Genomic DNA, 85,746 nt, shown 5'->3' on the forward strand with positions numbered 1-85,746 from the left:
GCGCCGAACTGCGGATATTTGCGATTCGATAGCTGCTGAGGCTGACCAACCAGCATGCTATGACACAGGCTGTTAGCCTCCAACTCCGGCTCGGTACAAATGGGTTCCGACCGGCAGCGCCGTGAGGCATGGGTGGACGCAGCTGTCGTTGGTCAAGTGGAGGAGGAACTCATGACTGCGAACGGGCCCGCTGGCGACCGTCCGGTCCGAGGCGGGGGGAATCCCGTACCGGTTTCACGACCGTACGCGAAACGCGCGGCCGTCGGAATCCGCAGAGCGGGTGAATTTGACGCTGGCCAGATACGCGCGCGGCTCCGCGGCGGGGCTGACAAACAACAGCTGATCGGTGAGCTTCGGGGCGATGCCCGCCGAAGGACGGCGATTCCTGAGCTGGCATACTGTGTTTGGGAACTCGAGGGAGAAACCGTGCTCGCGACGAACGGTTTTCGTCCGTCACAGAGCGTCAATTCGCTGCGGCGGCAACGTGTGATCGTAGAATTCGTTCTGGCGGCCCTGCTTCGCATCGAGCGCCAGGCCTACGAGCGACGTTTCAATGCGTTCGGTTCGGCGCGTTCGGCCCCGAATCACCTTTCCGCCCTGGTGATGCAGCAACTTGGCGGTCTGCCCTTCCAAAAGGAATTGCGTCGTCTGCTCGAGGCCGATGGGCTACCAGCCAATGCGCTGCATCCGGGTGTCACTGCGGGGTGGGCATGGGCTCGCGCCATGGGTCTCGTCGAAAAAGCATCTGAACAGGTGCGACTGACCTGCGGACTTGACGACAAGGAATTCCTCGCCGAGTTGCTTGAAGATGCTGCGCGCCCCGGCAGTCTGCCGGATGACCCGCTCATTGCCGAGCGCCGCGCAGATTTGGACGCGGAGGCGATGCGAGAGATTCGGCTTCGGATTGGGATGGCAGAACAGCACCTTTACTCCCTTGAGCGCAGCGAGCGAACCTCTTCTGACTTCGCTGCGGTCCGCGATGTGTACAAGTTGGCGGCGACGCTCGCGCGCCGTCAACACCAGGGTCAACTGATTGTGTCCGACTCTCGAGCCAGGGCTCGTGAGCTGTCGCGATCGGCAGCGTTCATGCGGCGGCGTGCCGACTACCTCCAACGGGCCGCCGAGGTGTACGCCCAGCTCCATCCCGCGCTCTGGGATTCGGTGCTCCGTGCAGTTCTCACGCACCAGCGGTACTGTCCCGAGGTGCGCTCGAGTTTTCCGTGCGCGGAATGCGCGCCACAGCTCGCACAAACCATCAAGGACGAGCGACGAACCGGCTCTGACGGTCCCCCGAAGGTCACTGCTGCCGGACAGATCATTGAGCGGACTAGTGATGTTGGCAGATCTGATGAGCGGCCAGAGCGTTTGGTGTCGACGCGTGTCGACGCCTTGTTGGTCGCGGTGAGCGCAAGTACCACTGCCCGATCGAGCACAGTCGGATTGGCTTGGGTGACAGAGGATGGACAGGTCGGGGTCGCGATTGATCAATCACCGACAGATCGGGAAGCGCCGTTGGTGGCCCTAGGGCGAGCAATCGCTGATCTACCAGGTGACTTGTCGCTAGACGTTGTCCTGCGAGGCCGGCCAACGCGGGCGCGAGCGCGTGGTCGACTGGCAGCGCAGGGTAGCGCGCAACTGGCGGATGTAAGGGGATCGGACACGCTGGAGTTGCTGGATCAGCTCCGCGGCCAGTCTCCTCGCGTGCGGATCATCTATGAACCCGGCATGGACGACGATCAAATTTCGCAGGCGGCGGCCGAGCTCGCCAAGGTCGCTTTGGCCGCCGTGCGTGGGGGGTATAGCGCACGTGAGCTGCACAAGGAAATCGACACAGTCGCTGCGAAATTTGGTGTAGAAGAACGTAAGCCACTCCTCGCGCCGACCTCGGAAGCGCGATTCGTCGCGGTGACACGCTCGTCCTCCGGCGAGTTCCGTTGGCTGCAACCGCTACGTCGTGACGACGTGATCCAGCGACGGCTTCCGCTTCCTACTCCTGTCGCGGCGGCCCTTGACCGCAGTCCGTCGGCGCCACGGATCTCATTGACCCTGATTCACCGATCGACCGCGATACCTGGCGAGAAGGCTGACCTCGTGGCATTCGTAACCGCTGATGGCCTGCGACTCAAATCCGCGGATTGGCCGCGCGACTTCTTCCCAGGCATATTCCTCGACTGCACCTGGCAACCCAGCAGCGGGCGGTTCATCGCAAGGACCCGGCGGCTGCCCCAACCACTGAGCGTCGAGGGACGCAGCGTCGGCTACCAATATGATGCCCAAGCATTCACACGCGACACAGCACCCATCAGCGAGCATGGCGGCAGCGTCGCTGATTGGATAATCCTGACGATGCGCACGCTCGGCTACCTTGATCCGGACGGTCGTGCGGTGCTGGCCGAAGACGCTCTCGAACGCAACATGGTGGAGCTCGGGTTTCCACCCGCGCAGCTTCCCCAGCTCACCCAAGTCGTTGTCCGGCTCATCCGAGAGGGCCGCATCCAGCGTGTCGAGGGGTCCCTCGGCCCAGACGGTCGGCCCGTCTTCCCGGCGCTACGATATCGCTCGCCCGTGGAACTACTCAGCTTCCAACCGAGCATCGTCCAGGTTCACCGCGACGAGATTCCGCAGCATCAGCCCAGCCCGCGAGCAGGCCAGCGACCCCACAAAGTATCGGGCTTCGTGCGACGACTGCCCTCGGGCCAAAGCGCCAGCGAAGAAGCCCTCGAAGCTCACGCCGAGGCACGCCGACACGCGGAGCTGGCGAACGACGCGCCGCTCAAGCCAGGTTTCACCTTTGTTAGAAAGCACCGCAGACTGGGATGAGATGGTTCGAGCACCGATGTCGACAGGGGCCGCTGCAGGGGTAGGTGGCAGTCTCACCTACCCTGCAGCAGTCCCGTGGCGAGTGAGGCAAAGTGTGTTCCAGCTCGCGGAGAAAGGTGTACTTCGACAGGTACCCCGGCTTTGCCGGGATCGTGTGTTCCGCGAGGTAACCGATGGCCCAATGGCGGAGAGGACTGAGCTCATCGACCATCTCCCCATGGCGTCGCGCTCGCTGCCCCGGGACCGGAGGTATTCGATCTCGACCTGCTGGAGCACGGTGCCGGGATGTGCCGGGAAGACGTAACGGTCGGCCATGATCGAGTAGATGTGGCCGGTGTGGAGGCTCTCGACGTTGTTGCCGAAACGGGTACGGACGAACTCACCAGGTAACTGACTCCAGACCGAGGCGGTACAGGGCACGAGTGCCGACACCGCGCGATGCACGACCGCGAAATCGGGCGGTGTTGGGCGTGTTCGCGGCTGGCAGCGTAGTGCGCGGCCGCGGCGTCGGCGGTATCCTGCTCAACACCCGCGACCACACCGCCGCCCGCGAACACGCCGCCAGCTCCGCACCGGCCGCACCACCATCAACCACCGCCTACTCGGGCATGGGGGATCAGCACCGCCGTCCAAGCCACCCTCGCCGCCGACACCGCCGACCCGAACGAACACCGCTGCACCGACCCCTGGCCGGAACCAGCCGATCCGGACGGTGCGTTGTTCCGGCCGTTGGGCCGCACCGACCTGCCGCAAGACGGGCGGCTCTCAGATCGCCAGATCGCCGGCGTCATCGCCACCCGCGGCGCCGCCGCTGGATATGAAGGCCATTCCCCTGCGCGCCGGCGCCGGGACCGAGGCGTTCGACCGCGGCACCCCCTCGAAGACGTCATCTCCCTGGGCCGCTGGCCCAACCCTGTCACCGCCCTGTCCTATTGCAACCGCCAACGACGCTCCGCCCGCGTCGGCCTGGGGTGGTGAAGGGGCCGCGGATCCTTCGCGAGCGCAGCGCCCGAGTTCGCAGCCGACTCGCACCATTCAGCCCGCGGCAGCCTACCGGTTCCGAACAGTAGAGACATGGCTGAGCCGTCACCTTTCGTCGCGATCGGCCGGCCGGAACCTGAGCTCGTTCATCTGGTTGGACGTTGCTGAACGAATTCCGGTTCCCTCGAACCCGCGGTGTCTGCTGCTCGGCTCGTGCAGGCGGGGAGTTCCTGCGACGATGTGGCCATGAACGACCGATCGGGCCTACGCCGATGATTCGCTACGAGGTGTCCAACTTTGACGAGCAGCGCCGACAGTGGCGGGTCGAGCCCTACGGCGACACAGTCGACCTTGATCCGGGCGACACGATGATTGTCGAGTTCGAGCACGCTGCCGAGCTGGTGCTCCAAGTCAGCCTGTACTCCAAGGGGTTGTCAGAGCTGTGGGTGCTCGAGAAGCCCGAGGGTGAGGCTCTGTTCCCGTCCGACCTCAAACGCAACGACGTCACCGTCTGGCCGCCCGTCGAGAGACAGTGGTCTCTCGGCCGCTGACCCTGTGCTGGGATGGCCTGCATTGTGATCCTGCGCCCCTCACACCTCAAGGCGCCGAGTGATGGCATTCGCCACCCCTGACCTGCGAGCCTCTACGCGGGCCGGGCAGGCACTGGGGGCAGGCGGGTAGCCGGCCACCAAGTTCTTGTCGATCCGCGCGGCACCCAGCGATGAGAACCGTCGACGGCGCAGGCTAGCAGAGTTACTGGGGTGCTGAGTCGGGGTCGTCACGCAGATTGAAGACTTCCGCGGCATCGCGGTGCGCCATGTATCGTCTGTGTTCTTCGAACGGCAACAGGTATGGGGTGAGGATCGACTCGCGCCGTTGGATGCGTGCAATCGCCTTGTGGAGCCAGGTCAGCAGCCACTTTCGAAGCGGGTGTGCTCGAAGACACTGTTCGCGCTGTCGGTCACGAGCAAAGACCCTAGGACATGCAGCAGGCGGCGTCGCAAGTCGAAGCCGCCGAACGATCTGGGTGAGGGCAAGCGCGACCCGGCGAGCCCGGTCCGACCCGGGGGAGATGGGTCGGACCGGCATGCGCTCGGGTAAACGGCCAACGGCAGGCCAGCACATGCTCGCCTTGTGCGAGTTCCTTGCACCTTACTCTGGACTCCACATCGGCGCGTACCTTGAGCGCGCCTGACCCGAGCCCGTCAGGTCCAGTCGGTCAGGCCCGACGTCTGAGCCGCGCGGCGAGGCGCCAGGTTGTGGCCTCTTCGAGTCACACCTTCGGTCAACGTGGCACCGCGTGGCTCCGTAGCCGTATCGCGGCGGTGTGGTGCTTGGGCAGTGGCCCGCATGGTCAGTCCGCCAGCGACAGAGGAGAATACTCCAAAACGTGTTCGGCGCGGTGTTGATCGCTACGCTCTAGTCGCACTAGTGAGTGTTGCTGGTGTGCCTCGTCGTTCGTGTGTGGCGAACACATCGTGTGTTTCGGCCGCTATTTGTTTGAGACATGCTAACGAGGAGGAAGATGTCCACCAGAGGAAGGCATCGGAAACGCAGGCCCGACGCCCGACCGCTACTCGAAAGAGCAACGGCCGGGCTTCAGGACAGAGTGTTGCCGCTAGGAGACCCCAGGGTCACGACCGCGCTGATTGGCGTGCTCGTCATCCTCATGGGGCGGTAACTCTGCGTTGTTGGGGTCGGCTGCCGGGCCAACGGCGGCCGACCTCGCTTCCGTGGAACGACTCCACCGGAATCTTCTTACATACCCATGTATGTAAGAAGTGTACGAAGAGTACCAACATCGCCCGACCTTGGGATGGAGAACTACGGAAAACCGGATCTCTGTAATTCATGAACGGGTAGTGGTCAGCCGATGCCGAGTTTGGTCATGGCCCACTCGGCTGCGCCGGTGTCGTCGGTGGCGGTGTAGCGGCGGGTGTAGTGCAGGGGTGGTGTGATCCAGCGGATGGAGCGCCATCCGCGATCGGGGCGGATGGTCCATCCGCCGTATTCTCGCCACAGGGGGTAGCCGGGTCGGTCGCTGCGGTAGTCGCCTCGATGGCGCGGAGCGGTGGTTTTGCGGTGCAGCCACGAGGACAGCACGGTGATGGCGTGTTTCATGGGTGTCCTCAGCAGGTGACGATGCGGGGTGCGGAGGGGAAGTCGGTCTGGGTTGTTGTTCCGTCGGGCGCAGTTTCCCATATGGTGGCGACGCCTTTCCATGCTCCTTCCTGGCAGTCGGCCCAGGCGGCGATGTTGAGTCGGGGCGCGGGGATCTGGATGGAGGACTCGGCTCCCCGGCTGGCCCAGGTGTTGCTCCCGCGTGGTTTGAAGCGGACGGTGAGGTTGATGGAGAACCCGGCCGGGGTGGAGGCGCATTCGGCGTAGCCGCCGCCGATGACGGCGTTGTGCTGGGTGTAGACGGTGCCGGTGTGGAAGGTGAAGGTGCACGACGGCCTCGACGTGGCCGAGGCAGGTGGCGCACCAGTGGTGGCGATCGCGGCGAGCGCGAAGGCTGATGCCGCGGTGAGGCTTGTGAGTTTCATCGGAAGTCCCCCTTCGGTTTTGGTGCCCGGGACGAGCGGTGGTGTTCGCCCGCCTCGGGTTTGTTTCGGGTCAGGGTGCGACCCAGCCCCACGGTCGTGGTCCTCGGAGTCCTTTCAGGCAGGCCAGGCGGTAGTCGGCTTGGCGGCGGGCGTGGTCGGAGACGGCGGCGTGGCGTAGGGCGAACAGGCACAGTTCGAAGGAGCGCACGTCGCGGATGACGGGGTAGCCCTCCCACCGGGTGACATCGGAGCCGTAGGCGTGGGCGAACTGTTGCCATCGCGATGGCGGGTCGGCGAGGGTGTCGGATTGGAACGCGACGGTGGCTTGGTCCCACTGGGGCGGGCCGATGCAGCAGCGTTCCAGGTCCACGACGTGTCCGCCGGTGGCGGCGGTCATGGTATTGGCCGGAGACGGATCGCCGTGGATGACACACCACGAGCTCGGCCACTCCAGCCGATCCCAGCCGGCGGCGAGGTCCTCGGCGCAGCGGCGCAGCCAGTTCTTGTTGTGCTCGCTGGTGAGGCATTGGGTGATGCGGTCGGTGAAGTCGGGCAGCGTGAACCGGGGTAGCCCGAGGTGACTGGGCACTCGTAGCGAGTGCAGCCGTGCGAGCATGCGCCCGGTTTCGGTGGCCTCGGCCGGCCCGCCTGAGCCGAGGTCTTCCCAGAATGTGACCGGCCGCGAACCGACCACGACCGGGTCGGGGACGAGGGGTTCGGGCGCGCGCACGTGGTGGGAGCGCAGCCAGTCCGCTGCCCGGAGTTCACGGATTGCGGTGGACAGCTCACCGGGCTGGTGGACGCGGATGACGGTGGCGGTGTCGGTACGCAGCATGGCGTTGTCGCGCAATCGGATCGCCTCGATCCGGGTGGCCGGGACCTGGGCCTGGGTGCAGGCGGCACGAGCCAACGCGAGAATGTCTCTGCTCCTCATGATGTTTCCCCCTTCCTGTGTCAATGACCTGCGGCCACCAGCGCGGCGGCGGTCTCGAACAGGCCGGCGGAGTTCGCACCCTTGATCAGGACGACATCGCGCCCGCGCAGCGTCTCGGTGATCAGTGCCAGTGCCTGGTCCTTGGATTCGATGTGGGTGACACGGCGCGAGCCTGCCTGGCGTGCGGTGGTGGCGATGAGTTCGGCGTGCGGGCCGCCGACGGTGATCAGGGTGTCGATGCCGAGGTCGGCGACGCAGCGTCCGATGCGGGCGTGCAGGGCCGGGGCGGAGTTGCCGAGTTCACGCATCTCCCCGAGAACCGCAATGCTGGGCCGGGTGTCCGCGGCGAGGGCGGCCAGCGAGACCAGGGCGGCTTCGACGCTCTCAGGGGAGGCGTTGAAGGCGTCGTTGATGACCGTGACCCCGTCGCTGCGCTCGATGAGTTCCATCCGGCTGCCCGAGGCCAGGCTTGCACCGTCGAGCGAGTCGGCGACGGTGCCGAACTCGACCCCGGCGGCCAAGGCCAGCGCTGCCGCGGCGAGGGCGTTGGTCAGGTGATGGGCCCCGACCACGCCCAGTGTGACCGGGGCGGCGTCGTCGCGGTGACGCAGGGTGAATCGGGCGCGGGCGTGGGCGTCGAGGGCGACGTCGGTGGCACGAACGTCGGCTTCGGGGCCGGTGCCGAAGCGCAGCACGCGGGCGCGGGTATGTCCTGCCATGGCCGATACGAGGGGGTCGTCGTCGTTGAGGACGGCGATGCCGGAGGGTTCGAGTGCCTCGACGAGTTCGCGTTTGGCGACCGCGATGGCCTCGCGGCTGCCGAACTCGCCCAGGTGGGCGGAGCCGATGCCCAGGACCGCGCCGATCTGGGGGCGGGCGATATCGGCGAGGTGGGCGATATGCCCGCGGCCTCGGGCGCCCATCTCGAGCACGAGGTAGTCGGTGTCGGCCTGCACACGCAGCACGGTGTGAGGGAAGCCGATCTCGTTGTTGAACGAACGCTGGGTAGCGACGACACTGCCTGCTCGGGAAAGGATTTGGGTGAGCAGGTCCTTGGTCGAGGTCTTGCCTGCCGAGCCGGTGATGGCCAGAATCCGGCCGGTGTAGCGGGCCGCCACGGCATGGGCGAGATCACTCATCGCGCTCACCACGTTGTCCACGATCACCGCCGGAGTGCCGGTCGGTCGCGAGGCCAGCACAGCGACGGCACCGCCCTCGATCGCGGCCACGGCGAAGTCGTGCCCGTCGACCCGCATCCCCGGCAGCGCGGCGAACAGACCACCGGGCTCGACCTGGCGGGAATCGAACGCTGTCGGCGCGGTCACGGCGGCCCACGCGTCGGAGACCGAGTCGAGGCGGCCTCGCACGGCTGCCGCGACCTCGGCGAGAGTCATGGGAATCATGGCTTCCAACCTTTCGATTTCAGTGACGGACGGGGTCTTCACAGACCCTGCATGGTGCTGAGATTTGGTGTGTGCCAGGAGCAAACACGCTGTAACCCGGAGAGATCATTCGGCACTGTGTCCGGGACCGAACTGTCGGGCTGCGGAGAGCCCTTCGCGCTCAGGGCATAGACCGTGTCCGCGCCTTGGGCCTCAGCGGTGGCGTAGCCGTTGGCGACCAGCCAACGCAGCGTGACGGTCACGGGACCGAGCGCGCGGGCTTGGGCGACCTGCCGGGCGGTCTTCCGGCCAGCGCAGAGTGCGTTGATTGCCGCGACTAGAGCATGGGTGAAGCCGCTGTGGTGTATACGCGAGAACCCGTTCACGTGTCTCCTCGGTCTGTGCGTCGGCCGACGGCGGCGTAGGCGCTCAGGTCGTACTTGCTCGGGTGGAATGCCTGGTGCTGGGAGCTGCCGAGGTCGGGTCGCCAGTGGTGCGGGGAGACCAGGCCCGGTTCGAGCAGCTGATAGGGGGCGAGCATCGCGGTCACCGTGGCGCGGTCTCTGGGCTGATAGGGGATGCCGTGGTGGGTGAGGTCCTCGGCCCAGCGGCGGATCTTGTCACCGAAGATGTCGTCGGTGAGGTGGCTGAGGATGACCCAGTTGGTCGCGGGCATGCAGTTGGTCAGTTCCGCGAGTACTCGCGAAGGATCGACCAGAAGTTCGGCGGTGCCGGACAGGCACAGTGCGATCGGTTCGGCCGGATCGAGGAATGCGGTGATCTCGGTGAGGACGGTGGCGGTGTCGGTGATGTCGAGTTGGGCGAAGTGGCGGTTGGGGGTGTTGGCGAGCAGGGCGCGGGCGTGGGCGGCGACGAGAGGGTCGTTGTCGAGGTAGAGGACCCGGGCCTGCTCGATGTTGCGTCCGGCGATGTCTCCGATGTCGGGTGGTAGTGGGATGCCGCAGCCGAGGTCGACGTATTGGTGCACGTCATGCTCGTTGCTGAGGTGTTCCACTGCGCGCAGCAGGAACCGGCGTGCCTCGCACACCGCGACGACGATCCTGTCACTGACCTGTCGGGCGACCGTCCGGTCGATCTCGTAGTTGTCCTTGCCGCCGAGCAGCAGGTTGCCGACGCGCGCGCTGCTGGGCACGTTCTGCTGGAAATCCTGGAACAGGCCGTTCACCTTCGACCCCCTGCAATGACGACGGCCGCGACTGGGATCACCGAGCGTCCGAGTCTGAGCAGCCGGATGGCGAGCGGCCGCGCCCTGTTGTCGGTAACGGGTTGTGGGGTCGACATGTCCGATCCTGAGTGGTTGGGCGGCCAAGCCCCGATCTGCCGGTTCTTGCTGCCGTGACGAGGGGTACGGCGTGAGAGCGGGATCGGGGCTTGGCCGCGCGGTCAGGTGGTTCAGAGGCCGGGGCCGGCGTGCTCGGCCAGGGCCCGGTCGAGCAGGGCGCGGGCGTGCTCGCCGTAGACTGCCTGGTCGGCCAGCAGTTCGAAGGTGCGCAAAGCGAGGGCGATCTCGTCGGCGCCGCTGGTCTCGACCGACCCGGTGACGGTCTCGATGGCGACGCCGGTCTCGTCGTGGATGACGAAGTTGTCGGCCTGGCCGATGAATTCGGCGTCGAGGGGGACGATGCCGATGTCGACGTTGTCGCGGCGGGTGAGGATGTCGCCGAGCTGGCGGATCTGGGCGGCCATGATCGCGTGGCTGCCGACGGTGCGCCGCAGGGCGGCCTCACCGATGAGCAGGTGGAAACGATGCCCGGGTGCGTCGAGCACGTCCTGGCGCTGCATACGCACCGCCGCGGTCGCCTCACTGTCGTCGGGCAGACCGAGCACGGCGGTGCACTTGGACAGGATCGCGCGGGCGTAGTCGAGGGTCTGCACCAGCCCGGGCAAGATCTCCGGACTATAGCTGCGCTGGTACTTGGTGTCGGCCTCGATGTCGATCAGACTGCGCTGCAACGTTTCCAGGCCCGCGTTGTCGGTGGCGGCGTACCAGCTGGAGTAGGACATGATCTAACCGTTCTTTCTTATTTTGGTGGTTGGTTAACTTGCGGGAGTCCGCCAGATGTGGTCGCTGGTGTGGGGGAGCGCCCCCGGAGGTGCGGGGGTGTCGGGGCGGCCTCCGGGGGCGTTTCCCACCCTCGGGCCAACCGGCCAGGGAACCGGTCGGGGTGGTGGCCCGAGGTATTCGGGTGGTTCGGGTGCTGTGGTCAGGCGTGGGCGATGGAGCTGATGAGCGTCGTGTCGCCGGTGGTGCGGGTGGTGATGATCTGGCGCGGCGCGTGAGACTCGCTGCCGGGGTGGTACTCGGTGACGGTGACCGCCCACAGGTCCACGTCGCCGAGACTGGCCAAGGGGGAGATCGTGACGCAGTGGTGGGTGCCAGCCTGGGTGGCGTCGATCCCGGCCTGCAACTGGTCACCGGAGCGGAGTAGGGCCTCGGCGGTGAGGAACCGGCGTGCCTGCTCGGCGGAGCGTTGCACGTAGTAGGCGTAGTTGAAGCCCAGGATCGCGCCGGGACCGGTGTCGGTGTTACCCGGCCCGAAGCCGGATACCACGCCCGAGGGGGAGGTGATTTCGGCGCAGGTGGAGGTGTGCGAGCCCGCGGTGCTTTCGGGGGCGGCCACGATCGCGATCGTGGTCAGGGCTGGGAGGGTGCCGAGAACCGTCGCAGCGATCCAGCGGCGGTTGTGTGAGCGAGGCGTGGCGGCGGTGTCGAGTTTCGCGTACATGGGGATCGGGATTCCTTGACTCGGGCGGGTTGTCGGGGGGGTGGCTCCGGAGTCGCCGGGAAGCGACTCCGGGGCCGCCTCGGCACGGGGCCACGGCCAGGCGAGACGTCGCGGGTATCTCGCCGGGTCACGTGCGGAGGCCATTTGGGTGGTCGCGGCCTTGACGGCAGGGGTCAGGGCTGGAGGTAGAGGCGTTCGTTGGGCAGCCGGGGCAATCCAGCGCACTGGCCGGGGGATACGGCCACAGTTCCGGGCCTGTGAACAGCCACGTCGCAGATGAACACCAGCGCGGCGGTGATGCAGGCGGCGAATTCCATTCGGACGCTGGACATCAGGACGGAGAGTCGGACGTCGGGTTCGTCTGGGCGCGGTGACTGTCTGCTGGCGGGCTTCATTGCCGAGCTGTCCTGGCTAGGAGTGCTCGGGCGCATTCGATCACGACTTCGCCGGAGGGGCGGAACGTGCTGGTCGCCGGGGAGATCCAGGTGCGGATCATCGAGGAGTCCGGGACGGGGGAGGGCAGGGCGATGTCGCCGTCGCGGATGACGATCACCCGGGCGTGCCAGAGCTGGGAGACGATGGCGGGGTCGGTGATGGGCCGGATGTCGGCTCGTAGGAGGAAGGTCCACATGCCTGCGCGGGGGTGGCCGATGATCGACAGCGGAGCGACGCCGCGCAGGTCGAGGCTGTACTTGACCTGTTGTGCCAATGCGGTCGGCATCATCACCGCCCCGACCAGAGATCCGGCCTTCATCGTGATCCGCCCGCTCTGCGGGTCGACGACGGTCGGCAGCGAACACATGCGTCGGTAGAACTCGGACCGGCTGTGGGGAGACTCGGTGAACGGCTGCACCGGTGCGCTGGTCGGCGTCATCGCGATTCCCCGGACGGCTCGGTCACCCTGCTGGTGACCCATCCGGCGACCGTCATCGCGTTGAGCTGACGGACCAGGGTCGACAGCGAGCAGTCGAAGGCGCGAGGCGTCTCGGAGTCGGCGAGGGCGCCCGCTGACTCGCCCGCCTCGGCCGGCGTCACCGCGGGCTGGAGTGAGTTCGGCTCGTTGCTGCCGTTCATGGGCGACCTCCCTGATGCGTTTCTGCTGTCGAGGGATGTCGGATCGGCGGTGGTGGCCGTGGTCTCCCTCGGAAACGGGTTCCTGGTGAAAATCGTGGCCCGTCAGAGGTATCGGGAGGAACCGCACAGTGTTGGCACAGTGTTGGCGTAGCGTAGGCATCTACCAGTTCAGCAGCGGGAATGAGGGGACCGCATGATACGAGGGCGGGCATGGACCGGCTTCGAAGCTGCCGTGCTGCAAGAGGCGATGAGACTGCCGATCCGGGACTTCGCCACCATGCTCGGCATCGAAACCACCACGATCAGCAACTGGAAGTCCGGGCTGAGCGCAGTCAGGCTGCGCGCGAACACCCAAGCCATCCTCGACACCGCTTACGCCCAACGCGCTACCCCTCAAGACCGGGAACGGTTCGAGCAGATCGTGGCCGAAGGCGAAGACGCCTGGCGAGCACGTCACCCGAAAGCTGCGCGCAGAAGTCGCTCTGACTCGAATGCCGTTGAGAGACGCAGTACTGATCTGGCGACGGCCTGCGAGTCGGCGGTGGTGAGCACAGACCTTCGGCAGGCTAGGAGCAATGGCTACGCCGTGCCGAAAACCGATGTCGCGTCGATCGGCAGGTCAAGACTGGTCGGGGTCGATCGTGTGGCTAGCGATGTGTTGGACGTGGAAGAGGTTTCGGCACTGATGAGGACGCGGGCTGCGCCGGGTTCTCTGAGGAGTTTCGCAACCGTGACCGATCTGCTTGCTGGTCAGCGCCAGAGTTTGGCACCCGATGCGCTCATCGGCCCGATTGAGGCTCACCGAGATGCCATTGCATCGTTGTTCCGTGCTGCGAGCGACGATGTGATCAAACGGCGTGCGGGGGCACTGCTGGGTGAGACGTCGGTGGTGGCGAGCCGGGTATGGAGTGCTATCGGTGACCGGTCGATGGCACTCACACATGCCGCGTTCGCCCGAAAGCTCGCCGACCAGCTCCAGGACAAGACACTGGGAGGGATCGCACGGATCTTCGAGAGCAATCTCCGGTCGGATGCAGCGACGCTGATCAGTTCGGACGGGGACGTCGTCATCGGGCTCCGAGTACTCAATGAAGCGGACAGCCTCTCAGCCTCTCTGCCGCCTGCCGCGCGAGCACGAATCGGCGCCGAGCAGGCGCAAGCCTACGCGGTACTGGACCTCCGGGATGAATGCGAGGATGCGTTGACCCGCGCTCAGTGTGCCGCGGAGAGTATCGATGACGACGACCGGTCCGGCCTGTTCAGCGACTGGAACAGAACCCGGATCCAGGTTTATGTAGGCACCTGCCAACTCCTCCTGGGCCAACCGAAACGCGCTATCGCGGCCCTTGTCTCTGCGCTGGCCTCCCCGGAGCTGGATAGCCCCAACGTTGCCCTGGCGGCACGGGTCGACCTGGCCAGTGCGTACGCATTGTCAGGCGAGCTGGACGAAGGATGCCGGGTACTCGGGGAGACCTACGAGGACCTGGCTGCGATGGGCAATCGTCGTGGACTCGAACGTGCGCAATGTGCCCTCGACAGGCTGGCACCCTGGCACAACGAAAAGCCGGTCCTCGCGTTGATGGAGCGAGTCGGCGAGAGCTCCGCCTAGCGCTCGAGCTGAGCAGCTGAACGGACCGTCTGCGCCGAACCAATAGCTTCGAGCACCTCGCTAGGATCCAACCCGCTGACGACAGCATCTGGTGAGTGCTCCCACAGCTCCTCGGCGGTGAGCCGGTGGGCAACCGCGATGACTCCGAAGCCGGCGTGTCTAGCGGTCGCGATGTCGTTCGGCGCGTCGCCGATGATGACGGTACGCGCAGGCTCGATGGGACGTCGGTACTTTGCCTGATAGCGGTCGGCCACAAACGCGGGCAAGTCGAACCTTTCCCGCGCGTCCGAGCCGAATGCGCCGACATCGAGATCGAGGTGTCTGTCCAGACCCGCAACGGCGAGTTTGAACTCCGCTGACACACGCAGATTCCCGGTCAGCGCAGTCTGGACATATCCGTGCTCAGCCAGAGCGTTGATCGTTCGCTCTGCACCTGGATAGGCTGCCTGGTCACGAGCGAGCTCGGCTTCGCCCTGCCTCATGACCTGCATCAGCACCTCGGCGTATCGGCCGAAACCCCGTTCGGCGACATCGTTGGCAACTCCCGAAGCGACCGCTGTGTCCACGACGATGGACTCGTCGGTGTAGCCATGTACTCGCGCAGAGGGGAAAACGACAGCAGACTCCTCGATGCCGTACGTGCGGGCAACTGCCCGCCGAAGCCAGCGCAGATCCGCCGGAATCAAGGTGCCGTCGACGTCCCAGATGATCAGCCCTGCCCGTGTCTCAGCCATGTTCATCGATTCTGGCAGACGGTAGCCGACCCTGCAGCACCTCCCAGCTCTCGGCCGGGGGCAACTCCACCAGCTCACCCACCGTGTTAGCGGTCAGTGCGCCGGTCACGAGTGCAGACAGCGCCCCAGTTAGTTCAGTCACGAGCCCATCATCGCAGTCAGCAGCGGGACACCACCGCGATACACCATCACTACACCTACATGCCCGACCAAATGCGAAAACAGGTAGAGCGGCAGCGGTATCGGCGTCTTCGGATCGAGCCTGTGAGACGATCCAGTGCATGGGGTGGGTGCGAGAGTTCGTCCGCGATGTGGGTCCGTATGTGTTGCTCGCGGTGATGGTGTGTTGTTTCCCGTGTGGCGCGCTATTCGGTATGTGGAATGCCAACCCCACGGAGAACGGGCCAGGTGGTGAGGCCTCGTGTGACACCGGTCTTCCGATGGTCTCTACGGTGGTCTTCGACCGGGGGGTGCAAGATCCATCGGCGACGGCGTACGGCAAGCCGGTGCGTCTGGTCGCGGTGGAGGGCGATACCACCGTGGTAGAGATCAGGGCGCTATTCGGGTGGGTGACCAGTACTGTGCGCGCCCCCGAGGGGGCCACCGTGCAGGGCGGACTCACCGATGCCTACAACACGGTGACTATCGTCGACATCACTGCGGATCGAGTGATCATCGAGATGGAAGGCGCCAGTGATGCAAAGGAGCGACGGTCTATGCCGTTCAGCTCCCACACGTCTCTGATCGCGACGCCGAGTCCTGTCGCCGGAGCCCTACTTCGCCGCGGTGAGGTCCACACTGTGGCGCTGGCGGGTTCGACCGCACCGAGGTGATGCCTTTCTTCGCCGAGTCCTCGCTTCGTAGGCCTGGCTCTGGGCGATGAACTCGTGGGTTCTGTATGAATCAGCTCGTCGAACCCGCGGTGACCCGCGTTGCCCCTGCCGAAGGCTGACGATGGCGGCAGGGGCACGCGTCGTGCCGCGCGTTCTAGTTGTGGGGATCGGCGGCGCTCGGGGAGCGGCTGATGATCTCCGCGCCCGGGATCAGTCCCGCGATCGCCGGCGCGGCGGTGACGAGGACCGGGTCGCGGGTGGGCAGGGCGGGGGGCGAATCCGGTTCCGACGTAGATCGCGACGCCGGTCGCACCGCCGAGCTGGTCGGCGGCGCGCTGGATGCCGGAGGCGATTCCAGCGTCATCGTCGGTGGTGCCGCTGACGGCGATGTACTGCAGGCCGTGCCGCCGATGAAGTGATCCAGCGCGAGACCGCGCGTGGCACTCTGGATTGAGTGTAGGTGTGGCGGCGCTGCTGACCTCGGCTTGCGAACGCATCCTGAGTGCCCGGGAGAGGACCGGGACGGAGGCTTGCGCGACTGCGCGGCTCGACGCGCCAGGTTCGTGTCGATCTGACCCGTCCATCGCTGCAGGCTCCGCGCAGGCGTGGGTAGAAGGAGAACAGTGCCACCGACGGTCCGGTCCGAACCAGACCGTGCCTGAAAGACAAAGGGGGATTGGCGTGTATCTCGTTTCGGCTCTGCTGTGCGGCCTTGTCGGTGCACTGGCGTTCGGTACCTCGCGTGTGCTCGGAATCGCGCTGCTCGTGATCGCGGTGCTGATACTGGCCGGCCCAATACTGATGAAGCTCTGGAAGGACTGGGATCACGCGATCCATGCCGTCCCCTTCATCATGGCTATCCTGTTGTTTCTTGAAGCAGCGTTCTACCTACGGGAGTCGCTCACTGTCCCGGGAGTGGCCGGGGTGGTCATGGGCAGCGCGGCCCTGCTCGTCGGCGCGCATGCGGTGTGGAAAGACTTCTTCTGAGCGGCAGGCCGCGGCAGCGGATGGGACGACGACGCGGTGTTCCCGATCCGTGCCGCGGTTGTGCTGACCGGCGGTGGCGTACTGCTCGACGTCGGCCGCTGACCAGGTCGTCTCACCCTCGGCGACCCCGAGTGCAGGGCGAACCATGCCGCCGGTCCCCGCCGCCGGGCGCGAACGTCGGCGCGACCTCCCGAGCGCGGCTACGCCGAGTCCGAGCAGCGTTCAGGGTCAGGTGTTCTGGATCCCGCCGAACGAACCAGTCGGCAGCTGGCCGGGCCCGAACCCGATGGCTCTTGCACCGGTAGGGGTAGGAATCTGGGCCGGGTAGCAGTCCGCACCCTTCGGGTTCGCCGACAGGCTGTCGAGTATGCACCCTATGTTGACCTGGCTACTACCTGTCGACATGGCTAGTGTCTGGGCCGAAGGAGCCGCAGCCAGAGCCACACCCGCGGCCAAGACAACCACGACACCACCATACTTGCGAACATTCATGTCCTCAGGATTGCACCGGGCCGCGAGCCGCGAGAGGCTTTGCCTGCCCATAATTTCAGGGGCGTTGGGCTCCCGTTTCACCCGATCGCCCAGCACGGGACCGTCCGCGAGCGACAAGCGCCGATAGCCACCCGCGGTTGGCCGTGAGGCCACCGGCGACAAGCCGCAACCTCTGGTGGATGCGGCGGACCTCAGATCCTGGTGCGCACCGGAAGGACGATGGTTCCCACGCCCTGCCCTCGCTGCCCTCGTCGCGCGGGCTGGCCCCGGCGCTGTTGTCCTCGGTGTGGCGAGCACGGTTGACGCTGTGGGGGACACCAGTTCTCGGGGCAGGGAAACCGGTGGCTTTCACCGGAATACGGAGGGGCTTAGCCTCGGGCGGATCGAAACGACCTCTCTCGATGGGATCCCGATGAAACGATGGAACAGGACCGCCCTGGCGGCGGTCGGCGTGTTCGCCGTGCTCGCTCTCACCGCCGGCCCTGCGCTGGGCGAGCCGGTACGTATCCCGCTCGAGGACGCTGACCCGGTGCCGGTGCCTGTGGCCGACAGCGGGCTCGACGGGCTCACCGGATCCGCGCAGTTCCTGGCCTACTGCCTGGCGCACCCACCTTGAAAGAACTCCGCCAGCCCGGCCACGACCCGCGGGGAAGGATGGTGCGCTGGCCGGTACGCAGCTGGGACAGGTACGGAGCCGACACCGCCACCCCGCGCGCCGTCAGCGTCGCGGACCGTGGCCAGAGCTGCCGCAGCCCGGTCAATCGGTACGTCGAGTGCATGAACGGACCATGAACATGGCTGCGGTCCGGTCAACGTGCTAGTTCCGGAAACTCACCGGCCTAAAGAGGAAGCGGGGTCGACCTCGGTGACATCGCGGCCTGACTGCGTGGGGAGCTGGTCACCTGCCAACTGTTCTGCTTCCGGATGTCGTTCTCCGGCAGAGCTGTTCACCGAGTGACTCTTTCTGCAGGTCAGGAGGTACTCTTCGAGGTCGGCAGTCGACTCTGTCGTGGTCAGCGTCGAAGCGGCTCCGGGAAGAGCCCTACAGTGTCAAGGCGGATTCCCAGGTGCTCCTCCAGTGCCCGCACCAAGCCAGCGCCGTCCATCAGCTGAATTCGCTCGTGTCGGCCGGCGAATTCGCGGGCAGACGCTGTGAAGGGGCCGGTTGTCACAAGGAATCCCTCATCGAATCTCCTCTGCGTTATCACGCCGGCGAACGAACGAACCGCCTCCGCGTCTAGTGCACGAGTTGCATGCTTCACGCTTATAGCACAGGTTTTGCGCTGCGGTGATTTGCTAGTCAGAATGAAGTCGACGCTGCTATCGGCCGGGCTTAGGGCGACCGAGCCCCGTCCCATCACGGTGAACAAGGCCTGAACTAGCAAGTAGAGATGGGCGGGACCGAGCTTTCGAAGGTTCGGGGTGTCGCGATGGAGGGACGGGTACCTGCCTAAAACCTCGTCGACCCTGTAGCCGGCAGCGATACCGCTGGCCCATTCCCTGTCGTAGCCGCAGGTCGAGAAGTGCCTCAGGTCGAGTCCCGTATCGCCCCACCATATTCTTGACTCGCTCTCGCGATCGTCGACGCGGACACCGTTCACATCGTCCGTGAATCCACTTCTGCGCAGGTGGAACTTGACCTCTGGTTTGGAGGCCTCGCAACACCATCCGATGACTAAGTCTCTGGGCCAGTGTGACCGTGTATGTGCCAGGCCGTGGGTGGAGCCAATCCGTCTCAATACTGCGGGTCTCCTCAGTACACGGCTGAGAACGCGGTCACGCCGTTGTGCTCCGGCAGTATCGAAAAATCTCGACCAGCTGTTGAGGTAGTTGACTTCGCTTTTATGAGCTGAGTCGGGATAGTCCTGCCAGATTGGGTCATAGTCGCCATGGTCGGAGGAAGCAGGGCGTAGGTCGAAGCCCGACGGCACCCGCAGAACCAAGCCAGCCGCAGACCGGAAATCCGCGAGCACGAGCGTTCCGTCCGTGAGACCCCGCGGGCGCAACCCAGGAACGCCTCGCAGTCCACCGAAGTTGTGGTCGTGGTACGGCAGCAGAATGTGCACAACCGCATACGCCATCAGGGGATGTGGCTCGAGTCGTAGGAATCCCTGCGATGTGAGTCCGGCCTTCTGGATTCCCAGCAGCGCACCATCCAGCTGGCCATCACTCAACGCCTCAGCCAGTTCACATGCCGCGATGGCTTCGAGTCTCTGCTGATCTGGTGTACTTGCCTCGGGAACAGGCCTTCGCCGGGTAATCAGTCCTTGCTCGAACCACCTCTGACACTCCACGTAGCTGACGCCGGTTGCAGCGGAGCACAGGCGTGCTGCTTGTGCTTTGTTCGACGACTTAGTCACGCTCTTCTCCCTGCGCCGCAGCCGGGCGGCGGAAGGGGCTCGCTGGTCGCCGACCCGCTGTCAGCGCGCCGATCAAGCGGGCGCTAACCCTCGCCCGTTGCTCCGCGTCGCAGTCTTTCGCCAGAAACTTGGCCGTTCGAACGATCTCGATGTCGGAGACAGTCCTTGCCAAAATGATGACACAGTTGAGTACCCCGACCACAAGCAACGTTGTTCCGAACGCGGACACGTCACATCCTCCGTGCTGTCCGGCGCAGCAGTCAGAGGCAGGTACATGCATCCTGCGCAAGTTTCGACTCATCTGTGCACGTGTGGAGGGTGAGCGTCCTTCAGACTCGTTGCAGGACAAGCCGGATACCTGCAAGTAGCGAACCGCGCCCCCGTGCTGGGCACCACCGAACTATAGCCGATCTCAGCGGAAGCAGGAAAGGGCACGATCGGGTCTGGACACCACGACGTGGGTGTCCATCAATTGACTCCGTTGCCCTCCACGCCGTGTCGAGTAAGAGGCCCCACCGGGTTGTGGGTCGACTGCGAGTACCACATCGTCGGTCGAGGTTGCCCGGCCGAGCATCGGCCCACGCGAGTTCGGCCGCGATCGACAGGCGAACTTGTCTGGCGATCACCGGTGTAAACGCGCCGTCGGGCAGATCGCGTGACACCCGTGGCGCGTCGGTGGTCAGGCTCTTGACTCACCAGCAAATGATGTATCAAGTGATCGGCGCCCGCCCGTCGAGCCGCCGAGGACGACCACGAACTGGGTTACGGTTTTGTGCTGTCCAGGGTGCAGAGATACCTCGACGATCAGGTCAGTGGGGTTGGGTGTGATCACATCTCGGTTCGGGCCAACCTGCCAACGCCGGACCTGTTCATCGTGGTTGGTCACCATCTATTGATCATCGGTGTACTACGGGTCGAGGTAGTCTGCCCACGCCGATATCGTTACAGGCGTTCGGTCATCGACATGACTGTCACTCAGCTCGCGACGCGCCGCTGCCGCTTGGTAGTCGTCGAGGAGCCGGAAGAAGGCTCCAGTCCGGTCTCGCCCTCCGGAAGGTGGTGCTCGATCGCTGCGGCCCAGTCAAGCGACATCCCCCAGTCGAACATCGATCCCAGCCATCCCGAATGGTTCCGTCGGGGCAGGCTCGAACTCCTCGAGGCTCGGTGCAAACCACAACACAGCTCATACCTGATCCCCGGCACCCGAGTCGGCCAGCGGCCCCGCAATACCGACGGGCGCTGCTATTCGGGCGGCACCAGGCTGACGGCGTTTAGAGCTCGGGTCCGAAGTCGGGTCGAGGTGACGGCCGGTCGTCGATGTCGAGGGTGTCGTCGACGGTACAGGACGGCTCTGGTGGGAAGGTGGGTGTGCGCGGGTGATTCTCGGCGGGGCACTGCGTCGGGGGCAGATCCTGACGGTGCTGCTGCTCGTCCTCATGGGCGGTGAGGCTAGCGGTCAGATTCCGGCGCACCGTGTCCACCGAGTGTCGGCGCTGGAGGGTCTGCTCGGCTTCGAATTCTTTGCGGCGTTGGACTATTCGTTCGGCTGCTGCGGTTTCGGTCTGTGCGAGCTGATCGGTGAGTTCAGTGATTGCTCGATGCTGTTGCCGGGCAGCGGTGCGGGCCTGATCGTGGGAGACGGTGGCGGCGCGCAGCTCGATGGTGAGGCTGTTGATCCGGGACTGGATAGGGGCGCGTTCGCGGCGGCGCCGCGTCGAGATTTGGTCGAGTTCGGTTCGGGCGGCGTCGAGCTCGGCGGCTACCCGGTGGAGTTCGCGCGCGGCGAGGTCGCGGCGCCGTGCAGACTCGTGTGCTTCGCGCCTGGCTGTGTCGAGTTCGGTCCGGTGCCGGGTGAGAAGTGGGTCAGGTGGTTGGTGGTCGGGGAAGCGTCGCCGGGCGGGTCCGTAGAGGTCGAAGTCTTCTTCCAGGGTGGTGAGTCGGTGGCGTAGTTCGGTGATCGTGTCGGCGAGCTCGTCGTCGCTGAGCTGCTGGATCGGAGTCAGTGCGAGCGGTGGTGTGGTGGGTGGGTGGTCGCGGATCCAGGCTTCGATGGCCGCGCGGCCGGTGGTGTCGAGGGTGCGCCAGTCGCGGCGCAGTATCGCCAGCGCGGCTGGTGGGGGTTTGGTGGCGGTGAGGTGAGTGCAGCGTGCCGCGAGGTGTTCGGTCGGGTGGTGTTCGGGGATCCCGGTGTGGCCGTTGTCGCGGCAGGGTTGGCACAGTCCGTCGTCGGATCGGCGCGGTGGGATCGGTGTGGTGTCGGTGCGGGAGCGTTCGAGGTTGCATTCGACGCAGGCCAGCCCTTCGACGGGTGCTGCGGCGGCCCGGTCGTAGTCCAGCGGGAACCCGGTCGACGCTCTCGTTGGGTCGTCGGGTTCCTCGGATGCTGTGTCTGGGTTGTCGGCGACGTAGGCCTCGGCGATGTCGAGTCCGGCGGCTTCGACCGGGTCGAACTCGGGGCGGGTGCGAGTCGGGTCGAGGTACTCGCGGTGATCGCGGGCAGCGCGGCGGGGGGTGGTTGTCTGGTGTTCGGAGCGTTGATACACGCCGGGGTCGGTGGTGGGTGTGCAGGCGTGGATGAGGTCACGGTGTTGCGGGAATTGTTGTGCCGCCCACTGCAGGCGTGCCTTGGCGACAGGGAAGCTGTAGCGGTAGAGGGTGTCGGCGACCGCGTTCAGCACCGCTTGCTGTGCCTCGGTGAGGGTGGTTTGCAGGTTCTGGAACGCGGTGAAGGCGCTATCGACATGTCCGGACGCGAACATGGCAGCGATCCGATCGAGGTGCTGAACAGCGGGATCGGTTGTGGCTTCGTCCTGGGCAGTCGCTGCCTCAGTGTGTTCGGAGACGCGGTGCAGGCCGGGTTCTGGTGTAGGTTCCGGCTTTGCCGATGGAGGTTGGGGCGCCATATGGATTGTCTGTTCAGGGTCGAATGCAGATGGTTCGGTGGCGACTGGCTGGTCGTCGGTGGGGGTGTGGTGGACGAGGGTGTCGATGCGCCAGCTGAGTGCGGCGGCGAGTTGATCGGCGCGCAGTGCGGGCGCATCTGCCGGTTGTGCGGCTTGCAGGAGTTCGTAGGCGGTGGCCAGCAGATCCCGCGGGTGCCAGTCGGTGGCGCGTTCGACGGCAGCGACCAGGCGCGGCCAGCCCGCCTGGGCGGCGACCTGGGCGGCGAGGTCGGGGCCGAGGATGTCATCGAGGTCGGCGAGCCAGGGCGGGCGTAGCCGATCCCCATGCGTGGTGTCGAGTGCGGAAGCCTCCAGTTCCAGGCGCGCCCACAGAGCCGCAGCGGGCATCTCATCGGGCAGGGCCCGTTCGGCCGCGGCGGTGGTGAGCAGGATTTCGATGTCGAGTCCAGCCTGGGCGGCGAGGTCGATCTTGTCCGCGATCACCGGCCAGTAGACGTCAGCGCTGACGCGGGAGTCGATGCGGTCGCAGACTTCCTGCCACCGGTGCCGGGGCAGTTTCGGGTCGCCGAGGACCGCGGCGATGCGCGCGTCGAGCACGCATTGGTGGTTCTTCTCGACGGCGGTATGGCGTGGTGGTCCGGTGGGCCGGTGGTCGCTGTCGGGGATGGCGAGCCCGGCCCGCCACACCGCCACTCCGCTCAACAGGCCCGGGTCGGTGCGGAGCAAGGGCCGCGCCCACACGGGTGCGGTGGTCGCCGTCCACGCCGCGGTCGCGTCAGTGATCTGACGAGCCAAGGAGGCGATGATGCGTGCCCGGGCGAGTACCGGTGCGCTGATGTCGGCTGCGACAGTTCCGGCGGGTAGACCGGGTGTCCATGCCAGGGGTCCGGTGCCCGCGGAGTGGGCGCCGGTGGGGTCCAGGCGCCAGTCCAGGACCGCGGCGCGATCACGGGCAGAGTCGAGCTCGCGTTCTTCGACGGCGGCGCGGAGCTCGTCGGCGGGGTCGGCGCCGGCGAGTGCCAGCAGCGCCAGGTGCTGGCGCAGGACGGGGTATGCGGGGCTGTCGGTGAGGTTGTCGACGAGTTCATCGGCGAGCTGATCCAGCGTGGCGAGTTGTGGTTCACCGAGCGCGTGTTCGGCGGCCAGGCCGAGGGTGTCGAGGTAGATGTCGATGGCGGGACCGATGCGCTGGTGCGGGTCGAGAGCATCGCGCAGTTGGGTGTGCGCGGATTTCTGTGCGCCGTCGCGTTCCAGGATCCGGGTCAGATGCTCGACGGCGGTGCGTGGATAGTGCGCGGGTTCGGTGTAGATGGCGCCCTCTTCGCCGTCCAGCGCGGTGACCACGTAGGCGTGGTTGGCGTGCACGCCGCGGGTCATCGCGACGTAGAACTGCTGGCGTGTTTCGCTGCCGGTGAGCGCGACGTGGCAGGTGTCGGCGGTGATTCCCTGTGCGGAGTCGATCGTCGCCGCATACCCCAAATGCACGTGCGCGCGGACGTAGTCGGCAGGCAGTAGCACGAGTTCACCGGTTGCGCGGCCGTGTGATCGGTGCTCGACAGTCAGTGAACCGGCGTCGTGGACGGTGGTGACGGTCCAGGCGTAGCCGTTGCGCACCCAGTCTGTGGTGCCGAACCGGAGGCGGGGATCGTTGCGGCGGGTGCGCACGATGTCGCCGACCGAGGCGAGTAGTCCGTCGCGTAGGGCTGCGCTCGGGGCGGATTCGGTGCCGGACTTGGCGAGTCGTTCAACGCGTGCGCGGGCGTTGAGCTGACCGACCACGTCGTGGCTGCTGGCCAGCATGATGGTGTTGTGGCCGGAGGCGATGTCACGGGCCCAGGCTTGGTAGGTGTCTTCGTGGATGCTGCCGGTGTGCCCGGCGTGGACGCGGTCGTTGTCGAGGTACCACGCCAACGCCATGGGGTCCCCGTCGCGTATGCCGATGGATGCGGTGGCTTCGCCGGTGGAGGCGAAGCGGACCACGTGCGACAGGGTCAGGACTTGTTCGGGGGTGGCGTGAGTCATGTCGGTGTGGGCGCCGCCGGCTTCGATCGCGGGCAGCTGGCGGTCGTCGCCGAGGCATCGGATCGTTGCGCCGCGGCTGGTGAGGAACTGCAGCAGTTTCAGTCGTTTGGTGTTGCCGAGTTTGACGTGCTCGTCGACGATCACGAGTGTCTCGGTGTCGATGTCGAGGACCCACTGCGGCAGCGACGGCGGATACTCCCGCGCCAGGGCGAGGTTGTTCGGTCCGGGGGTGTGGCGGGCGACGACGTCGAGTAGTTTGTCGACGGTTTCGGCACGGGTACCGATGGACTCACCCAGGACAGCCGAGGCCGCGGCGGTCGGTGCCAGACCGAGGACTGTTCCACCGCTGGATTGCCAGGCGGTGGTGAGGACTTTCATGGCGGTGGTCTTGCCGGTGCCTGCGGGGGCGTTCGAGGTGTGGACGCGCATACCGGAGGTGGCGAAGGCGTCGATGACCGCGGCTTGGCCGGCATTCAACCGCCGATCGGGATGAGCGGTGTTGTAGTCGGCCACTGCGGCCGAGACCAAGTCGGTGGGCAGGATGCGAGCGCCGGTGGTCAGTGAGAGGGCGATGAGTTCGGCTTCGACGGCGAGTGTGTCGGTGGTGGTGTAGACCTGGGAGTTCGCGCGGGTGTGTAGCGAGGTGCCGTCGCGGCGGCGCAGATACTGGGGGATCGCGTGCAGGGCCGGTTCTTGGGTGAGGTCTGGATCGCCGCGCGCGATCACCGACGGCGCGGCAATGGCAGCGGCGAAGACTCGCTCGGAGACCGTCTGCCACTCGTCGGGTGGGACGAGTCCGCGCAGTTGTCGTTCGGTTTCAGCGCGTAGGTTGAATTCGCGCCAGGTCGGTCGGCGCTCGGACAGCGCGGTGAGTGTGCGCTGCGCGGTGGTGGTGATGAAGGCCTCGGTCGGGGCGGGCCGGCTCGTCTGCGGGGGTGTCAAGACCTGGGTGAGGAGGTCGTCGACGGCGTCTTGGCTTCCGAGGACCGTGGCGGCTTGGCGGCGCCAGTGGTCTCGTTGGTGTCCGTGGGAGCGGGGGAGGTGTTTGTGCGGCCGGGTTTCGAGGGTGGCTTGTTCGGCGAGTTGGTGCATTTCAGCGGGGTCCGGCTCGCGGCCGAACGTGGTCTGGAAGGCGTGGGTGAGTTGGTCGAGGCGGGTGCTGATCGCGGCACGGCGCTGGGACCAGGCGTCGATGAGTTCGACCGGGACACCGATGATCTCGCGGATCGCCAGGTCGTGGACGTTGCGGTCACCGCGGTTGGCGAACCGCATCCCGAGGGCGGTTTCGAGGTAGTGCTCGATGCGGGTGTCATAGATTTCCGACGCGGTGACCTGGGCTTCATACAGGCTGCGTGAGTCCAGGGTGCGCCACTTGCCGTCGGGGGCGCGGACCTTGTTCGCGATCAGATAGTGCGCGTGCAGGTCCGGATCGCCGGCACGGGAGTCCCGATGAGTGAACGCGGCCGCCACCATCCCGTCGACATCGACCTGCCGTACACCGTTGCGACCCATCCGCGTGAACACCGCCTGCCCCTCCAGCCAGCGCAGCGCGTCACCGATCGCGCACTGATGCGCGGCCTCGATCCGGGCTGCGATGTCAGGTGGGGCGAGCGCCCACACGACCGACACCGACTTCACCGGGCTGAAAGTGATGTCGAACCCGGCCACAGCTACCCGCGCCGGGCGCGAGTTCTTCGCCACCCACCCCGACAGTTCGCGCGCGTTCAACGGTGCACGACCGTACTCGAGCGTGAACATTCCGGTGGCGACTTCGGTGCGGATTTCTGCTCTTTCCATCGCGGAAATAGCGTCGGTCGGGTCCCTGTTTCGGGCAACGTTGTAGGCGCGGTAGGCGTCGCGGCACAGGTTGCGGTATTCGGAGGAGGGTGCGTGTTCGGCGAATTTCGCGCCGAGTTTGATCGCCTTGTCCGCGGCGCGGATGGCCTGGTGGGTGTTGGCGCCGAGCGCGATCTGGGTGTCGATTACGTGGTCGGCGATCGCGTCGGCGTTGGGGTGAATGCCTTGTCCGAACAGGTTTTCCATCTGCTGCTCGGTGACTTCGTCACCGTCGGTGAGGCCGAGACCGGCCAGGCCGGAGCCTCGCCAGCGTCCTGGTGCTTCGCCGTAAGCGCTGTAGTAGTCGGCCAGCGAGGACCGGCCACGCGCAGTCGTGTCGTTGGCGGCGATATTGCGCAGATAGTAGAGGTAGCCGTTTCCTGCGGCGACCTTGTGAATGGTCGCGACCATGCTTCAATGGAGCGCCTGAAATGGTCTGTAATTCAAGGTGTTCGGCGATATTCTCAGGAACGGGTGGGCTGTTTTCGCTGGTCGTGACGAAACTGGTATCCGAGATGCCAGATGTGTGCTTGTGAAAAGTGAGGGAGGACGGGGGGTTTGGAGGGTGCGGCAATGCGGAGAGGAGGAGTGGTGAGTTGGTTGGGAGCGGCGGAGCGCGGTGACGAGGCGGGGTGTGGTGGTGGGTGGATCAAGGAGGATGCGTGCGTCAGCGGTGTGGCCTGGCTGCTGTTGCCGGGTGCGCCGGACTGCCGGGCCTGCGATTCGCCTCGGTCCCCGCGCTGCGGCGCGGGGAACGTCGGCCGGGCGCGGACCGCTGACGTGCAGCCGCGGAGGTGCAGTGGCGGCGCAACGTGGTGCCATCCGATCGGGTCGCGTAACGGCGGCCCGTCGTTGGCGACGACGTCACCGAACACCCGTGATCGGCGTTGGCAGAAGTCCCAGCGTGCGGCGAGATGTTCATCGCCGCGGTCGGGGTGATCGTTGAGCGCGGCCAAGACACGTCGCAGAACAACCGCGACGTTTGTGTCGGTGGAGGCGTGGATGGCGAATCGCTCGACGTGGCGGACACGATCATGCGGTCGATAGCCGAGGAAGGCGGTGTCGTTGTCAGCGACTGAGATGGTGACCACGCGGATGTCGGCACGGCGAGTGGCGCGGGAGACGGTGAGAGGCCGGGCACGACGGTGACGGGCACGACGCAGCACGGGATCCTCCGATCTGAGCGAAGGGCGGGGCGCCGTCCGGGACTGGACGACGCCCCGCGAACGCGTGGCTCGGAAAAGTCAGGCCGCCGCCGCCCGGTTGGCCCGTGTGCTCGGTTGGTAGAGGCCGAGGTGGACTCGGCACTGGGTGCAGAAGCCATCGTCGTGGACGGGGACGTAGCGGGTGCAGGCTTCGCAACGTCCGCGCCGTTGCCCGGCCGGGACCGCTGGTCCGCCTCGCCGCGCAGGGCGCCGCGCGGGTGCGGGTTCACCGGCAGGTTCGTCGAGGAGGAAGTTGCCGTCCGCGTCGTAGCGGGGCGCACCGGGCAGATCCTGGTTGGCGCGGAGGAACTGGTCAAGCCCGCGGGCGATCCACTCGGGTGCGCGGCGACGCACTTCATCTATCAACGCGACCGCCGCGGCGCGGTAGTGGGTGGCCCAGTAGGTGCAGTAGGCGATCGTGAGGTCGGTGGGGGTGAACCCGCCGGGCAGGGTCGGCAGGCCTGGCCGGTCGTCTTCGCGGCAGTGGTCGCACAGTCCGTCGTCGGAACGCAGCAGCCCGTCGCGGACGTGGACGGGTCGCCGGTCGGCTTCAGCGCGTTCGATGAAGCACACCACACACCGCCAGCCGTGGGTCGGGGTCATGGCGGTGCGGAAGTCGTCGAGCCCGTTGCCCTGGAACAGGTACTGATTGCGGCGGTCGGCTCGGGACCCGAGCCGGGTGCGGCGCTCAGCCCAAACTCGGGAGTCCTCCGGGTTCTGCACCCGTTCGCCGGCGAGGGCCCGGTCGTGATCGTGAGCGGCGGCGACATGACCGCAGTACTCGTGATCCCAGATCGCATCGATCAGCTCAGCAGACTTCGCCGCCGCCGCGCCAGCTCGGCGTCCGCCAGCAGTGGCGGTGGTGGCACCGGTGAGGCGGACACCACGGTCGAGGAGTTCGGCGATGCGCCGGTTCACCCGGTCCCGGTCGTCGATTTCAGTGTCGACATAGAGCGCCTCGGCGACGTAGTCGCGCACGACCAGCGGTTCGTGCTCGGCCGGGCGGCGTTTACCCCGCGAGGCGGCGCGGTCGCGGATCTGCTCGGGTGTCAGGCGGGAGGCATCGACCCGGCGTGTGGCGGGTGCGGACAAGCGCGGCAGCGGGTTGCGCCACACCCGGATGGACTGACGCGGCATCTCCGCGGTGTCGAGTTGGGCGTGCAGGGCGGCGAACTCGTCAGCGACGCTGGTGCGGTTGGCGCGGGCCCGGTTCTCCAGGACCTGAGCCAACGCGGCATCGGAGTGCGAGTGCAGGCCGGGGTCGGTGTCGGGGACCAGACATAGCAGGCGCTCGCGTTCGAGGTCGTCGCCCTGGCTCCAGCGTGCTCGCAGCCGCGTGAGGGCGGCCTCGCGCGGGTAGAGGGTGAAACACTCGACCATGAAGTCGAGCACGTCCCAGTCGGCGTCGGTCGCCAGGTCCAGCGCGGACCGGAACCTGGCGATCGCGGCGCGGCGGTCACGGGCGAACTCGACCTCGATGGCGGAGATCGCGTCGAGGAATGCATGTGTGCCTGGGACGGTCGCCGGCTCACTGGCGGGTTCGTCGCCGACGTGGATCGGCTCGGGGTCGGTGGTGATGCCGGAGGCGGTCATGTCGAGTTCGTGGAGTTCGAGTCCCGGCTTGAGGGTGTAGGTGGTGTTGGGGACGGCGGATGCGGATACGTCGATGGACACAGTGGTCTCCTGACTTCGATGGTGAGGCAAGCTCGGCACCGTGAGCGGGCTGGGACTGCCACGCTCTTCGCGACATAGGGGTGCCGGGCTGGGGTGGGCCCAGCCGAGGGCGTCCGACCAGGTCAGTGGGCGACGCGACGGCAGGAACGCGCCAAAGCGTGCGCGAACGAATTCCTGCCCCAGACCGGCGGACTCGGCTGGGTGGGGAGGGGAATTCGTTCGTGCCGGGCGCGGGCCTGACGGCGTGGCGCACGCTGGCCTGGTAGCCCTCGAGCGGCTGGGCCCGCCCCAGCACGGTGCCCCGACCCACCACCTGCCTGCCCGGCTCGCCAGCCGCGGGCTTCCTGCCTGTGGGAACGGCATGGCCAGCACCGGACCGCTGTATCTCGGAGCCGCAGACTCCGGTGGCCGCTAGAAGGGTGGTTCGCCGCTGATTCCGCTGGTGCCGGCTCCGGTGGTGGCAGGCGCTGCCCAAGGGTCGGCGTCGTCGGTGTCTGCGTGGGCTGCTTGCGTGTTCCACGGGTCGGTGTTGTTGCCGTGCGCGGTAGGTGCTCCGGCGGCGGGGTTCGTGGTAGGTCGACCGAATCCGCTGTCGGTGCCGGTGCGGCGGTTGGTGCGTGTGACAGTGGCGGTGGCGTAGCGCAGCGACGGTCCGACTTCGTCGACGTCGAGTTCGACAACGGTGCGTTTGTCGCCGTCGCGGGTCTGGTAGGTGCGCTGTTTCAAACGGCCGCTGACGATCACGCGCGCGCCCCGGGGCAGTGACTCGGCGATGTTCTCCGCGGCCTCGCGCCAGAGACTGCACCGCAGGAACAGTGCCTCGCCGTCTTTCCACTCGTTGGTTCTGCGGTCGAAGGAACGCGGCGTGGACGCGACGGTGAAGTTCGCGACCGCATCGCCGGCCGGGGTGAATCTGAGCTCGGGGTCGGCGGTGAGATTGCCGATGATTGTCACGCTGGTATCGCCTGCCATGAGCATCCTCTGGGGGGTCGAAGCACGGATGATGGGCACGGGGCCGGCCGATGTGCGGTCAGCTGTCGGTGGGGAAACCGCCCATGCTGGGTGGGGCGGGTGGCTGTCTGTCGTCGGTGGGCATCCCGCTGCCGCTAGATCCGCAAGTCCCCTGGTGGTCTCCGTGGCCGGATTCCATCAGAGCTCGTTGTCGGTCCGGCTTTCGAGAGTCGGAAAGGTCGAACCGACCGTCCAGTGCAGCGTCACAGTGGCGTTCTCGATTTCGCGGGCTACGGCGGAGAGGCGGTCCGGTTCGTCCCCTTCGATCCGGACCGCCAAATAGGTGGCCCTCCTGATGATTTGGTCTCAGGCCGCGTCAGCGAGTTCGCCCGACTCTTCGCTGTCCTGCCTGACCGCTCCGTGCTCGGTGGGCTCGGCGACCCGTGACGGGTCCTCGGTCGACTGGATGGCGGGGATTGGTGCATGGGGGTCGAGGGGGATGAGTGTGTAGTCGAGGTCGCCGGTGGCGGCGAGTTCGACGTCGACGAGCGTGAACGGCTCGGTCTGGTCGCTGTTGCGCTGTCGGCGGTGCAGGTGTTGCCCGATCTGGGCGAGCAGTCGCAGGTAGCGGGGCCGTGCTGTGGCGTAGGGGTGGTGGTTGCGCCAGAGGTCCTTCTCGATCGAGGACTCGTGCGCGGCCAGTACCAGCCCGAGGGTGATCACGTGCGCTCGCCCACCCGCTGCATTGTCGGCTTTGTCGGTCAGGGCGGTGCGGGTGTCGGCGCCGAGCAGGTCCTGGGCCAGTGAGCGTGCGCGGGTTCCGCTGAGCAGGGTGGCGTCGTGGGCGAGGGACCAGGCTACGAACTCCGCGGCACCGGGCGGCGGAGTGCGCAGTGCGAGGACGCGGCGTAGGAACTCGACGCGCCGTTCCTTGGCCGCGGCGCCTCGCTTGTTCAGCTCGATCACTCGCCGTCGTTCGGTGCGCGCCTGCTCCACTGCGGCGGCCTGGGCGGCCGCGCCGTGGGCCGCGTCGCTCACCGCACCGGTACCCTCGCCGACGGTTGCGGTGGCGTGGACTCGGCGCTGCAGGCCGAGGGCATCGAGCTGGTCGGTGCGCAGCTGGTAGCCGGGGATCCAGGCGTCGCGGTAGGCCAAGCCCTGAAAGCTGCGCAGTCCGTCACGGGGTTCATCGAGCGCGGTGGTGGCGTCGAAGTCGACGCTGTCGGGATCGACGCCCAGACCGGTGTCGGGGTCATAGAGCTCGACATCCTCGACAAGATCGAGCGCGACCGGCCAGCGGGCGGGGTCGGCCTCGATCTGTTCCCAGCTGACCGGCTCTCCGTCGGCGTCGACGAGGTCGTCGACCGCCACGTACACCTCGGGGTCGAGGTCGAGGGAGTCGACGGTCAGGATCGGGTGCCCGGCTGCGGCGTAGGGGAGGGTGGCGGTGAGGCGGTCGCGGCGCTGCTGGCGGTCGGCGGCGATGAGCCGGGCGCGGTAGTCGAAGTTCCAGCGGCTCTCCGACAGGCGCTGGACGGCGTCGGTGTCGCCGAGGTGTTCGTAGCCGGCGAGGACCTCGAGTTGATCCAGGCTCCAGGATCGGTCGTCGAGCAGGGTGGCGGCGGTGGTGGAGCGGGCGATGGTGGCAGCTCGACGGATGCTGGAGGTGTCGGCTTGCAGGTCCTGGGCGATGCGGGTGACGGTGGCGCCGAGGTCGAGCATGTAGGCGACTCCGGCGGCGCGGGCGGAGTTGGTGAGCTCGATGCGGCGGTCGTTGAGGTTGATCTGGTCGATCGTGCGGGTGATCTGGCGTTCGGGATGATCCAGGTCCAGCTCGACCGGGCGGATGTAGACCGGGACCCGCGTGAGACCGAGGTGGCGGGCGATCAGGGCCCGGACCTGGCCGTCGACCACGACCACCTGTCCGTCGGGGCCGCGTTCGGCCAGGATCGGATCCACCACGCCGAGGCGGCGGATCGAGTCGACCTGCTGCGGGTAGGCGTCGAGGTCGATCTGATCCTCGGGGCGCACGTTGTGACCGATGATCAACTCGGCGGGGTCCATGAGCCGGGCCTCGGCTTCGGCCGGCAGTGGGGCGAGCACTGCGATGTCATCGCTGATGTTGGTGTCGGCTTCGAGGGTCGCGGGGGGCATGGGGGAGTCCTTCCTGACGAGTGTCGGACGGGGGTCAGCGGGTGTGGGTGCGGCGGCGGACGTTGAGCGGGAACAGCAGCAGCGCGCCGGTATCGGGGTCGGGGCGGTAGGTCCAGTACTTGGCGCGCCAGTGCGGGAACTCGGCGCTCCAGCGTTCGAGCACCGGGTTGCCTTCCAGCGCGGTGGTCGGTCCGGCCAGGCCGAGGTGCTCACGGTGGGTGTAGTCGCTGCGCGAGATCGACTCCAGGACGCCAGGGTCGTGGCCGGTGTCGATGACGGGTGCGGGGGAGGTGCTCATGGGATCTCCTGACTGGGGGAAGGGAGTGCGTCGGCCCTAGCGGAAACCGCGGACAGGATCACGCTGGATGTTTGCTGGCTGTGGTTGGGAAAGGGCGCGGCGATGGCCAGAAGCAGGTGAGTGGGCTGGGAAGGTATGCGCCGATGCTGGCGACCGCGGGCACGGCGCCCGTCGATGAGGACCGCTGGGCCTATGAGGTGAAATTCGACGGCATCCGCGGCCCTGACCTTATGTCGATTCACCGGTGCGGTTGGAGTCGCGCAACGGCAACGACATCACCGTCGCATGGCCGGAACTGGCAGGGTTGGCGCCGGCAGAGCCGGGGTTCGTGGTCGACGGGGAGATCGTGATCGAGCATGCGGGCAAGTCGTCGTTCAAGGCGCTGGCCCCGCGGATGCATCAACGCAACCCCGCCGTGATCGGTGAGCTGGCCGCGTCCACGCCGGCGACGTACATGATTTTCGACCTGCTCCAGATCGGGGGCCGTTCCTTGATCGAGCTGCCCTACAGCCAGCGCCGCACACTGCTCGAGCAGACCCGGCTGGCGGGCCCGCATTGGCAGATCCCGCACCTGCTGCCGCGCCCAGGCCGCTGGCGATGTCGAAGGAACTCGGGCTCGAAGGGATCTTGTAGCCAGGGTTTGAAACTGACCAATCGACCAAGCGAATGCTGTCTGCAGTTTCTGCTCGTGCCGATAGGTCTGCGGTCGGAGGTGCGGCGTCGGTGGCCTCAGTCACGCTTGTTCGAGGAACGCCGATGACCTGCTCGGACCGGCTACCGTCGACAGTGTCGAAACATCATCGCCGCCTCCCTCAGCGGATTGTGCGCCGATCCAGAACACGAAGAGCATCGCCATGCGAACACAGTTGCCCCTGAAGGGCGGGCTGTTCGTCATGGCGTCAGATCATTCGGTCAATGACCGTGTATGCACAACCGATCTTCGATGGAATCCGCTCCGACAAGACCCTGATGAGGTCGGTCTGCCCAGTTGATCAGCGTTCGGAGACCGTCGCCTTCCGAACACCGAGAGCGGGCGTGGGGCCTGCGGGTGCCTACCGGACGGCCGGCCCGCATGATGATCGGTTCTGGATCGTGCCAAATGATCCTGATCTGCTCGTCGATGGCGCACCATAGAGCATGGCGGATTCCGAGGTCACGTGGAACTCTCCCTGAGCCTCGACGAGATCCGCACTCAGCTGGTGGAGGCTACGGCGGGTCACCCGCCGCTAATGACGATCAGTGCGATCTCAGGGCCCCCGACCCGCGCGCGTCGGCTCGCCGGGCGACACCGCAACCCGGTGAGTTACCCCCGACGTCCGGCCCGATATCGCGTCTCACCTGCATAGGGAGACCGGTTCGGGCCGGACGTTTTGGGGTGTCCAGCACAGATATAGCACGAATTGAAGCGTACAACCCCGGCCCACTACAGCGCTTCGGAGTAGTCGACCACGGTCCCGTCCCGGTCGATGTAGTGCGTCTGCGTGACTTTGCTGCCCGGCTTGTGCCGCGCCATCTCCTGGGCCGCGCCGAGCCCGTGAGCGTCGTAGACGCGGGTGACGGCGGTCTTCCGCAAGGTCTTCGGGGTCGACCAGTCGAGTTCGGTCCCGGCGACAATCTTCCGGTAGACACCCCGGATGTCGTCGGGGTTGATCGGCCCGCCGTGGCGGGTCTCGAACACCAGCACCGCGTCCGGCCGGGCCGCTAGCTTGCGCTTGCGCAGGATCGACAGGCAGGCCGCCGACACCTTGACCACCCCGGCAGACTCGTCGGTCTTCGGGTAGTCCTGGCGACGGACCTTCTTCTTGCCGGTGTCGTCCTTGTCGACGATCGTCCCGGTGATCTCGACCGTTCCCGCGTCATAGTCGATGTCTTCCCACCGCACCGCGAGCGCCTCGCCGAGTCGCCCCGCGAGTTCGTAGGTCAGTTGGGTCACGTCCAGAAAGCGGCGATCGGTCCGGCACCGAGGACGCGCGAAGTAGTCGGTTTCGAGTTGGCGATACTGCGCGTACTGCTCGACGGTGAACGCGCGCGGCCGGGGTGCGCTTCGGGTGCTCGGCGTCGTGCGGTCGAACGGGTTCACCTCCAGCGCGTCGTCCAACACGGCCATGTCGAACGCGCCCGTGAGGATGGTCTTGTGCCAGCGTCGAATGGTCCCCGCTGGCAACTGATTCAGGTAGTTCTCTGCCATCGACGCGCGCACCCGGCCGATCTTCTGCTTACCGAGCGGTGACCCGAGGATGGTCACCTTGTCCGCCGAGCCTTTCTCGGCCGGGTGAATCTGGGCGTAGTACTGCCCGACGGTCTGCGGACGGGAGCCCTTGGTGGTCTTGTACCGCTCGAACCACATCAACACCAGTTCGCCGACCGTGGTGTCTGGCGTGATCGTCTCCCCGAGCGGGCCGACCCGCTTCCGGCCGACAAGCTTCTTTTTCAGCCGGTCGACGGCTGCCGGTTTGGTGCGGCCGTACGCCTGCACAAGGCGGGTTTCGCCGTCGGCGTCGCCGTACCGGCACCAGGCGCGCCACTTGCTCGACGCGGGGCGGGTGTCGCTGGACTTCGCGGTGATCTCGCCGTATGTCCCGGCGGTGGTCTTCGGCCTAGGCATCGTCGGCCCCGTTAGGCTTGTTCATTGCTGCTGCTTTCTTCCTTGGATGGGGTGTTGGTGGTGGCGCTGTGGCCCCCGTCGCTCGCAGTTGGCGCTACGAGATTCCGGCGGGGGTCACCCTTGTGTTCATGAGGTGTCGGCGGCGCTTCCCTTCCCCCGAGCGCGGGTCGCGTCGTCGGCGAGCGCAAGCAAGTCCGGGCCGTCCCGGTCGCCGAATGACCATCCGGGCCGCGCCCGTAGTTGGAACTCGGCTACCGCCGTCGGCGACGACCACCACGCGGGCGTCCCGAGCGGGTAGACGCCCTGGAGCCACTCCCACACCGACGCCGCCGGGGCCGTGCCTGCGGCGGTGACCTGAACATCGGTCACGCCGGTGTCGGTATGCGGCATCAGTAGCGCGTTCGGGTTCACCCCGAGCCCGAACGCGAGCGTCGCGAGGTCGTCGACGTCGGCACGGCGCGCGCCCCGCTCTATCTCGCTGATCATGGAATGGTTCAACGGCCGGTCGGTTCCCGCGAGCCTGTCCGCCAGCGCGCGCAGCGTGAGGCCCTGGCCCTTCCGTATGCGCGCGAGGTTCTCCCGCACCGTCTCGCCGGTCGGCCCTAGCTCGACCCGTCTTGTACCCATCTTGCAGACTATACGCGCGATATTCCCGATCGCCGAGCGAAATAGCCGCACGGCGTGACCTGCCTCACGTCACCGGCCGGGCGCGACGCTACCCCCGGCGGGTCGGGCTCGCGGTAGCCGCGCGACGACTCGACGTAGGACCGAGCAACACCGCCGCGTGTCGGCGAACCGGTGTCAACGTTGCGCGTCACGGTTTACTGAAAATCGTTGCGGCACTGTGCAACACGGCTCAACGACACAAGCGACTTGTGTCGCGGTTCGTGCTGGACAACCCCACCGATCGGCTGGTCTCCTGGCATCCATCGACACCGAGAACCAACGAACCGGGAGACACGACAGTGACCACCAAGCACCGCGCAGGCCGAGTGCCGGTCGCGACGACCAACGAATACGCCACCCCCGATGAACTTTCCGCTCGGTGGTCCGTGCCGCTGGACAGCCTCGCGCACCAGCGCTACAGCGGCACCGGGCCGAAGTTCCTCAAGATCGGCCGTCGGGTTCGGTACCGCTGGGCCGACATTCTCGAATACGAGTCCCGAAACACGTTCGACCGCACCGACGCGGTTGCGGACGCCAGCGCGTAGTACCCCCATCCAAGGACCACAAGAGCGCGAGTGCCGTTGGTGCTCAACAACTTTTGAAAGGTCCTATCGAATGTCCGAACCGAGAAACACCCCGCCCGCCCCGACCCGCCGAGCCGCGCCCTTGGCGATGCTCGCGCCATCTCACCCCGCTCTGTGGGGTTGTGTCGCCGTCGCGTGCAACCTCGCCGCCCTGGCCTTGGTGATCGGGGGCCGGTGATGTGGCACGTCATCGAGTCCGACCCGCTCCCGCGCCCGCCGCGACCCGGCGAGCTGTCCGCCCTGCTCGTCGGCCGTCTCCAGCGCCGCGACCGGCGGTCGGCATGGTCGCGCTCGCGGCGCATCGCCCGCGAGTTGTCCGAGGCCGTCGGGCTACACGACCGCGAGCGCGAACGCCTGCACAAGCACTACCGGCGCGAGCTGGAGCGCCGCCGCGAGGTCGCCGAGTGGCTAGCCGCCGACATCGCCCGGCGGGACGTGCTTCCGGCCGCGTGGTGGGCGATCGCGCCGACCGCGACCGCCGAACGGCACCGCACCCGAACCGCTTTCGGGTGACCGGCCACCCCGCCGGTACGCGCCACCGGCGAGCGCAGGCCGCCGCGCACCGGCTCGCCGTCGCGGGCTATCCGACCCCGGTCCCGTGCGCCTGCCCGGAGCACCGGACTACCACCGAATTCACCCACACCACCGAAACGAGGACACAGTGAGCCTTGCAATCCAGATGAACGACGTCACCGCCGTACTACTGGCCGACGGCTGGCACGACGTCGCCGAAAAGTCTTTCGGCACCGACTCTTACGAGTACCTGGACGGCGACTACCTCGCCGTCGGTGGCGGCGCGGTCGCCGGGGTACCGAGTACCGGTTTCGAGTTCCAGACCCCGGACGGCGACCGCATCGCCGGGCCACTCACGGCCCTACTCGCCGTCAAGCACACGGCACAGACCCGCCGCTGACCAACAACACCACCACCCGAATCGAGGACGAAATGAACCCCGACATCATCGATTACGACTACACCGCACCGGCCGGACCGCGCCGCAACGATGCCGCGTACACCGACGGCCGTACGCACCGCAGCAAGACCAACCTCACGGCCGCCCTGGAGGTCCCCGCCGCGCGCGAGCGGTGGCGGGAAGAAGGCGAGCGGGTCCGGCTGGCCTTCTCCAAGGTCCGGGACAGCTTGAACAACGCCGTCACCGAGGACACCACCACCGTGGACATGGTGCTGGCCGCCGCGCTCGACCAGGCCGCGCGTAAGGAGCGGGTCGCGGACGACTTGCTGTCCCGCGTCGTCGACGCGCAGGAACGCAGCGGACGGGCCGCCGTGGCACGGGTGGCGCTGGCGACCCTGGACAGAATGCACGCCGGGGAGCTGGGACAGCGGTTCGCCGAGATCGCCGACGAGATGCGCGCGGCCGTCGCCGACGAGATCGCCGCCGTACTCGCCGACGCGGTCCGGCTCGCGCAGGCCCTCGACGGCATCGGCACCGCCGAGGCCGCCATGTCGGCGAACAAGTCGGCCGAATGGCTGGAGCGGGCCGCGCTGGCGGATCGGTGGATGGCGTGCCAGCGCTCGCGGGTGTGGCTGGAGCGCGCGACCCGCGACGGTTTCGAGGCCCTGCCGGGGACGGACCGGATCGACCGCTTCCGCAACGGCTCGGCCGGTATCGCGGTCGGCGGCGAGGTCTGGCGCAACCAGTTCGCCGACCACCACACCCGAGACACCGACGACGCGGCCGGGGTCCTGTCCTGGTACGTCGCCGAGATCAACGACGGCGAGCACCCCGAGGCGCTCGTCTGACACCCCCAGCTCCCACACCAGGGGTTCCTACTTCGCGGTTGGCCCCTGGTGTGGGTCCCCAGCGGGGCGCGCTCACGGGCGCGCCCCGCTCCGAGAACGGAGACGACATGTCAGGCAACGGTTTCGATCGGTATCTCACCGACGACCACAAGACCACCCACCGCAGCGAGGACGCCGCGCAGCGGCGCGCGCGTATCCGCGAGGCCATCGCCGCCGGGACGGCGGAGTACGACCGTGACGGTCAGGTGCTCGACCCGGCGGGCACCGAGCGCGGCACCCCGAGGCCCCGGCGCGACACCGGGGAGGGCCGGACCGAGGACACCCCGCCGAGTACGCGGCGGCTCACCGCCGACGGCTCGCACCAGGGCGAGCAGACGAACCCGAACGGGTTCGGCAAGCACATCTCCGGTGACGCACCGGCCGGACCGAGCGACGCGGCGCAGCGCGAGGCCGACAGCCCCACGGCCGGACGCGGGTTCGGCCGATTCCTGCGGAACTGAGCGGGTCGCCACCCGCGACGGGTCGACGTCCCATCCAAGGCCGCCCACCGCAGCAGCGAGGCACCCGAGCCCGGCACCCGACCCCCGCGCAGAGAAACGAGACGACATGTCCGCGTCACAGAAGAAGGCCCCGACCGCTACCGGGAGAGGAGCGGTCGGGGCCACCGAGAAAGGCCGCCCGCCAATGACGACTTTCAGCCCTGAGCTTACCAGTCGCGAGGTCGCCGAGACCTACGCCGACAACGGCTGGAGCCCCTTCCCGCTCCCCGCTGGGAAGAAGTTCCCACCGCCCGACGGGACCACCGGCCACGTGCCGGACGTCGACCCGGACACCGCGCTGGCGCTGTTCGACGAGGACGCCGACACGAATATCGGTCTACGGCTCGGCGGCGACGTGATCGGTATCGACGTCGACCAGTACGGCGACAAGCGGGGCGCGGACAACCTCGCCGCCCTGGTCGCCCGGCTCGGCCCGCTCCCCGACACCTACCGCTCCACTCGCCGGGGTGCCGACAACCCGTCGGGCATCCGCTTCTACCGCGTGCCGACCGGCCGTCGGTGGAAGGGAAAAGCGGGGGACGGTATCGACGTCATTCAGCGGACCCACCGCTACGCGGCCGTCTGGCCTTCGCGGGTCGACGGCGGGACCTATCAGTGGTTCGGGCCGAACGGTGCTGTGCTGCACGGCGTCCCGAAGGTCTCGGCCCTGCCGGTGCTCCCCGCCGCGTGGGTCGCCCACCTCACCCGAGGCGCGGCCACCCCGGACCGGTCGACCCCGCGCGAGCTCGACAGTGACCCGCGCGGGTGGCTCGCCGAGAACGTTCCCGGCTACGCCGACGAGATGTCGCCGGAACTGGCACGGTTCACCGACCCCGAGCGCCTCGCCGCCCAGATGTCCGGCAACGGGCACGACGGCTTGCTGTCGGCGACGAAACATGTTGTGCGCCTCGCGGTTGAGGGCCGCGCCGGACTCGGGACCGCGCTCGACGCCGTCGAAACCGCATTCCGCGGGGAGGTCACCGGACGCCGGTCGGACGATGTCGACGGCGAGGTGTTCCGCGTGATCGCCGGAGAGGTCGCGCAAGTCCGGGACGAACTCGCCGCCGGTGCATTGGTGCTCGCGACCCGCGCGAGCTACCGCGACCAGGACGCCCACCAGGACACCCGCGCCGTACTGGCGCAGCTACGGCGCGCGCTCGACAGCGGCACCATGGAGGTAGACGCCGAGCAGTTCTCGCAAAGCGACAGCGGCAACGCCGAAATGTTCCTGTCGTCCTACGACGGCCGCATGGTCGTACTCACCGACCGCGCGGCCTTCCGCTACTGGAACGGTGAGCGGTGGGTCACCTACGAACAGGACGGTGTCACCACCGAGATTTGGCGGGCAGGGGTCGCCGAGCCGCTCGAACGGGCCGCGCTGGTATGGGACCGGCGGGCCGATGAACTCGAACGCGCCGGAGATCAGGCCGCCGCGAAGGACGCCCGGCGGTGTGCCGCCGAGCGCCGCAAGCGGGCCGACGCATCCCAGAACCGACGCCAATACCGCGACGGGCTCGCGCAGGCCCGGAACGTAGACGGCTACCAACAACCCTCGACGAGGTGGGACAACTCGCCGCTGTTGGGAGCGGGTCCCGCTGTGGTCGACCCGGCACGCTACACCGAAACCAGCGACGCCGCCGACCTTGTCCGACCCGCTCGGCGAGCCGACTTCGTCTCTCGCTCTATCGGTTTCGAGTTCGAGCCTGACGCGCACGGCCCCTACGTAGACAAGTTCCTTGCGCTATTCCTGCCCGACGAGGTTCTACGGGCCGACGTGTTCCGGGTGCTCGGCGCGGCGGCGCTGTCCGTCGGTAACCCGCTCGGCAAGTTGATCGTCCTGCGCGGCGCACCGTCCACCGGCAAGAGCACCACACTGGACCTACTCGCCGCCTCGCTCGGCGAATACGCGGGCACCGTGTCGTCTGCGGTGTTCCGGGCACCGACCCACGACAACGCCTCGCCGGAACTGGCGAACGCGCTGGACTGGCGACTGGTCACCCTGTCCGAGTCCTCGCGCCGTGACCACCTACACGCCGACGTCGTGAAGCGGCTTACCGGCGGGCTCGACCAGATCAGCGTCCGGCGGCTGTACTCGAACGACGTCGTGACCAAGGTTCCGGCGTTCGCGCCGATCATGGCGACGAACGCCATGCCGACCATCCGCGACGCCGACCAGGCGGTGAAAAAGCGGCTGTTGGTCCTGCCGTTCGACGTTCAACACCTCGACGGCCCGCTACAGGGCTATCCCGTCACCAATGCCGACCGATCGCACATGCTGCGCATGTTGATCAACGGCTACGCCGATCACGCACGGCGCGGCCTGTCCGACCTACACCCCGCGATCGGCGCGGCCACCGCCGAGGCGTTCGCGGACACCTCCCCGTTCCAGAAGTGGTGTGCCGAGTGTCTGGTGAGGGCCGGGGACCTCGCGCCAGGGTCGCGCGTGGGCTCGGCGGACGCCTGGGAGATGTTCGCGCGCTGGCAGGACGCCGAGCGGATGAACGGCACCGAGCGGATCACCCGAGGCGAGTTCCTGTCGGCGATGCGCGACGCCTACGGCCCCGCCGACACCGTCGCCAAGATCAAGCAACCAACAGGGAAATGGAGGACGGCCCGCGTATATGCGGGCGTCCGCTGGCGCACAGACCCGCGCGCCTAGAACACGACCGACACCCCGGCGGCCGGATGGGCCCCGCCGGGCTCAAGAGAGAGACAACCACCAAATGACCGCCTCCCAGATGTTCACCACCGAACACGCCACTCCCACCGAATTGCGGAACCTGGCGGCCGACGCCGTGCCGATCGACGCGACCCGGTACGGCAGCGGCAAGAACGACACCGCCGAGATATTCCTAGCGAGCTACGGCGGGCGCGTCGTCGGCGTCCCGCAGCGCCACGAATTCGCGGTGTGGACCGGCCACCGCTGGGCTGCCGTCGACCTTGTCCACGTCGCCGGTTCCTTGTGGCGCAAGGGTGTCTGTGATCCGCTGCGAAACGCCGCCGACCGCCTCGACGCCGAGGCCGACCAGTTGGAGCGGGCAGGATTCGAGGAGACCGCCGAGGAGACGCGCAAGCGCGCGACCGAATACCGGCGGCGCGCGCTCGCGGCGGGCAACCTACCCGCGATTACGGCCGCGCTGCGCTACGCCCTGACCATCCGGCAAGCCCCGCCCACTGGCCCCGAGCCCGAGCCGTAGGCGTAGCCGTAGGCGTAGGCGTAGCCGACGAGCACCCCGGACCCGCTACGGGCCGGGGTGTTCTGCTGTCCGAGCACGGGACCCGGCTACGTGAGCGGGTACCCGTCCCGCGAGTACTTGCATTCGACCGAACCGAGATTGAGCGGGTCGCCGAGCGTCTGGCGCTTCTTGTACATCTGTTGGTGCTGCTGGCACAGCGGGACGCCGAGCACCGTACTGGAGTGCTGGGGGTACGGGCACCCGTCGAGCTGACACATGGTCGCGGGTAGGCGTTTCAACGGTTCGCGCATCGCTGTCACTCCGGTGTCGGTGGTCTCGGCGCGCTCGCGCCGGGGAGGTCGATTGTCCCGCAGCGCGCGGGGTACCGGGGGCGAGTCGACGGGCGGCCGAGAGGTGGCGTGAGACTGCGCACCACTGGCGCGAGCACCGGGACGGGGTAGGGGTCCGCTCACGGGCCCGTGTCCACGGTGGCCGGACAGGGGTAGGGGTCCCACTGGCGGGAGTCGGTCGGCGCGGCGGTGGCTCGGCGGGAGGGGTCGCGGTGGGCAGGGGTCCGGGCAGGAATGTAACCACCACGGGCAAACGTAACCACGTCTGACCTGCACAAACGCCAGCATTGCCACAAACGTGGCAACGACGTAACCACCTTTGTAACCACAATAAGCGCAGGTCAGACCACTTTTTTCTACGTTTCTACGCTTTCTACGTGTGATAGCCAGCGGTCCCCTACGGCAGTGGGGGACCTATGCGACCGGGCCGGAGATGAGTTGTATATGGACTTTCACTGTGTAGAAAACGTAGAAACGTAGAAGAACCACTTACTACCTGCGGAGATAGTGGTTACAAACTGTTCTACAAAGTGGTTACAAATGGTTACGTTTTTGCCCGATCGGTGAGCCGGGACCGACCCCGAGCGGGTCGCGGGTGGGTGGCCGGGTGGTAGTCGTCGTGTCGATGGCGTCCGAGTCGGCGGGATGGTCGACGTCGGCGAGGTGGTCGGGCCGCTGTGCGCGCCGGAGAGTCACCAGCGGGAGCGGGACGAACAGCGGCGAGACCGGACGACGGACGCGCGCCAGCGAGGCGACCAGGGGTCACCACGGCACACCAGACGAGGGCCGACCGGGCACCGCCGAGACGGGCCGGAAGGGGTAGGGGTGGGAGGTCCCCCGGTATGCTCGACAGGGGCGCAGCCGCGTACTGCCGGCCGGGACGGCCCTCGGTCGTATCGCATGGAATATCCAGCCAAAATAGCCTCTGACCTGCGGTTTTATGCCCCGCGGCTTCGTCTCCCGCCACTCCCCGGCCGCGCCGGGACCGCCTCGCGCCGTGGGGAGTTCGCCGCGTCCGACAACCGCGAACAGGGCACCGCCCGCCAGCGGGTCGCGCCAGACGCCACCGACGGCCACAACTCGCACCGGGCACCCCGGCGACCGAGGAACGTGCCCACGGCCGCACCGTCGACACCAGGGCCGCGCAGCACCCACCACCGGCCGCACCCCGGCAAGCGCCACCACCTCGCCGCCGCGAGCGGGGGCCGCCGCGAGCGGGTCGCGCACCCCGGCGGGTCCGTCGCCGACCACCACCGCCCCGGCGACCACCGGGCACTTTTGACACGGCGTGCGATCCTGGAGACATACCCGAACCCGGTAGGGGTAAATAGCGAGAAGAGCGAGCACGGACATGGCGAACACGAGGAAGCGGGGCCGGACCACCGGCGGCGGCGAGCTGGCAAAGTTCTACGCCGACAAGGCGGCCGAGGCGGGCGTTCTCCTGGACCCCGACGACGAGGTACTGATTACGCAGGCCGCCGAGACACTCGACCTGATCGACGAGCTACAGGCCAACCTGGACGCGAACGGCGTCATGCTGTTGACGGCGGCCGGTACCCCCAAGGTGAACCCGGCGAGCGTGGAAATCCGCCAACAGCGGCTATCGCTCGCGCGCCTGACGGTGTTGATCGACCGCCGGATACGCGAGGCCGTTGGCGGTGGCGGGATGCTGCACGGCGGACAACCCGGACCGCGCGGGGTCTACGGCGGTACCAGCGGGGACGGTTCGCCGAACAGCGGTCGCAACGCGGCGGCGGCGCAGCGGCGCGGCCGGGGCAAGGTGGCGCGGTAATGGCACGGCTCGCACCGGTCACCGGCCCCGCGAACACCGCCGCGCGCCGCCCCGGCGCGCTCACGTTCGCCGACGTCCCGAAGCGCCTGCGGCCGTCGGCGTTCCGGCGCTGGCTCGCCGACGTCCCCACCACCCCGCGCACCGACGACGAGCGGGACGCGGCCTACGGCGGGGATTGGCAGGCCAACCCGTTCACCCGGCACCCCGCGCCGCCGGACTCGGCGACATTGCCCCCGCCGTTCGCGCACTGGCGCGAGCAAGTCGCGAGCCAGCGCCACCACGACGCCTATATCGGGTGGCTCGCCGACAACGGGCTGACCTCCCCGGCCGGGGTCGCGCCTCGCGCGTGGCGCTGGTCGTCCTTGGTGGCGTGGGAGGCGGGCCGGTGAACGACGACGACCGCCGCACCGTCCCGGCCGAGGCCGACGGCCCCGCCCGTCTGTTCGTACCGAAGCGGTGCGCACGCGGCCACGAATTGACCCCGCGCACAACGACGATCAAGACACGGTTCGCGGGCAAGCGATGCGAGCCGATCGGGTGGGAGTGCGTGCGGTGCCTGCGCGCCCTGCTCTGGCAAGCGCACTACCCCGGCAAGCGAGTACCGGCCGACGTGCTCGCCGAGGAACTCTTTACCCGCCAGATGAACGAGACCGTGCACGGCCGCCGAGCCGACTGGACGCGGCGCGTCGTGTTCCGGTCGGGGTGGCAGTTCACCGACCCGGACCCGACTCCCGAACTTCGCGCCGCCCGAGTCGGGGTGTGCGCCAACGGACACCGGCAACACCCCGACCGCGTCTACGTCGCGAGCGACGGCCGCGAGTTCTGCCGAACCTGCCGCGCGGAACAGGCCCGCCGTCGGCGGGCAGGGCTACCCAAACCCCCGGACCCGCGACCGAACCGGCTACGCGAGCGGTACGCGGCGGGGATGGCGTCGGCGGTGAGCGCGTGAGCCGCCGGCCCGGTACCAGCGGGTCGGACCCGACGGCGCGGGTCGCGGTCGCGGCCATCGACCGCGAACGGGCCGGTGTCGCAACGGGATGGCGCGCCCACTACGACCCGCACCGGCGGCCGGTTACAGACGACGAGCGGGCCGAGGCCGCGTCGCTCGGGTGGGAGGGGTGGCGGCAGGCGTGCGCGTACCGCGCCTACCGGCGAGCGCGGTTCGGGGCCGGGGCGTGATCGTCGTGCGGGTGTTCGGCCGCGAGGTGCTCGCGATCGGCCGTGACAGCCGCGACGGGGAGGACGGCGACGCCACCGGGGCCGCCGACCTCACCGGCGGGACCTACGAACTCGCCGACTACTACCCCGGCCGTCATGAGGTGACGTTGTCGGATCGTCGGCCCCGCTTCGGGTTCCACGCCTAGCGGGACCGGGTCGGGGCCGGTCTCTATGCTCTGCGGCGTGGATACGTCCGACATCATCGCCACCGTCGCCGCCGTGTTGGCGTTCGGGAGCGCCTGCGTTTCTGCGTGGGCGTTGAAGTACGCCCGTAGTCAGGCCGAGACGGCGAAGAAGGCACTAGCGGCGGCCGAGCGGGCCGCGACCGCTGGCGAGAAGTCGGCCGAGTCCGCCGACAAGGCCGCTGGGGAGGCGCAGCGCTCGGCGGACGCGGCCGAGGAGTCGAACCGGATCGCGGCGCGGGCACTGGAGTTGTCCGAGCCCCCGGCGGTTGCGTGGCAAATCGAGAGCACGCCGAGCGGGACGTACTACCTGCGCAATGTGGGCACGCGGGAGGCGACAGGGGTTACCGCTGATAGCTCCCGGACGCCCGCGCGGCGGCACGCGCTCCCCGAGAACGTCACCGTCGCCGCCGGGGACGCCGTTCGGTTCATGACGAGCAATCCCCCGGCGTCGCTGTTTCTCACCTGGGACGGGCAGACCGAACCGGTTGCGGTCCCTATGCCTCCACCACTAGCGAGCAACGGACCCCGTGGAATTGCTCCCCGCCATCGGAATGACTTGCCGCCGTTCACGTTTGGTGGTCAGTAGTAGTCGGGTCGACGTCGGCCGCGCCGGTTGGCATCTCGTCGACGTTCCGCCTCGACGCGCTCGCGGATGTGCTCGACGGTGCGTTCCGGCGGTATGCGCTGCGGCCACCAGATCGCCGCGACCAGGACGACGAGCGGCAGGCCGACCGCGACCACCCACCCGAGCGCGATCACCCGTCGGCCCTCACGCCCGCGCCGTTGAGCGGGGCGGGTCGACCGTCGCGCGCTTCGGCCGCCGTGAGCCAATCGGCGACGTTGTCCAACGTCCCGGTGACGACCACGCGGAACGGGCTGCACAACTCCCACCCGTACGGCGGTTCGGGTGCTCGCCGGATCGACAGCGACCGGCGCGCGGCCCGCTTGGTGAGCGCGTCGAGCCGGGGTTGTATCGCGCTGCTCATGACGCGCGCCGCTTCGGTTCCCACCGTTCGAGCGCTTCCAACAGTCGCCGAATGACGGTCGGCGGCGCGCTCGGCACCGGGTGCGGTCGTTTCGTGTGCGGCGTGCGCTGGGGTAGTGACACGGTCCCCTCCTGGCGGTGCTCTGCGTGGCGAATGCGCCCACCGCCGGAGAGCTTTCGCCATCGTCCGCGTAGCTCACTACGCCCGATGTGCCGAGCATCGGCGCCCGGTATACCCCGGCGGTGGGGCTGTGTGAATCCTGCGCGCCGAGCACCGGGCGAACCGGTAGCCATCAACCACCGTGCGAGGTAGGGGGATTCCCCCTACCTGACTCCCTGGTGAGACCACACCAGCGGCCCTATCCTGGGGTGACCTCTTCGCGGAGGACATCGCCCCCGGCCGACGGGCCGGGGGTATCCGCGAGGCGGTCCCATCCCGCGAAGAAGGCAGGCCGCTATGCCGACTCCTGACGAACTCGCCGCCCGCGCCATAGGCGAGCGCATCCAGAACATCCGCACGCGCACCGGCCGGACCCGCGCCGTCGTCGCCGGTCTCGTCGGCCGGTCCGAGGATTGGCTACGCGACGTCGAGAAGGGCCGCCTACAGCACCCGCCGGGGCTTGAAATGCTGCTCAAGATCGGGCAGGCGCTCGGCGTGCGGGACCTGACCGAGATCACCGGGGAGCATGAGTTGCTCGTCGGCATCTCCCGTCGGGCCGGGCACCCTGTCGTCCCTGCCATCCGCGAGGCGATCGAGGGTGTCGACCTCACGCCGTCGCCGTCGCCGATCGACACTGTCGAGCTCGCCGCGCGGGTCGAACGCGCTTGGCGTCTGTGGCACACATCGGCGACCCCGCGTGCCGACGCGGGCGCGATGCTGCCCGAACTCATCCGTGACGGCCGCCGCGCGCTGCGCACCCTCGACGGACAGGAACGCCGCGCCGCCGCCGCTGCCCTGTCGGGTGCCTACGCACTGTCCGAACAAGTCCTTGCGTGGGTCGCCGACGCCCCGCTGTTGTGGCTCGCCGCCGACCGCTGCATGTCGGCCGCCGAGATCGCCGACGACCCCGTGACGCTCGCGTCCGCGTCGTGGGTGCTCGGCAACGTCTGGCGCTCGACAGGCCGCGAGGAAGACGCCTACCGGCTCGCGTCCGACGCCGTCGCGCTACTCGAACCGCACCTAGACGGCGACCAGGATGCACAAGCGCTCTGGGGTGCCTGCCAGTTGCACGGCGCGATTACCGCCGCCCGGATCGGCCGGGAGGGTGACGCGCTGCGCGGGATAGATCAGGCCATGGGGATGGCGCGCGCTCTGCCCGCCGGATCGGCGCACCCGTGGACGCTGTTCGGAATCGCGAACACCGAAATCAGCGCGGTGTCGGTACAGGTGGACTTGCGCAAGTCGGGGAGCGCGCTCGACGCGGCGAGCGTCGTCGACCCCGACGCGGTGCCGTCGGTCGACCGCCGGTCGCGGTTGTGGCTGGAGCTGTCCCGCGCGTACGCCCAACAGCGCGACTGGCTCGGCACGCTCGGCGCGCTGCGCACCGGCACGGCCGTTAGCGAGGAGTCGATGAGGTGCCACCCGTTGGCGCGGTCGCTGGCGGCCGAACTGGTCACCAACGGCGGACGACTCAACGAGCGGGAGTCGCGCGCGCTGGCCTCACGGCTCGGCGTCACGGCCTGACCGACCGCCCCGCCGGGCGCGGCGCAGCACCCCGGACAAGCAAACGACGGCCCGACGGGATTCACCCGCCGGGCCGTTGCCGTACGTTTGCTAGTGAGCTGACCAGGGAGAACCGCCGAACCCGCTGGTCAGACCCCATGAATCGAGTTCATGTGTGCACGCTTTGCAGCACGAATTGAGCGACATCTACCGACATTGAGCACCATCTACCGACATGTCGGGGACCCTGTCCCTAGATGGGCGAACACGCTGGTCAACTGGGAGAAACCGGGGCCGACCAGCGCCGCCGCCGCGCCGGGTGCTTGAATCTCCGGGGTAACCCGGCGAGTTCCCCCAATGGCCTCGCCACCTCGTTCACCGCCAACCGACCAGCACCCCCTGCGCCGGCATGGCTGCCAGCTTCTCCGGTGTTCCCCCGTCGACTCCTACCGTGTAGAGGGAAAAGCTGTTGTCGGCGTTGCGATACATGAACGCGACTCTTCGACCATCGGGGCTCGTCACGGGATTGAAGACCTTGGCGGTGTTCGTTTTCGGCAGCAGCTCGAGCATCGTGCCGCAGAATCCGATCGACCGAGGTTCCGCAGCGGTTGAGCGCACGACCTGCGCGCCTTTTGCGTAGGCGTAGTTCCGGCCGACCCACGTCTGCGCGTCGACGGCCGCGCATGCGTCATCGGAGGTGAAGGAGAGCTCGCCGTCCGCGGTGAACAGCGGTCGGGGGATCAACCCAGTCGACCCCACCGTGTACACCACTCGGCCGCCACTGACCTCTCCTGGTTCCAACATGAGAATCTTGGTTTCCTCCCCGAGACGGTGCGAGTAGTGAAACCGCCCTTGGCCGTCGAATCCGTGACCTATTCCCGTGACCGGGCCGCTGAAGTCGTTCTTGGAACCCTGCACACCGGCGGTGACATCGGTGAAATTTCCATCGCGATCCAGCCAGCCCGCATGGAGGTCTCCGTTGATCTTCCTGTTGGCGAGGACTCGCGTCAGGTCGGGCGACACGAGCGTGCGGAACTCGAGCTCGCTGTCCAGCCCTGGCTGATGCAAACCGCCGAGCAGTGACGCGCCGGGAAAGCGGGCGACCGGACTCCGCTGTCCGGTGCTGGGGTCCACGATCTGGATCACCAAGGCATTCGGGTTGCTGACGTATTGGGCAAAGAGCAGACCATGAGTGGGCGCCGATGCCGCCGATGTCGATGTGGCCAGCGGTGTGCTGGTGGGCATCGTGGTTGTTCCGCTCCTGACATCGTCTGACGTTGAGCAGCTGACCATGCTGGTAGCAGCAATTGCTATGGCGGAGAGCAAGATACGTGGTCTCAAAGTGGATCCTTGATTAGGCATGGGGGAAGGGCCTTGCAGCGGTGTTCGGAGGGTCGGGAGCGGCCCTCTCGACCAGCACTCCGATCGCTGAGCTGAGGCGACACCTGCTGGGGTTAGGTCGGCGACAGCACCAGGAGGCCGGTTGTGGATGATCTGTCGGCGATCTCGCTCACCGCCGCGCGCCTCCTACCTTCGCGTTCGCAGTGCATCGACTCACCTACGAAGGGCATCTCTTCACTGTGGACACAGCGTGGCGCGCAGCTCGGCTTCGATCTCGTCCTGGGTGGCCGCTACATTTCCTACCGTCCAAGTCGCCCCTGACTGCCGAGACTTGCATGCTGCGAGCCCCGAATGCAGTGTGCTGCCGCGGCTGCCTTCGAGTGCTTTGCGATGTTGATCGATGTCGACGCCGTTGGCACGCATCCAATCTTCTGACGGAATGTGCTGACAGACCCATGAGGTGTACTGCACGGCGGCCCCGGTCGGCAAACGCCCAAATTCTCGCTCGACCGTCGTGAACATGGCGCGCGCCGACGCCGACGCATCGGCGCCAGTCGCTGCGCCAAGTGCGGATATAGAACGGGCGAGGTCGGAGATGAATTGCTCTACGGACGGGTCGACCAAGTATCGGTCACAGCCGTCTTCGACGAGATTGCCGCTCGGCTGCGGCGCCGGAGTCGTCGACCCAGGCAAGACTGCGCCGCCGCCCTCGATTTGCTCTCCGCTGCACGCCAGAGTCCCCGCAATGACCACAATGACCACCGCGCCGGCCCAGAGACGACGTCCGCACGCCGATCCACCGCCCAGTTGCATGTGCCGAGGATAGATGACACCCACGCCCGGCTATGTCCGCCGAACAACGGACAGTTCCAGACAGGAATCCGTCACCCAGCTGCCGAGGCGACCGGGTCATAGAGCAACCGCACTAGGTCATGTCTCGCAGTACCTTCAGCCATTCGACCGTGAGGGCCATGACGATCCCGGCTCGGTAGTGCCTGTCGGTTGGGTTGCCGCAGCCTGCCTGTGTGTCCGAACGCGTCGAATAGGTCCGATGTCCGATCACGGGCAGCGCTGCCACACCAGCTGCACAGGCGGCGTTTCCGACGACGACCCGGTGCTCACGAATTGGGCGGGACCATGGGACCTGGGCCGTTGTGGGCGTTGGGTACGTCGATCGACTCCGGTGTCCCCTGTTCGACCGATACACCCTTGTCTGAGCACGTCATACGGTTTTCGAGTCAGTTTGCACGACCTTGCCTGATGAAGAGAATGCCGAAGTAGCGGAGGAACAGACTGTGCGTACGACGATGAATTCGAAGACCGCGTGGGCGACGGTGGGCCTTGCGACGTTGGCGTTGTCGCTCAGCGCGGTGCCGGGCGTGTCGCTAGCCGACACCGGCAGCGGTGATTCCGGCAGCGCGGTGATCGATACCGGTAGTGGAGTGCTCGATGGCGTCATCGACACGGGCAGCGGCATCCTCGACGGCGGAAGTGGCGTCTTGGGTGATTTGTTCGGTAGCGGATCAGCGGCGACGCAGCAGTGCAACAACTCGACCAAGTCCGGCGGCGAGGGCGTCACCACGACCATTCATCAGCTCGGCACCGCAGGCCCGACCAGATTCGTTCTGGTCTATGAGACCTACGACGTCCCTGATCGTATCCAAGTGTTCTATCAAGGCGCCCAGATTCACGACACCGGCTATGTAGGCGACCAGATCAACCAGGGCACCGGTTCGACGGTCGTCGCGGTCCCGGCCGGCGCAGCGACGTCGGTCACGGTCCGGGTCACCGGCCCGAGCGGCACCAAGTGGGACTACACCGTCCGCTGCCCCTAGGCAGTCGCTTGGACCGGGCGCGAAGTCGGGAACATGTTCGTTCCTTTTGCGCGTGGCGGCTCGACCGGTGTTCATCGGGTTGCCGCAAAGGCTGCAGCGCTCGGTTGCCATGCGAGAACGTCGGTGTGATCGCTGGTGCCTGGCGTCGCCGCCTCGCCGGGCGGGTCTGACAAGGAAGGGGGCTGGCCATGGAGAACGTTTCGAGCCTGTTCCTGATCGGTCTCGTGGGGTTTGCAGTGGTGTGCGGCGCGCTGGCCGCTGCGATCGTGGCTGCCAAGGGCAACAATAGTGTCGGCTACTTCGTGCTCGCGGTGGTGTCCGGAGTGATCGGGATCGTTGTAGCGCTGGTGGTACCTGGTCGGGCGCGACCCCCGCGCGGGTGGAAGCGGATTCATCGCCCACGATGCGGCACCGAACAGAACGTCGAGCCTGGCAAGTCCGAGTTCGTCTGCTGGCAATGCGAATTCGATGGCCCGCCGGAGTGGTAGTGACATCCACGTCGTTCCTTGCCGCCGCCCTTCACCGGGCCCGCAGGATCCGGGCACGTCTCAGGTGCTCGGCCTTGACTGTTGGGCGAATAATGGGGCGGGTGAGTTCGGATGGGGCGGCGACGCGGCCGGTGCTGGGTGCACGCATCGATCGGATCGCGGCGTCGACGCTGAGTGTCGTCGAAGCGGCTGTCGCTGTGGTGTATCTGGTCGGTGGTGGCGTCGGCCTCGCGTCGATGCTCATCCACACCGGACTGTTGGGGTGGGCTCTGTGGCGGTGGACCCGACCGTGGAATCCGGGGTGGGAGTCGATCGTTGCGGGGGCGTACTTGCTGTGCACGCCGCTCATGGTGGACGGCCCGGAGTTCACGACAAGGGCCAGTCCCATGTTGGCGGTCGCAGGGACAGTGGTGGTGACAGTGGCGATGTCGCGCCCGGTCCGCGTGTCGCTGCCCGCCACGGCGATCGTGGTCGCCGCCTGGGCATCGGGTGCGGTGCTGGTGCCCGGGGTCGATCGACCATGGACCATCTTCAGTCTCGACTTCCTGGTAGTCGAGTGGGGCGTCGCCGCGGTGTTGCGTTCGCTCGTCTTGCGGTCGGCGCAGCTCACCGACGACGCGTTCACCCGATACACCACCAGCAGAATCGATGCTGAGGTCATGTCGGCGCGCCGCCGCGACGAGCGCGAGACATGGGCGACGCTGCACGACACCGCCGCGTCCACGTTGGCGATGGTCGGCCAAGGCATTGTTGTCGACGGCGACCGGTTACGGGCCCAAGCCCGCCGCGATCTGCAGGCCGTACGGCGCGGCGCTCAGGCGCTGAACATCGACGAATTCGCTCGCCGGATCGATGAGCACGCGATAGGCATCGACACTCCGGTCCGGTTCTGTGGTCGCGCTGCGGGACCGGACAACCCGCGCACCAGCCAGGCGGTGGTGGCCGCAGTCGGTGAGGCATTGACCAATGTCGACCGGCATGCCGAAGCGAGCCTGGTGACGGTCGAATTCGGGGACCGGAACGTACGCGTCGTCGACGACGGCGTCGGCTTCGATCCCCACGACGCTGCGCTACCAGCTGACCGGTTCGGCATACGGAACTCGATCCGTGGCCGTCTCGCCGATGCGGGAGCCATCGTCGAGATTGTCTCGTCGCCGGGCGCGGGAACCACGGTCGAGATTCGATGGGACACCACCCATGAACCGGACCTGCGCCGTGATGCGGACGACGCGCTGCGGCTGCTGCGCGGCTACGGGTACGGACTGGTGGTGATCGCGGTCGTCATCACCGGACTACAGAGCCTCAATGCCCTCTCCGCCGCGCACCCCACGGCGCAAGCCGGCATCCTGGCCACTGCCGTGCTGACCGCGTTCGTCGCGGTAGCAGAGCTTCGCCATCACCTTCCCACTACCCTGTGGTGGACGACAGCGACAGTCGTGGTGGTACTCGCACCGCTGCAAACGGCACTACTGACCCCCGATCAGGTCACCAGCAGCGCCAACTGGGCCGTCGCCGCGCTCGGCTGGCAACTCGCCGCCCTGTCAGTGCATCGAGGAAGCCGCATCGGCCTTGGACTGCTCGCTGCGTTGTGGTCGGCCGGAACAGCCACAGCGGTCGCTGTCGTTTCCATCGGGGTTCTGTCGACACTGCTGTACACCGTGATCAGCGTGACGGTCCTGCAGGGTGTCGCGCTCGGATTCAGCGACTTCCTGCGCTGGGCCGTGCGTCGGACGCGACAAGCCGGCAGCGACCTGGCCGACCTGCGAATCCAGACCACGCTCACCGCGGCACTCCACCAGGACCGCCGCCGGCGTTACCAGCGCATGTCCCGCCAACTCGTTCCGGTACTGCAACAACTCGCCGACGACCCCGACTCGGCGTCCACGCCGGCGGTCCGAGCCGCATGCTCGCTCGAGTCGACCAGGCTGCGACGGCTGTTCGCCGAGGAGCCACCCGCGACGGCGGCGCTGCTCGATGAACTGCTCCCCGCGATCGAGGCTGCCGAGGCACGCGGAGTCGCCGTGGTCACCCATCCGATCGGCAGGACCGTCGCCTTCGATCCACAAGCACACACCGAGGCGCTGACCGTCGCGATAATCTTGCTCGCAGGCACCCGAACCCGCGCCAAGATCGTCCTCACCGGCACGCCCGACCAGCGCGCCGACCTCAGCATCACCTGCGACTGCGACGACACCTGCACCCAGGCTGTCACTGCGATCACACCACAGGCCACGCTGATCTGCTACGACGCTCTGGTCTGGGCCACAGTGCCGCTGCCCTGAACCCGACCGGAGTCCGGGCAGACAGTGTCCCGGACGACAGAGGTGAAGGTGCCCCACCCCAATGACAGCGGCATGCCGGTAGCGGTGGTCGACGACCATTCCGTCGTCCACGCCGGCATCGCCGGCTGGTGCGCCGACGCGGACCCACCGATCCGCGTCGCCGCCCGCTACCACAGCCCCGGCGAGATCCTGGCCGACCCCGACGCGAGGCCCGATACCCTCGCTGCGGTCGTGTTGGATCTACAGTTCGCAGAATCCAGCCCCGACCTGTCCTCCACAGCAGCACTGTGCGAGAAGGGTTTCCGGATAGTGGTCTTCTCCCAACACACCCGCAGCGACCTGATCCTTGACTGCCTCGATCTGGGCGTGGTCACCTACCTGTCCAAGCTCGAAGGCGAAGTCCACCTCGTCGCTGCACTCCAAGCCGCCGGCGCTGACCGCCCCTATCTCAGCCCGACGATGGCCCAGGCGATGAGCCAGGACGCCCGCCCGACCAGACCCACCCTGTCACCACGCGAACGGGAAGTCCTCCTCGCCTGGTTCCAAACCGAATCCAAAGCACTAGTCGGGAAACGGCTGTTCATCACCGCGGGAACCGTGAACACCCACCTCGAACGGATCCGCGCGAAGTATGCCCACGTCGGACGCCCCGCCCCAACCAAAGCCGCACTCGTCGCCCGAGCGATCCAAGACGGGCTCGTCGATCCCAACCAGCTGTAGATGTCCCCAGGGGCGCACGTTCTGCCGACCGCCCGGCCGACCGTGCGGTCGTCGTGGCGGCATGCCTTATCCCGTCTGCGAGGTGCTGCAGGCACGCACCCGCACGTCGCAGTGTTGGGCAACGACACTCACTACCGGCAGCGCTGTACCGACTCGCCTCGACGAACGCATGCCTGCTCGACCCCGGTAACACCGACCACCGACCTCCTCCGGAGGAGGACGACTACTGAATCGGCACCGAACTTGTCACACACCATGATTCGCGCTCTGCCGGATGCGCTGATCGGCATCGACGATGTCGGTTGATCATCGGACAGACAGGGGACACGACAAATGCGGACACTAGCGATATGACCGGACGAATAGTAGCCCTGCGCTGTGTTCTCCTGCTGCTTGTTTCCGCACTCGTGTCGTGTTCGGCACCGGACCTTGTGCGTGACGGACTTGGGATCAGCGCCGATTCCGGTTGCGTCGACGCACGTGGCCCGAACTCCACACTCGACGAGCTCGCTGACGCCATGATGTCGGCGACGTTCACCGATCCGACAACAGGAAGACGCACCAGCGTCGAAGAGCAAGCGCGAGAAATGGTCAACGCGTTCGAGACACTCACCGGCCCCATGGCATCGATCGATACCTCACCCGCAGTGGTCCGTGCCAAACTCATCAACGCCCTGTACTCGGCAGTGCCGGACGGCGGTGACGCCCGGTTCGCCGAAGCGGTATGCGAATACGACGCCTCGGTCTTCGCTCGGCTCGGCCTCATGTGGAACGACCCTCACCAGCTCACCCACACACCGCATTTGCTGCGCGCCAGCGGCCGCCTGGTCTGTGGCGAGGTCGATGACACTACCGCCGAGGCCTATCTTGAAGAGACAGACGAGCAGGCCGCCGCGGCCCAGGCCGATCCGCAAGTCTATGTCGCCGGGGAAATCACCAAGATCGAAGCCGTGTTGAATGATTGGACAGACGATCCTGACGAGACCGACACCGCCCGGCAGATCCGCGAAGGTCTGGAAGAATCGCTGAGGGTCCTTCGCGAACAGGATCCACATCAGGTCGCCGACGGCCTGAAAATGTTCCGGGACTTCAACTGGCTCGCCATCGAGCACCTGTGCCCATCCACGAGTGTGCTCGGCTTCGGAGAAGTTTGTGGGGAGGTCACCTCGCCACTGGGCCATAGACCGATGACCGTCCGCACGCATTCAGGCCCAATCGATTGTGAATCTGCGCTTGAGATCGTTCGAACCTTCACCACCGGCGAACGCTCGGCGATCGCGCCGTGGGTATGTGCGTACAACAACGACGGCAACACGACCGAAGTCGTCATGATCAACTGCCACAACGGGCTAGCACGGATCGTCGTGCCACGTAAGCCAGGCTGATCGGCACGGCCTGGCGACCGCACGCCTTGCACGGGTGTCGCGACGCGCTCGTGCTGCACCTGGCTGTGGCCGGCCTGTCCTGGGACACCATCTTCGCCCTGCGCCAACGCGACATCTCCCTGGCCGAGGACCGCGTCGTCATCGGCTCCCAGCCCGTCATAGAACTGCCCGGGACCGGCCTGACCATCACCTGCCCGGTCGCGGTGACTCGCCGGTCGGCCACCGTGCTGGCCCACCGCACCCCGCCCCACGGGCCACATCACTCTCGAACACCTGCTCACCGGGGCCGAGGACGAGCCGGTTACTGCCCTGCTGCCACCGTAGGCCGATCAGCCACTGCTGTGCGGCTTCGACGAGCGCGGGCTCGCCGAGGGCCTTGTCGATGAACTGGTGGTGCGGTCATCGGTCGCTGTCAGGGGCCGGACCGTGGTAGGGGTTCCTGCGGCTGCGCGGGCATTGGGTGAATCCTGAGCGGGCACGTAGTGGCCGCTGCGCGCAGCGATCAGCGCGGGTGTCGGTGGTCGCGTAGTCGCGCAGGGTGCGGTGAGCCGCGCGGCGAACTGATCGAGTTGCTCGGGTGAGAGGTTCGCGCAGGTGACGGCGGCGTGCAGGAGCTGGTGGCGCACGGTGGCCAGGGTTGCCGCAGGCGGGGCAGGTCGGGGCGTATCGGGCATGGGCGCACACTACTCGGAATCGAACTTATGTGCGACCATGTGGATGCTGGCATGTCGGCCCACTGTCGATGTCGGTCGTTGGCGGTGTGAACCCGTCTCGGCCGATATCGGCACGGCGGGGTGGCCTCAGTTGGGGGCCGGACGCAACCATTCGACCCGGGTGACCCAGGCGTAGGTGCCGGGCGTGTCTGCGACAGGCTGGACGCGCACCTGGCTGGGGTTGCCGTCGACGTCGATTTCGAGAATCTCGAGGTCGGTGGCGGTGGCCTCGCCGATCACGCGCACGCGATCGCCCACGGAATAGCTCATGACCGCAGGATATCGGTACGCCGGTACCGGAACGGCGAGGCTACCTCGGCTCGCCCCGTTCGGGTGACGGCTCTATGTCGTGGCCGGGTCCGGCTGGGAGTCGAAGCTGATCGACATGGTTCGGGCGGTGACGGTGATTGTCATTGTGGTGCCTCGGGGGGCGTGGTGGCGGATGAGTTCGATCAACGTCATCGGCGCCTCGGGGCTGCCGTAGTCGGCGGTGAGCGGGAGGTGTTCGGCGAAGTCGTCGCCGCCGACCGGGGTGCCGTCGAACCGGGCGCCGGAGTTTCCGTCGTAGCCGCGGGCGTAGGCGACCCGGGCTGGGCTACGCGGGTCGTCGGGGCGGGCGAGTTCGCGGGGGATGCCGTTGGACATCACGTAGGTGCCCTGGTCCTTGACCCAGACCAGGCTCGGCGGCACCGGGCTGGGTTTGTCGTCGTCCCAGTCCGGCCAGCTGTGTTCGGGGGCGGTCATGGCGTGCTCGGCTAGGGCGGCGACCTCACGCAGGTCGAAGACGAGTTCCATCGAATCCATGCATTGCTCCTGAGTTGGTGGTGGCGTCGGCGGGATCGGCCGGCGCTATAGTCGAATGTGTGTTCGAATGAGTGGCGGTTGATCTTGGAGGTCGACGGCGTCGTGGTGGCTGGCGATGGGCTGGTGTTCACCGGGTCGCGGTGGGTGAATCCGAGTCCGGTGTTCTGCCACCACGGGCACCGGTTCGCGCCGCAGAAGATGCTGGTGGGGTGGCGGTTCTGCCGGACCCTGCCCGGTGGCGGGCACCGCAGCTACTACTGCCGCGTCTGCGGTGATGAGGTCCTGATCCCCGAACCGGGTCCAGGCTGCGATCACCGCGACTTCGACGAACGTCCGACCGGAAACGGCGGCGCCCGCGAAACGGAGCAGGGCTGACTCCTCGGCCCGGCACTCCTCGCAGATCAGGACGCTGTTGTCGTTCTCGTGCCGACCATTCCTGGGGTCAGAGGGGCGCACCCGGCGGGTTGTCCACAGTGATATTCCACAGCTGTGGATCTTGTCGTCAGTCGGTGCCGGGCTGATCGAGTAGAACCCAGAGGCTGTGGGTGGCAACGAGCAGGCCCAGGACATCGAAGGGCAGTCGGTCTTCGGCGTCGGGGGCTGCGTCACGGACCTTGCGCAGCCTCCGGAACGGTGTGTCGCGCAGGGCGATTCCGGTGAGTTCGGGTGTGCGTGAGTCGGCGGGCACGGTGATGATCCGGTAGTCGTGCAGGTGGATCCACGCCTCATACCAGGCTTCGGTCGGTGCGCCTTGGCGTGGTGTGCTGGTCTCGGGTGGGGACTGCGGTGTCCAGAACTGGCAGTGGCAGTGCGGATCTCCACACACTGGAGGTGTGCCTGCACTGGTGGGGTTGAACCGGTCGGTCTTGCCGGAAAGCAGGACGCAGGCCTGGCGGGAGTAGTGCGCGCACTCGGGATGGCAGCCGGGTTCGACGGCCACGCCACGCTGATAGTCCGAGGACCGGATCATCACCACCGCGACCTCGTCGAGGCGCTGCCCGCAGATCTGGCAACGCCTCTCGTGCAGTACATGGCGCATGCGGGCGGCGTCGACCTGGCCCCAGACGGGGCGGGTGCGGTCGCGGTGGGTCACGGTGATGTAGGGGATGACCAGCCCGGCCGAGGTCGGCGCCCCGGCCAGGCGAGCCGGGATCGCCACCCGCTCACCGGGCGAGGGTCGGGATCGGGGACAGGGGTTTTCGGACATGGACGACTCGCATCTGCCGACGCTACTGGGGCAGCGGTGTCAGCGGTGAGGGGGTGGGCGACCAGGACCACGGTTGCGGTTCGGTCGGGCTGGAACGGTGTTTGCACGCGCAGGTGGATCAGCGTGACCAGCGATCCGACACCCGGGTCTCCCGCGGCCCAGGGCAGGTGCCGGTCGGGGTCGAGGGCGGGCATCTGGGCGCGGAGCCAGGCGTTGAGCTGGCGGGCGTCGCCGATCACGTGGGCGTGGTGACCCAGTCGGCGCCGGTGCTCAGGTTGAACCCGTAGACTCCCACCAACAGCGGCGGGTTGAAGGACGCGGCGACGACCGAGGCAGGCAGGACGGCTTCCTGTCCGGAGTAGGCCCACCAGCCTGCCGCGATCACCCAGGCGCCGCGACGCGCCTCGGCGGGCATCAGCCGCCAGCTGATCGCGTCGGCCGCTGCCCGGTACGGGTCGGGTTCCCAGGTCGAGAGGATGACCCCGCCACCGAGGTCGGTGACAGCCGGCTGGGCGTGCTCCACGCGGACCAACGCCATCGCCGGATGCACGCCCACCGCTCTCGGGCCGGGGGCGTTCGCGAAGGCGGCGAGGCGGATGCCAGGTCCGGGTGGGGTGGCGAAAGCGGCGTGCCAGCCGACGACCTGGACCTCGAACGGCGCGGGCACGGGGTGAACGCGGGCGGTGTAGCGATTCACCTCGGGCCGATCGTCCTCGGTGGCCAGACCGGTGCGGGTGCTCACTCAAGACCCTTCCCGGCCTCAGGGGAGGCGGAACTCGGGAGGCGGTGGCGCTGAACGGTTTCGATGAACCGCAGCGGCACGATCACCTGTTCGCCGTCGGGGGTGGTCAGGGTGGTGTAGCGCGGCTGCACCGCGGTGACCATGGCCGGGGCCAGCGAGTGCCCGCCGCGGGTACGGACGGTGACGGCGTCGCCGTCGCGGTGGGCGGCGGCGAGTTCGGCGGTCAGGCTCGCCGGGGTGGTCTCAGCACCGGAGGGTTGAGTCGCGGGTGCGAGCAGGGTGGTGACCGCGGCGCGCAACCGGCTACGCAGCGGAACGGTGAGGGACTGTGTCATGGGGAACCTCCAGAGCGCGGATGAATACGACGGACCCGGCGCAGCCGAGCCCGACAGGCGAAGGGGGTTTGCGATCTCGGCAGGCGCAGACGTGCCCACGCCTGGCGGGGCGTGGGCATCTTCTGGTGAGCCTGGTGTGGGGTTCAGTCGGTGGTGGGTTTGTGCAGGATGAGTTGGTTGCTGGTGGATCCGACGTGGCCGGTGCGTCCGTGGTAGTGGATGGCGCGTTCGTCGGTGTAGGGGATGCCGTTGCGGTGGGCCCAGGCGGCCATGGCGTCGAGGTTGTAGCTGGCGGAGCTGAAGTACTTCGCGCCCAGAGCGTTCCAGGTCTTGAAGCGGCCGAGTGCGTGCCGGGGAAGTCCGGCTGCGGTTTCGAGGTCGTGCCAGAGCTGTGGGGTGTGGACCCAGATCGTGAGGCTGCGCTCGATCTCGATGCCGGCTGCGGTGGTGGCTGTCGGTGTGTGGTCGTGCATGTCAGGCGGTTTCGAGGTCGGCGAGGTCGCTGTAGGGATCGGTCCCGGTTGTGGCGCAACGGCAGTGGGGGAAGGGCATGTCGCAGGCTCGGCAGTGTCCGCAGCTGGGGCAGTGGAGCTGGTCGGGTTCGGTGTAGTGGTAGCACTGCAGGCAGCAGCCGTCATCGTCGTCGAGGTCGCTGGTGGGCCACTGGTAGTAGCGGGCGTCCTGGAAGGACAGGTTGGAGTACCAGACGCCCGCGATCCAGTGGCCGCGGTGTTCGTTGAGCAGGTAGGCGGGCTGTTTGTAGGCGGGGTCGACGGTGAGGATGACGGCTTTGTCGGCGCCGAGCCAGGCCTGCATGCGGGTGTGTCCGGTCCAGGAGTCCAGCGGCCCGAACGGTTGGCGGGGCAGGAAGTCCTCGGCGGCGATGCGGGTATCCGAGCGTGGATCACCGTCGAGGGGGTGCACGTGGGAGGGCAGGATCCCGTTGTGCGCGAACACCGTGCGCTCGTCACCACCGAGGGGGAAGGGGTGGCAGTTGCTGGTGTCGTGGCGGCCGTGGGTGGCCAGCCGGGAATGGAACAAGGCGGGCCCGTCGGGGTGGTGGGTGCGGGTTTCGGCGAACTCGGTGATCACCGAGAGGGGGTCCATGCCGCGCCCGGTCAGGATCCGGTCGCCGGCGTGGATGGCCCAGCCGTGCCCGTCGGGGTTGACCAACGCACCACCGGCCAGGGCGTCGAGGTCGGGGCTGGTGTTGGGTGGGTAGAAGGTCAGGATGCACATGCCAGCTCCCGGTCGGCGTCGATGTCGGGGGTGAGGTGGTCGAAGGCACCGATGTCGGTGAGGGCGGCGAGTTCGGCGGTCAGCGGCGCGTACTCGGCGCGGTCGGCGACCCAGGCGGTGAACGCCTGCCAGGTCCAGCCGCCGCGGGTGGAGATGTCGGGAATGGTGAGGTGGCGGGTGTATTCGACGCTGGCGTGGGCGAAGGCGAACGCGGCCTGGACCTGCTGGCGGTAGAGCGAGGCACCGAAGATCCGCAGCTCGAAAGTCTGGCGCGGCAGGGTGTTGACCGCCTGATAGCGGCCGACACACTGATTGCCTCGTGCGGCGTGGCGGTGGTCGATGTGGTCGGCGGTGAACATCGCCCACTGCGACTCGCGTCGCGCCAGCACGGTGACGTGGTTGTCGTTGCGGTAGATCAGGCGCAGCCACCGGTAGATGTGGGCGGGGGAGTCGAAACCGGCGCGGGAGAGATGGATGTGGATCCCGACCTCGGAATCGGTGAAAGCGCCCAGCAGCCGCAGCCGCGGCAGCACACCCCACGGGAACTCGCTGATCGCGTAGTCATAGGACATGGGATGGGTGACCACTTCGAACCCGCACGACACCGACGCCTCGTCCTTGAGATAACCGAGGTCGCCGAGCGTGGCGGTGGCGGTGGCCACGGCGTCGTCGAAAGCGTCGGCGGGGACGTGGAGTTCGAGCTCAAGACCGAGGTGCAGGGGGCCGGTGCCGTGGAAGATCGGGTCGGGTTTGTAGTCGCTGTGCCACAGGCTCGCGTTCGGGTGGCGGCGTGCGCAGCTGTCGCAATATCGGTCGGTGGTGGCGATGAGGGTGTCGCAGTAGTCGTCGGCGCAGAACTGGTAGTCGCTGTCGGCGCAGGACTGGCACACGATCCGCTCGCCCTCGACGAGGTTGTAGTCCTCGACGCGGACCTCGCAGTCGGCGCACACGTTGTAAGTGCGGGAGCAGTCTTCGCACACGTCACCGCCGCCGGAGATCGCGGTGTAATACTCGGTGTAGCGGTGGCAGTCATCGCAGCGCGACCACCGCACCCGGCACCCAGCGCACCGGTAGGCGCCGTCAGCGCATTCAGCGGTCTCCCGCGCGGGCAGATCGCAGCCGAAGCACAAATCCAGCTCGGCCACACAGTCCTGACACAACCGCTCACGCTCAGCGGTATCGACGAGCACACCGAACGTGGGCCGGGACGAGCAATCCTGGCAGGCCGGGCGTTCCAGCACAGCAGTGGGCATGAAGAGTCCTTCCGGAAAATACGGAAAGCCCGCACCAGCCGTGGTCTGGTGCGGGCATTCGAGAGGTAGGGCGTTGGACGGGTCTAGGTGGGTCTCGAAGTGATCAGGTGCGAACCCGCGACCCGGTTGGCAGACAGCGAAGCGATGGGGGAGTGGATGCGCGGCGGCATGTGCACCAGCGCTCGGGGAAGGCGCAGGTGCGGCACCATCCACATCGGCGACAGAACCGGGTGGCCTTGGTGAGGTCGACGTCCTCGCAGTGGGCGCAGATGGTTCGCCAGTCGGTCCAGCGCTGCGCGGGTGGCAGGTAGCTGGCGTTGGAGTACCAGATCCCCGAGTCCCAACCGCCCAGGTGCTCGTTGAGCAGATACAGCCGCTTGGTGTAGGCGGGATCGATGGTCAAGATCGCCAACTTCGAGCGTCCCAGCCACGACTCCAGACCCCGGAATCCACGGTGGGTGTCGAGAGACCCGAAGGGCTGCTCGGGCAGGTAGTCCTCGGCGGCGATGCGGGTGTCCGAACGCCAGTCATATGCGCCGGGCCGCACACGTTTGGGCAGGGTGCCGTTGTGAGCGAGCACAGTACGCGGGTCGCCGCCGACGGGGAAGGGGTGGCAGTTGCCGAGGCCGATGATCCCGTGGGTGGCGTAGCGGGAATGAAACAGCGCCGGCCCTGACCGGTGCCGGGCGCGCAGTCGCAGGAACGAGTCGATGCTCTGCCCACCGTCCATGCCGTGACCGGTGATGATCCGGGTGCTCGCCACGATCGCGAAACCGTGCCCGTGCGGGTTGGCACACGCCCCGTACTGCAGCGCTACCGGGTCCGGGGCGATTCCGGCGGGGATCACCGTCAGCAGGCACAAACCAAGGCCTCCTCACCATCGGCCAGGGCCACCAGTTCCCGAGTCAGGGGCGCGTATTCCAGGCGCCGTCCCGCCCAGACGGTGAACTGGTGCCAGTCCCAGCCGCCGGCGTGGATGTCGGGCACGGTGAGCGCGGCGGTGTAGCGGACGGAGGCGTCGACGAAACCCAGCGCCGCCTGCACCGATTGGGAGTCGAGACTGGCGGCGAAGGTCCGCAGTTCCAGGGTGTGGCGGGGCTTGGTGTTGACCGCCTGCCGCCGATCCACACCGCTGGCGTGGCGGGGACCCTTCGCGAGATCCTTGGCCTGGGATCGGGTGTGGGCGTCGAAGACCGCGTAGCGGCTGGTTCGGCGCGAGAGCAGGGTGAGGTCGGACTGATTGCGGTAGAGGAACTTCATCCACCGGAACACATGCGCCGGGCCACCGAACCCGGCCCGGGAGGCGTGGACGTGCAACCCGACGCTGGCATCGGTGCCGCACCCCAGCTCGGCGAGCTGATCGAGCAGGCCCCAGGGGAACCGCTGCAGCGCGTACTGGTAGGTCATGGGATGGGTGACGATCTCGAACCCGAACGGTTGGATCGAGGAGTCCTGCTTGAGGTAGCCGAGCCCATCAAGGCCCTGGTAGGCGCGGGTGATGGCGCGGCGGCGATCGGTGTAGGGCACGATCACCTCGAGTTCCACTCCCAGGTGCAAACGCTCACCCGGGTCGCCGTGGAAGATCGGGTCAGGCCGATAGGAGTAGGGCCAGACCTTCGGCTCCTGCCCACACCGGTCGCACTCACCGTCGCTGATCAGTGGCCGCGCGCACCGGCGGCAGACACGCATCGTACCCAGACAGTCCAGACACACCCGGTATCCCTCGGCGACATACCTGCTGTCCGCAGTCGCACGAAGGCATTCGACGCAGGCGTCGTAGGTGTCCATGCACACCGGACAGACCACGCCGCCGGTGACGGTCGTGCGAGAGTCACACAGAGTCGGTGCCCGGCACGACTCACACGGACGGACACGGGACACACAGTCCGGGCACAGGCGAGCCAGGCCTGCGGTCGCGGTGAACTCCGCACCACGGACGTGGCAGTACTGGCAGTGCAACAGCGTCGGCAGACACTCCTCGCAGACGGCGGTGTGGCCGATCACCCGCAGCGGCTGGGGCCGCGAGGTCTGACAACGCGCACAGGTTTCGGGGAACGGCGGATCCTCAGGCACGGTCGGGTCGGGCATAAAGGTCCCTTTCAACGACAAGCGCCGCCCCGGGAATCCGGAGGCGGCGTGAAGGACAGCGAGCGGGTCAGTCGGGGTTGCGACGGCTCGGAGGTGAGCGGGCCGTGTGCTCGGCCAGATTGGTGATCCGGTAGGGCTGGTGCATTGGCTGCACGCGGTCAGTCGCCAAGGGTGTGGTCGGAGGCGGAGAGGACAGGTTCGCGGCGGCGCTGAGAATGCGGCTGACCGTCGAGCGGCTACCGCCCTCGCTCCGCGCGATCCTGGTGGCGTTCTCCCCCTCGACTCGATGACGGACCAGGATCTCGGTCACCACCATCGCGTCACGACGGCCCTGCAGATCACGACGACAGACCCGCTGCGCCAACACCGCGAGCTCCTCACGCGCCTGCTCGAGAGCAACAGGCGCTGCCGTGCGCACGCGCTTCCGCCCTTCGGCGCCGGAGGCTGCCGTGCGCACGGCATCACGAGACCAGTCGGGTGTGCGCACACTCTGTGACGGCGCCGTGGGCGTGCGCACGGCGCTTGCCCCTTCGGACGGCGTGCGCACAAGACTCGAGGGGGTGAAATGGTGCGCGTACGGTGTCCGGCCCTTCGGCCGGGATGCGCCACTGTTCAGAAGGCCAGCTGGCATCACGGACTGCCCTTCCCGGACGTGCGCCGCCGCGCCCCGCGCAAGGTTGGCGGTCGACTCCAGGTGTCGGTATGTGCAGGCACAATGGGTGGTGGGAGAAGCCGGCTGGGGCAAGGATTGCTATGCCTGGCAGGAGAACAGCCCCACAGTCGAGCGGGGGCAAGGACGCGGTGCGAGCGCGTATCGAGCGGGCACGTGCACGGATGGACCAGCGGCGGGCCGATCAGAAGATCCGCGACCGCCACATCAGCGCCGCGGTCAAACGATTCGCCGTCGCCTCCGCAGCCGAAGCTGCAAGCGAAGAAGCACGGAACCGACAAGTCAACGAACTGCAGCAAGCGATCCAGCAGGCGCACAAGACAGCTGCAGCAGAGCTCGCCGGCCTTCGGCTACGCCAGCGCGCAGCGCTCATCGAGATGAAAGATCAAGGTCAGACCGACGACGAGATCAGCGAACTACTCGGATTGCCCCTCCGACAAGTCCGCCAACTGCTCGCACTGACCCCACCAGCCAGCACCGCGACACCACCGGGCACAGCGCAGCAGTCCGAAACCGACGTGGGGCGGGTCGATCTGCGGCGGCGGGAACCGCGGGCTGGAGGCTAGAGCCGCGCGTAACCTCCAGCTGACCAGACAGTCCAGCGGAAGTTGGCCGGTGACACAGAAACTCGGGCCGCAACCGTCGGAGACGGAGGCGTAGGCCAGAACACGGATCCACAGCGGTGGCAGTAGAAGGCGCTGCGCCACAGACGGTCTGCCGCAGCCACGCCGGCGCGCACGGTGCGGTTGCGGCGCCGGGTGACACTGATCGACAGGATGATGATCATCGAGGGTACCGACAAAGCGCCGACGAAGAAGACTGCGGCGATCACCCGCCCGATGATCGGTTCCGGCCCATCCTCGCCGAGATCCAGTGCCGCGATCACTGTCACCAGTGCAGCTGGAATGAGCAGCACAATCGCCCAGAACGTTCGGCGCCCGGTGGACAGCAGTCCTGGGTCGCGGGCCAGGCTGCGGGCAAGGGCTGTGGTGCGGGTGTGAGTGGTTGCTGAGTTGGTGAGGACCGGGATGATGCTGTTGCCGGTGAACCCGACACCAGTGTGGGTGGAGTAGACCGTGCCGGTAGAGCTACCCCCCGAGCAGATCGCGGGCACGCTCTGGACCTGGTCGACGTGTCGGCAGCTCGGGCAGGTGAGATCGACGTCCATACAGCTCCCCCTCAGCTGGTGTGTGACATCCGGATGCAGGTAGGTCACAGGCTGCATCGATCAAACACCGCCGGGGGTGACTATGTCGAGCGCGCTTGAGGTTTCAGGATGCGGCCCAAGCTACGTCCGCGGACGTTGTGAGGAGCGGTGCTTCTCGGTCATCGAAGCAGCGTCGGGCTCCTTCTGGTTGCGGGCCGGCTGGATCGCACGTACCGGGACGGTGGCGGCATGGCCGCAGACGAGGCCGAGTTGTTGACCGAGAGAGGGGGACGCGGTTTCCCTGTGACTGTCGAGAGCGCTTGGCATCGAACTTAGCAAGAAGAGAACGCGTGATCGTGCTTGTCGGTTGACTCCGGTTGGCTGCGCACGCGGCCGTCGCCTGCCCCAACCTCCCCTGATGTGTGCTTCCAGGATTGCGGCGGATCGAGGGGCGGCACCATAGGGATCTCTGGTTGTTCAGGGAAGACGGAGCGAGAGGCACCGTGTCAGCCCGTGTGGAAAGTGGGCAAGTCTCCCTCCGGACACAACCGTTATACACACGGGTGGGCTTGCTTCGGCGAGCACCACCCGTGTTTTTTCGTTGTAGGTCAGTTTCAGGCCGAGTTGGCGGTAGACCTCGTGTTTGTCGTTCGGGTCTGCTCTGCGGAGCGCGGTGGTGAGTTCGCCGAGTGAGTCGATGAGTTGTCTGATCTCCTCGCGGGTCAGTTGCCTGCTGGGGAATTGGCGTTGCGCGTGTTCGGCTTGGCGGGCTCTGTCTTGTTCGGCGGCTGCGGTGGCCTCTGGGAATAGTTGGGGAGTCGGTCGCCGAGTTGAAGGGCGGTTCGTGTCAGTCGCAGGTCGCAGGCGGCCGGAGGCGTAGACGATGGCGGTGCTGGCGCCGTTGGCGACGGTTCCGGCGCCGATGATGGCGACGAGGGCGCCGCGGACGCTGATCGCCTTCGCTCGGATGTCGGCAATGGTTCTGTCGAACTGGGGTCGGTGTCACTGCAGGTCGGAGAACTCGGCGCGGATGGGGTCTTTGCCCCACTCGTTGACCTGTTCGAGAGTGCTCGTGGGGCCGAAGTAGGTTTGGATGGTGGCTTTGCGTGGGTCGGCGCCGTAGGCGCGCAGGGTGCGGATCGTGGCGACCGGGTCCCCGCCGGTGGCGGTGACGGCCCAGTAGATGGCGGGCATGCCTTTCTCGGTGACCGCGTCGATGTCGGCGCCGTGGTCGAGTAGGTATTTCACGTTGTCGGCGAGTCCCATGGATGCCGCGAAGTGCAGGGGGGTCCAGCCTTCGTTGTCGGTGACGTTGACGTCGGTGGTGGCGAGCTGAGCGGCGATGTCGGCGATGGTGCCTTCGAGCGCGGCGTAGTGCAGCGGGACTCGCCCCCATTCGTCGGTGGTTGTCACTTCTTCTATCCCCTTCTGCGTCTGCGGCTTCCCGTGGATAGCCACATCGACGAGTTGATACCGTGGCCTGAACAGCCCGCCGGCGCATCGACGACGATGTGCAGTCCCGCATCAGCCCGGCACACAGCGAGAACATCAAACTTCATCGGCGCGATCGAGGTCGACATCGACGCCGAACTCGCCCAGCTCGGACCGACTGGCTACCGGCCGCTACGTCTCTGCGGCACGCTCTTCTGGCCGTGCGGCTCCACGCATAGCGGCAGTTCCTCATCCAACCCTGCCACGCCGCTGGTCGTGCCGTCCAGGGCGGGCCAGTCCTGAACTAGAGTGCTCCGGATGCCCGATCCGCTGCATTTCGATACTCATGCCGAGGTCTACGACCGGGCCAGGCCCCCGTATCCGGCCGTGCTGTGGGCCGAGCTGCGGGATCTCGGACTATTGAGGCCAGGAATCCTGGCCATTGACCTCGGTGCCGGTAGTGGACTGGCCACCGGTCCGCTGCTCGAGGCGGGCGCGTCGGTCGATGCGGTCGAACCGGGCCCAGGCCTCGCAGAGCGCTTGCGTCAGCGTTGCCCGGCCGCAGTCGTGCATGTCGAGACGGCAGAGCAGATCGAGTTGTCGACCGGAGTCTATGACCTCGCGGTCGCGGCGACCGCTGTGCATTGGTTCGATCTCGGGGTGGTCGTCCCGAAACTGCATCGCGCGCTGCGACCCGGCGGCCATTTCGCCGTGTGGCGCAACGCCTTCGGCGACCCGAACGTCCCGGTCACGCCGTTTCGCGCGCGAGTCGATCAGATCGTGGCCCGTCGGACAGTTGCGGAACCGTCGCGTGCACGGTGAACTCGACACACGGGCGTGGGCGGATCTCCTGACCGCGAGCGGTCATTTCGCGACCACACATATTCGCCACTTCCGGTGGTCGATCGTCATGCGGACCGACCAGATCCATGACCTGTTCACCATATTCAGCGACTGGAGTCCGGCTGAAGTGGATGAGGCGGCTCAGGCTGTGGACGAGCTCGGCGGGCAGGTGAGCGAGCACTATGTCACGCCGCTGATTGTGCTGCGAAGCAACGAATCCGCCGACGCCTGAACATGGTTGCACTCGCTGCTGCCAAAGCCGCCTTCCCTACCAATCCTGACAATGACCGCTTACTAGGATTCAATGATGACACTCACCCCCGGGATCATAGATTTTCAGCTGTACCTTTTGAAAGCCATGGACCCGCCACAAGCTGTTGCCGCTGCTGCCCTGGCTGAGCTCGACCGTTCACCGGAGCAGATGATCGCCAGCTTCGAGAAAGTGCACCGGTCGACGTGGATACTCGAGGGTGGTTCGGCGGAAAATATTCTGCCGCTGGTCGAAGGGGTAGGCGTTCCTGTGCCCCCTTGCTTCAGTGCCGTCTATGAAATGGCTTTCGCGCTCCCTCTGTGGCCAGAACTTCTTCTTGCGGTAGCCTTCAACTCGGACAGTCGAGTATTTGACGCGGTTGAATTCGTCAGGGCGCCCGATAGCACTCAGGTTCCAGAGGTGAGGCCCTGGAGGCTACTTGAAAAAGAAGCCTACGAAGTCTTTGATCGAGTAGAGGAAGTCGAGTCCTGGGGAGATTACAGGATTCTTGCTGCCCGAAACGGTGAGCATGGCGAGGTCCATCGCTTGAGATTCGGGCGGGGGCTTTTTTGCAAGACGTAAGGATTCTCTGACCGTGCTGCCCAATCTGTGGGTGGTTCTCTGGCCGGGATCCGGTCGTGGGTGACTACGTCTGTATAGGGTGCGCAGCGACCCCCGCATGCGATGGCGTCGTCGACCTCGGCGTCCGGCGTCATGACCAGTCGGTCCAGTCCGGTGCCCATGAACCGCTGCCACGGCAGGTTGGGTATTTCGGGCGGTGGGGTGGACAGGTCGCCGAACAGCGCGGTTGCCAGCGGATTGCATGCCAGCACATCGGATTTGGCGGAGACATCGGAATGATCTCCTCGGGTCTGGTCCGTCACGCTGTCCGTGTGTCCCGATCCGTGTCGGCGCGGAGGTCCTGTCAGTCGCGTAGAAGGTCGACGACGCCGGTGGTCGACTCGTTCCCGCCGCCCTCGGCAACTCGGCGCTCCATCAGTTTCATGAAGGGCTCGAGAAGCTCTGGGCTGACGCCCTGTTCCAGGGCGGTACGTCGTAGCGTGTCGTTTGTCGTCGCCATCATCGCCAGGTTCGACTCCACGTCCTTCGTGTAGTCCCCGCTCGCCAGCTGCGCGGCGGTGCCGTAGGCGTACCCGGCCATCGCCTGCTGGTAGGCCACCATGAGGGGCGCGAATTCGATGGGGGAGATGTCCTCGATCCCGATGAGGGCGAATGCGTGTGCGGCGCCGGCGAACATGCCCCACATCGCGCTGAGGAGGGCGATGTCGTAGAGGGCCGCAAATCCGGCGTCCGTGCCGACGTAGTTCACTCCGGCGGGTACCGCCAAGGTCTCGGCATGGGTCCCGTGCAGCTGTGCTGAACCGCTGTAGAAGACGTACGCACCACTGTCGGCGGCGCCGATCATGGAGGGGACAGCCATGATTCCGCCGTCGAGGAAGCTACCGCCGCGCGCGGTGATCCATTCGGCGAGCGCACGCGCCTCGGCGGGTGTGCTCGTGGTCAGGTTGACGATGTCGCGGCCGGTCAGATCGACGTCGTCCAGGGTCTCGCGCACCGACGCGTCGTCGAGGAGGCACACCACGACGAGTGTGTTCGCGGTGACGGCGTCAGCGACGGTTGCGGCGACCGCCGCGCCTTCCGGGGCCGGCCTGGAACTGCGGTTCCACACGGTGACTGTGTATCCCGCCGCGAGCCACGAACGGGTGAGGGCCGAGCCCATGTCCCCGAGACCGAGGACGGTGAGCGCGTGATCTTTGTTGTCGGACATGCGGTTTAGTGTTGGCGCGATACCCGGGCCCAACAAGTACGCACAGTGAAGTGGGTACGCACTCCCGGGATAGCGCACAGGTAGAGGGAAGGAGCCACCGTGCCGATGACACGCAGGCCGGGCGCGTACCGATGCGGACTCGACGCCACCATGTCGGTGCTCAACGGCAAGTGGAAGATGATGATCCTCTGGCCGCTGAGCGAACGCCCCCACCGCTTCGGCGAGTTGCGCCGCGCGGTGGACGGCGTCACCGAGAAGGTTCTCACCACGCAATTACGCGAGCTGGAGGCCGACGGGATCGTCCATCGGAAGGTGTACAACGAGGTGCCGCCCCGGGTCGAATACTCCCTGACACCGCTGGGCGAGCTTCTCAACAGCGCGCTGCTTCCCTTGGAGGCCTGGGGGCGGGAGCACCTCATGGGTGAAAATGTCGTCCGGGCCGGTTTCTGAGCCGGTTCAGCCATACAAGCCCTCAACCGAGTTGAGGGCTTCGGTCCGCCGAATTCCGGTGGAACACGCGGCGCCACCGTCACGAGATCGGAAGACGGCTGCGGCTGACGCAGTGCAGCTTTGACACCTTCGACGAGGGTAGCCACGTTGTCGATGCCGACCCGCGGGTGGTGCGGCTGGTGGCCGTGCGCGGCGGGCGCCTGGTCGGGTTTCTGTCGGGCAACCCCCGCACCGGCCCCGATCGTGCTTGTCGGCGTGCTGGAAGAACGCGCGGGGGTCGGCACCGCGCTGGTCGAGGAGTTCCTGCGCCGGGCCCCGCGCCAGTTGGGCGGGCGAGGCGACGGTGATGCTCGACGTCCAACCCACGGGCCGGTGGGTAGGCGGGTGCTCTTCGCAGGCTTACTGGTTCGTCTCCTGCTGCAGGGCAGGCGCTCTGTATTTCAACCGCCGACTCCGCTGAACCCGCCAGGGCGGGCCACCGGCAGGCGGGTACCGGTCAGTGCGGGCGCCATCACCTCTCGTTGGCGTCCGCGCGTCCCCAGCGGTCTCCTGATGGTCGAGGTGTCGATCGGTGCTGCGGGTGTCCGCACCGATCGACAGCCACGGGGTCACGCGGTCCTGGCCGAACTCGGGCACGGCGGGGTATCGCGGGCCGGCGACCGGGGCACGATCTCGATCCGGGTCGCATCAGCCGCGACACCGAGCTGTTGAGCTCACGCCGTCGAGCACGGCCCGCTCCTTCTCCGCAGCCAGAGCCGGGGCGCTCGCTCGGCGACTTCAGGGGTGGTCTGAGCTTGTGCGGCGAACCGCCCGCCTGAGTCGAACGGGCGGCGGTGTGGCTTTGCCAAGCGCTGGCGTTCCGATGTCGTTGGGGCGGCCGGTGTTGGGGTGGACTTGGACTACCGGAGTTCGGGAGCCGAGAGGGGCTCGTCGCGGCGGGCATTGATGGCCTGGTGAAGAGTGAGGAAGAAGAGCACGAATCCGATTGTCAGCAGGATGTGGCCGCCGCCTGCCAGATGTGAGAGCGGCTTGGATTCGCTGTGCCCGAGCACGGTCCGGGTGCCGATGATCGTCATGCAGGACACGACCCACAGGAGGCCGGCGTTGTAGAGGGCGAAGAACCAGTGATACGCGCGGGTCTTGGAGAGCGCGAGTTGATGTTCGAGGACCAGGACGATCAGGAAGAACAGCATTCCCAAGGCCAGCAGGTGAGTGTGGACCACGGCGAGTTCGGTCTTGCCGGTGAACTGGTGGGCCTTGGTGAGTTCGCGGTAGAGCACGCCCGAGGGCAGTCCCATTGCTGTGTAGCCGGCGGTGGCCCAGTAGAGCTGTTTCATCGAGTCCTCGTCTGTGAAACAAGTTGTGATCGTTGGGATTCGAAACCGTCACGCGGTTTGCGCGGAGCGCTCGGTGTGGAGCTCGTGGGTCGCGCCGGTCGTGCTTGTTTCGCGGAGGAGCAGTACGCCGGTGATCGCGATCAGTGCGGAGGTCAGGCCGTGGACGCTCAATGCGACGGCCGCGGACCCGTGGTGTGCCAGGACGTTGATCATGTCGCCCAACGGGGCAACGGCGGTCATCAGCAGGATCCAGCCCAGAGCGTGGCGTTGGCCGGTGACCAGCAGGATGCCCGAGCCCAGGCCCATCGCGAGTTCGCGGCAGCCCTTCACGATCAGAAAGCCGTCGCCGTCGTCAGGCCAGGTCGGGAGGCCGAAGCCCGGCGCCGAGGTGGTGGGGGTCAGGATGAAACAGTAGGCGAGGTAGAAGGTGAACAAGACAGTGGCGGTGGCCAGAACCGTGGTCAGGTTCTTGCGCGACATGGGTGATCTCCTGTGACGTTCAAGTGGCGAGGTGTTCTCGGCCGGGCACTCAGGCCGCCGAGGGGCACTGCCCGGCCGCGCGCTGGGACGAGTCGGCCGGGCATCGATCTTCGAGCTACCGATCGGCGGTCACTGCGACATCACGTCGCCGTGTCCCAACTCGAGGGTGGGGTGGAAGATCATCGGTCGCGCGGTGAGGTCGACCTCGTTGTGGATGCGCAGAGTCAACTCTCGCCATTGCACGGTGCCGAGGGCTTTGCGGAGGGCGGTGCTGCTGTCCCAGTCTCCGATGTTGACGAATATCGCCTCGGCACCCTCGGCGGCCGCCTGGAACATCCGGGTTCGGCGGAAACCGGAGGCGGCCGCCATGTACTGGGCGCTCTCGCGCCAGCGCTGCAGGAACAACTCTCGCTGCGCCGCGGGTACCGACATTGTGTTGATCACGGTGACCGGGCCGTCGGTGTCCGGGACGACCGGGTTGCTCGAGGACGACACGATGTTGCCCTCCAGGTGGTCGTGTCGAACCGCGTGCCCGTGGGGTGCTGTGGTTCGGCCGCTCAGGGGATCGAGCACGTAGCGACCACGCGTCCCCCCTTCGGCCATCGCCCGGTGGGCTGCGCTGGCCTCGGTCAAGGGCAGGACCGCGTGCACGCGGGTGGGCAGCCGTCCGGATGCGGCGTGGGTCAGGAGTTGTGCCAAGCGCCGGCCGTTGGATCGAACCATGAGGATGTTGACGGTGATTCCGCGCTCGGCCGGGGGCGTCCGGTTCGGGCGGACGCCGACGAAGGACCCGCCGTCGCGGACCGGGTTCAATCCCCACGCTTGCTGTGATGTGGTGTCGACGACGGCATCCCAGCCCGGTTCGGCTTCGGTGCAGAAGTCGGCGCCGAGACCGCGCACGAATGGCTCGTCCTCGGGGCGGGCCAGTCCGGTCACCTGCCAGCCGCGGTCCGCTGCGAGCACGACCACATTCGCGCCGATCGCACCAGCCGCGCCTGCCACGAGCAATCGGTTGCCGTCGGCGGGTGCGTCGCCGAGCAGATCGACGATCTGTGCCGCGCTCAAGGCGCTGAGCGGCACCGTCGATGCGGCTACCAGGTCGAGTTCGTCGGGCACCACGGCGAGGTCGGCGGCGGGCACGACGAGTTGCTCTGCGTAGGTGCCGAAGTCACGATCGAAGCCGAGGATGACACCGGCCACCCGCGTCCCGACGCTTACGTCCACGCCTGGGCCGGCGGCGAGAACGGTGCCGGCGAAGTCCCAGCCCAGCCCCGTATGGGAGGGCTGGTTGATCATTCCCATCTGGTGGAAGAACCCACTGGTGACGCCGAGATCGGTGGGATTGACGGGCGCGGCCGCAACCGCGACCCGGACTTCACCGGGGCGGGGCTCGACGACGGGTACGTCGATGATCTCGATCGAGTCGGGCCCCCTCGGGGCACGGACGACCGCGGCCCGGAAAGTGCTGGGGTTGTTCATATGTCGCTCCTGTGTCAGTTCGGCTCTGATGGGTTCGACACTGCTCCGCGAGCTTTGGAAGGAACTTGGAGCGGCCTTGGAGCACTGCGAAACGTCGTGGGCCGTAGATCCAGGTGGTGCGGGTCATGACGTTGAAGTCGTTGCCGGTGATGCGTGTTGATAGGGTGGCGAGGTGAGTTCTCCGGAGGCATCCAGACGGTAGCCGCTCGGCCTGTGGGCTGGGCGGCGTTGTGAGTGTGGTTCCCCGCCGGTCGTTGAGCGACCGGTGCGGTGTGGGTCTCGCAGCGCCGGACGATGTCGGTTTCTTTGCTGTCGGGCACTGGTTCGCCTGATTCAGCAACCCATCTCGGGCGCCGGGAATGACTGCGGTGCCCAGTATCCGGGGAGTTTCCTCTTATGCCCATTGTGGTGTTTGTGCTGGCTGCTGCGGTTTTCGCGCAGGGCACATCCGAGTTCATGGTGTCGGGATTGCTCGAGCAGATCGCGGTGGATGTCGGGGTGTCGCTTGGTTCCTCTGGTTGGCTGACCTCGCTGTTCGCGGCTGGCATGGTGGTGGGGGCGCCGGTGATGGTGATGGCGGCGGGCCGGTTGCCCGTCAGGAATTCGGTCACGGTGTTGCTGGGATTGTTCTGTCTCGCGCACGTCGCCGCGGCCGCGACGACCGGGTTCTCGATGCTGTTGGTGACCCGGGTTGTCGCGGCGCTGGCCAATGCCGGGTTCTTGGCGATCGTGCTGGCCACGTTGCCGAGACTGGTAGTACCGGCGATGCTCGGTCGCGCGAGCACGGTAGTGGTGTCCGGTGTCACGGTGGCCTGCGTCGCCGGCGTCCCCGCAGGGACGCTGCTGGGGCAGTATTGGGGGTGGCGTGCGGCGTTCTGGGCCGTCGCCGCTGTCAGCGCAGCATTGCTCGTCCCGGTGTGGGTGATGCTCGGTGATGATGTGCGCGACGGTCTACTGCCGACCCGGCAGGAACCGACGATGCTGCGCGAATGGCTGGTGCTGCGCCAGGGTCCGGTGGTCGGCGCCGTCGTCGCCGGGATCCTGGTGAACGCCGCAACCTTCGCCGCATTCATCTATTTCGGCGCCATTACGGCCAACACCGCGGGGAGCGGCCGGTGGGTCCCAGTAGTACTGGCCCTCTTCGGTGTCGGCTCATTTCTCGGCGTGACTGTCACCGGTCGCTACAGCGATCGCTACCAGCGGCGGATCATCCTGGCTGGAACTGGCGTACTCGCCGGAATATGGGTGCTGGTCGCTGTGACCGCGCACGCGCTGATCGGATTGTTGGTCATGTCGGTGGTCTCGGGAGCGGTGGCGTTCGGCGTTGGTTCGACGCTGATCGCGACGATCGTGCAGACCGCTACCGCGCTCGCTCCGCGGATCTGTGGTGCGTTGGCGACCACGGCCGTCAACATCGGTGCCGTTCTCGGCCCCGTCACCGCAGGCTTGGTGGTCGACCGCATCGATCGCGCCACAGCGGCACTGTGGTGTAGCGCCGCCTTTACCACCACGGCGGTGGGTGTCGTGGGAGTCGTCATGCGTCGGCGCGGCACAAGGCCGGTCGAGCAGGTGCGTGCCGGGGCCCGCTGACGCACCGTTGTCGGTGAAAGGCCGGTGACCATCGAACCGGCGGTGGCGGGCCCGTCCCGTCGCTCACGTCGCCGCCGAGATGGGGATCTCGCGTCAGTGTGCGAGTGGGCAGGCCAACCGGTTTCCTCAGAACGGTGAACGCAGGTCGCTCGACCGGTATCGACAACGCGTCGCCGGCTCACCGCGACCACCGTGGAAGTCCTCGGACGGTTCGAGACAGTGGAGGCGTGGGCGCGGATGGTCTGCGTGGCGCGTCGCCTTGGCACTGGCTGCCGAAGGCAGGCTGGGCCGGCGCGCATCTATATGGGCGAAAACCGTTGGATCCGAAGGCGGTTCGCGCTGGCTTCGGCGTCGGCGGACCAGGCGAGAGCATTCCATGTCTCGGCGATGGCGGCAGCCCGGGTGAAGTGGGCTGCGGCTTCGTCGGCGCGTCCGAGGAGCAGAGCGAGTTCGCCGAGCGTGTGCGCGACGGGGCGCAGGGCCAGCGACACGCTCTCCGCGCCCGCTGGGGGGCCGGCTCGGTGGGGCAGCAGGTCCGCGTAGATGTGCTCGGCGGCGGCGCGGTCTTTGAAGGCGACCGCCGCCATCGCACGCAGACTGGTCAGGAAGGTGAAGAAGAAGTCGGGTCGGATCGGGGCCGGTGAGGTCCGGGCCCGGTCCGCCTCACCGCGGCGCCCCGCGGCGTGGAGAGCGAGCGTGAGCAGGTCGGTGGTCATCGGGCCCAGCGCGGTGTGCAGGGCGCGTACGTCGTCCAGGTGGTTGCCGAGCGTGCCGTCGTTGATCCAGATCGCCGCGCGTGCGAGCCGCAGGAAGCCTGCGGCGTGCACCGAGCCGGCACGTTCCATGCGTTCGGTCGCCTCGGTGTAGAGGCGCTCGGCCTCGGCGTATCGACCCTCGATGAGCACCAGTGTCGCCAGCGCGATCTCGGCGGCGCCGATCGCTTCTGGCATCTGGTAGGCGCGGGCGAGTGCGAGTGCCTGCGCCGCCACCCGGCGCACGGTCGCGGGGTCATTCGTTGCGGCAGCGTTGGCGGCCTGATTGATCAGCCCGGTCACGCGATAGACGGGCAGGTCGTGCTCGACGCCGATCTCCACCAAGGTGCGCGAGTGCTCCTGCTGTCCGGACTCGCGCGCGAGAACCAGCAGCGCCGCGGCCTTCAGGCGGGGAGCTGTGGCGAGGTCGAGCGCTTCCCGCGCCGCCGCGAGAACGCTCGGGTCACCCTCGCCCACCAGCTCGTGGGCGTAGGCGATGAGGAGATGGGATCGCACGTGGGGAGCCAACCCGGTCCGTTCGAGCAGTCGGGCGAGGCGCTCGACGATGGGATGGTCGATCGTGCCGTAGGTGCGGGCCTGCCAGGGAGTGGGTTCGGTCCAGGCGGTGAACGCGGCGATCATCAGATCCTCGCGCCCGATCGACTCGGCGTACTGCACGGCCTGCTCACGCGTGTCCCTGGCCGCCGCAAAGGCTCCGGCCCTGACCTGCGCGCGCAGTAGTCTGCCGAGCAGGCCCACCCGCTGGTCAGGGTCGCTGGAGTTGGCGACGGCATCGGCCAGCAGTGTGGCCGCGACGTCGTGGGCATAGCGTGCCTCGGCCAGTTCGGCTGCCCGTAGGCAATAGCCGACCGCTTTCGGTGATCCCGCTCGCGCGTAGTGGTGGGCCAGCGCGTTGACATCACCGGAGCCGTCCAAGGCCGTAGCGAGCCTGGCGTGCATCCTGGTGATCCGGACCCGGCTGACATCGGTGATGAGCGTGTCCCTGACCAAGGCGTGCACGAATCGGATCCGCCCGGGTGCGGGCTCGTCGAGCAGTCCGGCGATGACGCCCGCGTCGAGTGCGTCCAGGACGCCGTCCTCGTCGGTGTCGGCGGCACGCACGAGTACGTCCACCGAGCTTTCGCGGCCGGCGACCGCCGCGAGCCGCAGGACGGACACACCGCTCTCGGGCAGCCTGGCGAACCGTCGCCGCAGCACGTCCCGGACGCCCTCGGGAACCTCGGACAGCGCGGTCAGCGCGCCTTCGCCGTTGAGCAGCCGCGCGGTCTCTCGCACGTAGAAGGGGTTGCCGCCGGTCCGCTCGGTGATGCCGGTCACGGTCGTATCGTCGGCTTCGCACTCGGTACGGACCAGTTCGGCGACGGCGTCGCGATCGAGTCCGGGCAGGTCCAATCGCAGGGGCGCCGTGCGGGCGAGGGAGGCGAGCGTCGCGCCGAGGTGCTCGCTCTCGTCCGCGCGGTACGTCGCGACGATCAGGATAGGGGCTCGCGCCTCGACCCCGGCGAGCAGTTCCAGCGTGGCGGCATCGGCCCAGTGCAGGTCGTCCAGCACGACGGCAACCGGACGATCCGCGGCGATCGCCGACAGCCACGCCCACACGGCGCGCCGCAATCGGAAGCGGCCGGCCGCCGCGTCCCCGTTGCCGGTCGCCGAGTCCGACAGCAACGGCGCCAGGTCCTCGGCGAAATCGCCCGGGGGAACGCTCTCGGCGACGGTGCGCAACACTTCGACCCAGGCCCAGGCGGGCGGCGCGCTGTCCGCATCGGGGCAGCGCCCCGTGGCCACGAGCCACCCGTCCTGCGCGAGTCGCGCGGCGAGCTGCGTGAGCAGCATCGTTTTGCCGAGCCCGGCCTCTCCGGTGACGAGTGCGACGCGCACCTGTCTGCGGGCGGTTTCCCCGGCCGCGGTCAGGAGCGCCGCCAGCTCGTTCGCCCGGCCCACGAATGGTGCCGCGCAGGGCTCTTCGATCGAGCGTGCGGAGCGGGGGGTCTCCGGCGGGGGCGGGGGGACGACTTCACGCAGGATGTCGGTGCGTTGGGTCAGAATTGCCTCTTCCAGCGCCACCAGGTCCGGTCCCGGGTCCAGGCCGAGCTCCTCGGCGAAGAGGGCGCGGGCGCGGCGGAGCGCGGCGAGGGAGTCGGCTTGGCGGCCGCTGTTCCACAGCGCCAGGGCGTGCAGGCGCCAGCCTTCCTCACGCAGAGGATGGTCGTGGGTGAAGGTTTCCGTGTCGGGTACCACGGTCGCGGGGTCGCCGAGGCGCAAGCCGGTAGCGATGCGCAGTTCGCGGGCCACCAAACGCAGCTCGTCGAGCCGCGCGGTCTCGGCAGCGACCCACGGCTCGTCGGCGACTTCGGCGAACGCGGGTCCGCGCCACAGTGCCAGCGCCTCGGTCAGCCGGAGGTGAGCATCACGTGGATCGGCGAGTGCGCGGGCCTCGGCGAGCAGTTCCTCGAAACGCCACGCGTCCACCGCTTCTCGCGGCAGCAGTAGCGCATAGCCGGGCGACGCGCTCACCAGCAGTCGAGCCGGTGCTCGTGGCGGGCGGCCGGGTTCCAGCAGGCGGCGCAGATTGGACACGTAGGCCTGCAGCGATGCCAGCGCCCGCGCGGGTGGTTCGCCGCGCCACAGGTCCTCGATCATCCGGTCGACCGGCACGACCTGCCCGCGCGCGGCAACCAGCAGAGCCAACACGCCGCGCTGCCGCGGCCCACCGAGAGGTAGAGGTTCTCCGTCGGCTTCCGCCGCGAACGATCCCAGAACCCGGATGAAAACCATGACGCGTCACATCGTACGCGTGGAGGCGAGTTCGAGCCTTCCAAGTCGATTCCCAGCAGTCTCCAACTCCGGGCAATCAGGCTCGAGGTATTCGAAACCCACCCAAGGACAGGAACAATGAGCGTCAACACCCAGGAGATGGCGATAGTCCACCGCGCCTTCCGCCGCGAGTCCCGACTGCTGATCGAGCTCATCGCGGCCGTCGCTCCAGGCGACACCGCCCGTGCCGGCGTGATCGTTGAGCACTTGCGTGACTATCTGCTCGGATTGAGGCACCACCACCAGGGCGAGGACGAGCTGCTGTGGCCACCTCTGCTCTCCCGGGTCGATCCGGGGGCCGAGGTCATCCTGCGCATGCAAGCCCAGCATCAGCGCGTCGACGCCACCCTGACCAAGCTGGATGCCGCGGCCGCGGCGTGGGAGACCACGGCCGGAGCCGATGAACGCGACACACTCGTGGCATTCCTCGTCGATCACCGGGCCGTCCTGCTCGAACACCTCGACGACGAAGAAGCGGCCCTCCTCCCTCTCGCGGCCGAGTACGTCACCGAAAGCGAATGGGCTTCGCTGGGCGAACATCTGGTAGCCAACACGCCGAAACGGACCCTGCTCACACTGCTCGGGCTCGTCCTGGAGGACGCTGACCGGGCCGAACGCGCCACACTTCTCGGCGTCCTGCCCGCACCGGTCCGCGCCATCTGGTACGTCATCGGTCGCCCCCGCCACATCCGCCGCATGCGCCGCGTCCGCGGGGTCTGACCCTCTTGCGTGCGAGATCGACGAAGAGATCGTCAGGTCGCCCGGTCCGGCGTGGCCGCCGCTGAAGACCGTGCCCGCTCCACCATCCAGCAACAGGAATCAGTCATGAGGATCTACCAGCTCAGGATCTACACACTGTCGAGCGAAGAGGCGCTGGACCGGTATCGGGGCATCCACTATCTGCGGCATCTGATGAGCTTTCCGAAGTTCGGCGTCGGACTGCATGGTCTGTGGACGGACGGCTCCGATGTGCCGAAGCTGTACGCGCTGGTGTCGTTCCCCGTCGACGCCGATCCCTCCGAGGTCGCCGAACGATATCTGGCCAGCTCCGAACTGCGCTCCGACATGGAGGGCTTCGACACCACCGCTATCACCGAGGTGGCTGCCACCCGACTCATTCCCTCTGCCGGATCGCCCCTGCTGTAGTCGCGGTGATCAGCTGGCTGGCGGACCACGACGGACAACACGCCTACGACGCAGTCGTGGCCGGGAGGACCGGCTGTGGCCGTCGTTGCCGCTGTTGGCGTCTGTCAGACCATTCCCGAGTCAGTGCGCGCTGAATTGTTCGAGGCCGGTGACGCGCAGCAATTCCAGTGCTGAGGCCGAGCGTGTGTCGGGGACGGCGGAGTAGACGACGACGGCCTGATCGTCCTCGGGTACCAGCAGGACATCGCAGTCGAGTTCCAGAATGCCGCGTTGGGGATGCGCCAGGTGACGGTTCGGCTGCGCAGTTGTCCGGCGCGGCCGGCCTGCCATAGTCCGTCGAAACGGTGACTTCCCGTGCGTAGTTCGGTGAGTAGTCGGGCCAGACCTGGATCGTCCGGATACTTCGCGTGTACGGTGCGCAGCGATCCCACGCATGCGACGGCGTCGGCGGCCTCGTCTTCCGGTGTCGTGACCAGTCGGTCCAGTCCGGTGCCCAGGAACCGCTGCCACAGCAGGTTGCGTTTCTCGGGCGGTTGGGTGGAGAGGTCGCCGAACAGCGCGGTCGCGAGCGGATTGCATGCCAGCACATCGGATTTGGCGGAGAGCACCAGCGCGGGCAGGTCCGTCATGCGGTCGAGCAGCCGTAGGACGCTGGGCCGGATCACCAGGGGGATGTGCCCGGCCTGAGGGGGTTCGGCGCCGGCGAGGCGGAATACCAGATCACGGTCGGATTCGTTGAGGCGCAGAGCCCGCGTCAACGCGCGTAGTACCTGTGCGGAGGGGTTCGGGCCGCGTCCCTGTTCCAGCCGCACGATGTAGTCGACGCTGACCCCGGCCAGGTGGGCGACCTCCTCGCGCCGTAACCCTGGCACCTGCCTGCGATGCCCGCCGGGCAGGCCGACGTCGGCGGGGGTGAGGCGTGAGCGCGCGGTGCGCAACACGCTGGCCAGCTCAGCCTTGTCCATCCAGCCATCGTGCCGTAGTCCTGTCGGCTCGGGGTGGTACCGGTGCTCCTATGCCGCGCAAGCCCTGGAGACCACCGCCGATCAGGACCAGGGTTTCCGGCATGAGGACAACGATTGCCTTGGTGACCGGGGCGAACAAGGGACTGGGGCGCGAAACCGCGCGTCGGTTGGCCGGAGCGGGTTGGGAGGTCTTTCTCACCGCCCGCGACGGGCATCGCGGCGCCCAGGTAGCCGCGGAGCTGGCCGTCGGTGGCGCGAGGGTCCATTTCTGCCCGCTGGATGTGACCGTGCAGGAATCGGTGGACGCGGCCGCCGAGTTCGTCCGGTCCACTGCCGGTCGGCTCGACGTGCTGGTCAACAATGCCGGTGTGGGCGGGCGGGATTCGCATCCGGCGGAAACGCGAGCGGAGGACTTGCGCGAAGTGTTCGAGACCAACGTCTTCGGGCCGGTCCGCGTGATCACCGCGTTCCTGCCGCTGCTGCGTGGTTCAGCCGATCCGCGCATCATCGTGGTGTCCAGCGGAATGGGCTCGATCGCGACGATCACCGATCCGAAATGGAAGGATCTCGTGCGACCGACGCTGGGCTATCCGACGAGTAAAGCAGCCCTGAACATGCTCACGACGTTGTATGCCCAAGCCCTCGAGGGGATTCGCGTCAACGCGGTCGACCCCGGGTTCACCGCGACCGATCTCAATGGCCACACCGGATTCCAGACGCTGGAACAGGGCACCGATGCGATCGTGGACCTGGCGACGGTCGGTCTGGAAGGACCTACCGGCGGTTTCTTCGATCGCAACGGGAGTATGCCGTGGTGAGAATCGTGGCGTCCATCGTCGTGCTCGCGGCCGCGGGCCTCGCGTTGTCCATGTTTGTGCCGGAACCGGAGGACCATGTCGTGGAGCACCATGATTCGACCGATCTCGTGCTGTCGATCGGGCTGCATCCCAGCGCGGTCGATTACAGCCGCTACCCAGGACTCGACGAGTCGACGCTGACCGCGCGCATCGACGCCGGTGAGGCAGCACTGCGTGCCGCCGGTTTCGACCTCGTCTCCTGCCGGCTGCCCGCCGAACCCGAGCTGGCAGAAGCGGCGCTGCGAGGGTGTCTGGCGCAGAGAGAGTTCCGGGTCGCGATGATCGGCGCCGGCGTCCGCATGGCACCCGAGCACACCGTGTTGTTCGAGCGCCTGGTGAATACGCTGATCGACGTCTCGCCGGGAATCAGAATATGTTTCAACACCTCGCCGGAGACGACCATCGATGCCCTGCGTCGCTGGATCCAGCGGTGAGCCTCCCCGCTCGCTGGTGACGCCTCGCTGGAATGGGAGGGCGTCGCAGGCCGGCCCACCTTCAGTGTGGGCGTGCACCCTGTGATGCAGGCCCTTGCGCGGGACTGGGCGCGCGACTGTCCGGTGTCGGAGTGCGGTCGCGGTGGGTGGTCTGGTCGGGTGGGTTGCCGCACAGGTACCCACTGCCGCAGCGCAGGCAGTCGTGTACGCATTGTCTCCCGTGATCTGGGGCCCGAGCGGCCGCGTCGTCATCGACGTGTGCGCGAGACCGCGTTGTCTCAGGCCCGCCGGTTGGGTGACACCGGTTCGGCTCGACAAGGTGGCTTCGCCGACCGAACAACAGCTGAGCGCGCCCGGCTCCGATCGAGTGGTGATCTTCGCGCAATCGGTCGACATGGCGCTCGCCTCGCGTGGGTGATCAGCGGTAGAACCGGAGTTCGTTCGCCCCCGTGCCGTCACTCGCCAGCAGAGCGAGCCAGTCCGGGCCCGCGCCTTGGACCCAGCCGACGTAACGGTCGATCTCGCGCCCCGATTCGCGGTCGTAGATGATCGTGGTCGGTCGGCCGCCGAGTTTTCCGGTCGATATCGGGCCACCTACGACAACGCGATTGCCGGTCAGAAAGGTCGTCCGTCGGCTCGGATAGGGATCGAATCCCGGATCGGGTACAGACCACTTCTTCTGCCCGGTTTCGAAATCGAGGAGAGACAGATCGCCCTGATCGGCGAACTCACTCACCAGCAGGGACCGGTTGTCCCCGTCGAGGGGCGTGCCACGATCGGCGGCCGCCCAGATCGTGGAACCTGTTGTCAGATCGAATAGTTGAGGGTTTCCCTCTGCGGTGACAGCTGCGATCCTCGAGCCGTCACCGATCATCTGACCGAGTTCGGACCCACTGAGGGTTTTCTGGCAGTCGTCTCCCTTGCGTCGGCCGCCGTGTACCGAGGCCGACCACTGTCGCGTTCCGGTCGAACCGTGGATCGCCTCGAGGGCGATTTCGCAGCGGTACTCGTTCCGGTCGTGGTCGGTATTGACGAGCAGTTCACCAACGCTGAAGGTGTACCAGGCGTGATGGGCGCCGCGTCCAGGGCGGACGTGCCCGGTGGCGGTCGCGACCGATGCCCATGGCCGAGCTGCTGGCCCTGTGCTTCGTGGTCCGAGCCAGATCGGCAGGTACTCCGGTTCGGGCGGAGCCTGCTGGTGCCAGGTTCCGATCACGTCGTCGCCGAGGGTGCCGTTCGCGGGCTGCGGCCAGGACGCCTTTCCGTCGCGGATATCGTGTCGCATCGTGGAGCACTGCACCTCGGGTGTTCCCATTGCTGTGCAGTCGGTCCGGTACACCGCCTCACCATAGACGTTCAAATAGTTCGTACTGGCCTGCCAGAGAGTGTGGCCCGTGGCCGCCTCGATCACCTCGAACAAAGTGGGGTCGCTGGATGCGGCTCTACGCTCGGAGACGACGACCAGGTCTCCGCTGATCCGATATTCGAATCCCGACCCGGTGACTTTCTGGGTGCGTCGCCACCGCTCATGGCCGGAGGCGCGGTCCAGGGCGATGAGCGAGAGTTCGCGGGGCGTGATGACCACGTCGCCGAGCACGGCGACCTCGCCCGCGCCGGCATCGAACTCGGTCGACCACGTCGCCGGCCGGTTGACGGCCGAGGTCGCCGTAGTAGGTGCCGCCGACGTCGAGGTCAGGGCGGGAGTGGGATGGCCTTGTCGCACTGTGCCGCACGCAGATGCGAACACACTCAGTACCGCGACAACAACCCCGGCAACGGCCGATCTACGCAACTTCCCCCCCTGGGACGCAGGCCGGACGCTTCGCCACGGCCGAGTCGAGAGTATCAGCGTGACCCCAGCGTATTGGACGGCCGCAACGCGCCGCGGCTCGAGTTGGGCGGGAAGCCCAATCAGGTTGCGGCGGGCTACGTCCGAGACCCGGGCTCGGTGGCGCGGCGAACAGGAGGAAGCCAGGCGGGGTGCGGCCGAGTGGCAGCGGTGTGATCGGGGTGTGCCGGGCTCGTCCGGGTGGAGGGCCTCAGGTGACCGCAGTGATGTGGGACAGGATCGCCTGGCGTGCGGTGCGCCACGCCTCGGTGGAGACGTAGGCGAATTCGCGATGGCCGGTGTGCTCGAGCTGATGGGGTTCGGCCTGGCCGGCCGAACCCCGGACCGCTTCGACGTAGTCGATGCTGTGGCGCGCCTCGACGACGCGGTCGTTGAGCGTGCAGTGCGGTGACCGCAGTCGATGAGGCAGCCGATGGATCGATGAGCCGTAGCGGTAGCGTTCGGCGAATTCGGACACCGGGCCTGCCACGAGCTGCTCGACGTATTCGGTCATTGCTGACACTTACGGCGTAGGCGAGGTCCAGGACCGCGGCCATGAGGGTGAGGCTGCGAATGCGCAGCTGCGGGCACTGCTCCGATGGTGCCTGCGAGGAAGCGCGGCGCGACGTGCGAGTGCGGTGATCGGCTCCGTGAGATTGTCCGGCGTCGGCCGAGTTGCCTGACAGGGTCTTGCTGAGGCACCGTGTGAAGCGGTGTGCCGGGAAGTCTGGTCGGCGGCGTGATCCAGCGTGGATCGCGCGTCATTGTCGACGGCGGAGGAGGGCACGACACGATGCGGATGCATACCGCGATCCCTCCATGCGCTGTCCCGTGCTCGGGTCGGCAGGGCTGGCGGTTGCGGTTGACCGGTGTCCGGAGTCGGCAAGCGTGCACCGCCTCTCGGGGAAAGTGCGCTGGGCAAGGTGGAGCGGCGCATCTCATCACGAACACAATGGGGCAGATAG

The 85,746-nt window shown here is 67.3% G+C and carries 84 protein-coding genes and 2 pseudogenes; 39 read left to right on the top strand and 47 right to left on the bottom strand.

Annotated elements, in window-relative coordinates; translation table 11 throughout:
* Positions 1–426 precede the first annotated feature (426 nt).
* Both ON36_RS35280 and ON36_RS32090 read left to right on the top strand, forming a co-directional pair.
* Entirely contained in the window at positions 427–2,820 is a 2,394-nt protein-coding gene (locus tag ON36_RS35280; RefSeq protein ID WP_157225141.1) for a hypothetical protein, read from the top strand.
* A gap of 1,253 nt (positions 2,821–4,073) precedes the next feature.
* Positions 4,074–4,352 (top strand): hypothetical protein, encoded by a 279-nt coding sequence (locus tag ON36_RS32090; protein ID WP_043661744.1) that lies wholly within the window; start codon positions 4,074–4,076, stop codon positions 4,350–4,352.
* Between the two features lie 1,315 nt (positions 4,353–5,667).
* Here ON36_RS32090 and ON36_RS32095 read toward each other — a convergent pair.
* The 10 genes from ON36_RS32095 to ON36_RS32135 all read right to left on the bottom strand — a co-directional run bounded on the left by ON36_RS32095 (position 5,668) and on the right by ON36_RS32135 (position 12,484).
* The gene (locus ON36_RS32095; protein ID WP_043661747.1) at positions 5,668–5,922 is read right to left on the bottom strand and encodes a hypothetical protein; all 255 of its coding nucleotides are present in this window, start codon (positions 5,920–5,922) and stop codon (positions 5,668–5,670) included.
* An 8-nt stretch (positions 5,923–5,930) separates the two neighbouring features.
* Positions 5,931–6,347, bottom strand: coding sequence for a hypothetical protein (locus ON36_RS35285; RefSeq protein ID WP_157225142.1), 417 nt, complete (start codon positions 6,345–6,347; stop codon positions 5,931–5,933).
* 70 nt (positions 6,348–6,417) lie between these two features.
* A complete protein-coding gene (locus tag ON36_RS32105) occupies positions 6,418–7,281 on the bottom strand; it encodes a phosphotransferase (protein ID WP_083885604.1) in 864 nt (287 codons plus the stop codon).
* Positions 7,282–7,301: 20 nt separating this feature from the next.
* Positions 7,302–8,684, bottom strand: a complete 1,383-nt coding sequence (locus ON36_RS32110) for a UDP-N-acetylmuramoyl-tripeptide--D-alanyl-D-alanine ligase (RefSeq protein WP_043661757.1) — start codon at positions 8,682–8,684, stop codon at positions 7,302–7,304.
* 38 nt (positions 8,685–8,722) lie between these two features.
* The gene (locus ON36_RS35290; protein ID WP_157225143.1) at positions 8,723–9,049 is read right to left on the bottom strand and encodes a hypothetical protein; all 327 of its coding nucleotides are present in this window, start codon (positions 9,047–9,049) and stop codon (positions 8,723–8,725) included.
* Positions 9,046–9,849 (bottom strand): SAM-dependent methyltransferase, encoded by an 804-nt coding sequence (locus tag ON36_RS35295; RefSeq protein WP_052314619.1) that lies wholly within the window; start codon positions 9,847–9,849, stop codon positions 9,046–9,048. The genes ON36_RS35290 and ON36_RS35295 overlap by 4 nt, the downstream gene beginning before the upstream one ends.
* Positions 9,850–10,076: 227 nt before the next feature.
* Positions 10,077–10,688 carry a DUF5753 domain-containing protein gene (locus ON36_RS35300; protein WP_052314620.1) on the bottom strand — a complete coding sequence of 204 codons (612 nt, stop codon included), beginning with the start codon at positions 10,686–10,688 and terminating at the stop codon, positions 10,077–10,079.
* 200 nt (positions 10,689–10,888) lie between these two features.
* Positions 10,889–11,305, bottom strand: a complete 417-nt coding sequence (locus ON36_RS33230; protein ID WP_157225144.1) for a DUF8176 domain-containing protein — start codon at positions 11,303–11,305, stop codon at positions 10,889–10,891.
* Between the two features lie 496 nt (positions 11,306–11,801).
* Positions 11,802–12,284 (bottom strand): hypothetical protein, encoded by a 483-nt coding sequence (locus ON36_RS32130; protein ID WP_043661760.1) that lies wholly within the window; start codon positions 12,282–12,284, stop codon positions 11,802–11,804.
* Positions 12,281–12,484: a hypothetical protein gene (locus ON36_RS32135; RefSeq protein ID WP_043661764.1), complete on the bottom strand. Its 204-nt coding sequence runs from the start codon at positions 12,482–12,484 to the stop codon at positions 12,281–12,283. Before ON36_RS32135 ends, ON36_RS32130 begins: the two co-directional genes overlap by 4 nt.
* Positions 12,485–12,677: 193 nt before the next feature.
* Between ON36_RS32135 and ON36_RS33235 the strand changes: the two genes are divergently transcribed.
* Entirely contained in the window at positions 12,678–14,093 is a 1,416-nt protein-coding gene (locus ON36_RS33235; protein WP_506330772.1) for an NsdA family TPR-like regulatory protein, read from the top strand.
* Here the strand turns inward: ON36_RS33235 and ON36_RS32145 are convergent.
* A complete protein-coding gene (locus ON36_RS32145; RefSeq protein ID WP_083885606.1) occupies positions 14,090–14,827 on the bottom strand; it encodes an HAD family hydrolase in 738 nt (245 codons plus the stop codon). The genes ON36_RS33235 and ON36_RS32145 overlap by 4 nt on opposite strands.
* Positions 14,828–15,108: 281 nt before the next feature.
* Between ON36_RS32145 and ON36_RS32150 the strand changes: the two genes are divergently transcribed.
* The 4 genes from ON36_RS32150 to ON36_RS32165 all read left to right on the top strand — a co-directional run bounded on the left by ON36_RS32150 (position 15,109) and on the right by ON36_RS32165 (position 17,755).
* Positions 15,109–15,660 (top strand): hypothetical protein, encoded by a 552-nt coding sequence (locus tag ON36_RS32150; RefSeq protein WP_157225146.1) that lies wholly within the window; start codon positions 15,109–15,111, stop codon positions 15,658–15,660.
* A 191-nt stretch (positions 15,661–15,851) separates the two neighbouring features.
* Positions 15,852–16,079, top strand: a complete 228-nt coding sequence (locus ON36_RS35305) for a hypothetical protein (protein WP_043661772.1) — start codon at positions 15,852–15,854, stop codon at positions 16,077–16,079.
* A 262-nt stretch (positions 16,080–16,341) separates the two neighbouring features.
* Complete coding sequence (locus tag ON36_RS32160) at positions 16,342–16,647, top strand: hypothetical protein (RefSeq protein WP_157225147.1); 306 nt, start codon at positions 16,342–16,344, stop codon at positions 16,645–16,647.
* Positions 16,648–17,551: 904 nt separating this feature from the next.
* On the top strand, positions 17,552–17,755 hold the full coding sequence (locus ON36_RS32165) for a hypothetical protein (protein ID WP_043661776.1): 204 nt from the start codon (positions 17,552–17,554) through the stop codon (positions 17,753–17,755).
* Between the two features lie 397 nt (positions 17,756–18,152).
* Here ON36_RS32165 and ON36_RS34070 read toward each other — a convergent pair whose 3' ends face one another.
* The 3 genes from ON36_RS34070 to mobF form a co-directional block, all read right to left on the bottom strand.
* Positions 18,153–19,499 carry a restriction endonuclease gene (locus ON36_RS34070; protein WP_157225148.1) on the bottom strand — a complete coding sequence of 449 codons (1,347 nt, stop codon included), beginning with the start codon at positions 19,497–19,499 and terminating at the stop codon, positions 18,153–18,155.
* 679 nt (positions 19,500–20,178) lie between these two features.
* Entirely contained in the window at positions 20,179–20,388 is a 210-nt protein-coding gene (locus ON36_RS35310) for a hypothetical protein (protein ID WP_157225149.1), read from the bottom strand.
* A 382-nt stretch (positions 20,389–20,770) separates the two neighbouring features.
* Entirely contained in the window at positions 20,771–26,671 is a 5,901-nt protein-coding gene (gene mobF, locus ON36_RS32175; protein ID WP_052314623.1) for a MobF family relaxase, read from the bottom strand.
* A 503-nt stretch (positions 26,672–27,174) separates the two neighbouring features.
* On the opposite strand from mobF, the gene ON36_RS35315 reads away from it, so the two are divergent.
* Complete coding sequence (locus tag ON36_RS35315; RefSeq protein WP_157225150.1) at positions 27,175–27,339, top strand: hypothetical protein; 165 nt, start codon at positions 27,175–27,177, stop codon at positions 27,337–27,339.
* A gap of 165 nt (positions 27,340–27,504) precedes the next feature.
* Here ON36_RS35315 and ON36_RS32180 read toward each other — a convergent pair whose 3' ends face one another.
* The 4 genes from ON36_RS32180 to ON36_RS32195 form a co-directional block, all read right to left on the bottom strand.
* Complete coding sequence (locus tag ON36_RS32180) at positions 27,505–29,139, bottom strand: hypothetical protein (RefSeq protein WP_043661779.1); 1,635 nt, start codon at positions 29,137–29,139, stop codon at positions 27,505–27,507.
* Between the two features lie 411 nt (positions 29,140–29,550).
* On the bottom strand, positions 29,551–30,111 hold the full coding sequence (locus ON36_RS32185; RefSeq protein WP_043661903.1) for a single-stranded DNA-binding protein: 561 nt from the start codon (positions 30,109–30,111) through the stop codon (positions 29,551–29,553).
* Positions 30,112–30,456: 345 nt separating this feature from the next.
* Positions 30,457–32,244 (bottom strand): ParB N-terminal domain-containing protein, encoded by a 1,788-nt coding sequence (locus ON36_RS32190; RefSeq protein ID WP_043661782.1) that lies wholly within the window; start codon positions 32,242–32,244, stop codon positions 30,457–30,459.
* Between the two features lie 34 nt (positions 32,245–32,278).
* Positions 32,279–32,542 carry a hypothetical protein gene (locus ON36_RS32195; RefSeq protein ID WP_043661784.1) on the bottom strand — a complete coding sequence of 88 codons (264 nt, stop codon included), beginning with the start codon at positions 32,540–32,542 and terminating at the stop codon, positions 32,279–32,281.
* Positions 32,543–32,786: 244 nt separating this feature from the next.
* On the opposite strand from ON36_RS32195, the gene ON36_RS33240 reads away from it, so the two are divergent.
* Positions 32,787–33,302 carry an ATP-dependent DNA ligase gene (locus ON36_RS33240; RefSeq protein ID WP_052314624.1) on the top strand — a complete coding sequence of 172 codons (516 nt, stop codon included), beginning with the start codon at positions 32,787–32,789 and terminating at the stop codon, positions 33,300–33,302.
* 663 nt (positions 33,303–33,965) lie between these two features.
* Here the strand turns inward: ON36_RS33240 and ON36_RS32205 are convergent.
* Both ON36_RS32205 and ON36_RS32210 read right to left on the bottom strand, forming a co-directional pair.
* Positions 33,966–35,147 (bottom strand): site-specific integrase, encoded by a 1,182-nt coding sequence (locus ON36_RS32205; RefSeq protein ID WP_043661787.1) that lies wholly within the window; start codon positions 35,145–35,147, stop codon positions 33,966–33,968.
* A gap of 126 nt (positions 35,148–35,273) precedes the next feature.
* Positions 35,274–35,774, bottom strand: coding sequence for a helix-turn-helix domain-containing protein (locus ON36_RS32210; RefSeq protein WP_157225151.1), 501 nt, complete (start codon positions 35,772–35,774; stop codon positions 35,274–35,276).
* Between the two features lie 338 nt (positions 35,775–36,112).
* On the opposite strand from ON36_RS32210, the gene ON36_RS32215 reads away from it, so the two are divergent.
* The 7 genes from ON36_RS32215 to ON36_RS32245 all read left to right on the top strand — a co-directional run bounded on the left by ON36_RS32215 (position 36,113) and on the right by ON36_RS32245 (position 41,894).
* Positions 36,113–36,358, top strand: a complete 246-nt coding sequence (locus ON36_RS32215) for a hypothetical protein (protein WP_052314626.1) — start codon at positions 36,113–36,115, stop codon at positions 36,356–36,358.
* A 213-nt stretch (positions 36,359–36,571) separates the two neighbouring features.
* Positions 36,572–36,910 carry a hypothetical protein gene (locus ON36_RS33245; RefSeq protein ID WP_157225152.1) on the top strand — a complete coding sequence of 113 codons (339 nt, stop codon included), beginning with the start codon at positions 36,572–36,574 and terminating at the stop codon, positions 36,908–36,910.
* A gap of 148 nt (positions 36,911–37,058) precedes the next feature.
* On the top strand, positions 37,059–37,310 hold the full coding sequence (locus ON36_RS32225; RefSeq protein ID WP_157225153.1) for a hypothetical protein: 252 nt from the start codon (positions 37,059–37,061) through the stop codon (positions 37,308–37,310).
* Between the two features lie 32 nt (positions 37,311–37,342).
* A complete protein-coding gene (locus tag ON36_RS32230; RefSeq protein WP_043661796.1) occupies positions 37,343–38,158 on the top strand; it encodes a hypothetical protein in 816 nt (271 codons plus the stop codon).
* A 107-nt stretch (positions 38,159–38,265) separates the two neighbouring features.
* On the top strand, positions 38,266–38,658 hold the full coding sequence (locus tag ON36_RS32235; RefSeq protein ID WP_043661800.1) for a hypothetical protein: 393 nt from the start codon (positions 38,266–38,268) through the stop codon (positions 38,656–38,658).
* Between the two features lie 106 nt (positions 38,659–38,764).
* On the top strand, positions 38,765–41,356 hold the full coding sequence (locus ON36_RS32240) for a bifunctional DNA primase/polymerase (protein ID WP_083885608.1): 2,592 nt from the start codon (positions 38,765–38,767) through the stop codon (positions 41,354–41,356).
* A 79-nt stretch (positions 41,357–41,435) separates the two neighbouring features.
* Entirely contained in the window at positions 41,436–41,894 is a 459-nt protein-coding gene (locus ON36_RS32245; RefSeq protein ID WP_157225154.1) for a hypothetical protein, read from the top strand.
* A gap of 86 nt (positions 41,895–41,980) precedes the next feature.
* Here the strand turns inward: ON36_RS32245 and ON36_RS35320 are convergent, their stop codons facing one another.
* Positions 41,981–42,184: a hypothetical protein gene (locus ON36_RS35320; RefSeq protein WP_157225155.1), complete on the bottom strand. Its 204-nt coding sequence runs from the start codon at positions 42,182–42,184 to the stop codon at positions 41,981–41,983.
* 1,390 nt (positions 42,185–43,574) lie between these two features.
* Between ON36_RS35320 and ON36_RS33250 the strand changes: the two genes are divergently transcribed.
* The 5 genes from ON36_RS33250 (at position 43,575) to ON36_RS32275 (ending at position 46,004) form a co-directional block, all read left to right on the top strand.
* On the top strand, positions 43,575–44,015 hold the full coding sequence (locus ON36_RS33250; RefSeq protein WP_052314628.1) for a hypothetical protein: 441 nt from the start codon (positions 43,575–43,577) through the stop codon (positions 44,013–44,015).
* Complete coding sequence (locus tag ON36_RS32255) at positions 44,015–44,404, top strand: hypothetical protein (RefSeq protein WP_043661808.1); 390 nt, start codon at positions 44,015–44,017, stop codon at positions 44,402–44,404. The genes ON36_RS33250 and ON36_RS32255 overlap by 1 nt, the downstream gene beginning before the upstream one ends.
* Positions 44,362–44,964 carry a hypothetical protein gene (locus tag ON36_RS32260; RefSeq protein WP_157225156.1) on the top strand — a complete coding sequence of 201 codons (603 nt, stop codon included), beginning with the start codon at positions 44,362–44,364 and terminating at the stop codon, positions 44,962–44,964. The genes ON36_RS32255 and ON36_RS32260 overlap by 43 nt, the downstream gene beginning before the upstream one ends.
* Before the next feature lie 226 nt (positions 44,965–45,190).
* Positions 45,191–45,379 carry a hypothetical protein gene (locus ON36_RS32270; protein WP_043661818.1) on the top strand — a complete coding sequence of 63 codons (189 nt, stop codon included), beginning with the start codon at positions 45,191–45,193 and terminating at the stop codon, positions 45,377–45,379.
* A 37-nt stretch (positions 45,380–45,416) separates the two neighbouring features.
* Complete coding sequence (locus ON36_RS32275; RefSeq protein ID WP_157225157.1) at positions 45,417–46,004, top strand: hypothetical protein; 588 nt, start codon at positions 45,417–45,419, stop codon at positions 46,002–46,004.
* Here ON36_RS32275 and ON36_RS32280 read toward each other — a convergent pair.
* Both ON36_RS32280 and ON36_RS32285 read right to left on the bottom strand, forming a co-directional pair.
* Positions 45,998–46,177 carry a hypothetical protein gene (locus tag ON36_RS32280; protein WP_043661825.1) on the bottom strand — a complete coding sequence of 60 codons (180 nt, stop codon included), beginning with the start codon at positions 46,175–46,177 and terminating at the stop codon, positions 45,998–46,000. The genes ON36_RS32275 and ON36_RS32280 overlap by 7 nt on opposite strands.
* The gene (locus ON36_RS32285) at positions 46,174–46,404 is read right to left on the bottom strand and encodes a hypothetical protein (protein WP_043661828.1); all 231 of its coding nucleotides are present in this window, start codon (positions 46,402–46,404) and stop codon (positions 46,174–46,176) included. The genes ON36_RS32280 and ON36_RS32285 overlap by 4 nt, the downstream gene beginning before the upstream one ends.
* A gap of 456 nt (positions 46,405–46,860) precedes the next feature.
* Here ON36_RS32285 and ON36_RS32290 point away from each other — a divergent pair, with 456 nt between their 5' ends.
* A complete protein-coding gene (locus ON36_RS32290; protein ID WP_043661831.1) occupies positions 46,861–48,087 on the top strand; it encodes a helix-turn-helix domain-containing protein in 1,227 nt (408 codons plus the stop codon).
* Positions 48,088–48,441: 354 nt separating this feature from the next.
* Here ON36_RS32290 and ON36_RS32295 read toward each other — a convergent pair whose 3' ends face one another.
* Positions 48,442–49,311: a TolB-like translocation protein gene (locus ON36_RS32295; protein WP_157225158.1), complete on the bottom strand. Its 870-nt coding sequence runs from the start codon at positions 49,309–49,311 to the stop codon at positions 48,442–48,444.
* A 330-nt stretch (positions 49,312–49,641) separates the two neighbouring features.
* Entirely contained in the window at positions 49,642–50,220 is a 579-nt protein-coding gene (locus ON36_RS35325; protein ID WP_157225159.1) for a hypothetical protein, read from the bottom strand.
* 494 nt (positions 50,221–50,714) lie between these two features.
* Here ON36_RS35325 and ON36_RS32300 point away from each other — a divergent pair, with 494 nt between their 5' ends.
* The 5 genes from ON36_RS32300 to ON36_RS35335 all read left to right on the top strand — a co-directional run bounded on the left by ON36_RS32300 (position 50,715) and on the right by ON36_RS35335 (position 56,117).
* The gene (locus tag ON36_RS32300) at positions 50,715–51,242 is read left to right on the top strand and encodes a hypothetical protein (protein WP_052314629.1); all 528 of its coding nucleotides are present in this window, start codon (positions 50,715–50,717) and stop codon (positions 51,240–51,242) included.
* Positions 51,243–51,430: 188 nt separating this feature from the next.
* The gene (locus tag ON36_RS35330; RefSeq protein ID WP_157225160.1) at positions 51,431–51,730 is read left to right on the top strand and encodes a hypothetical protein; all 300 of its coding nucleotides are present in this window, start codon (positions 51,431–51,433) and stop codon (positions 51,728–51,730) included.
* A 101-nt stretch (positions 51,731–51,831) separates the two neighbouring features.
* On the top strand, positions 51,832–54,012 hold the full coding sequence (locus ON36_RS32305) for a sensor histidine kinase (protein WP_157225161.1): 2,181 nt from the start codon (positions 51,832–51,834) through the stop codon (positions 54,010–54,012).
* Positions 54,013–54,084: 72 nt separating this feature from the next.
* On the top strand, positions 54,085–54,732 hold the full coding sequence (locus ON36_RS32310; protein ID WP_043661918.1) for a LuxR C-terminal-related transcriptional regulator: 648 nt from the start codon (positions 54,085–54,087) through the stop codon (positions 54,730–54,732).
* Positions 54,733–55,082: 350 nt separating this feature from the next.
* Positions 55,083–56,117, top strand: coding sequence for a hypothetical protein (locus ON36_RS35335; protein ID WP_157225162.1), 1,035 nt, complete (start codon positions 55,083–55,085; stop codon positions 56,115–56,117).
* A gap of 329 nt (positions 56,118–56,446) precedes the next feature.
* Here ON36_RS35335 and ON36_RS37020 read toward each other — a convergent pair whose 3' ends face one another.
* The 3 genes from ON36_RS37020 to ON36_RS32325 form a co-directional block, all read right to left on the bottom strand.
* Positions 56,447–56,791 carry a DUF6374 family protein gene (locus ON36_RS37020; RefSeq protein ID WP_373281878.1) on the bottom strand — a complete coding sequence of 115 codons (345 nt, stop codon included), beginning with the start codon at positions 56,789–56,791 and terminating at the stop codon, positions 56,447–56,449.
* Positions 56,792–56,917: 126 nt separating this feature from the next.
* Entirely contained in the window at positions 56,918–57,100 is a 183-nt protein-coding gene (locus ON36_RS32320) for a hypothetical protein (protein ID WP_043661843.1), read from the bottom strand.
* 72 nt (positions 57,101–57,172) lie between these two features.
* Positions 57,173–57,634 (bottom strand): DUF3085 domain-containing protein, encoded by a 462-nt coding sequence (locus ON36_RS32325; protein WP_043661846.1) that lies wholly within the window; start codon positions 57,632–57,634, stop codon positions 57,173–57,175.
* A 78-nt stretch (positions 57,635–57,712) separates the two neighbouring features.
* On the opposite strand from ON36_RS32325, the gene ON36_RS32330 reads away from it, so the two are divergent.
* Positions 57,713–58,009: a hypothetical protein gene (locus ON36_RS32330; RefSeq protein WP_043661849.1), complete on the top strand. Its 297-nt coding sequence runs from the start codon at positions 57,713–57,715 to the stop codon at positions 58,007–58,009.
* A gap of 127 nt (positions 58,010–58,136) precedes the next feature.
* Here ON36_RS32330 and ON36_RS33255 read toward each other — a convergent pair whose 3' ends face one another.
* The 9 genes from ON36_RS33255 to ON36_RS32375 all read right to left on the bottom strand — a co-directional run bounded on the left by ON36_RS33255 (position 58,137) and on the right by ON36_RS32375 (position 64,955).
* On the bottom strand, positions 58,137–58,793 hold the full coding sequence (locus ON36_RS33255; RefSeq protein ID WP_052314630.1) for a hypothetical protein: 657 nt from the start codon (positions 58,791–58,793) through the stop codon (positions 58,137–58,139).
* A 283-nt stretch (positions 58,794–59,076) separates the two neighbouring features.
* Positions 59,077–59,583 (bottom strand): hypothetical protein, encoded by a 507-nt coding sequence (locus tag ON36_RS32340; protein ID WP_043661852.1) that lies wholly within the window; start codon positions 59,581–59,583, stop codon positions 59,077–59,079.
* Positions 59,580–59,918 carry a hypothetical protein gene (locus ON36_RS32345; RefSeq protein WP_157225163.1) on the bottom strand — a complete coding sequence of 113 codons (339 nt, stop codon included), beginning with the start codon at positions 59,916–59,918 and terminating at the stop codon, positions 59,580–59,582. The genes ON36_RS32340 and ON36_RS32345 overlap by 4 nt, the downstream gene beginning before the upstream one ends.
* Positions 59,919–60,061: 143 nt before the next feature.
* Positions 60,062–60,391: a hypothetical protein gene (locus ON36_RS32350; protein ID WP_043661859.1), complete on the bottom strand. Its 330-nt coding sequence runs from the start codon at positions 60,389–60,391 to the stop codon at positions 60,062–60,064.
* 1 nt (position 60,392) lies between these two features.
* Entirely contained in the window at positions 60,393–61,157 is a 765-nt protein-coding gene (locus ON36_RS34380; protein WP_043661862.1) for a class II glutamine amidotransferase domain-containing protein, read from the bottom strand.
* Positions 61,145–62,410 (bottom strand): hypothetical protein, encoded by a 1,266-nt coding sequence (locus ON36_RS32360; protein ID WP_174377630.1) that lies wholly within the window; start codon positions 62,408–62,410, stop codon positions 61,145–61,147. Before ON36_RS32360 ends, ON36_RS34380 begins: the two co-directional genes overlap by 13 nt.
* A gap of 103 nt (positions 62,411–62,513) precedes the next feature.
* Positions 62,514–63,272, bottom strand: coding sequence for a class II glutamine amidotransferase domain-containing protein (locus ON36_RS32365; RefSeq protein ID WP_169334763.1), 759 nt, complete (start codon positions 63,270–63,272; stop codon positions 62,514–62,516).
* Complete coding sequence (locus ON36_RS32370) at positions 63,260–63,967, bottom strand: amidoligase family protein (RefSeq protein ID WP_245558297.1); 708 nt, start codon at positions 63,965–63,967, stop codon at positions 63,260–63,262. The genes ON36_RS32365 and ON36_RS32370 overlap by 13 nt, the downstream gene beginning before the upstream one ends.
* A 598-nt stretch (positions 63,968–64,565) precedes the next feature.
* Entirely contained in the window at positions 64,566–64,955 is a 390-nt protein-coding gene (locus ON36_RS32375) for a hypothetical protein (RefSeq protein WP_157225164.1), read from the bottom strand.
* 377 nt (positions 64,956–65,332) lie between these two features.
* On the opposite strand from ON36_RS32375, the gene ON36_RS35340 reads away from it, so the two are divergent.
* On the top strand, positions 65,333–65,734 hold the full coding sequence (locus ON36_RS35340) for a helix-turn-helix domain-containing protein (protein ID WP_157225165.1): 402 nt from the start codon (positions 65,333–65,335) through the stop codon (positions 65,732–65,734).
* Here the strand turns inward: ON36_RS35340 and ON36_RS32380 are convergent.
* Together ON36_RS32380 and ON36_RS33260 are read right to left on the bottom strand one after the other, a co-directional pair.
* A complete protein-coding gene (locus tag ON36_RS32380) occupies positions 65,731–66,336 on the bottom strand; it encodes a hypothetical protein (RefSeq protein ID WP_157225166.1) in 606 nt (201 codons plus the stop codon). The two genes, ON36_RS35340 and ON36_RS32380, sit on opposite strands and share 4 nt — an antisense overlap.
* 981 nt (positions 66,337–67,317) lie before the next feature.
* Positions 67,318–67,728: an ankyrin repeat domain-containing protein gene (locus ON36_RS33260; RefSeq protein WP_052314632.1), complete on the bottom strand. Its 411-nt coding sequence runs from the start codon at positions 67,726–67,728 to the stop codon at positions 67,318–67,320.
* 336 nt (positions 67,729–68,064) lie between these two features.
* Between ON36_RS33260 and ON36_RS32390 the strand changes: the two genes are divergently transcribed.
* The 3 genes from ON36_RS32390 to ON36_RS35345 all read left to right on the top strand — a co-directional run bounded on the left by ON36_RS32390 (position 68,065) and on the right by ON36_RS35345 (position 69,421).
* Positions 68,065–68,568 (top strand): class I SAM-dependent methyltransferase, encoded by a 504-nt coding sequence (locus ON36_RS32390; RefSeq protein ID WP_218001279.1) that lies wholly within the window; start codon positions 68,065–68,067, stop codon positions 68,566–68,568.
* The gene (locus tag ON36_RS35985; protein WP_218001280.1) at positions 68,558–68,821 is read left to right on the top strand and encodes a hypothetical protein; all 264 of its coding nucleotides are present in this window, start codon (positions 68,558–68,560) and stop codon (positions 68,819–68,821) included. The genes ON36_RS32390 and ON36_RS35985 overlap by 11 nt, the downstream gene beginning before the upstream one ends.
* A gap of 75 nt (positions 68,822–68,896) precedes the next feature.
* The gene (locus ON36_RS35345; RefSeq protein ID WP_157225167.1) at positions 68,897–69,421 is read left to right on the top strand and encodes a hypothetical protein; all 525 of its coding nucleotides are present in this window, start codon (positions 68,897–68,899) and stop codon (positions 69,419–69,421) included.
* Between the two features lie 343 nt (positions 69,422–69,764).
* Here the strand turns inward: ON36_RS35345 and ON36_RS32395 are convergent, their stop codons facing one another.
* Positions 69,765–70,628 carry an NAD(P)-dependent oxidoreductase gene (locus ON36_RS32395; RefSeq protein ID WP_043661868.1) on the bottom strand — a complete coding sequence of 288 codons (864 nt, stop codon included), beginning with the start codon at positions 70,626–70,628 and terminating at the stop codon, positions 69,765–69,767.
* A gap of 105 nt (positions 70,629–70,733) precedes the next feature.
* Here ON36_RS32395 and ON36_RS32400 point away from each other — a divergent pair, with 105 nt between their 5' ends.
* On the top strand, positions 70,734–71,078 hold the full coding sequence (locus tag ON36_RS32400) for a winged helix-turn-helix transcriptional regulator (protein ID WP_043661871.1): 345 nt from the start codon (positions 70,734–70,736) through the stop codon (positions 71,076–71,078).
* Between the two features lie 899 nt (positions 71,079–71,977).
* On the opposite strand, the gene ON36_RS32405 is transcribed toward ON36_RS32400, so the two are convergent.
* The 3 genes from ON36_RS32405 to ON36_RS32415 all read right to left on the bottom strand — a co-directional run bounded on the left by ON36_RS32405 (position 71,978) and on the right by ON36_RS32415 (position 74,374).
* Positions 71,978–72,415, bottom strand: a complete 438-nt coding sequence (locus ON36_RS32405) for a DUF2871 domain-containing protein (protein WP_043661873.1) — start codon at positions 72,413–72,415, stop codon at positions 71,978–71,980.
* Positions 72,416–72,463: 48 nt separating this feature from the next.
* The gene (locus ON36_RS32410; RefSeq protein ID WP_052314633.1) at positions 72,464–72,895 is read right to left on the bottom strand and encodes a DUF4267 domain-containing protein; all 432 of its coding nucleotides are present in this window, start codon (positions 72,893–72,895) and stop codon (positions 72,464–72,466) included.
* 129 nt (positions 72,896–73,024) lie between these two features.
* Complete coding sequence (locus ON36_RS32415; RefSeq protein WP_083885615.1) at positions 73,025–74,374, bottom strand: zinc-binding dehydrogenase; 1,350 nt, start codon at positions 74,372–74,374, stop codon at positions 73,025–73,027.
* Between the two features lie 396 nt (positions 74,375–74,770).
* On the opposite strand from ON36_RS32415, the gene ON36_RS32420 reads away from it, so the two are divergent.
* Together ON36_RS32420 and ON36_RS37025 are read left to right on the top strand one after the other, a co-directional pair.
* On the top strand, positions 74,771–75,964 hold the full coding sequence (locus ON36_RS32420) for a Cmx/CmrA family chloramphenicol efflux MFS transporter (RefSeq protein WP_043661876.1): 1,194 nt from the start codon (positions 74,771–74,773) through the stop codon (positions 75,962–75,964).
* 52 nt (positions 75,965–76,016) lie between these two features.
* Positions 76,017–76,121, top strand: a pseudogene (locus tag ON36_RS37025) (IS481 family transposase); the annotation flags it as partial.
* 142 nt (positions 76,122–76,263) lie between these two features.
* On the opposite strand, the gene ON36_RS32425 reads toward ON36_RS37025, so the two are convergent.
* A complete protein-coding gene (locus ON36_RS32425) occupies positions 76,264–79,512 on the bottom strand; it encodes an ATP-binding protein (protein ID WP_043661879.1) in 3,249 nt (1,082 codons plus the stop codon).
* A gap of 117 nt (positions 79,513–79,629) precedes the next feature.
* On the opposite strand from ON36_RS32425, the gene ON36_RS32430 reads away from it, so the two are divergent.
* Together ON36_RS32430 and ON36_RS32435 are read left to right on the top strand one after the other, a co-directional pair.
* Positions 79,630–80,271, top strand: a complete 642-nt coding sequence (locus ON36_RS32430) for a hemerythrin domain-containing protein (protein WP_043661881.1) — start codon at positions 79,630–79,632, stop codon at positions 80,269–80,271.
* Positions 80,272–80,376: 105 nt separating this feature from the next.
* Positions 80,377–80,697 carry a hypothetical protein gene (locus ON36_RS32435; RefSeq protein ID WP_052314634.1) on the top strand — a complete coding sequence of 107 codons (321 nt, stop codon included), beginning with the start codon at positions 80,377–80,379 and terminating at the stop codon, positions 80,695–80,697.
* Positions 80,698–80,817: 120 nt separating this feature from the next.
* Here ON36_RS32435 and ON36_RS32440 read toward each other — a convergent pair.
* Positions 80,818–81,662: pseudogene (locus ON36_RS32440) on the bottom strand (helix-turn-helix domain-containing protein).
* A gap of 101 nt (positions 81,663–81,763) precedes the next feature.
* Between ON36_RS32440 and ON36_RS32445 the strand changes: the two are divergent.
* Both ON36_RS32445 and ON36_RS32450 read left to right on the top strand, forming a co-directional pair.
* Entirely contained in the window at positions 81,764–82,480 is a 717-nt protein-coding gene (locus ON36_RS32445) for an SDR family oxidoreductase (protein WP_043661883.1), read from the top strand.
* A gap of 5 nt (positions 82,481–82,485) precedes the next feature.
* Positions 82,486–82,953, top strand: coding sequence for a hypothetical protein (locus ON36_RS32450; protein ID WP_218001281.1), 468 nt, complete (start codon positions 82,486–82,488; stop codon positions 82,951–82,953).
* Between the two features lie 418 nt (positions 82,954–83,371).
* On the opposite strand, the gene ON36_RS32455 is transcribed toward ON36_RS32450, so the two are convergent.
* On the bottom strand, positions 83,372–84,700 hold the full coding sequence (locus ON36_RS32455) for an outer membrane protein assembly factor BamB family protein (protein ID WP_157225169.1): 1,329 nt from the start codon (positions 84,698–84,700) through the stop codon (positions 83,372–83,374).
* 292 nt (positions 84,701–84,992) lie between these two features.
* Positions 84,993–85,295, bottom strand: a complete 303-nt coding sequence (locus ON36_RS32460) for a hypothetical protein (protein WP_043661889.1) — start codon at positions 85,293–85,295, stop codon at positions 84,993–84,995.
* Between the last annotated feature and the right edge of the window lie 451 nt (positions 85,296–85,746).

Source organism: Nocardia thailandica NBRC 100428 (assembly GCF_000308795.1).
GTDB classification, from domain to species: domain Bacteria; phylum Actinomycetota; class Actinomycetes; order Mycobacteriales; family Mycobacteriaceae; genus Nocardia; species Nocardia thailandica.

Coding starts and splice junctions, on each gene's coding strand:
- ON36_RS32090 (WP_043661744.1), top strand. CDS start 4,074: ATGATTCGCTACGAGGTGTCCAACTTTGACGAGCAGCGCCGACAGTGG.
- ON36_RS32095 (WP_043661747.1), bottom strand. CDS start 5,922: ATGAAACACGCCATCACCGTGCTGTCCTCGTGGCTGCACCGCAAAACC.
- ON36_RS35285 (WP_157225142.1), bottom strand. CDS start 6,347: ATGAAACTCACAAGCCTCACCGCGGCATCAGCCTTCGCGCTCGCCGCG.
- ON36_RS32105 (WP_083885604.1), bottom strand. CDS start 7,281: ATGAGGAGCAGAGACATTCTCGCGTTGGCTCGTGCCGCCTGCACCCAG.
- ON36_RS32110 (WP_043661757.1), bottom strand. CDS start 8,684: ATGATTCCCATGACTCTCGCCGAGGTCGCGGCAGCCGTGCGAGGCCGC.
- ON36_RS35300 (WP_052314620.1), bottom strand. CDS start 10,688: ATGTCCTACTCCAGCTGGTACGCCGCCACCGACAACGCGGGCCTGGAA.
- ON36_RS32130 (WP_043661760.1), bottom strand. CDS start 12,284: ATGACGCCGACCAGCGCACCGGTGCAGCCGTTCACCGAGTCTCCCCAC.
- ON36_RS32135 (WP_043661764.1), bottom strand. CDS start 12,484: ATGAACGGCAGCAACGAGCCGAACTCACTCCAGCCCGCGGTGACGCCG.
- ON36_RS33235 (WP_506330772.1), top strand. CDS start 12,678: ATGATACGAGGGCGGGCATGGACCGGCTTCGAAGCTGCCGTGCTGCAA.
- ON36_RS32145 (WP_083885606.1), bottom strand. CDS start 14,827: ATGGCTGAGACACGGGCAGGGCTGATCATCTGGGACGTCGACGGCACC.
- ON36_RS32150 (WP_157225146.1), top strand. CDS start 15,109: ATGGGGTGGGTGCGAGAGTTCGTCCGCGATGTGGGTCCGTATGTGTTG.
- ON36_RS35305 (WP_043661772.1), top strand. CDS start 15,852: ATGATCTCCGCGCCCGGGATCAGTCCCGCGATCGCCGGCGCGGCGGTG.
- ON36_RS32165 (WP_043661776.1), top strand. CDS start 17,552: ATGAAACGATGGAACAGGACCGCCCTGGCGGCGGTCGGCGTGTTCGCC.
- ON36_RS35310 (WP_157225149.1), bottom strand. CDS start 20,388: ATGGTGACCAACCACGATGAACAGGTCCGGCGTTGGCAGGTTGGCCCG.
- mobF (WP_052314623.1), bottom strand. CDS start 26,671: ATGGTCGCGACCATTCACAAGGTCGCCGCAGGAAACGGCTACCTCTAC.
- ON36_RS35315 (WP_157225150.1), top strand. CDS start 27,175: ATGTTCATCGCCGCGGTCGGGGTGATCGTTGAGCGCGGCCAAGACACG.
- ON36_RS32185 (WP_043661903.1), bottom strand. CDS start 30,111: ATGGCAGGCGATACCAGCGTGACAATCATCGGCAATCTCACCGCCGAC.
- ON36_RS32190 (WP_043661782.1), bottom strand. CDS start 32,244: ATGCCCCCCGCGACCCTCGAAGCCGACACCAACATCAGCGATGACATC.
- ON36_RS32195 (WP_043661784.1), bottom strand. CDS start 32,542: ATGAGCACCTCCCCCGCACCCGTCATCGACACCGGCCACGACCCTGGC.
- ON36_RS32205 (WP_043661787.1), bottom strand. CDS start 35,147: ATGCCTAGGCCGAAGACCACCGCCGGGACATACGGCGAGATCACCGCG.
- ON36_RS32210 (WP_157225151.1), bottom strand. CDS start 35,774: ATGGGTACAAGACGGGTCGAGCTAGGGCCGACCGGCGAGACGGTGCGG.
- ON36_RS32230 (WP_043661796.1), top strand. CDS start 37,343: ATGAACCCCGACATCATCGATTACGACTACACCGCACCGGCCGGACCG.
- ON36_RS32235 (WP_043661800.1), top strand. CDS start 38,266: ATGTCAGGCAACGGTTTCGATCGGTATCTCACCGACGACCACAAGACC.
- ON36_RS32240 (WP_083885608.1), top strand. CDS start 38,765: ATGTCCGCGTCACAGAAGAAGGCCCCGACCGCTACCGGGAGAGGAGCG.
- ON36_RS32245 (WP_157225154.1), top strand. CDS start 41,436: ATGTTCACCACCGAACACGCCACTCCCACCGAATTGCGGAACCTGGCG.
- ON36_RS35320 (WP_157225155.1), bottom strand. CDS start 42,184: ATGCGCGAACCGTTGAAACGCCTACCCGCGACCATGTGTCAGCTCGAC.
- ON36_RS33250 (WP_052314628.1), top strand. CDS start 43,575: ATGGCGAACACGAGGAAGCGGGGCCGGACCACCGGCGGCGGCGAGCTG.
- ON36_RS32255 (WP_043661808.1), top strand. CDS start 44,015: ATGGCACGGCTCGCACCGGTCACCGGCCCCGCGAACACCGCCGCGCGC.
- ON36_RS32285 (WP_043661828.1), bottom strand. CDS start 46,404: ATGAGCAGCGCGATACAACCCCGGCTCGACGCGCTCACCAAGCGGGCC.
- ON36_RS32290 (WP_043661831.1), top strand. CDS start 46,861: ATGCCGACTCCTGACGAACTCGCCGCCCGCGCCATAGGCGAGCGCATC.
- ON36_RS32295 (WP_157225158.1), bottom strand. CDS start 49,311: ATGCCCACCAGCACACCGCTGGCCACATCGACATCGGCGGCATCGGCG.
- ON36_RS35325 (WP_157225159.1), bottom strand. CDS start 50,220: ATGCAACTGGGCGGTGGATCGGCGTGCGGACGTCGTCTCTGGGCCGGC.
- ON36_RS32300 (WP_052314629.1), top strand. CDS start 50,715: ATGAATTCGAAGACCGCGTGGGCGACGGTGGGCCTTGCGACGTTGGCG.
- ON36_RS35330 (WP_157225160.1), top strand. CDS start 51,431: ATGGAGAACGTTTCGAGCCTGTTCCTGATCGGTCTCGTGGGGTTTGCA.
- ON36_RS32310 (WP_043661918.1), top strand. CDS start 54,085: ATGCCGGTAGCGGTGGTCGACGACCATTCCGTCGTCCACGCCGGCATC.
- ON36_RS35335 (WP_157225162.1), top strand. CDS start 55,083: ATGACCGGACGAATAGTAGCCCTGCGCTGTGTTCTCCTGCTGCTTGTT.
- ON36_RS37020 (WP_373281878.1), bottom strand. CDS start 56,791: ATGCCCGATACGCCCCGACCTGCCCCGCCTGCGGCAACCCTGGCCACC.
- ON36_RS32320 (WP_043661843.1), bottom strand. CDS start 57,100: ATGAGCTATTCCGTGGGCGATCGCGTGCGCGTGATCGGCGAGGCCACC.
- ON36_RS32325 (WP_043661846.1), bottom strand. CDS start 57,634: ATGGATTCGATGGAACTCGTCTTCGACCTGCGTGAGGTCGCCGCCCTA.
- ON36_RS32345 (WP_157225163.1), bottom strand. CDS start 59,918: ATGACACAGTCCCTCACCGTTCCGCTGCGTAGCCGGTTGCGCGCCGCG.
- ON36_RS32350 (WP_043661859.1), bottom strand. CDS start 60,391: ATGCACGACCACACACCGACAGCCACCACCGCAGCCGGCATCGAGATC.
- ON36_RS34380 (WP_043661862.1), bottom strand. CDS start 61,157: ATGTGCATCCTGACCTTCTACCCACCCAACACCAGCCCCGACCTCGAC.
- ON36_RS32360 (WP_174377630.1), bottom strand. CDS start 62,410: ATGCCCACTGCTGTGCTGGAACGCCCGGCCTGCCAGGATTGCTCGTCC.
- ON36_RS35340 (WP_157225165.1), top strand. CDS start 65,333: ATGGACCAGCGGCGGGCCGATCAGAAGATCCGCGACCGCCACATCAGC.
- ON36_RS32380 (WP_157225166.1), bottom strand. CDS start 66,336: ATGGACGTCGATCTCACCTGCCCGAGCTGCCGACACGTCGACCAGGTC.
- ON36_RS32390 (WP_218001279.1), top strand. CDS start 68,065: ATGCCCGATCCGCTGCATTTCGATACTCATGCCGAGGTCTACGACCGG.
- ON36_RS35345 (WP_157225167.1), top strand. CDS start 68,897: ATGACACTCACCCCCGGGATCATAGATTTTCAGCTGTACCTTTTGAAA.
- ON36_RS32395 (WP_043661868.1), bottom strand. CDS start 70,628: ATGTCCGACAACAAAGATCACGCGCTCACCGTCCTCGGTCTCGGGGAC.
- ON36_RS32400 (WP_043661871.1), top strand. CDS start 70,734: ATGACACGCAGGCCGGGCGCGTACCGATGCGGACTCGACGCCACCATG.
- ON36_RS32405 (WP_043661873.1), bottom strand. CDS start 72,415: ATGAAACAGCTCTACTGGGCCACCGCCGGCTACACAGCAATGGGACTG.
- ON36_RS32410 (WP_052314633.1), bottom strand. CDS start 72,895: ATGTCGCGCAAGAACCTGACCACGGTTCTGGCCACCGCCACTGTCTTG.
- ON36_RS32415 (WP_083885615.1), bottom strand. CDS start 74,374: ATGAACAACCCCAGCACTTTCCGGGCCGCGGTCGTCCGTGCCCCGAGG.
- ON36_RS32420 (WP_043661876.1), top strand. CDS start 74,771: ATGCCCATTGTGGTGTTTGTGCTGGCTGCTGCGGTTTTCGCGCAGGGC.
- ON36_RS32425 (WP_043661879.1), bottom strand. CDS start 79,512: ATGGTTTTCATCCGGGTTCTGGGATCGTTCGCGGCGGAAGCCGACGGA.
- ON36_RS32430 (WP_043661881.1), top strand. CDS start 79,630: ATGAGCGTCAACACCCAGGAGATGGCGATAGTCCACCGCGCCTTCCGC.
- ON36_RS32435 (WP_052314634.1), top strand. CDS start 80,377: ATGAGGATCTACCAGCTCAGGATCTACACACTGTCGAGCGAAGAGGCG.
- ON36_RS32445 (WP_043661883.1), top strand. CDS start 81,764: ATGAGGACAACGATTGCCTTGGTGACCGGGGCGAACAAGGGACTGGGG.
- ON36_RS32460 (WP_043661889.1), bottom strand. CDS start 85,295: ATGACCGAATACGTCGAGCAGCTCGTGGCAGGCCCGGTGTCCGAATTC.